Annotated in this window: 92 protein-coding genes, 1 pseudogene and 1 riboswitch (2 of these 94 running past the window's edge); of the genes and pseudogenes, 44 read left to right on the top strand and 49 right to left on the bottom strand. The window is 73.9% G+C overall.

Going from position 1 to position 115,343, the window contains the following annotated elements; genetic code table 11:
• The 3 genes from CLT72_RS06980 to CLT72_RS06970 all read left to right on the top strand — a co-directional run.
• Positions 1-933, top strand: partial view of an aspartate aminotransferase family protein gene (locus CLT72_RS06980; RefSeq protein WP_101410120.1) — the 3' portion only. 384 nt of this gene lie to the left of the window's left edge; the window shows 933 of its 1,317 coding nt (coding positions 385-1,317); its start codon lies off the left edge, out of view; it ends in the stop codon at positions 931-933.
• Entirely contained in the window at positions 930-1,148 is a 219-nt protein-coding gene (locus CLT72_RS06975; protein ID WP_101410118.1) for an MbtH family protein, read from the top strand. The genes CLT72_RS06980 and CLT72_RS06975 overlap by 4 nt, the downstream gene beginning before the upstream one ends.
• Before the next feature lie 445 nt (positions 1,149-1,593).
• Positions 1,594-2,904, top strand: coding sequence for a condensation domain-containing protein (locus tag CLT72_RS06970; protein ID WP_101410116.1), 1,311 nt, complete (start codon positions 1,594-1,596; stop codon positions 2,902-2,904).
• Positions 2,905-2,935: 31 nt separating this feature from the next.
• On the opposite strand, the gene CLT72_RS06965 is transcribed toward CLT72_RS06970, so the two are convergent.
• The 5 genes from CLT72_RS06965 to CLT72_RS06945 form a co-directional block, all read right to left on the bottom strand.
• The gene (locus CLT72_RS06965; RefSeq protein WP_101410114.1) at positions 2,936-5,218 is read right to left on the bottom strand and encodes a condensation domain-containing protein; all 2,283 of its coding nucleotides are present in this window, start codon (positions 5,216-5,218) and stop codon (positions 2,936-2,938) included.
• A complete protein-coding gene (locus CLT72_RS06960; protein WP_158241982.1) occupies positions 5,215-13,494 on the bottom strand; it encodes a non-ribosomal peptide synthetase in 8,280 nt (2,759 codons plus the stop codon). The genes CLT72_RS06965 and CLT72_RS06960 overlap by 4 nt, the downstream gene beginning before the upstream one ends.
• A 272-nt stretch (positions 13,495-13,766) precedes the next feature.
• A complete protein-coding gene (locus tag CLT72_RS06955) occupies positions 13,767-14,369 on the bottom strand; it encodes a cysteine hydrolase family protein (RefSeq protein WP_158241981.1) in 603 nt (200 codons plus the stop codon).
• An 11-nt stretch (positions 14,370-14,380) separates the two neighbouring features.
• The gene (locus CLT72_RS06950; protein ID WP_101410109.1) at positions 14,381-16,465 is read right to left on the bottom strand and encodes a glycogen debranching N-terminal domain-containing protein; all 2,085 of its coding nucleotides are present in this window, start codon (positions 16,463-16,465) and stop codon (positions 14,381-14,383) included.
• Positions 16,458-16,835 (bottom strand): SCP2 sterol-binding domain-containing protein, encoded by a 378-nt coding sequence (locus tag CLT72_RS06945; RefSeq protein WP_144082206.1) that lies wholly within the window; start codon positions 16,833-16,835, stop codon positions 16,458-16,460. The genes CLT72_RS06950 and CLT72_RS06945 overlap by 8 nt, the downstream gene beginning before the upstream one ends.
• Positions 16,836-17,028: 193 nt before the next feature.
• Between CLT72_RS06945 and CLT72_RS06940 the strand changes: the two genes are divergently transcribed.
• Positions 17,029-17,790: a sulfite exporter TauE/SafE family protein gene (locus CLT72_RS06940; RefSeq protein WP_101410105.1), complete on the top strand. Its 762-nt coding sequence runs from the start codon at positions 17,029-17,031 to the stop codon at positions 17,788-17,790.
• A gap of 102 nt (positions 17,791-17,892) precedes the next feature.
• On the opposite strand, the gene CLT72_RS06935 is transcribed toward CLT72_RS06940, so the two are convergent.
• Positions 17,893-20,589 (bottom strand): sugar-binding protein, encoded by a 2,697-nt coding sequence (locus CLT72_RS06935; RefSeq protein ID WP_101410103.1) that lies wholly within the window; start codon positions 20,587-20,589, stop codon positions 17,893-17,895.
• A 418-nt stretch (positions 20,590-21,007) separates the two neighbouring features.
• Between CLT72_RS06935 and CLT72_RS06930 the strand changes: the two genes are divergently transcribed.
• From CLT72_RS06930 to CLT72_RS06885, 10 genes are all read left to right on the top strand, one after another.
• The gene (locus CLT72_RS06930) at positions 21,008-22,171 is read left to right on the top strand and encodes an ROK family protein (protein WP_101410101.1); all 1,164 of its coding nucleotides are present in this window, start codon (positions 21,008-21,010) and stop codon (positions 22,169-22,171) included.
• A gap of 52 nt (positions 22,172-22,223) precedes the next feature.
• Positions 22,224-23,273 carry an extracellular solute-binding protein gene (locus CLT72_RS06925; protein ID WP_101410099.1) on the top strand — a complete coding sequence of 350 codons (1,050 nt, stop codon included), beginning with the start codon at positions 22,224-22,226 and terminating at the stop codon, positions 23,271-23,273.
• Positions 23,274-23,365: 92 nt separating this feature from the next.
• Positions 23,366-24,439, top strand: coding sequence for an ABC transporter ATP-binding protein (locus CLT72_RS06920; protein ID WP_101410098.1), 1,074 nt, complete (start codon positions 23,366-23,368; stop codon positions 24,437-24,439).
• Positions 24,436-26,229 (top strand): ABC transporter permease, encoded by a 1,794-nt coding sequence (locus tag CLT72_RS06915; protein ID WP_486484194.1) that lies wholly within the window; start codon positions 24,436-24,438, stop codon positions 26,227-26,229. The genes CLT72_RS06920 and CLT72_RS06915 overlap by 4 nt, the downstream gene beginning before the upstream one ends.
• On the top strand, positions 26,226-27,164 hold the full coding sequence (locus tag CLT72_RS06910) for a creatininase family protein (protein WP_250102251.1): 939 nt from the start codon (positions 26,226-26,228) through the stop codon (positions 27,162-27,164). The genes CLT72_RS06915 and CLT72_RS06910 overlap by 4 nt, the downstream gene beginning before the upstream one ends.
• A complete protein-coding gene (locus CLT72_RS06905; RefSeq protein WP_199184502.1) occupies positions 27,161-28,114 on the top strand; it encodes an amidohydrolase family protein in 954 nt (317 codons plus the stop codon). The genes CLT72_RS06910 and CLT72_RS06905 overlap by 4 nt, the downstream gene beginning before the upstream one ends.
• Before the next feature lie 63 nt (positions 28,115-28,177).
• On the top strand, positions 28,178-29,635 hold the full coding sequence (locus CLT72_RS06900; protein ID WP_101410094.1) for an argininosuccinate lyase: 1,458 nt from the start codon (positions 28,178-28,180) through the stop codon (positions 29,633-29,635).
• 40 nt (positions 29,636-29,675) lie between these two features.
• Positions 29,676-30,605: an ROK family protein gene (locus CLT72_RS06895; RefSeq protein WP_250102254.1), complete on the top strand. Its 930-nt coding sequence runs from the start codon at positions 29,676-29,678 to the stop codon at positions 30,603-30,605.
• Between the two features lie 262 nt (positions 30,606-30,867).
• A complete protein-coding gene (locus CLT72_RS06890; protein WP_101410092.1) occupies positions 30,868-33,288 on the top strand; it encodes a carbohydrate-binding module family 20 domain-containing protein in 2,421 nt (806 codons plus the stop codon).
• A 125-nt stretch (positions 33,289-33,413) separates the two neighbouring features.
• A complete protein-coding gene (locus tag CLT72_RS06885) occupies positions 33,414-35,879 on the top strand; it encodes an ATP-binding protein (RefSeq protein ID WP_101410090.1) in 2,466 nt (821 codons plus the stop codon).
• 88 nt (positions 35,880-35,967) lie between these two features.
• Here the strand turns inward: CLT72_RS06885 and CLT72_RS06880 are convergent, their stop codons facing one another.
• A complete protein-coding gene (locus tag CLT72_RS06880) occupies positions 35,968-36,915 on the bottom strand; it encodes a trypsin-like serine peptidase (RefSeq protein ID WP_250102255.1) in 948 nt (315 codons plus the stop codon).
• 235 nt (positions 36,916-37,150) lie between these two features.
• On the opposite strand from CLT72_RS06880, the gene CLT72_RS06875 reads away from it, so the two are divergent.
• A complete protein-coding gene (locus tag CLT72_RS06875; protein ID WP_101410086.1) occupies positions 37,151-37,795 on the top strand; it encodes a dihydrofolate reductase family protein in 645 nt (214 codons plus the stop codon).
• A gap of 83 nt (positions 37,796-37,878) precedes the next feature.
• A complete protein-coding gene (locus tag CLT72_RS06870) occupies positions 37,879-38,439 on the top strand; it encodes a dihydrofolate reductase family protein (RefSeq protein ID WP_101410084.1) in 561 nt (186 codons plus the stop codon).
• A gap of 113 nt (positions 38,440-38,552) precedes the next feature.
• Here CLT72_RS06870 and CLT72_RS06865 read toward each other — a convergent pair whose 3' ends face one another.
• A complete protein-coding gene (locus CLT72_RS06865; RefSeq protein WP_101410082.1) occupies positions 38,553-38,885 on the bottom strand; it encodes a hypothetical protein in 333 nt (110 codons plus the stop codon).
• 195 nt (positions 38,886-39,080) lie between these two features.
• A complete protein-coding gene (locus CLT72_RS06860; RefSeq protein WP_101410080.1) occupies positions 39,081-39,566 on the bottom strand; it encodes a hypothetical protein in 486 nt (161 codons plus the stop codon).
• Positions 39,567-39,837: 271 nt separating this feature from the next.
• Between CLT72_RS06860 and CLT72_RS06855 the strand changes: the two genes are divergently transcribed.
• Both CLT72_RS06855 and CLT72_RS32550 read left to right on the top strand, forming a co-directional pair.
• Complete coding sequence (locus tag CLT72_RS06855) at positions 39,838-40,830, top strand: M14 family zinc carboxypeptidase (protein WP_486484193.1); 993 nt, start codon at positions 39,838-39,840, stop codon at positions 40,828-40,830.
• Positions 40,830-41,165 carry a chitobiase/beta-hexosaminidase C-terminal domain-containing protein gene (locus CLT72_RS32550; RefSeq protein ID WP_486484366.1) on the top strand — a complete coding sequence of 112 codons (336 nt, stop codon included), beginning with the start codon at positions 40,830-40,832 and terminating at the stop codon, positions 41,163-41,165. The genes CLT72_RS06855 and CLT72_RS32550 overlap by 1 nt, the downstream gene beginning before the upstream one ends.
• A 67-nt stretch (positions 41,166-41,232) precedes the next feature.
• Here CLT72_RS32550 and CLT72_RS06850 read toward each other — a convergent pair whose 3' ends face one another.
• Complete coding sequence (locus tag CLT72_RS06850) at positions 41,233-41,859, bottom strand: universal stress protein (protein ID WP_158241980.1); 627 nt, start codon at positions 41,857-41,859, stop codon at positions 41,233-41,235.
• A gap of 301 nt (positions 41,860-42,160) precedes the next feature.
• Here CLT72_RS06850 and nhaA point away from each other — a divergent pair, with 301 nt between their 5' ends.
• Complete coding sequence (gene nhaA, locus CLT72_RS06845) at positions 42,161-43,480, top strand: Na+/H+ antiporter NhaA (RefSeq protein WP_101410076.1); 1,320 nt, start codon at positions 42,161-42,163, stop codon at positions 43,478-43,480.
• A 70-nt stretch (positions 43,481-43,550) separates the two neighbouring features.
• Here the strand turns inward: nhaA and dinB are convergent, their stop codons facing one another.
• From dinB to CLT72_RS06825, 4 genes are all read right to left on the bottom strand, one after another.
• A complete protein-coding gene (dinB, locus tag CLT72_RS06840; RefSeq protein ID WP_101414994.1) occupies positions 43,551-44,738 on the bottom strand; it encodes a DNA polymerase IV in 1,188 nt (395 codons plus the stop codon).
• A 61-nt stretch (positions 44,739-44,799) separates the two neighbouring features.
• Positions 44,800-45,213 carry a GNAT family N-acetyltransferase gene (locus CLT72_RS06835; RefSeq protein ID WP_486484192.1) on the bottom strand — a complete coding sequence of 138 codons (414 nt, stop codon included), beginning with the start codon at positions 45,211-45,213 and terminating at the stop codon, positions 44,800-44,802.
• A 350-nt stretch (positions 45,214-45,563) separates the two neighbouring features.
• On the bottom strand, positions 45,564-46,292 hold the full coding sequence (locus tag CLT72_RS06830; RefSeq protein WP_101410074.1) for a hypothetical protein: 729 nt from the start codon (positions 46,290-46,292) through the stop codon (positions 45,564-45,566).
• 199 nt (positions 46,293-46,491) lie between these two features.
• The gene (locus tag CLT72_RS06825; protein ID WP_101410072.1) at positions 46,492-46,884 is read right to left on the bottom strand and encodes a peptidase inhibitor family I36 protein; all 393 of its coding nucleotides are present in this window, start codon (positions 46,882-46,884) and stop codon (positions 46,492-46,494) included.
• Between the two features lie 203 nt (positions 46,885-47,087).
• On the opposite strand from CLT72_RS06825, the gene CLT72_RS06820 reads away from it, so the two are divergent.
• Positions 47,088-50,093 carry a BTAD domain-containing putative transcriptional regulator gene (locus CLT72_RS06820; protein ID WP_144082205.1) on the top strand — a complete coding sequence of 1,002 codons (3,006 nt, stop codon included), beginning with the start codon at positions 47,088-47,090 and terminating at the stop codon, positions 50,091-50,093.
• On the opposite strand, the gene CLT72_RS06815 is transcribed toward CLT72_RS06820, so the two are convergent.
• The 8 genes from CLT72_RS06815 to CLT72_RS06780 all read right to left on the bottom strand — a co-directional run bounded on the left by CLT72_RS06815 (position 49,976) and on the right by CLT72_RS06780 (position 60,252).
• Positions 49,976-51,550, bottom strand: coding sequence for an FMN-binding glutamate synthase family protein (locus CLT72_RS06815; RefSeq protein ID WP_101410070.1), 1,575 nt, complete (start codon positions 51,548-51,550; stop codon positions 49,976-49,978). The genes CLT72_RS06820 and CLT72_RS06815 overlap by 118 nt on opposite strands.
• Positions 51,551-51,634: 84 nt before the next feature.
• A complete protein-coding gene (locus CLT72_RS06810; protein ID WP_101414993.1) occupies positions 51,635-52,855 on the bottom strand; it encodes a PP2C family protein-serine/threonine phosphatase in 1,221 nt (406 codons plus the stop codon).
• Between the two features lie 90 nt (positions 52,856-52,945).
• A complete protein-coding gene (locus CLT72_RS06805; protein ID WP_101410068.1) occupies positions 52,946-55,093 on the bottom strand; it encodes an amylo-alpha-1,6-glucosidase in 2,148 nt (715 codons plus the stop codon).
• A 290-nt stretch (positions 55,094-55,383) separates the two neighbouring features.
• The gene (locus CLT72_RS06800; RefSeq protein WP_101410066.1) at positions 55,384-56,514 is read right to left on the bottom strand and encodes a peptidoglycan recognition protein family protein; all 1,131 of its coding nucleotides are present in this window, start codon (positions 56,512-56,514) and stop codon (positions 55,384-55,386) included.
• A gap of 120 nt (positions 56,515-56,634) precedes the next feature.
• On the bottom strand, positions 56,635-57,372 hold the full coding sequence (locus tag CLT72_RS06795; protein ID WP_101414992.1) for an amino acid ABC transporter ATP-binding protein: 738 nt from the start codon (positions 57,370-57,372) through the stop codon (positions 56,635-56,637).
• Positions 57,373-57,374: 2 nt separating this feature from the next.
• Positions 57,375-58,151: an amino acid ABC transporter permease gene (locus CLT72_RS06790; protein ID WP_101410064.1), complete on the bottom strand. Its 777-nt coding sequence runs from the start codon at positions 58,149-58,151 to the stop codon at positions 57,375-57,377.
• Positions 58,152-58,191: 40 nt separating this feature from the next.
• A complete protein-coding gene (locus CLT72_RS06785) occupies positions 58,192-59,046 on the bottom strand; it encodes an ABC transporter substrate-binding protein (RefSeq protein WP_101410062.1) in 855 nt (284 codons plus the stop codon).
• Between the two features lie 271 nt (positions 59,047-59,317).
• Positions 59,318-59,429: riboswitch (SAM riboswitch) on the bottom strand.
• A gap of 91 nt (positions 59,430-59,520) precedes the next feature.
• The gene (locus CLT72_RS06780) at positions 59,521-60,252 is read right to left on the bottom strand and encodes an RraA family protein (RefSeq protein ID WP_250102263.1); all 732 of its coding nucleotides are present in this window, start codon (positions 60,250-60,252) and stop codon (positions 59,521-59,523) included.
• 232 nt (positions 60,253-60,484) lie between these two features.
• Here CLT72_RS06780 and CLT72_RS06775 point away from each other — a divergent pair, with 232 nt between their 5' ends.
• Positions 60,485-61,711, top strand: a complete 1,227-nt coding sequence (locus tag CLT72_RS06775; protein ID WP_144082204.1) for an MFS transporter — start codon at positions 60,485-60,487, stop codon at positions 61,709-61,711.
• Between the two features lie 34 nt (positions 61,712-61,745).
• Here the strand turns inward: CLT72_RS06775 and CLT72_RS06770 are convergent, their stop codons facing one another.
• On the bottom strand, positions 61,746-63,305 hold the full coding sequence (locus CLT72_RS06770; RefSeq protein WP_101410058.1) for a sensor histidine kinase: 1,560 nt from the start codon (positions 63,303-63,305) through the stop codon (positions 61,746-61,748).
• 264 nt (positions 63,306-63,569) lie between these two features.
• Between CLT72_RS06770 and CLT72_RS06760 the strand changes: the two genes are divergently transcribed.
• The 4 genes and pseudogenes from CLT72_RS06760 to CLT72_RS06745 all read left to right on the top strand — a co-directional run.
• Positions 63,570-65,204 (top strand): serine/threonine-protein kinase, encoded by a 1,635-nt coding sequence (locus tag CLT72_RS06760; protein WP_101410054.1) that lies wholly within the window; start codon positions 63,570-63,572, stop codon positions 65,202-65,204.
• Positions 65,205-65,250: 46 nt separating this feature from the next.
• Positions 65,251-66,267, top strand: coding sequence for a hypothetical protein (locus CLT72_RS06755; RefSeq protein WP_101410052.1), 1,017 nt, complete (start codon positions 65,251-65,253; stop codon positions 66,265-66,267).
• A gap of 72 nt (positions 66,268-66,339) precedes the next feature.
• Positions 66,340-67,311, top strand: coding sequence for a mechanosensitive ion channel family protein (locus tag CLT72_RS06750; protein ID WP_101410050.1), 972 nt, complete (start codon positions 66,340-66,342; stop codon positions 67,309-67,311).
• Positions 67,312-67,532: 221 nt separating this feature from the next.
• Positions 67,533-68,954 (top strand): annotated as a pseudogene (locus tag CLT72_RS06745) (MFS transporter); the annotation flags it as partial.
• Positions 68,955-69,087: 133 nt separating this feature from the next.
• Here the strand turns inward: CLT72_RS06745 and CLT72_RS06740 are convergent.
• Positions 69,088-69,849, bottom strand: coding sequence for a FadR/GntR family transcriptional regulator (locus CLT72_RS06740; RefSeq protein ID WP_231926095.1), 762 nt, complete (start codon positions 69,847-69,849; stop codon positions 69,088-69,090).
• A 145-nt stretch (positions 69,850-69,994) separates the two neighbouring features.
• Between CLT72_RS06740 and CLT72_RS06735 the strand changes: the two genes are divergently transcribed.
• The 8 genes from CLT72_RS06735 (at position 69,995) to CLT72_RS06700 (ending at position 77,678) form a co-directional block, all read left to right on the top strand.
• Positions 69,995-71,284: an ABC transporter substrate-binding protein gene (locus CLT72_RS06735; protein WP_250102267.1), complete on the top strand. Its 1,290-nt coding sequence runs from the start codon at positions 69,995-69,997 to the stop codon at positions 71,282-71,284.
• An 81-nt stretch (positions 71,285-71,365) separates the two neighbouring features.
• A complete protein-coding gene (locus tag CLT72_RS06730; protein WP_199184500.1) occupies positions 71,366-72,316 on the top strand; it encodes a carbohydrate ABC transporter permease in 951 nt (316 codons plus the stop codon).
• Complete coding sequence (locus tag CLT72_RS06725; protein WP_089000204.1) at positions 72,313-73,128, top strand: carbohydrate ABC transporter permease; 816 nt, start codon at positions 72,313-72,315, stop codon at positions 73,126-73,128. Before CLT72_RS06730 ends, CLT72_RS06725 begins: the two co-directional genes overlap by 4 nt.
• Before the next feature lie 7 nt (positions 73,129-73,135).
• Entirely contained in the window at positions 73,136-74,284 is a 1,149-nt protein-coding gene (gene dgoD / locus CLT72_RS06720) for a galactonate dehydratase (protein ID WP_101410044.1), read from the top strand.
• Between the two features lie 4 nt (positions 74,285-74,288).
• Positions 74,289-74,927: a bifunctional 4-hydroxy-2-oxoglutarate aldolase/2-dehydro-3-deoxy-phosphogluconate aldolase gene (locus CLT72_RS06715; RefSeq protein WP_101410042.1), complete on the top strand. Its 639-nt coding sequence runs from the start codon at positions 74,289-74,291 to the stop codon at positions 74,925-74,927.
• Positions 74,924-75,877, top strand: a complete 954-nt coding sequence (locus CLT72_RS06710; protein ID WP_101410040.1) for a sugar kinase — start codon at positions 74,924-74,926, stop codon at positions 75,875-75,877. The genes CLT72_RS06715 and CLT72_RS06710 overlap by 4 nt, the downstream gene beginning before the upstream one ends.
• A 33-nt stretch (positions 75,878-75,910) precedes the next feature.
• Positions 75,911-77,140 (top strand): D-mannonate dehydratase ManD, encoded by a 1,230-nt coding sequence (gene manD, locus CLT72_RS06705; RefSeq protein WP_101410038.1) that lies wholly within the window; start codon positions 75,911-75,913, stop codon positions 77,138-77,140.
• Entirely contained in the window at positions 77,130-77,678 is a 549-nt protein-coding gene (locus CLT72_RS06700; RefSeq protein ID WP_101410035.1) for a gluconokinase, read from the top strand. Before manD ends, CLT72_RS06700 begins: the two co-directional genes overlap by 11 nt.
• Positions 77,679-77,799: 121 nt before the next feature.
• On the opposite strand, the gene CLT72_RS06695 is transcribed toward CLT72_RS06700, so the two are convergent.
• From CLT72_RS06695 to CLT72_RS06615, 16 genes are all read right to left on the bottom strand, one after another.
• Complete coding sequence (locus CLT72_RS06695) at positions 77,800-78,216, bottom strand: YchJ family protein (protein WP_101410032.1); 417 nt, start codon at positions 78,214-78,216, stop codon at positions 77,800-77,802.
• A gap of 150 nt (positions 78,217-78,366) precedes the next feature.
• The gene (locus CLT72_RS31835; RefSeq protein WP_158241979.1) at positions 78,367-78,738 is read right to left on the bottom strand and encodes a hypothetical protein; all 372 of its coding nucleotides are present in this window, start codon (positions 78,736-78,738) and stop codon (positions 78,367-78,369) included.
• Between the two features lie 104 nt (positions 78,739-78,842).
• Positions 78,843-79,874, bottom strand: a complete 1,032-nt coding sequence (locus CLT72_RS06685) for a methyltransferase (RefSeq protein ID WP_101410028.1) — start codon at positions 79,872-79,874, stop codon at positions 78,843-78,845.
• Positions 79,871-81,043 carry an aminotransferase class V-fold PLP-dependent enzyme gene (locus CLT72_RS06680; protein WP_101414989.1) on the bottom strand — a complete coding sequence of 391 codons (1,173 nt, stop codon included), beginning with the start codon at positions 81,041-81,043 and terminating at the stop codon, positions 79,871-79,873. The genes CLT72_RS06685 and CLT72_RS06680 overlap by 4 nt, the downstream gene beginning before the upstream one ends.
• A complete protein-coding gene (locus CLT72_RS06675) occupies positions 81,040-82,518 on the bottom strand; it encodes a tryptophan 2,3-dioxygenase family protein (protein ID WP_486484191.1) in 1,479 nt (492 codons plus the stop codon). Before CLT72_RS06675 ends, CLT72_RS06680 begins: the two co-directional genes overlap by 4 nt.
• A gap of 100 nt (positions 82,519-82,618) precedes the next feature.
• Positions 82,619-83,293, bottom strand: a complete 675-nt coding sequence (locus CLT72_RS06665) for a tryptophan 2,3-dioxygenase family protein (RefSeq protein WP_101414987.1) — start codon at positions 83,291-83,293, stop codon at positions 82,619-82,621.
• A 427-nt stretch (positions 83,294-83,720) separates the two neighbouring features.
• Positions 83,721-84,725: an LLM class flavin-dependent oxidoreductase gene (locus CLT72_RS06660; RefSeq protein WP_199184499.1), complete on the bottom strand. Its 1,005-nt coding sequence runs from the start codon at positions 84,723-84,725 to the stop codon at positions 83,721-83,723.
• On the bottom strand, positions 84,722-85,048 hold the full coding sequence (locus CLT72_RS06655; RefSeq protein WP_089000216.1) for a TIGR04076 family protein: 327 nt from the start codon (positions 85,046-85,048) through the stop codon (positions 84,722-84,724). The genes CLT72_RS06660 and CLT72_RS06655 overlap by 4 nt, the downstream gene beginning before the upstream one ends.
• Positions 85,045-85,422 (bottom strand): nuclear transport factor 2 family protein, encoded by a 378-nt coding sequence (locus tag CLT72_RS06650; RefSeq protein WP_101410026.1) that lies wholly within the window; start codon positions 85,420-85,422, stop codon positions 85,045-85,047. Before CLT72_RS06650 ends, CLT72_RS06655 begins: the two co-directional genes overlap by 4 nt.
• 44 nt (positions 85,423-85,466) lie before the next feature.
• Positions 85,467-87,113, bottom strand: a complete 1,647-nt coding sequence (locus CLT72_RS06645) for a DUF885 domain-containing protein (protein WP_101410024.1) — start codon at positions 87,111-87,113, stop codon at positions 85,467-85,469.
• Positions 87,110-88,348, bottom strand: coding sequence for an amidohydrolase family protein (locus tag CLT72_RS06640; RefSeq protein WP_101410022.1), 1,239 nt, complete (start codon positions 88,346-88,348; stop codon positions 87,110-87,112). Before CLT72_RS06640 ends, CLT72_RS06645 begins: the two co-directional genes overlap by 4 nt.
• A gap of 10 nt (positions 88,349-88,358) precedes the next feature.
• Positions 88,359-89,342, bottom strand: coding sequence for an ABC transporter ATP-binding protein (locus CLT72_RS06635; protein ID WP_101410020.1), 984 nt, complete (start codon positions 89,340-89,342; stop codon positions 88,359-88,361).
• The gene (locus CLT72_RS06630; protein WP_089000221.1) at positions 89,339-90,316 is read right to left on the bottom strand and encodes an ABC transporter ATP-binding protein; all 978 of its coding nucleotides are present in this window, start codon (positions 90,314-90,316) and stop codon (positions 89,339-89,341) included. The genes CLT72_RS06635 and CLT72_RS06630 overlap by 4 nt, the downstream gene beginning before the upstream one ends.
• A 3-nt stretch (positions 90,317-90,319) precedes the next feature.
• A complete protein-coding gene (locus tag CLT72_RS06625; protein WP_089000222.1) occupies positions 90,320-91,237 on the bottom strand; it encodes an ABC transporter permease in 918 nt (305 codons plus the stop codon).
• Positions 91,234-92,322, bottom strand: coding sequence for an ABC transporter permease (locus CLT72_RS06620; protein WP_199184498.1), 1,089 nt, complete (start codon positions 92,320-92,322; stop codon positions 91,234-91,236). Before CLT72_RS06620 ends, CLT72_RS06625 begins: the two co-directional genes overlap by 4 nt.
• A 7-nt stretch (positions 92,323-92,329) precedes the next feature.
• Complete coding sequence (locus tag CLT72_RS06615) at positions 92,330-93,937, bottom strand: ABC transporter substrate-binding protein (protein ID WP_101410018.1); 1,608 nt, start codon at positions 93,935-93,937, stop codon at positions 92,330-92,332.
• A 303-nt stretch (positions 93,938-94,240) separates the two neighbouring features.
• Here CLT72_RS06615 and CLT72_RS06610 point away from each other — a divergent pair, with 303 nt between their 5' ends.
• From CLT72_RS06610 to CLT72_RS06585, 6 genes are all read left to right on the top strand, one after another.
• Positions 94,241-94,777, top strand: coding sequence for a helix-turn-helix domain-containing protein (locus CLT72_RS06610; RefSeq protein ID WP_089000224.1), 537 nt, complete (start codon positions 94,241-94,243; stop codon positions 94,775-94,777).
• Between the two features lie 72 nt (positions 94,778-94,849).
• Positions 94,850-95,770, top strand: a complete 921-nt coding sequence (locus CLT72_RS06605) for a dihydrodipicolinate synthase family protein (RefSeq protein ID WP_101410016.1) — start codon at positions 94,850-94,852, stop codon at positions 95,768-95,770.
• Complete coding sequence (locus CLT72_RS06600) at positions 95,767-96,954, top strand: NAD(P)/FAD-dependent oxidoreductase (protein ID WP_101410014.1); 1,188 nt, start codon at positions 95,767-95,769, stop codon at positions 96,952-96,954. The genes CLT72_RS06605 and CLT72_RS06600 overlap by 4 nt, the downstream gene beginning before the upstream one ends.
• Positions 96,955-96,997: 43 nt before the next feature.
• The gene (locus tag CLT72_RS06595) at positions 96,998-97,258 is read left to right on the top strand and encodes a (2Fe-2S)-binding protein (protein WP_101410012.1); all 261 of its coding nucleotides are present in this window, start codon (positions 96,998-97,000) and stop codon (positions 97,256-97,258) included.
• Entirely contained in the window at positions 97,255-98,721 is a 1,467-nt protein-coding gene (locus CLT72_RS06590; protein ID WP_101410010.1) for an FAD-dependent oxidoreductase, read from the top strand. The genes CLT72_RS06595 and CLT72_RS06590 overlap by 4 nt, the downstream gene beginning before the upstream one ends.
• A gap of 194 nt (positions 98,722-98,915) precedes the next feature.
• Positions 98,916-101,099, top strand: a complete 2,184-nt coding sequence (locus tag CLT72_RS06585) for a N,N-dimethylformamidase beta subunit family domain-containing protein (protein WP_158241978.1) — start codon at positions 98,916-98,918, stop codon at positions 101,097-101,099.
• A gap of 6 nt (positions 101,100-101,105) precedes the next feature.
• Here CLT72_RS06585 and CLT72_RS06580 read toward each other — a convergent pair whose 3' ends face one another.
• The 4 genes from CLT72_RS06580 to CLT72_RS06565 all read right to left on the bottom strand — a co-directional run bounded on the left by CLT72_RS06580 (position 101,106) and on the right by CLT72_RS06565 (position 105,012).
• Positions 101,106-102,185, bottom strand: coding sequence for a magnesium and cobalt transport protein CorA (locus CLT72_RS06580; protein WP_374208865.1), 1,080 nt, complete (start codon positions 102,183-102,185; stop codon positions 101,106-101,108).
• Positions 102,186-102,273: 88 nt separating this feature from the next.
• Complete coding sequence (locus CLT72_RS06575) at positions 102,274-102,894, bottom strand: class F sortase (protein ID WP_250101910.1); 621 nt, start codon at positions 102,892-102,894, stop codon at positions 102,274-102,276.
• 112 nt (positions 102,895-103,006) lie between these two features.
• Entirely contained in the window at positions 103,007-103,495 is a 489-nt protein-coding gene (locus CLT72_RS06570) for a hypothetical protein (protein ID WP_101410002.1), read from the bottom strand.
• A gap of 434 nt (positions 103,496-103,929) precedes the next feature.
• Positions 103,930-105,012 carry an ArsR/SmtB family transcription factor gene (locus CLT72_RS06565; RefSeq protein WP_250101911.1) on the bottom strand — a complete coding sequence of 361 codons (1,083 nt, stop codon included), beginning with the start codon at positions 105,010-105,012 and terminating at the stop codon, positions 103,930-103,932.
• Positions 105,013-105,154: 142 nt separating this feature from the next.
• Between CLT72_RS06565 and CLT72_RS06560 the strand changes: the two genes are divergently transcribed.
• Positions 105,155-106,405 (top strand): lycopene cyclase family protein, encoded by a 1,251-nt coding sequence (locus CLT72_RS06560; protein WP_101414983.1) that lies wholly within the window; start codon positions 105,155-105,157, stop codon positions 106,403-106,405.
• A gap of 12 nt (positions 106,406-106,417) precedes the next feature.
• Here the strand turns inward: CLT72_RS06560 and CLT72_RS06555 are convergent, their stop codons facing one another.
• Positions 106,418-107,521, bottom strand: coding sequence for a serine hydrolase domain-containing protein (locus tag CLT72_RS06555; RefSeq protein WP_101410000.1), 1,104 nt, complete (start codon positions 107,519-107,521; stop codon positions 106,418-106,420).
• A gap of 108 nt (positions 107,522-107,629) precedes the next feature.
• Here CLT72_RS06555 and rnhA point away from each other — a divergent pair, with 108 nt between their 5' ends.
• Positions 107,630-108,109: a ribonuclease HI gene (gene rnhA, locus CLT72_RS06550; RefSeq protein ID WP_101409998.1), complete on the top strand. Its 480-nt coding sequence runs from the start codon at positions 107,630-107,632 to the stop codon at positions 108,107-108,109.
• 24 nt (positions 108,110-108,133) lie between these two features.
• Here rnhA and CLT72_RS06545 read toward each other — a convergent pair whose 3' ends face one another.
• The 4 genes from CLT72_RS06545 to CLT72_RS06530 form a co-directional block, all read right to left on the bottom strand.
• Positions 108,134-108,364, bottom strand: coding sequence for a hypothetical protein (locus tag CLT72_RS06545; protein ID WP_101409996.1), 231 nt, complete (start codon positions 108,362-108,364; stop codon positions 108,134-108,136).
• A 112-nt stretch (positions 108,365-108,476) separates the two neighbouring features.
• Positions 108,477-108,713 carry a preprotein translocase YidC gene (locus CLT72_RS06540; RefSeq protein WP_101409994.1) on the bottom strand — a complete coding sequence of 79 codons (237 nt, stop codon included), beginning with the start codon at positions 108,711-108,713 and terminating at the stop codon, positions 108,477-108,479.
• Between the two features lie 82 nt (positions 108,714-108,795).
• The gene (locus CLT72_RS06535; RefSeq protein WP_101409992.1) at positions 108,796-109,632 is read right to left on the bottom strand and encodes a pentapeptide repeat-containing protein; all 837 of its coding nucleotides are present in this window, start codon (positions 109,630-109,632) and stop codon (positions 108,796-108,798) included.
• 240 nt (positions 109,633-109,872) lie between these two features.
• Entirely contained in the window at positions 109,873-110,685 is an 813-nt protein-coding gene (locus CLT72_RS06530; RefSeq protein WP_101409990.1) for an SDR family oxidoreductase, read from the bottom strand.
• A 171-nt stretch (positions 110,686-110,856) separates the two neighbouring features.
• Between CLT72_RS06530 and CLT72_RS06525 the strand changes: the two genes are divergently transcribed.
• The 3 genes in view from CLT72_RS06525 to CLT72_RS06515 are tightly spaced (at most 26 nt apart) and all read left to right on the top strand, a layout consistent with a single transcriptional unit that may run on beyond the window.
• Positions 110,857-113,649: a beta propeller repeat protein gene (locus tag CLT72_RS06525; RefSeq protein ID WP_101409988.1), complete on the top strand. Its 2,793-nt coding sequence runs from the start codon at positions 110,857-110,859 to the stop codon at positions 113,647-113,649.
• A 26-nt stretch (positions 113,650-113,675) separates the two neighbouring features.
• Complete coding sequence (locus CLT72_RS06520) at positions 113,676-114,530, top strand: carbohydrate ABC transporter permease (RefSeq protein ID WP_101414982.1); 855 nt, start codon at positions 113,676-113,678, stop codon at positions 114,528-114,530.
• Between the two features lie 2 nt (positions 114,531-114,532).
• A protein-coding gene (locus CLT72_RS06515; protein ID WP_101409986.1) for an ABC transporter substrate-binding protein crosses the window boundary here: on the top strand, positions 114,533-115,343 show its 5' portion. 512 nt of this gene lie beyond the right edge of the window; the window shows 811 of its 1,323 coding nt (coding positions 1-811); the start codon lies at positions 114,533-114,535; its stop codon lies off the right edge, out of view.

The following is a 115,343-nucleotide window of genomic DNA, read 5'->3' as shown; positions in this document are numbered from 1 at the left end:
TACCACGGGGCCACGGCGGGGGCGCTGGCGCTGACCGGCGATCCCCGCCGCTGGCCGGTCGACACGGCCAGCGGCGGCGCCGTGCACTTCATGGGCCCGTACCCGTACCGCAGCGAGTTCCACGCCGAGAACGCCGCGCAGGAGGGCGAGCGGGCGTTGGCGCACCTGCGCCGGCTCGTCGGATACGAGGGGCCGGAGACGATCGCCGCGATCCTCGTCGAGCCGGTGGTCGGCAGCAACGGCGTGCTGGTGCCGCCGGACGGCTACCTGGCCGGCGTCCGCCGGCTCTGCGACGAGCACGGCATCCTGCTGATCGCCGACGAGGTGATGACGGGCTTCGGGCGGTGCGGCCGCTGGTTCGCCAGCGACCTGTGGGGCGTGGTGCCCGACCTGATGACGTTCGCCAAGGGGGTCAACTCCGGCTACGTGCCGGTCGGCGGGGTGCTGCTGTCCCGCGCGGTGGCCGCCCACTTCGCCCGCCGCCGCTACCCGGGCGGGCTCACCTACTCCGGGCACCCGCTGGCCTGCGCCTCCATCGTGGCGGCGCTGCGGGTGCTGCGCGAGGAGAACCTGGTCGAGCGGGCGGCCGTACTCGGCCGCGACGTGGTGGCCCCGGCGTTGGCCGGGCTTGCCGAGCGTCACCCGGTCGTCGGCGACGTCCGCGGCGTCGGCCTGGCCTGGGCCGTCGAGCTGGTCCGGGACCGCGCGACCCGCGAGCCGCTGGCGCCGTACGCGGCCCCGGGGTCGTTGGCGCCGGAGATGGCCGCCGTCCTGGCGGCGTGCAAGCGGCAGGGCGTCTGGCCGCTGGCGGCGGGCAACCGGCTGCACCTGTTCCCTCCGTTGACCATCACGGAGGAGGAGTTGACCGCCGGGATCGCCGGGATCGACCGGGCCCTGACCGAGGTGTCCGGGGTGCGAGGAGGAGAACGATGAGCGTGGAACAGACCGAGCCGGCCGACGTCTGCCGGGTCGTGGTCAACGACGAGGAGCAGTACTCGGTCTGGCCGGACGGGCGGGAGATCCCGGCGGGCTGGCGGGAGGAGGGCTTCGTCGGGCCGCGCGCCCGGTGCCTGGAGCACATCGACTCGGTGTGGACGGACATGCGCCCGCTGAGCCTGCGCCGGGCGATGGCGGGCGGGACGCGGTAGGGGGCGTCAGGACTCCGGCCGTGCGGGGCGGGTCCGTCCGGTCGGGCCCGCCCTCCATTCGTGCCCGGTCACTTCCCGCGAGCGGAAAGCGGCGGGCAGTAATTGTTTGCGTGGGCTCCGGTAACGGGAAGAAAAACTTCGGGTTGCGGAGTCGGGATCCAGATATTAGCGTCTATCCACAGTGGACCCCGGCGGTTCCGGATGGGAGTCAAGATGCGTGCTCACTGCTACACGGCAACGACTCTGGTGGACATCGACCTCGTGGTTCGGCCCCGCAAGAGCCGGCTCGCCTGACAGTCAGGAAACGGCAGACCACGGTCTCCGAGGCAATTCTGGTACGACCCTCTGAAATGCGTCTTCCGGAACGTCGGTAGGCGATCTAGTCAGTTCGCAGATCAGTTGATATTTGGTCCGCCGGGGCCATCTAATCTTCCGGGGGATTCGGGTGCGGGACTATTTCGAGACGAGCGAACACCAGGAGTACCTGTGCCGTCTCGACAGCCGGGTCGGTCCCGCGACGCTGATGACCCAGGTGTGCCACCGCCTGGACGGCGACCTCGACGTCGAGGCGTTGCGTCGCGCCGTCGGGCGGCTGGACGAGGCGCATCCGTTGCTGCGCCGGGCGTTCGCCGAGCGGGACGGGTACGTGGTCCTGCGCGACGGTCGCGATCGGGCCGACCTGGAGGTCGTCGAGGTGCCCGACGACCGGGCCGCCGTCGCCTGGTGCCAGGCCGCCCTGCGGCGGCCGGTGGACCTGTGGGCCGGGCCGTGCTGGGCGGTCTCGCTGGCCCGGACCGGCACGGGGAGCTCCTACCTGCTGCTGCGCGCGCACATGGCGCTTCTCGACCACCAGTCCCTCGATCTGCTGGTCGACGACCTGGCCGTCCTCTACGGGGCCGAGTCGGGCGCCAGCACGGGCCAGCCACCCGCCGCAGAGTCGATCGACGACGTCCTCGACCGGCTCTTCGAGCTGGGCGAGGAACAGGCGGAGGAGGACCTGGACTGGTGGCTCGACGCGTTCGGCCGGCTCGGCCCGGTGGAGACCGGGGCCGACCTGACCGACCCGTCCGACGCGACACCGCACGGGCCGCCCCCGGCCCCCGGTGGCCACCTCGCGCAGGCGCACGTCCCCTCCGGCGGGATCGTGCCGGCCGTACGTCGCCTGCGGGTCTCCCCGTTCGCCGCGTACACCGCGGCCCTGCTGGGCGCGCTGGGCGAGCCCGCCGCCACCCGGTCGTTCCGGGTGGCGTTCGTCGTGGACATGCGGTCGTTCCTCGACTGCGAACGCGTCGTCGGCCAACTGAGCCAGGCCGCGGTCCTGCGGGTCGACGTGCCGCCGGGGATCGGCTTCGCCGACCTCAGCCGCCGGGTCGCCCACCAGGCCGCCAAGTCGCTCGGCCACCAGGCGGTCCCCTTCGAACGGGTCGTCGTGGAGCTGAAGCGGCGCGGGGTGCCGGTGCACCTGCTGGCCCCGGTCTCGGTCAACTACTCCCTGCTGCGGGCGATCGACTGGCCCGGCGCCACCGCCGCCGCGATCGAGCTGGACAGCACCACGGCGCTGGACGACAGCGCCGGTCTGGGCGGCTACTTCGACCAGCTCGACGGCGAGGAGCGGCTACGGATCAAGCTGTACGCCGCGGCCTCCTCCTACAGCGCCGCACGCACCGACGACCTGCTGGCGGAGACCCTGCGGTGCCTGGAGGCCGGGCTGGCGTCGCCGGCTGCGCCCCTCGCGGCCGGCGCCCCCACCGCCTGACGGCGCCCGGCCGCCCCCACGGCGCCCCCACTCACCGGTCGTCCAGCGCCCGGGCCAGCCAACCGGCGATCCGTTGCACCGTGGGCCGGCGCAACAGCGAGTAGTGGTCGCCCTCGTACTCGTGCACGGTGGTCCCGGCGCCCACGTACCGCTCCCAGCGCGGCTGCCAGCGCGGCGACGCGGCGGCCTGCACGAGGGTCAGCGGCAACTCCGCGCCCTCCGGCCGGTACCCGGCGACGGCCGTCACGTGCCGGGCGAAGGTCTCCACCCGCCGGCGCACCTCACGCACCGGCAGCGCCACCGGGGTCACCCCGGCGTCCACCAGCCACCGGCGCAGCAGCATCGTCTGTTCCTCGACCGGCAGCGCGGCGAGCGCCGCCGCCGTCGGCGCGGGATGGTCCCGGCCGAGCGACGCGGCGAGGTCCGCGGCGAACCGGGCCGCCTTCGCGGCGTCGTCGGTCCCCTCGCCGGCCGGGCGCGCCTGCCCGGGCGCGGTGTCCACGACCACCAGCAGGTCGACGCGGTGCCCGGCCCGCACCAGCCGGCGGGACATCTCGTACGCGAGCAGGCCGCCCATCGACCAGCCGAACAGCCGGTACGGGCCGGCCGGCCAGCGGGCGACGACCTCGTCCAGGTACGCCTCGGCGAGCGCGTCGATGGAGTCGCCGGTGGCGTCGGCGGCCGACTCGATGCCGACCAGGTGGTACGCGGGCAGCAGCCGGGCGAGTTCGGCGTACGCGCCGACCGTGCCGCTGACGGGGTGCGGCAGGATCAGCGGCGGGTGGTCGGTCGGCCCCCCGAGGTGCACCAGCGTGCCGGAGCCCGTCCCGCCCGGCCGGGTACGCGCCGCGGGCGGCGGGGCCGCCGCCCGGACGCCCGGCACGGGCCGGCGCACCGGCAGCGCGTCGACGGTGGCGTGCGGGTCGGCGACGACCGCGTCCAGCAGCGCCACGAAGTCGTCGGCGACGGCGGCCATGTCCGCCGGGTCGAACAGCCCGTCGCGCCAGGTCCAGGCCGCCACGAGCCCGCCCGAGTCGTCGGTCAGGACGTCCAACTGCACGTCGAACTTCGCCGTGCCGGTGTCGACGTCGACCCAGGCGGTGCTCAGACCGGCGAGCCGGGGCGGGGGCGCGGGTCGGCCCTCCACGCTGAACGCGAACTGCGAGAACGGCATCCGGCCCGGCACCCGCGCCGGGCGCACCTCGTCCACGATCCGCTCGAACGGCACCGCCATGTGGGCGTACGCCCCGAGGGTCAGCTCCCGGACCCGGTCGACCACCTCGGCGAAGGTCGGGTTCCCCGCCAGGTCGCCGCGCAGCACCACCGTGTTGACGAAGTACCCGATCCGGCTCTCGTCCGCCTCGCTCGTCCTGCCCGTCGTCGGCGACAGCACGGCGACGTCGCTGCTGCCGGTGCGCGCGGACAGCAGCACCAGGTACGCCGCCAGCAGCGTCATGAACGAGGTGGCCCGCCGGGACCGGCCCAGCCGGGTCAGGACGGTCGTCACCCCGCGGTCCAGCGGGACGTCCAGCCGCCGCCCGGCGGCCAACGCCCCGGGCACCCGGTCGCGTACGCCGGGCAGGTCCAGGTCGGGCAGGCCGGCCAGCCGCTCGCGCCAGTAGGCCAGCGCCGCGTCCGGGTCCTCCGGGTCGTCGGCGAAGTCGTCCTCGTCGTCCTCGTCGTCGGGCACCGGCGGATCGAGGTCCGGCGTCCTCCCCGCCCGCAGCGCGTCGTACGCCGTGGCGAGGTGGCTCCAGAAGACCGGGCGGGACCCGCCGTCGAAGACGATGTGGTGCACGGTGACGGCGAGCAGGTGCTCGTCGGCCCCGCAACGGATCAGCACCGCCCGCAGCAGCGGGCCGTCGGCCAGGTCGAACAGCTCGTCGTGGGCCCTCTCCAGCTCCTGCCGGACCCGTTGCTCCCGGGTCGCGGCGTCCGTCGTACCGAGGTCGACGACCGGCACCGGCACCGGCGCGCAGGGACCGATTCGCACGACCACCTCGTCGTCGACCATCGCGAAGGTGGCCCGGAGCAGGTCGTGCCGGTCCGTGACGGCGGCGAACGCACCGCGCAGGGCCGGCAGGTCCAGCTCGCCGGTCATCCGCACCACCGTCAGGATGTGGTACGCGGTGCTGGTCGGTTCCAGCTGCTGCAGGAACCAGAGCTGGCGCTGGGCGACGGTGGCGGGACCGGTCGGCGTGGTGCCCAGCCGCTCGCGCAGCAGCCGTACCAGCAGCCGCCGGTGTTCCTCCTCCGGCCAGCCGGGTGCCGGCCGCAGCAGCGCGGCCACCGGGTCGGACGACGGGCCGCTCATCGCGGTGCTCCTGTCTGGTCGTACGGCTGCTCGGGCCGGGTGGTGGCGGCCAGCGCCCGGCGGGCCTGGTCCTCGGTGAGCGCGGCGACGGCCTCGCGCAGGCCGGCCACGGTGTCCACCCAGCCGGGCCGGCGCTCGACGCGGCGCAGCTCGCCGGCCAGCCCCGCGATCGTCGGGTCGCGGAACAGCGCCGCGACCGGCAGGTCGACCTCGAACGCGGCGCCGGCCTGCGCCGTGACCTGGGTGGCCAGCAGGGAGTGCCCGCCGACGGCGAAGAAGTCGTCGTCGACCCCGAGACCCGCGACCGGGACGCCCAGCACCGCCGCCCAGATCCCGGCGAGCTGCCGCTGCACGGCGTCGCCGGGTGGTCGGGACCGGCTGGTGGTGTCGGGGGTGGGTAGGGCGTTGCGGTCGATCTTGCCGTTGCGGGTGAGGGGGAGGTGGGGGAGGGCGAGGATGGCGTGGGGTACGAGGTGTCGGGGCAGGGTGTGGTGGAGGGTGTCGCGGAGGTGGTTGGTGTCGATGTTGGTGCCGGTGACGTAGGCGATGAGGTGTCGGCCGGTGGGTAGGGCGCGGGTGGTGACGAAGGCGGTTTCGATGTGGGGTTGTGCGCGGAGGGTGGCTTCGATTTCGCCGGGTTCGATGCGGTAGCCGTTGATGGCGATTTGTTCGTCGGTGCGGCCGAGGAATTCGAGGGTGCCGTCGGTGCGGAGGCGGCAGAGGTCGCCGGTGCGGTAGAGGCGGCTGCCGGGTGTGGTGGCGTGGGGGTCGGGCAGGAACCGCTCCGCCGTCTGCCCGGGGCGGCCGAGGTACCCCCGGGCGAGCCCCTCTCCGGCGATGCAGAGTTCGCCGGGCGCGCCGGGCGGGACCAGGCGCAGATCGGGGTCGAGCAGGAGGACGCGGACGCCGTCGATCGGGCCGCCGAGATCCGGGCGGTGGGTCCCGTCGGGGCGCACCGCGCCGGCGGTGGCGACGACCGTCGCCTCGGTCGGGCCGTAGTGGTTGACCAGGGCGTAGGGGGTGCGCGCGGAGGGTCGGGTGGTGAGGGCGTCGCCGCCCGTGAGCAGCGTCCGCAGGCGGGTGGTGGGCGGCGTGGGCAGCCGCAGGATGGCTTCGGCGATCGGGGTGGGCACGAAGGCCACGCTGAGACCCTGCCGGTGCATCCAGTCGTGCAGCGCGGCGGGGTCGAGGCGGTCGGCGGGGTCGGCGACGTGCAGGGTGGCGCCGCTGACCAGCGCCGGCCAGATCTCCCACACCGCCGCGTCGAAGCCGAGGCTGGCGATCTGACCGTGGTGCTCGCCGGGCCCGCTGGGATAGGCGTCGAGATGCCAGCGTACGAGGTTCGCCAGGGCGTGGTGGGCGACCATGACGCCCTTGGGGGTGCCCGTCGAGCCGGAGGTGTGGATGACGTACGCCAGCTGCTCCGGGTGGATGTCGACCCGGGGTGCCGCCGGGGAGGCGGAGCTGGACGGGGCGAGGGCGACGACGCCGGGTGGTGTGTCGGTGTCGTGGGGGTGTTCGGTGATGAGGATGGTGACGGCGGAGTTGGTGATGAGGTGGTGTCGGCGTGCGGGTGGTGCGGTGGGGTCGATGGGGAGGTAGGCGGCGCCGGTCTTGAGGACGGCGAGCATGGCGGTGATGGCGGGGGTGCCGGGTGGGAGGCTGACGGCGACGGGGTGGTCGGGTCGGGCGCCGTGTCGCAGGAGTTGGTGGGCGAGGTGGTTGGACCACTCGTCGAGTTCGCGGTAGGTGATCGCGCCGGTCCCGTCGACGACGGCGAGTGCGTCGGGTTGCCGCCGGGCCGTCTCCGTCACCAGTCGCGGCACGCACCCGGGCTCGCCGTCGGACCGTCCGGCCGTGCCCGCCGGCTCGGTGGCCCCGACATCCGTACGGTCCGCGACGTCGCGGCCGGCCTCGGCCGGCCGCGACGCGCCACCCGGGCCCGATCCGCGCCGACGTCCCGTGGACACCGTCGCGAGCCGCCGGCGCTGCTCCTCGGTGACAGCCTCCACCGTGGACAGCCGTTGATCGGGATCGGCGAGCACGGCGGCGACCAGGGCGCGGTAGCTGTCGGCCAGGTCGGCCATGGTGCCGGGCTCGTACAGGTCCCGGGCGTAGCTGAAGTACACGCTGACGGCGTCGGTCCCCACCTCCGCGTGCACGGTGAGGTCGAACTTCGCCGTGCCCGGCGCGGCCGCCACCGGTCGCATCGTCGCGGTGCCCAGTGGCACGGGTCCGTCGGCGACGCCCGTCACGTTCCCGCCGGTGAAGACGGTTTGGATGAGGGGTGGGGTGTGGGGGTCGCGGGTGGGGCGGGTGTGTTCGACGAGTTTGTCGAAGGGGATGTCCTGGTGGGTGACGGCGTGCATGAGGACGGTGCGGGAGTGGTGCAGGAATTGGCGGAATGTGTGGTGGGGGTTGATGTCGACGGCGAGGGGGAGGGTGTTGACGAAGAAGCCGATGAGTTTTTCGGCGTCGGGGTCGGTGCGGCCGGTGAGGGGGGTGCCGATGACGATGGGGTTTTGGTTGGTGTAGCGGTGGATGAGGAGTTGGAATGCGGCGAGGAGGATGCCGAAGGGGGTGGAGCCGGTTTGGGTGGCGAGGGTGGTGAGGGTGGTGGTGGTGTCGGGGGGTAGTTGGCTGTGGTGGACGGTGGTGGGGCCGGGTGTGGTGTCGGGTCGGGGTCGGTCGGTGGGTGGGTGGCAGAGGGGTGGGGCGTCGCGGAGGCGTGCGGCGAGTTGGTGGAGGTGGTGTTGGGCGTCGGTGCTCTGCCAGTGGTGGTGTTGGCGTTGGGCGATGTCGGCGTACTGGGTGGTGAGGGGTGGCAGTGAGGGGGCGCGGCCGTGGGTGAGGTCGGTGTAGAGGTGGTCGAGTTCGGTGTGGAACACGCCGACGGACCAGCCGTCGAGGACGATGTGGTGCCAGGTGAGGCAGAGCACGTGGGTGGTGGGGGTGAGTTGGAGGACGTGGCTGCGTAGGAGTGGGCCGGTGGTGAGGTCGAATGGTTGGTTGAGTTCGGTGTGCAGGATGTCGTGGATGTGGTGGTCGTGGTGTTGCGGGTTGAGGTGGGTGAGGTCGTGGCGGGTGCTGTGGTGGGTGGTGGGGGGTTGGGTGATTTGTAGGGGGATGCCGTTGTGTTCGGTGAAGGTGGTGCGGAGGACTTCGTGTCGGTGGATGATTTCGCCGATGGCGGTGTCGAGGTGGTCGAGGTCGAGTTCGCCGTCGATGTGCCAGGCGGTCTGGGTGTTGTAGGCGGTGGATTTCGGGTCGAGGGTGTGCAGGAACCACAGGCGTTGCTGCGCGAACGACAACACCCGACCCGGCGACGACGCGGAGGCGACCTCTTCGGACGATCCGGAGGCCGGTGCGCCCGCCACCTCGAGGCTCGACGCCGCGACCGGCGCCACCTCGGCCCGCAGGCGTCCGGCCATCGCGGCCACGGTCTGCGCCTCGAACACGATCGCCGCCGAGACCGGCACGTCGAAGTGCTCGCGTAGCCGGGCCGCCATCAGGGTGGCCTGCATGGAGTGCCCGCCGAAGGCGAAGAAGTTGTCGTCGCGGCCCGGCGTCCGGCCGAGCACGTCGGCCCACACCTGCGCCACCCGCCGCTCCAGGTCGTCGCGCGGCGCCTCGCCCCGGCTGGTGGTGTCGGGGGTGGGTAGGGCGTTGCGGTCGATCTTGCCGTTGCGGGTGAGGGGGAGGTGGGGGAGGGCGAGGATGGCGTGGGGTACGAGGTGTCGGGGCAGGGTGTGGTGGAGGGTGTCGCGGAGGTGGTTGGTGTCGATGTTGGTGCCGGTGACGTAGGCGATGAGGTGTCGGCCGGTGGGTAGGGCGCGGGTGGTGACGAAGGCGGCTTCGATGTGGGGTTGTGCGCGGAGGGTGGCTTCGATTTCGCCGGGTTCGATGCGGTAGCCGTTGATGGCGATTTGTTCGTCGGTGCGGCCGAGGAATTCGAGGGTGCCGTCGGTGCGGAGGCGGCAGAGGTCGCCGGTGCGGTAGAGGCGGCTGCCGGGTGTGGTGGCGTGGGGGTCGGGCAGGAACCGCTCCGCCGTCTGCCCGGGCTTGTTCAGGTAGCCGCGGCTGACCACGTCACCGGCGACGCAGACCTCGCCAGGCGCCCCGGGCGGGACGATTTGCAGGTCGGCGTCCAGCAGGTAGATGCGGGCACCGGCGATGGGGGTGCCGAGGTCGGGCCGGTGGACGCCGTCGGGACCCACAGGGCCGACGGTGACGGCGACGGTGGTCTCCGTGGGCCCGTAGATGTTGAACAGGGTGTACGGCGCCTGCGCGGACGGCCGGGTGGTGAGCGCGTCCCCGCCGGTGAAGATCTTGTGCAGCCGGCTGGTCGACGGGGTGGGCAGCCGCAGGACGGCCTCCGCGATCGGGGTCGGCAGGAACGTCGTCGTGACGCCCTCCCGGATGAGCCAGTCGTGCAGCGCGGCGGGGTCGAGGCGGTCGGCGGGGTCGGCGACGTGCAGGGTCGCGCCGCTGACCAGCGCCGGCCAGATCTCCCAGATCGCGGCGTCGAAGCCGAGGCTCGCCACCTGGCCGTGGCGCTGGCCGGGGCCCGTCGGGTGGGTGTCCAGGTGCCAGTGCACCAGGTTGGTCAGCGCGCGGTGGGGGACCATGACCCCCTTGGGGGTGCCCGTGGACCCTGAGGTGTGGATGACGTACGCCACCTGCTCCGGGTGGATGTCCATCGTAGGCGGTGCGACCGCGCCCGTGACCGGTACCGGGCCCGGGGCGAGGGTGACGACGCCGGGGGGTGTGTCGGTGTCGTGGGGGTGTTCGGTGATGAGGATGGTGACGGCGGAGTTGGTGATGAGGTGGTGTCGGCGTGCGGGTGGTGCGGTGGGGTCGATGGGGAGGTAGGCGGCGCCGGTCTTGAGGACGGCGAGCATGGCGGTGATGGCGGGGGTGCCGGGTGGGAGGCTGACGGCGACGGGGTGGTCGGGTCGGGCGCCGTGTCGCAGGAGTTGGTGGGCGAGGTGGTTGGACCACTCGTCGAGTTCGCGGTAGGTGACCGCGCCCGCCCCGTCGACCACCGCCGTCACGTCCGGATGCCGCGCCGCCGCCTCGGCCACCAGCCGCGGCACGCATCCCGCGTCGCCGGGCGGGACCGCGACCGGAGCGGCGACCAGCGCGGCGAGCCGCTCGCGCTGCGCGTCCGTGACCGCGACCACGGTGGACAGGGGCCGGTCCGGATCGGCCAGCACGGCGGCGACCAGGGCGCGGTAGCTGTCGGCCAGCTCTGCCATCGTGGCGGGCTCGTACAGGTCGCAGGCGTAGTCGAAGAGCACCCGGACCACGTCCGGCTCCACCTGCACCTGGACGGTCAGGTCGAACTTCGCGACCCCCTCGTCGATCGGCAGCGGCCGCATCGTGGCGGTGTGCAGCGGTGCCGGATCGGTGCCGTCCATGGTGGTGAAGACGGTCTGGATGAGGGGTGGGGTGTGGCGGTCGCGGGTGGGGCGGGTGTGTTCGACGAGTTTGTCGAAGGGGATGTCCTGGTGGGTGACGGCGTGCATGAGGACGGTGCGGGAGTGGTGCAGGAATTGGCGGAAGGTGTGGTGGGGGTTGATGTCGACGGCGAGGGGGAGGGTGTTGACGAAGAAGCCGATGAGTTTTTCGGCGTCGGGGTCGGTGCGGCCGGTGAGGGGGGTGCCGATGACGATGGGGTTCTGGTGGGTGTAGCGGTGGATGAGGAGTTGGAATGCGGCGAGGAGGACGCCGAAGGGGGTGGAACCGGTCTGGGCGGCGAGGGCGGTCAGGGTGGCCAGGGTGCCGGGGGCCAGTTGGCTGTGGTGGACGGCCGTGGGGCCGCCGGGTTCGGTGTCGGGTCGGGGCCGGTCGGTGGGCGGGTGGCAGACGGGTGGGGCGTCGCGGAGGCGTGCGGCGAGTTGTTCGAGCTGCCGTTGGGCGTCGTCGCTCTGCCAGTGACGGTGTTGGCGTTCGGCGATGTCGGCGTACTGGGTGGTGAGGGGCGGCAGCGAGGGGGTGCGGCCGTGGGTGAGGTCGGTGTAGAGGTGGTCGAGTTCGGTGTGGAACACGCCGACGGACCAGCCGTCGAGGACGATGTGGTGCCAGGTGAGGCAGAGCACGTGGGTGGTGGGGGCGAGTTGAAGGACGTGGCTGCGTAGTAACGGGCCGGTGGCGAGGTCGAACGGTGTGTCGAGCTCGGCGCGCAGGATGTCGCGGACGCGGTGGTCGTGGTGCTCCGGGTTGAGGTGGGTGAGGTCGTGGCGGGTGCTGTGGTGGGTGGTCGGCGGATGGATGATCTGGACGGGGACGCCGTCGTGCTCGGCGAAGGTGGTGCGCAGGACTTCGTGCCGGCGGATGATTTCGTCGATGGCGGTGTCGAGGTGGTCGAGGTCGAGTTCGCCGTCGATGTGCCAGGCGGTCTGGGTGTTGTAGGCGGTGGATTTCGGGTCGAGGGTGTGCAGGAACCACAGGCGTTGCTGCGCGAAGGACAGGACCCGGCCCGGCGACGGGGTCTGGCCGCCCGGCGGGACGAGGGCCGGCTCGCTCGGTCTCCCGGTGCCGGTCACGACCGGGTCGTCCTCGCCGCCGGCGGTCGTCGGATCGGCCGTCATCTCGGCCCGCAGGCGCTCGGCCATCGCGGCCACGGTCTGCGCCTCGAACACGATCGCCGCCGAGACCGGCAGGCCGAACCGCTCGCGTAGCCGGACGGCGACCATCGTGGCCCGCAGCGAGTGCCCGCCCAGGGCGAAGAAGTTGTCGTCCCGGTTCGGCGACCGGCCGAGCACGTCGGCCCACACCTGCGCCACCCGCCGCTCCACGTCGTCGCGCGGCGCCTCGCCGACCCGCTCCGCCGGTGCGGGCAGCGCGGCCCGGTCCAGCTTGCCGTGCGGCGTGAGCGGCAGGGCGGCGAGCCGGACCCACGCGGCGGGCACCATCGTGGCCGGCAGGTACCGGGCCGCGTGCTCGGCCAGCGCCGCGTCGTCCGGGCCGGCCTCGGGCACGACGTACCCGACGAGCCGGGGGCCGGCCGCGCCCTGGTGCAGCCCGACGGCGGCGGCCCGTACGTCCGGATGGCGCAGCAGCACGCTCTCGATCTCGCCCAGCTCGATACGGTGACCGTGCAGCTTCACCTGGTCGTCGACCCGGCCGGCGAAGTGGTACGTGCCGTCCGGGAGTTGACGCGCCAGGTCACCGGTGCGGTAGAGGCGGCTGCCGGGCGGCCCGTACGGGTCGGGCGGGAAGCGCTCGGCGGTCAGGGCGGGACGGTCGAGGTACCCACGGGCCACGCCCGGTCCGCCGATGAACACCTCGCCGAGGCTGCCGGCCGGTACCGGGCGTAGATCGTCGGCGAGCAGCCGGATGACGGCACCCGCGGCCGGCAGCCCGAGCGACGGCGGCCCGTCGCCCTCGACCGCCACCTCCCCGGCCATCGCCAGCACGGTGGCCTCGGTCGGCCCGTACAGGTTGACGGTGGTGAACGTGTGCTCTGGTCGGGGACGCGCCAGCAGCTGCTGGCCCCCCGCGCCGAGGATGCGCAGTGCCCAGTCGGGCGGCGTCGGCCGGGCCAGCACGGCCTCGGCGAGCGGGGTGGGCAGGGTCGCCGAGGTGATCGCGTTCGCGGCGAGCCAGTCCACCAGCCGGTCGGGATCGACCCGGGTCCCCTCGTCGGGCAGCCACAGGCTGGCGCCGGCCACCAGCGGCGCCCAGATGTCCCACACCGACGCGTCGAAGCCGGGCGAGAAGAGGTGCAGGCAGCGGTCGTCGGGACCGAGCCGCTCCGCGTCGGCCCGCCACCCGGCCAGCCCGCGCAGCGAGCCGTGCTCCACCATGACCCCCTTCGGCAGGCCGGTGGAGCCGGAGGTGTAGATCACGTAGGCGAGGTCGCCCGGGCCGACCGGCACGGCGGGCGGGCCGTCGGGGTACGCGGCGAGCGTGGCCCGGTCGGCGTCGAGCAGGACGACCGGGGTTCCGGGGACCACCAGGTCGGGCCGGGCCAGCGACCGGACGGTGACGAGCACCCGCGCCCGGGAGTCGGTGAGCATGTGCCGGACCCGCTGCGGGGGATAGCCGGCGTCGATGGGCAGGTACGCCGCGCCGGCGGTGAGCGCCGCCAGTACGCTGACGATCCCGTCGACACCGCGCGGCAGCAGGACGGCGACCAGGTCGCCGCGGCGTACCCCCGTGGCCCGCAGGTGGTGGGCCAGCCGGTTGCTGCGGGCGCGCAGCTCCCCGTAGGTGACCAGGGCGTCGTCCGTGCCCAGCGCCGGCGCGTCGTCGGGATGACGGGCGATCACCTCATGGACGAGGTCCGCGTGGCGTGGCGCGACCGCGGCGGGCGACCGGGCGGGGACGGGGTACGCTGACCAACCGCTTTCCTTGATCATGATGCGCGGGATGCTGCCAGCGCGGCACGCGCGTCGTCAATGGAAACGGGCCGCGCTAGGGGCTCTCCGGGCCATTGTTGGGGCCGGTCAGGCCTCTCGCGGGAGTTGGTTCGTGGCGGGGTCCGGCCGGATCCGCCCCGCGGCGGGCCTGGCCGCCGGCAGCCGCCTCGACGGCCGGTGGCTCACCTCGACAGGCGGTCGACGGCCTCGGCGGCGGTGACCACCTCGCCGAGCTGACCCAACGTCTCCAGGCTCGCCCGGTGCGTCTCGTCGGTCGCGGCGGTGCAGGCGTCGGCGACGACCACCGGCCGGTAGCCGTGGTTGACGGCCTCGAACACGGTGCCGGTGACGGAGAGGTTGGTGGCGACGCCGGTGAACAGGACGGTGTCCACGCCCCGGCGGCGCAGCACCGTGTCGAGTTCGGTGCCGAAGAAGCCGGTGAGGCGGACGTGGGTGATGACGACGTCGCCGGCCTCCGGCGTGAGTTCGTCGACGATCCGGGTCTTCGGCGCGCCTTCGAGGAACGCCTGCCGCTCCCGGACCATCGCGAAGCTGGGCGTGTTGGGGATCAGGTCCGGGTAGCCGGGCCGATGGGCGACCCGCGTGTAGGCGACGAGCCCGCCGCTGGCCCGCACGGCCATGGCGACCTGCGCCGCGTACGAGGCGACGCGGTGCCGGGTGACCTGCTCGGCGAAGAACGGGCCGAACACCCCGTCGGGGCTGACGACCTCGTGCTGCCAGTGGACGCCGACGACGGCCGTGCGCATCGGGTCGAGTTCTCGCATCGTCCCTCCCGTCATGGGGCGGAGAGCTGCTGCGGCGCCGGCTGGTGGCCCCGTCCGCCCGCGCCGGCCGGCCCTCGGCCGTACGCGTCGAGGCGCCCCCACCGCCCGGGAATGTCGAGCAGCGCCACGAAGTCGAGATTAGCGGGCAGAGCGGGCCTGATCACAAGGTCTTCGCCGACCGGGTTGAGTCCGAGCATCGTGCGCAGCAGCAGCAGGGTGGCACCGACGGACCACGCCTGCGGGCTGCACGCGGTCGGGTAGTTGACCGGGTACTTGGTCTCGTCGCGGCGGTAGCCGGCGAAGGCCTCGGGCAGGCGGCCGTCGTAGAAGACCGCCGCGTCGAGGATCCCGGCGGCGATCCGGGCCGCCTCGTCGGCGTAGCCGTAGCGGCGCAGCCCCCAGGCGATGAACGAGTTGTCGAACGGCCAGATCGTCCCGACGTGGTAGCCGATCGGGTTGTAGCGGCCCGAGCCCTCGGCCAGCGTACGCACCCCCCAGCCGCTGAACATCGCGGGCGACATCAGGTGGCGAACCAGGGCGGCGGCCTTGGGCTCGTCGACGATGCCGCTCCACAGCAGGTGGCCGATGTTGGACGACAGGGCGTCGACCTGGCGGCCGTCGCCGTCGAGCGCGAGGGCCATGTACTCGCCGTCGGCGACCCAGAAGTCGTGGTTGAACCGCCGCTTGAGGTCGGCGGCCTCCCGCTCCAGCCGGTCCGCGTACGCCGGGTCGTGCCAGACGGCCCGGGCGAGCCGGGCGGTGCGCATCTTCGCGTCGTACGCGTACCCCTGCAACTCGCAGGTCGCCCTGGGGAAGCCGGGCAGCCGCCCGTCGCGGTACGAGATGCCGTCCCAGGAGTCCTTCCAGCACTGGTTCTCCAGCCCGTTGCGGGTGTTGCGCCGCTGGTAGGAGATGTAGCCGCTGCCCGTCAGGTCGGCGTAGTGGTCGATCCAGTCGATCGCCGCCCGCGCCTGCTGTTCGACCGAGCGGACGAGCCCGACGTCGCCGGTCCAGCGCTCGTACTCGTCGAGCAGCACCAGGAACAGGGGAGTGGCGTCGGCGCTGCCGAAGTACGGGGTGTGCGGCGTCTCCTCGAACACGCTCATCTCCCCGTACCGCATCTCGTGCAGGATCCGGCCGGGCTCCTCCTCCCGGAAGTCGTCGACCCGGCTGCCCTGCCGGAACGCGAGCACCCGCAGCGTGGTGGCGGCGAGGTCGGGCGCGAACGGCAGCGTCTGGAGGCTGGTGAGGATGCTGTCCCGGCCGAACAGGCACATGAACCAGGGCAGGCCGGCCGCCGGCACGCTGCGGTCCTCGGCGAGGAAGGGGCTGAACCGCAGCGCGGCCAGGTCGATGAGGCTGCGCCGGTACGCGCCGCGCAGCGGCTCCCAGCCAGACTCCAGCCGGGGCGCCTCGGCCAGCCAGTCCTTGAGCCGGCGTTCCTTGTCCTGGCTGTGCGTCGTCCGCGCGGGGATCGTGAGCCGCTCGAGTCCTCGCGGCATCGGCAGGTCCGGCTTGGCGGTCAGCCGCGTCCGCCACTGGCTGTGCGGTTCGAGGTGGACCTTGAGCGTCAGCCCGTCGTCGTCCAGTTCCGCCGGCGTCGCCGCGGAGACGATCGTCTCCCGCCGGAAGCGGTCGCGCTGGTAGCCGAGTACGAGGCAGCCGTCGTCGACGCGCCGGTAGTGCCGGCCCTTCTTCCGCGCCGTCGCGTCCTTGACCTCGAAGACGTCGGCGAAGTCGGCGTCCACCTCGACCCGGAGGGTCAGGTCGACCGGCCGGTCCTCGTGGTTGATGACGCACAGCTCCTCGTGCAGGCCGGAGTCGAGCGTGTGTATCCGACGCACCGACAGCGTGCTGTTGACGTAGACGTCCTGGCGGCCCGGAACCAGGTAGAACCGGTTCTCGAAGTAGTGGATGTCGTCGATCGCCAGGGTGCTCAACCGTTCCCCGTCGATCGTCAGCACCCACTTCGACAGCAGGCGCGTGTCGTGGGCGAACAGCCCGAGCGGGGTGTCCGGCGACGGGACGATGTCGCCGGCGTGGTCGCAGACCATGAAGGTCGTGCCGTCCAGGATGCCGACCTGCTCGTCATCCATGGCTTCCTCCCTGGCGTCGCGTGTCGGCCGAGGCGGGCGGCGGCGGGAACAGCTTCCGGACGGTCGCGAAGAGCCGGGGGCTGCCCGCCACGGTCGCCTCACCGCGCAGCACGGTGGTCAGGAAGTAGGCCTCCCCGGTGGCGATCCGGTCGAAGACCTCGCGGTCCGCCTCGACGACCGCGTCCCCGCCGGTGGCCGTCGCCTCCTCGGAGACCCTGATGTCGCCCTTCTCGATGGAGACCAGCCAGTGGTCGGTCCGGCCGTCGCGGCTGATGTCGAAGCGCACGCTGCCCTCGTCGATCACCCTCAGCCGGCGGTCGTGCCCACGGCGCGAGAGGCCGTGGAAGAAATCTCGGGTGGCATCAGCCATCGCGACCCCTCCTCACCGGCCACGATTCCCCGGAGACGCCGCCACCGCCTCACCCGGAGAAGGTGAACTTCGCCGAAGCGGCCCCACCGGCGGCGCTCGCCGCCGGTCGGCCCCGCACCGCCACCGTGGCGGGTGGGGCGGCCCCGGCCGACACCCGCCCCACCGCCCGGCAACGCCACTAGCCTGGGACCCGATGGATCCCATCCAGGCGACGCTGCTCGTCGCCGCCGGTGTCGCCACGGGTGCCTTCAACGCGGTCGGGGGCGGTGGTTCCCTGATCGCGTTCTCGGCGCTGATCGCCGCCGGCATACCGCCGCTCACCGCCAAGCTGACCAGCACCGTCGCCGTCTTTCCCGGCAACGTGGCGAGCGTCGCCGGAGGGTACCGGGACCTGCCGCCCCGCGCGGACGTCCGGCGCGTCCTGCCCGCGGCGGTCGTCGGGGGCGTCGCCGGCTCGGTGCTGCTGCTGGTGACGCCGAGCCGCGTGTTCGACGCGATCGTGCCGTTTCTGGTGATCGCCGCGTCGGCCGTCCTCGGCCTGCGGGGCCGGCTGGACGGCCTGGTGCGGCGCTCCGTCCTGCGGCACGGTCGGGAGCACCCGGCGGCCCTGCAGGTGTCCGTCGCCCTGGCCGGCGTCTACGGCGGCTACGTCGGCGCCGGGTTCGGCATCGTGCTGGTCGCCGGGCTGGCGCTCCTCCAGCACGAACCGCTCACCAGGACGATCGCCCTGAAGAACCTGCTGTCGGCCGTCATCTCGTTCACGGCGGTGGTGCTCTTCGTTCTCTTCGGCACCGTCAACTGGGCGGGGGTGGCGATCCTCGCCCCGTCCACGGTCGTCGGCGGTTACGTCGGTGCCCGACTGCTCCGCAGACTCCCCGGCGGCCCGCTCAGGGCGGTGGTCGTCGCGTTCGGGGTGGTCTTCGGGCTGTTCCTGCTGGGGCGCAACGTCCTGTAGACCGCGCTGCCGCGCGTTCGACCGACCGCAGGGGAGACCCGGAACCGACGACGGGACGGGCCCCACCACCCGTTCGGATGACAGGGGCCCGTCCCGCACCGGTCAGGTCAGCGGGACCTGGCGGGCGAGCGCGGCACCGTCGGCCTCGAAGGCGGCCAGGACCGAGGTGGGCGTGCCACCGGTCGCCGGCACCACGACGGTCACCGGACGGCCGGAGCGCACCTGCACCGAGCGCTCACCGAGCGACCGGTCGCCGTCGGCGGTGTGCAGGTACACCGTGCCGGCGCGGTCGGCCCGCACGGTCACCCGTACACCGTCGGCCACCTGCCGCTGCCCGGTCAGCCGCAGCGCCCGCTCGGGCAGCCGGGTCACGGCGGCCGGCGCCACGCCGTCCGCCGCCGACTGCGCGATGGTCTGCGGGCTGTGCACGCTGCGGGCGGCGGTGTCCGGGATGACCGGGGCGCTGGGCTGGCGCTGCGCCGGGGTGAGGCCGGGCAGGGTGACCAGCCCGTAGCGGTACGGGTCGGCCCGTACGCCGGTGAAGGTGGACCAGCCCAGCCGCGACTGGGAGCTGAGGTCCTGGGTGTCCGAGTCGTACACCAGCACGTTGAAGCCCATCTGCGCCGGGTCGATCGCGTCGGGCAGCACCGCGAACGGGATGCGCGCCTCGATGGTGTAGCCGGTGTACGGCGCGGTGACCTTGCTGACCACGGTCATCCCCGGGGCGGTCGTGGCGCCCGGTCCCTGCCGGTTGTCGGCGTCGCGCTGCCAGCACGGCGGGTCGCCGTTGGCGGGGTCGTCGGTGACCGGGAAGATGCCCGCCTTGAACACGGTGGAGGTGTCCGTCGAGTTCCCCTTCGGGTCGACGATGATCTCCACGCTGTCGGTGCGCCGCTGCCGCTTGCAGTCCTGCGGCACCACCTTCTTGCCGAGCACGTCGTCGGTGACCTGTACGAACACGACGAGCGCGTCCTCGGTGAAGGCGATGCGGCCGGTGGCCGAGGCGTCCTGTGGCGTGGTGGCCTGCCCCTCCCAGATGCGGGACAGGTCCAGTTCCTCACCGGGGTACTCGCCGGGGGAGGCCACCCCGTCGACGGCGTGGTCTCCCCCGGCGTGCGGCACCTCGCTGGTCGGCACGATCTCCAGGGCGCCGGTCTCCACGGTGCTGCCGGCGGCGCTGGTGGTGGTGATGGTGATCCCGTAGTCGCCGCCGTCGCCGCCCTCGTTGGCGGTCGGCAGGCTGGCGTCGCTGTTGGTGACGGTGAAGGTGACCGCCCCGGTCGCGCCCGGCGCGAGGGCGGCGTAGCTCTTCGTCGCCGCGTCGGCGGTGAAGCCGGCCGGCAGGCCGAGGGCGACCGTGCCGCTCTGGGCGGTCTCGCCGTGGTTGCGCAGGTCGACACGGACCGTCCGGCTCTTGCCGGAGCCGATGGTCAGCACAGGCTTGATCAGGGTGTCCAGCTGCGGGTAGCCGCTGTCGCCGGCCCAGCTGCGGAACAGCCCCACCTCGGGCAGCGGCTCCAGGGTGCCGCGTACGTCGGCGACCACCCGGACCGCGCGGTCCGTGCGGCCGGTGCCCTGCCCGGTGGTCAGGGACGCGCCGACGAGGTGCTGGGCGTTGGTGTCGGCGCCCGCGGGGACGGTCACGGTGAAGGTGACGGTCCGCTCCTTGCCGGCCGGTACGGCGCCGCGCACCGCGCCGGAGCCGGTGGCCGTCCAGCCCTGCGGCAGCCGCAGGGAGACCCGGGGCGAGGTGAGCGCCCGGTTGCCCGGCGCCCGCACGTGGGCCGTGACCTCGACGCTCTGCCCGGGGGCGAGGTCGAACCGGTCGGCGGTCAGGTGGAGCTCGGTGCCCCGGGGCAGCCCGCCGGCGGCCGGGGGCAGCACCGAGCCGCGCAGGATCGCCTCGGGGGAGGTGTCCGCCGGGTCGTACGGGACGCGGCTGTCGACCAGGGTGTAGAAGTCGCAGCGGATCTTCGCGGGGTCGGTGGGGGCGGCGGCGGTGTTGGCCCAGCCCTGGGTGACGTAGTCCCGGCGGGCGTCGACCTCGATCTCGGCCCAGGTCTTGCCGCCGGCGCTGCGCGCACCCTCCCAGACGCCGAAGACCTGGTCGGTCGGTACGGCCGGCACGAAGCCGGCGGCGCACTGCGGCCCGGTCGGCGAGCTGCCGGTGCCGCCGGTACGCAGGAACTTCGCCGCCCGGAACGGCGTGAGCCCCTCCTTGGTGATCTGCTCGGGGAACGCCTTCGGGTCGGCGGCGGCGTGGAACGCCTCGGCGGCGAACCGGGCGGCCTGCTGGTGGTTGCCGTGGTTGCCGGGCGTGGGCGACGGGTTCATCGTCATGACGATCTCGGGCCGGGTCTGCCGGATCACCCGGACGATCTGGCCCAGCGTGTCGTCGTGCCCCCAGATCTGCTCGGACAGGGGCGCCGACGCGGTGTACCAGAAGTCGACGCGGTCGAGGTTGTAGAGGTTCTCCACCCCGGCGCGGCCGATCGCGGTGCGCTCCTCGCGCTCGCGGATGATGCCCAGCGGCGGGCCCTCCTCGAGGCCGACGGCGTTGCCACCACCCTCGCCCCGGGTGATGGTGACGACGCCGGCCTTGGCGCCGTGCTTCTCCTTCCACTGGCCGAGGGTGGCGAGGCTGCCGGCCTCGTCGTCGGGGTGCGCGCTGACGAAGAGGACGTCCAGGTCGACGGTGTCGGTCGGCCGGGAGTCGGAGGAGGCGGCGAGGGCCACGGCCGGTGTCCCGGACAGGGCCAGGGCGAGCGCCGTGGGTAGCAGGAAAGCCTTGAGACGCATGCAGATCCTTTCGCGTGCAGCGTGGTCCGCGCAGCGGCCGGCGACATCGGACGCGCGGGCGTCGACGTGGGGGGTCGCGGTCGGACGGTGAGAGGGCGGGCAGGGGCGCCGGGCCCGAGGAGCGCCGGCGTCACCTCAGGTACGCAGCGGCACGGGGGTCCGTACACACTGGAAGGCCTTCGCCCGGTGACGCTAGGGACCGGCGCGGCGGCCCGTCAATGCTTTGCAAGGTCTTTCTTAATTTGCGAAAGAAACTAACTCGCCGCTGGTCGCGAGAGCGTCGCCAGTGAGGCCGCCCGGCCGGACGCCCCCGCGGGGCGCGAAGAAGGGGCGTTTCTGCTGCTCACGGAGGAGGCCGCAAGGTAACGAGACGGTCTCGTTACTTGACTCGATAGTTCGTTCGCCGTAGGAAGGAAGTGTGACAGACGTGGTGACACCACCAACGAGCCCGGTGAGCCGGGAGCGGTCGAAGGAGATCAAGCGGTTGTCCGTGATCTCCACCGCCCGCCAGGTGCGGCTGCTCTCGCGCGCCGAGCTGACGGAGCTCACCGGGCTGAGCCCCGCCACGCTCACCCCGCTCGTGCGGGAGCTGATCGCCGAGGGCTACCTCATCGAGCGCGGCCCCGGGACGTCCCGCACCGGCCGGCCCCGGGCGATGCTGGAGTTCAACCCCCGGGCCGAGCTGGTCGCCGCCGTCTCCCTGGAACCGTCCCGGATCAGCTGCGAGATCGCCGACAGCGACGGCACGGTGATCGCCCACCGCGCCGTCCGGCTCGCCGGCGACATCGTCGACACCATCTGCCGCTCGGTGCCCGAACTCGCCGGCGACGGCCTGCCGGCGCTGCGCGGGGTGGCCATCGCCGCGCCCGGCGTCTCCACCGGCGGCGCGGTGCGCCTCGCCCCCTCGGTCGGCCTCGTCGAGGGGCGGCCGGTGGGGGAATCGGTGCAGCGGCACCTCGGGGTGCCGGTGGTGGTGGACAACGACGTGAACCTGATGGCGGCCGGCGAGCACGCCGTCGGTGCCGGCAGCGACGTCGCCGATCTGCTGCTGCTGCACGTGGCCGACGGCATCGGCGCCGGTCTGGTGCTCGACGGGCAGGTCCGCCGGGGTGCCGGCGGGGCCGCCGGCGAGGTCGGCTTCCTGCCGCTGGACCCGACCGACCGTGGCCACGACGGGATTGGCCCGTTCGAGGCCCGCTGGTCGGAGAACGCCATCGCCGAGCGGATGGTGGCGCTCGCCCCCGGGCGGCGGCCGGACTCGCCCGTGGCCGACCTGGTGGCGCTGGCCGCCACCGACGAACGGGCCGCCGCCTACCTCGACGACGTGCTCGCGGCCTGGTCGCGGCTGATCGTCTCCTGCGTCTGCGTCGTCGATCCCGGGCGGGTGCTGCTCAGCGGTGCCGCCGCCCACCTCGACGACGCCGCCGTGGACCGGCTCCAGGCGCTGGTCGCGGCTGCCGCGCCCAGCACCACCGAGGTACGCCGGGCGGTGCTCGGCGACCGGGCGGTGCTGCACGGGGCGGTCAGCTACGCCCTCTCCGCGGCCGCCGCCGGGATGCCGACCCTGCTGCCGGCCCCTTGACCACACACCACGCACACCGCAGTTCCCCCCACACCCCTCGGAGGTACACCCCATGAGACGTCGACTTCTCCTCGCCGGTGCGCTCGCCACCGTGCTCGCCGCCGGCACCGCCTGCGGTGGCGGCGGCGGTGACGACGCGGCCGGCGGCGCGAGCACCGAGAAGCTGACCATCTACACGGCCCGCGACAAGAAGGTCTCCACCTACGTCGTCGACCAGTTCACGGCCAAGTACCCGGAGTACAAGGGCAAGGTCGAGATCCTCAACCTGGGCGCGCAGGAGATCCTGGAGCGGGTCCGCGCCGAGAAGGCCAACCCGCAGGCCGACGTCTGGTGGGGCGGCACCCAGCAGGGGCTCTCCGCCGGCGCCGGCGAGGACCTGCTGACGTCCTGGCAGCCGGCGTTCGCCGAGAAGATGGACCCCAAGTACAAGGACGCCGAGGGCCGCTGGTTCGGAGAGATCCTGCTGCCCGAGGTCATCATGTACAACAACAAGGCGCTCACCCCGGAGCAGGCCCCGAAGGACTGGGACGACCTGCTGAAGCCGGAGTGGAAGGACAAGATCATCATCCGCGACGTGGCCGCGTCCGGCACGATGCGGTCGATCTACGCGTCGATGATCGTGCGGCAGTCCCCGGACGGCAGCAACCCGCAGCCCGGCTACGACTGGCTCAAGAAGCTCGACGCCAACACCGGCGCGTACGCGGCCAACCCGACCGACCTCTACCTGAAGCTCTCCCGCCAGCAGGGCGTGCTCAGCGCCTGGAACCTGCAGGACGTCCTGCTCCAGGCCAACCAGTCGAACATGCCGTTCGGCTACGTGATGCCCGCCTCCGGCGCCCCGGTGCTGGTCGACGGCATCGCCGCGGTCAAGGGCGGCAACACCACCGGCGCCCAGAAGTTCATGGAGTTCCTCTTCGACGACAAGCTGCGCGGCGACCTGGCCAAGGACTACTACCAGATCCCGGCCGTGGACATCGCCGAGAAGCCGGAGTGGCTGGCCCAGCTCGACCTCAAGCCGCTGGACGTCAACTGGGACGTGATCGGCAAGAACGAGACCGAGTGGATCAACCACTGGAACAGCCAGATCAAGAACAAGGGCTGACCGCCCGGGCGTTTCGGGGGCGGGCCCGTCCCGCCCCCGCGCCCCCACCTGACGACCGACCAGGTCCGGTACCGCACGAAGGAGAGGACCTCATGATCGATGTCACGCTGGAGTCGGTGAGCAAGCGCTTCGCGCGCGGCGGCGACACCGCGGCCGTGGACGACGTCGACATCACCATCGCCGCCGGGGAGTTCTTCACGCTGCTCGGTCCGAGCGGCTGCGGCAAGACCACCACCCTGCGGATGGTGGCGGGGTTCTACTTCCCCACGTCCGGGCGGATCCGGTTCGGCACCGAGGACGTCACGCGCCGGCCGCCGAACAAGCGCGACACCGGCATGGTGTTCCAGAACTACGCGCTCTTTCCGCACATGAGCGTCGCGCAGAACGTCGCGTACGGCCTGAAGATCCGCAAGGTCGGGCGGGTCGAGGCGCGGCGGCGGGTCGAGGAGGCGCTCGGCCAGGTGCACCTCGCCGGCTACGGCGACCGGCGCATCGACGAGCTCTCCGGCGGCCAGCAGCAGCGCGTCGCCCTGGCCCGGGCCCTGGTGATCCGGCCGCGCACCCTGCTGCTCGACGAGCCGCTGTCGAACCTCGACGCCAAGCTGCGCGAGGAGACCCGGGTCGAGATCCGTCGCATCCAGCGCGAGGCCGGCACGACCTCCATCTACGTCACCCACGACCAGGCCGAGGCGATGGCCATGTCGGACCGGATCGCGGTCATGCAGTCCGGCCGGGTGCAGCAGATCGGCGCCCCGCAGGAGATCTACCACCGCCCGGCGACCAGCTTCGTGGCCCGCTTCATCGGCCGCAGCAACGTGCTCACCCTGCCGGTGGTCGCCGCCGACGCGCGGAGCGTCACCGTGGGGCTGCCCGCCGGCGGCGAGATCGTCGCGCCCGCCCCGACCGACCACGGCCTGCGCCAGGGCGAGACCGCGCTGGTGTCCGTCCGGCCCGAGCACATCGCGCTGACCTCGGCCACCGAGGCGGGCGCGCTGCCCGGCCGGGTCACCGAGGTGGAGTTCACCGGCATGGCGACCAACCTCGTGGTCGACGTGGCCGGCGAGTCCGTGCAGGTCGCCGCGATCGACGTGCCGGCCGGGATCGCCGCCGGCGACCAGGTCGGGCTGCGGCTCAACCGGGAGCGGATGTGGGTGGTGCGTCCGTGAGCACCATTCCCGCCACGCCCAGCCCGGCGACCGTCGCCCCGATCACCGGCGAGCCGACGCCGCCGCGCGGCCCACGCCGCCGGCTCGCCGACCGCTTCGCCGGCGGCACCGGCTCGCGCTGGTTCCCGTACGTCCTGGTCTTCCCGCTCGCCCTGATCCTCTTCGGGTACGTGGTGCAGCCGATGTTCGCCACCTTCGCCGAGAGCGTCGGCGTGGACGGGGTGGAGAACTACGGCAGCTTCGTCACCGGCGGCGGGGTCGCCCGGTCCTCCCTGGTCACCTCGCTGATCATCTCCGCGGCCAGCGTGCTGCTCTGCGGCATCGTCGGCGTGGCGATGGCCTTCCTGCTCAAGCGCTTCTCGTTCCCCGGCCGCAAGCTGATCGAGGCGATCATCCTGGTGCCGGCGGCGCTGCCGCCGCTGATCGGGGCGATCTCGTTCCAGCTGCTCTACAGCGAGACCGGCATCCTGCCGCGGGGCCTCCAGCAGCTCTTCGGCGCCGAGAACCCGGTGCTGCCGTTCAGCGGCATCGCCGGGGTGCTGGTCGTGCACACCTTCACCATGTACCCGTACTTCTACCTGTCGGCCTCGGCCGCGCTGTCGGGCATGGACCCGTCGGTGGAGGAGGCGGCGTACAACCTCGGCGCCGGCCGGGTGCGGGTGTGGCGCACGGTCCTGCTGCCGATGCTCACCCCGGCGCTGGTCTCCGCCTCGCTGCTGGTGTTCATGACCTCGCTGGCGTCGTACACCGCCCCGCTGCTGTTCGGGGTGGACCAGACGATGACCATGCAGATCTACATCAACCGCACCAACGGCGACCTGCCGATGGCCTCCACGTACGCCTCGGTGCTCGGCGTGGTCTCGGTGCTGTTCCTGCTCGGCATGCGCTGGTACGAGGGGCGGCGCAGCTACCGCTCCCAGTCCAAGGGCGTCGCCGCGCACCGCCGCGAGATCACCAACCCGCTGGGCAAGTGGCTCGCCCTGGCCGCCTCGGTCCTGGCCACCGCGGTCCTGCTCGCGCCGGTGGCGACCATCGCCCTGGTCGCGTTCTCCGAGGACGGCTCCTGGACCACCGAGGTCATCCCGGCGGCGTACACCACGCAGAACTTCGTCACGATCTTCTCCGATCCGGCGGCGTTCCAGCCGATCCTCAACTCGTTGCAGATGAGCCTCATCGCCACCGTCGCCTGCGTCGTCGTCGGCGTGCTCATCGCGTACGCGGTGCGCCGGCTGGACTTCCGGGGCCGGGGCCTGCTGGACGTGGCGGTCATGCTGGCCTGGGCGCTGCCCGGCACGGTGGTGGCGATCAACCTGATCTCGGCGTTCAGCACGGGCAACGCGTTCAGCTTCGGGCAGGTGCTGATCGGCACCTTCTGGATCATGCCGCTGGCGTACTTCGTGCGGTTCCTGCCGCTGGTGTTCCGCTCCAGCTCGGCGACCCTGGCGCAGATCGACCCGTCGCTGGAGGAGGCGGCGCGCAACCTGGGCGCGTCCTGGTGGCGGGCGTTCGGCACCGTCACGCTGCGGCTGATGCTGCCCGGCGTGGTGGCCGGCGCGCTGCTCGCCTTCGTGCACGGCGTCGGCGAGTTCGTCGCCTCCGTGCTCATCTACACCTCCGAGACGGCGCCGATCTCCGTCGAGATCAACAACCGGATGTACTCGTTCGAGATCGGCACCGCCGCCGCGTACGGCATGCTCCAGGTTGTCCTGATCTTCGTGGTGATGGTGGTCTCCGGTCGGCTGGAAGGCGGCCGGCGCTCCAGTCGGGAGGCGGCCCGGTGGACGGCGTGAGCGCGGCCTGGCCGACGGGCGGTGGGCTGGTCCCCGCCGCCCGGATCCCCGGCGGGGAGCTGGCGGCGGTCGCCGGGGCGGCGGACTTCGCGGTGCTGCCCGTCGGCGCGGTCGAGTGGCACGGCCCGCACCTGCCGCTCGGCACCGACCTGATCCTCGCCGAGGGCTTCGCCGCCGAGAGCGCGCTCGGTGGCGACGGCGCGGGGCCGTCCGGAGACGGCGCCGCGACCACCCCGGCCGGCGGTCGCGCGACGGCGGCGGGCCCGCGCGGGGTGCTCTTTCCCGCCGTGCCGTACGCCGCCTGCCCCGGCCAGACCCGGCCGTGGCCCGGCACCGTGGCGATCCGACCCGAGATCGCGGTCGGCTACCTCGCCGACGTGATCGAGGGGATCGTCGCCGCCGGGTTCCCCCGGCTGCTGATCGTCAACGGTCACGACGCGAACATGTCCACGGTCCGGGCCGCCATGGAGTGGGTCTCCGGACGGCGCACGGCGAGCCTGCTGCTGGTCAACTGGTTCCAGCTGGTCACTCCGGCCGAGACCACCGAGCTGTACGGGCCGCTGCCCGCGCGCGGGCACGGCGGCGCGTACGAGACCTCAGGCGTGCTCGGCTTCGACCCCGGCGCGGTACGCCTCGACGCGGTCGCCGACCTGCCGCCGAAGCCGAAGCTGCCGGTCACCCACCCGTACGTGCTGGTGGAGTCCCGGCCCGACCCGTGGCAGGGCTGGTCCGGGCACATCTCGCTGGCCGGCGAGGAGGCCGGCCGCCGCGTCCGGCAGCTCGCCGGCGCCCGGCTGCGCGAGGTGATCGCCGCCTGGGTGGCCGCCCCGCCGCCCGCCCCGCCCACCGACGCCCCCCTGCCCACCGAGGCGTCGACCGGCCCCACGCCCACCCGGGCGACCGCCGGCGGACCCGAGCCCGAGGAGGCGCCGTGACCGTCGACCGCGGACTGGACGTCGTCGACTTCCACCTGCACTTCCGCATCGGCGCGGACGAGACGATCCGGGCCTGCGAGCACGCCGCCGACATGCACCCCGGCGGCGAGCACGAGCGGGCCGTACGCGCCGCCGGCTCCGCCCCGTACGCGCGGCAGTGGCGGCAGGCGTGGGGCTTCCCCGACCCGGAACCGCCCGCCGAGCGCTGGCAGGACGAGGCGGACCGCTGGGCCGAGGAGCTGCGCGCGGTGAACGTGCGCCGGGCGGTCTTCGTCACCGGCGGCGGCAACGACACCGTCGCCGACGTGGTCGATCGCCACCCCGACCGGCTGCTCGGCTTCGCCCACCACGACCCGTACGGCGCCGGCGCGGCGGCCGAGCTGGAGCGCGCCGTCACCGAGCGCGGCCTGCGCGGGCTGAAGCTGTTCGCCCCGCTGCTGCGCGGCCCGCTCGACGACGAGGCACTCGATGCGCTCTGGGGCACCGCCCAGCGACTCGGCGTGCCGGTGCTGATCCACATCGGTCACTACGGCAGCGCCGGCGGCCTGTCCCACGGTCGCTACGGCGGCCCGGACGAGCTGGCCCGGATGGCCCGCCGCTTCCCCGAGCTGGCCGTGGTGGTGCCGCACTTCGGCGTCCAGCACGTGCAGGACCTGCTCTTCGCCGCCTGGGGCTGCCCGAACATCCACGTCGACACCTCGGGGTCGAACCAGTGGGTGCGCTGGATGCCGTACAAGCTGACGCTGGAGGAGCTGTTCCGGCGCTGCTACGAGACCATCGGCCCGCACCGGATCGTGTTCGGCAGCGACTCGTCGTGGTTCCCGCGCGGTTACGTCACCCGCTACCTCGACGACCAGCTGCGGATCTGCCGCGAGCTGGGGCTGCCCGACGACCACCTACGCGCGATCTTCGCCGGGAACGCCGAGCGCCTGCTCGGCCTGGACGACTGACCGGCTGACGCCCGGGCGCGGCGCGCGGCGCCGCGCCCGGCACGGAAGGAAGTAGAGACCGTCATGAGCATACCCGCGCTGACCACCTACCAGCGGCACCACCTGCGGCCGACCTACGACCACCACGTCGGGTACCTCTTCCCGGCGATGGTGCGCGCCAGCCAGGCCCACGTGGTGATGCTGGTCGAGCAGGGGCTGGTGCCCGCCGAGCGGGGCGCCCGGCTGCTGCGCGGGCTGGCCGAACTGCGCGCCGACACCGCCGGTGCGCCGCAGTTCGACGGCACCTTCGAGGACACCTACTACCTGATGGAGAAGCGGCTGGCGCAGGCGTGCGGCATCCCCACCTCCGAGCTCGACGTGCAGATGGCCCGCAGCCGCAACGACCTCGACGCCGGGGTGTTCCGGATGCTGCTGCGCGACCAGCTCCTCGGGGTCCTCGACCGGGTGCTCGCCGCCGGCGCGACGGCCCTGGACTCCGCGCACCGCTACGCCGACGTGGTGATCACCGGCTACACCCACCGCCGGCCGGCGCAGCCCACCACCATCGGGCACGCCCTCGCCGGCTACGCCGAGGCCCTCGCCGGTGAGGCCGTCGCCTACGCCGAGCTGATCGACCAGCTCAACACCTCGCCGTTGGGTTCCTGCGCCTTCGCGGGCACCGACCTGGACATCGCCCCCGCCCGGGTGGCGGAGCTGCTGGGCTTCGACGGCCTGGTCACCAACTCGTACGAGGCGGTGGCCGGCGCCGACCATCTCGTGCGGGTCGGCACCCTCAACGCCCAGGCCCTCGCGACCGGCGCCCGGCTGGCGCGCACCCTGATGGACTGGCTGAGCTGGCGCTGGGTGAGCACGCCCGGCGACTTCACCCAGGGCAGCAGCATCATGCCGCAGAAGCGCAACCCGGTGGTGCTGGAGCACCTCGTCTCGATGGCCGGCGCGACCGCCGCCGACGCTGCCAGCGTGCTCAACAACGTGGGCGCCGCCTGGTGGGAGGACTCCAACAACGCCACCACCGACGTGCAGGTGCGGCTCTGGGAGAGCAACGACCGCACCGACCGGTTCTTCGCCCTGCTCGGCGGTTTCCTCGCGGAGGTCGAGCCGCTGGAGCCGCCGTCGGCCGAGGAGATCGTCGCCTCCGGCGCCACCACCACCGCCGCGGCCGACGCGCTGACCCGGCACGGGGTGCCGTTCCGGGCCGCCCACTCGGTGGTCGGCCGGCTGGTCCGGGGCGGGGCCCCGGCCACCTGGACCGCGCAGGGCGTCCGGGCGGCGGCCGACGGGATCGCCGACGGGCTGACCGACGCGGCCGTCGCCGACCTGATCGCCGCCGCCGTACGTCCCGAGCTGGTGCTCGACCGCGCCCAGGTCGACGGCCCCGGCGCGGACGCGGTGCGCGCCCAGGTGGCGGTGCTGCGCGGCACCTTCGACACCGTCGCCGCCCGGCTGGCCGGCGTGCGCGCCCGGCTGGCCGCCGCCGACGAGGCGCTGGACGCCGTGGCCGCGCGGGGGGCGGCCCGATGAGGGCCCGCGACGCGGCGGCCGGGACGGCGGGGGTGGCCCGGTGAGCGTGCGACTGGCCGGCCGGGCCGCCCAGCCCGCGCCGCCGGCCGGCGACGCGGGCGTGCTGCTCGGCATCGACTTCGGCGGCACCAAGATGGCGGTCGGGCTGGCCGGCGCCGACGGCCGGCTGCTGGCCCGCGAGCGGGTCCCGACGTACGCCGAGCGGGGTGCCCCGCAGGCCCTGGACCGCGCCCTGGAGTTGGCCGCGAAGCTGGTGGGGGAGGTCGGCGCCCCGGTCACGGCGGCCGGGATCGCCTCGCCCGGCGTGGTCCGCTCCGACGGCATCGACCTGGCCCCGAACGTGCCCGGCTGGGACGGGCTGCGCCTGGCCGACGCGGTGCGCGACCGGCTGGCGGTGCCGGTGGTGGCGGTCGACAACGACCTCAACGCCGCCGCCCTGGCCGAGCTGCGGCTCGGCGCGCTCCGCGACGCCGATCCCGGCCTGGTGGTGGGTCTGGGCACCGGGGTGGCGGCGGCGGTCACGGTGCGCGGGTCGGTGCTGGCCGGTCACCACGGGGCGGCCGGCGAGATCGGGTACGCCGTGGCCGGGGGTCCGTGGCCGGGCACGATGCTGGAGCTGGGCTTCTCCGGCCGGGCGCTGGACCGGCTCGCCGAGTCGCTCGGCGTGGCCGGTGGCGCGCGGGGCCTGGCCGCCGCGGCCGAGCGGCCCGGCGCGGCCCGGGACGCGCTGACGGCCCGGGCCGACGAGTTGGCCCGGCACCTGGTCACCTGCTGCCTGCTGCTGGACCCGCAGCGGGTGGTGCTGGTCGGCGGGGTGGCCGGCAACACGCTGATCCGAACCCTGCTGGGGGAGCGGATGGCGGCGGTCCTGCCGTACCCGCCGGAGGTGGTGCTGTCGCGCTTCGCCGACGACGCCGCGTTGCTGGGGGCGGTCATCCTCGCCCGCGAGGCGGTGCCGACGCCCCGCTGATGGCGCCGGCCGGGCATCCTCCCGGCGCTGCAAGCTCTTGCAAGCCGTGAAGCCGGCGATCCACCATGGATCGCCGGCTTCACGGCTTTTGGCGTCTATGGCCAACGCCGATGGCGGGCTTCGGCAATGTTGCCATGAAATTTCGAGAAGTTTGCTGCAAGGTATTGCAGAGCCTGCCGGGGATCGAGCATTGTCTTTGCTACGCGGACGGCCGTCCCCTCTCGTCAGTGCCTCTTCGTCCCCGGAAGTAGGTCCTTCTGTCATGGCACGATCGAAACCGCCCCTGCGCGCACGCATCCCCCGCCTGCTCCTCGCCGCCGCCGTCGTCGCGTCCGGCGCCACCCCGCTCGTGGCGAGCACCGCCGAGCCCGCCCGCGCCGCCGTCGCCCTCAACGACAGCGAGGTGACGGCGAACCTGTGGGAGTGGAACTGGAATTCCGTCGCGGCGGCCTGCACCGACCACCTCGGCCCGGCGGGCTACGGCGCGGTCCAGGTCGCGCCGCCGCAGGAGTCGGTGAGCCTGCCCGACACCGCCGACGGGGTCCACCCCTGGTACGAGGTGTACCAGCCGGTGTCCTACAAGCTGGAGAGCCGGTTCGGCAACCGCCAGCAGTTCGCCGCCATGGTCACCGCGTGCCACGCCGCCGGCGTACGCGTCTACGTCGACGCGGTCGTCAACCACATGGCCGGCGTCAACAACCCCGCCGGCACCGTCGGCTACGCCGGCACGACCTTCACCGGCTACGACTACCCGGCGGTCCCGTACGGCTACGGCGACTTCCACCACCCCGGCGACAACTGCCCGACCTCCGGCGGCATCACCGACTGGAACAACGAGTCCCAGGTGACCAGCTGCGAACTGCTCTCCCTGTCGGACCTCTACACCGAGAAGGAACAGGTCCGCAACAAGATCGCCGCCTACCTCAACGACCTGATCGGGCTGGGCGTGGACGGGTTCCGCGTCGACGCCGTCAAGCACGTCAAGAAGGCCGACTTCGCGGCCATCCTCGGCAAGCTGAACAACACGGTCGCGGAGAACAAGCGCCCGTACGTCGCCCAGGAGATCTTCGACGGCGCCTCGAACGACGCGCTCAAGGCCCGGGCGTTCATCGGCAACGGCGACGTGCTCGACTTCGCGTACGCCAAGGGTCTGCGCTCCAGCTTCCAGGGCTCGATCGCGAACCTCGCGAACATTGCGAACTGGAACCTCGACGCGCCCAGCGCGAACGTCTTCGCCATGGTCACCAACCACGACCTGGAACGTGACGGGGTGGTGCTGTCCTACAAGAACGGCAGCGACTACACCCTGGCCAACTATTTCGCGCTGGCCTACCCGCACGGCAAGCCCTCCGTCTACGACAGCTTCACCTGGTCGAACCGCAACCAGTCGCCGCCGGCCACCGGCAGCGGCCACGTGACCGACACGGTCTGCGGCGGCGCCTGGACCTGCCTGACCCGGTCCACCGGGATCAAGGGCATGGTCGGCTGGGCCAACACCGCCCGCAACGTCAAGACCATCTCGGACTTCACCGTCGTCAACAGCAACGTCGTCGGCTTCCACCGGGGCGACCGCGGGTGGATCGGCATCAACGACTCCGCCGCCGCCAGCACCGCCCAGTTCGTCACCGGCCTCGCCGACGGCGCGTACTGCGACGTCATCTCCGGCGCCGCCACCGCCGCCGGCTGCACCGGCGCCACGGTCACCGTGACCGGCGGGCGGGCCACCGTCACCATCCCCGCCAACGGCGCGGTCGCCATCCACGCCAACGCCCGCGGTGGCCCCGCCGCGAAGGTCGCCACCACCTTCACCGCGACCGCCTCGCTGCCCGCCGACCGCACGCTGCACCTGGTGGGTGACACCCCCGCGCTCGGCAGCGGCGACGCGGGCACCTCCGTGCCGCTCACCCGCACCGCCACCGGCGCCTGGACGGCGACGGTCGACCTGCCGGCGGCCACCGCCGTCTCCTACCGGTACCTGGTCAAGAGCGGAAGCACGGTGGTCGAGCAGGAGGCCACCAGCCGCACCTTCACCACCCCCGCAGGCGGGACGACGACCCGGACCGACACCTACGTGCCGGGACCCGTGGGGGACAGCGTCGCCACGACGTTCACCGTCACGGCCTCCGTGGCCGCCGGGCAGGAGGTCTACGTCGTCGGCAGCGTCCCGGCGCTGGGCACCTGGGCGCCGGCGAACGCCGTGCGGCTGCCCGCCGCCGGTGGGGTCTTCCGGGGCGTGGTCGACCTGCCCCGGTCCACCACGGTGGAGTACAAGTTCCTCAAGAAGACCGCGGCGGGGGTCGTCACCTGGGAGTCCGGCGCGAACCGGAGCCTGACCACCCCGTCGGGCGGCAGCCTCACCGTCACCGAGACCTTCCGCGGCGACACCGCCGGGCCGGTCGCCACGGCCTTCCACGCCACCGCCACCACCACCTTCGGCCAGAACGTGTACGTCGTCGGCAACCTGCCCGCCCTCGGCGGCTGGAACCCCGCGAACGCCGTCGCGCTGTCCCCGGCCGACTACCCCGTCTGGCGGGCCACCGTCAGCCTGCCGCCGAACACCGCCGTCGAGTACAAGTACCTGAAGAAGAACCCCGACGGCTCCGTCACCTGGGAGTCCGGCGGCAACCGGAGTTTCACCACCCCGGCGGGCGGCATCAGCACCCGCACCGACACCTGGCGCTGAGCCACCGGGTGGCCGGCCCCGCCCGGGGCCGGTCACCCTGCCGTCCGGCCGACGTGGCGGTGCGCAGGACATCGGGAGCCTTCCATGCGTTGGTACGCTCGTCCGGCGCGGAGGGGTGCAGACGGATGAGCGAACCGGGCCGGGAGGCGCAGGAGGCGTTGGCCTGGTTCGCCGGTGAACTCCGGCGCCTGCGGCAGCTCTGCGGCGCCCCCTCGCTGAACACGCTGGTCGCCATCTCGGCATCGCTGCGGCAGCCGCTGGCGCGCTCGACATTGAGCGACAAGCTCAACGCCAAGTCACTGCCCGAGTGGTCGTTCGTCGTCGCCTTCGTCACCGCCTGCCGGGCGCACGCCGACCGGGTCGGTGTCCGGCTGCCGGCCGAGCTGGCGGAGCTGGGCCACTGGGACGCGGCGCACTGGCGGCTGCTCAGGATCGCCGACGCCGCCCGTACCGAGGATCGCCTGCGCTCCGCCGCCCACGCCCAGCTCAGCCGCCGCGGCGGGGGCGCCGCACCGGCCGGACAACCCGAGCCGCCCGTCCCGGCAGACCGGCCGGCCGAGATCCTCGGACAGGTGACACCTCGGCAACTGCCGGCGGCCGTACCCCATTTCGTGGGTCGCACGGCGGCGCTCGCCGCACTGGCCACCCTGCTGCCGCACCAGGGCGGCGCACCGGGCGTGACGACGGTCTGCCTGATCAGCGGCACGGCCGGCGTCGGCAAGACGACCCTGGCGGTCGGCTGGGCACACCAGGTCGCCGACCGCTTCCCCGACGGGCAGCTCTACGTCAACCTCCGCGGCTTCGACGCGACCGGGCCGGCGGACCCGGCGGAGGTGCTGCGCGAGTTCATCGAAGCCCTCGGCGTGCCGGCGCAGCGCGTCCCGGCGGGACCGGCCGCCCGCGCCGGGCTGTTCCGTAGCCTGCTCACGGGCCGGCGCGTGCTCGTGCTGCTCGACAACGCCGGCGACGCCGACCAGGTCCGCCCGCTGCTGCCCGGTTCGCCGGGGTGCCTGGTGGTGGTGACCAGCCGGGGGCACCTGCCGGGGCTGCTCACCATCGAGGGGGCCCGTCCGCTCCTGCTCGATCCGCTGTCGCGCAGCGAGGCGTACGAGCTGCTGTCGCGGCGCCTCGGCGCGGACCGGGTGGGCGACGAGCCGGACGCGGTGGACCGGATCGTCCGGACGGCCGCCGGGCTGCCGCTCGCGCTTGCCATCGTGGCGGGACGGGCCGCCGCCCAGCCGGGCCTCGGCCTCGGCCGGCTCGCCGACGAGCTGACCGGCCCGGGCGGTCTCGACCGGTTCAGCCACGGCGACGCGGCCGCCGACATCCGCACGGTCTTCTCGTGGTCGTACCGCAACCTGGACGCCACCTCGGCCCGGGCGTTCCGGCTGCTCGGGCTGCACCCCGGGCCGGAGGTCTGCGTGCCGGCGCTGGCGAGTCTCGCCGGCGTGGCGGTGGCGCGGGCGGGGCGGAGCATGGCGGCGCTCGTCCGCGCGAACCTGGTCTCCGAGCCGCTACCGGGACGGTACGTCCTGCACGACCTCCTGCGCGCCTACGCGGCTGAGCTGGTCGCCGGGCACGAGCCCGAGGAGGCCCGCCGGGAGGCGGTCGGGCGGCTGCTCGACTACTACCTGCACACCGCGTACGCCGCGGACGTGCTCCTCTACGACCAGCGGGACCCGATCAGCCCCGCCCCGGCCCGCGCGGGCACGGCGGTCACCGCGCTCACCGACCGGACGGCGGCGTGGCGCTGGCTGACCAGCGAGCACCGGGTGCTCCTGGCCGTCGTCGGCCTCGCCACGGACGCCCGGTTCGACACGCACGCCTGGCAGCTCGCCTGGACCGTCAACACGTACCTCGATCGTCTCGGGGCCTGGCAGGAACAGTTGGCGGTCCAGGAGCGGGCGCTGCTCGCCGCCTCGCGGACGGCCGACCGGGACGGCGAGGCCCGGGCCCACCGCAACCGGGCCGTGGCCTGCCTGCGGTTGGAGGACCACGACCGGGCCGAGGCCCACCTGCACCGGTCCCTCGGGCTCTACACCGACCTCGGCGACGCGATCGGCAGCGCCCGGGCCCACCTCAACCTCGGCATCGTGGCCGAACGTCAGGGCCGGTACGAGCGGGCGCTGCACCACGCGCAGCAGGCCCTCGGCCTGTTCACGGCGGCGGGGAACACCAACGGGAAGGCCAACGCGCTAAACAACATCGGCTGGTACCACAGCCAGCTCGGCGACTACGAGCAGGCGCTCGAGCACTGCACGCAGGCGCTGGTCCTGCAACAGCAGGTCGGCAACCGGTACTGGCAGGCGCACACCTGGGACAGCCTCGGCTACGTGTACTACCGGCTGGAGCGGCAGGCGGAGGCGATCCGCTGCTACGGCAACGCGCTCGCGCTGTGGCGGGAGGCGGCGGAGCGCTACTACGAGGCGACGACGCTCACCCATCTCGGCGACAGCCACCGCGCCGCCGGAGCACCGGAGCCCGCCCGCCGCGCCTGGCGCGGTGCGCTGGGGATCCTGGAGCAACTCGGCCACTCCGACGCCGAGCGGATCCGGGCCAGGCTGCGCTCGGCGCCCGCGCGGTCCTCCTGACCGCGGCGTCGAGACCAGAGCCACTCACGGCGCGCACCCGGGGCGGTGGCCTGCCGCCACGCGCCCCGGGAATCTGCTGCCGGACGGGTCAACGCCACTGCAGGTAGTTGTTGACGACCGGGGCCGTGATCCGGGTGACGATGTTGTTGGTGGCTCCGGGCCCGGCCCCGTACGGGCCACTCGCGAGGATTCCCAGCACCGTCGGGACCGGACACACGCAGGGCGGTGGCGGCGGGCACGGGCACGGGATCACCAGCGGCGGCCGCGTCGGGCACCAGTCGTCCGGGTCGGGCGTGTAGAAGACGGGGCTGCCGTTCTGCCCGCCGACGAAGGGATGCCGGACGTAGAAGAAGCTCGTGCTCTCGGCCCGGACGACGTCCTTGCTGGCCCACTGTCCGGGCCGGTCGAGCGGGTATCCCTGGGTCGTCGTGCAGGACCCGGTCACCGGGTGGCTCGGGTAACCGAGGCCGAGCCAGCCGGTCCTGGCGCCGATCGTGCAGTTGAGCTGCACCGCCCCGTAGTTGTAGGCCGGGTCGGCGGGGGTGGGGGCGTAGATCGAGCCGGTCCAGCCCGAGGGGGCGAAGAGCCGGACCGCCGCGCACGATCCGAAGGGTGCCGTCGTGCCGTCGTGCCCCGGGTACGCGACGACGTTGGTGCGCCAAGTGCCGTTGGAGCCGCCGGAGTGCACGCAGTGGCCGGCGGTCGCGACCGTACGCTCGCTGATCATGAAGCCGGTGCACTGGCCGCCGGTGAACGTCAGCCGGACGGTGGCGCTGGCGGGATATGCGGTGGTCGGCGTGACCGGCACCCGGGTGTCGGGACCGAAGATCGCGTTGATGCCGGGGGTGGGAGTCGCGCCGGCCGCGGCGCCGGTCGCCGGGACCGTGGTGCTCGTGACCCGGTGCCCGGACGACGCGGCGTCGCTGACGGTGGGCCGGTCCCCGGCCGGGGCGGCAGCCGCCGGGGCGGCCGGAGGTGCGGCGGTGCCGACGGCTACGGCGGCGAGGGCTACGATCGCCCATCTCTTTTTCAGCATGGCTCTCCTCTGGCCGGGCGGGGCTCTCCCCGCGCTCACGCCTACGCAGACCAGGCTGCGGACACGCCGTGCCGTCCGGCCGGTTCCCGGACACCGGATCATCCCGGCCGGACACCGACCGGCGTCCTCGCCGGCTCGCTACGCCGCAAGGCGCGCGGTCACCCGTCCGGACACGGTCCGTGATCTATCGTGAGTGTCGAGTGCCGGATCGACACGAACTCACCGGGGGTAGGGCATGGGCCTGATCCACATCGAGCTGTTCGCAACCCTCGACCTCGTCGGGCAGGCGCCCGGCGGTCCCGAGGAGGACCCGGCGGGGTTCCCGTTCGGCGGCTGGCAGGCGCCCCTGCTGGACGCGGTCTCCGGGGCGCAGGTCGCTGCCGCCTACGAGGGCACCGACGCCCTCCTGCTCGGCCGGCGGACGTACGACATCTTCGCCGCCCACTGGCCGCACCAGGAGGGCGGCGAGGACAACGAGATCGCCACGCTCTTCAACCGCGTCCCGAAGTACGTGGCCTCCCGGGGCAGGCCCGACCTCTCGTGGGCCGGCTCCACCCAGCTCGGCCCGGATCTGGTCGGCGCGGTGCGCGAGGTCCGTGACCGGCACGAGCACGTGAAGGTCGTCGGGAGCCTGAACCTGGTGCAGACCCTCCTGCGCGAGAAGCTGTTCGACCGTCTCGACCTCTGGGTGCACCCGATCGTGCTCGGCGTGGGGAAGAAGGTCTTCGACGGTGGCGCGGTGCCGACGAACGTCACCCTTCTCGAACCGCCGGTGGCCAACCCGCGCGGCACCGTCTACCTGCGCTACGGCCTCGCCGACGGCACGCCCGCAACGGGGGACATGAGCGCACCCGATCGCGGTGCCGGACGCGACGACTGAAACCCCCAGGCGGGCGCGGGCCAGGCAGGTCCGTGCCTGCCGCCTTCCGGACCCGAGCCCGACCACGACACCCAGGCGGAGAGATGGCCAAGCTGATCAACACCGACATCGTGTCCCTCGACGGGTTCATCAACGACGAGAACGGCAAGTTCGGCTGGAGCGAGCCGGTCGAAGAGGTGCACCGCTTCCTCAACGACCTGGACCGCGGCATCGGCACCCATCTCTACGGCCGCCGGCTCTACGATGTGATGTCCTACTGGGAGACCGCTCACGAGGAGCCCGGGCACCCCGACTACATCCTCGACTACAGCGAGATCTGGCGATCCGCCGACAAGATCGTGTATTCGTCCACGCTGGAGGAGCCGCGCAGCGCCCGCACCCGCATCGAGCGCACGTTCGACCCGGCGGCGGTCCGCGCGCTCAAGGAGTCGGCCACGCGCGACCTGGCGATCGGCGGCGCCAACCTGGCCGCCCAGGCACACCGGGCCGGCCTGGTCGACGAGATCTGCCTCGTCATCTGCCCGGTGCTCGTCGGCGGCGGCACGCGCGCCCTGCCCGACGGCGTCCGGCGTAGCCTGACCCTGCTCGACCAGCACACCTTCTCGCAGGGCACGATCTTCGCGCGTTACCGCGTGGACCGCTGACCCGACGTCACCGCCAGGAGCCGCCCTTCCCGGCCGCCGCACCGACCGGCCTGGGCCGAGCGCCGCCGGTGACCAGGGGCTCGCGGCCCGGCAAGACCACCCCTACGACGCGCCTAGGCCGCCGACGCGGCCCGCGGGTCGTTCGGCCGGGTGCGCTGCGCCAATCCGGGCGCCGACAGGTCGGCGCGGCCCTGGCCGCCGGCCGGCCGTGCCGCGTACGGCGACGGTTGCCCTGAGTCGGTCCGGGCCATGCGTAGTGCGCGCTGGGCGTTGTTCCAGGCCGGGCACGGCCAGGCCTGGCCCGCGCAGAGCAGGTTGCGGCAACCGCCGTCCCCGTCCGGCTCGTGGGCGTCGGCCACGTCCAGGGCGAGCTTCCACAGCAGCGGGTCGGTCACCTCGGCGGGACGGTCTGCCTGACGGTCGGACCGGGCGGTGGTGTCGGACACGAGTTGATTCCCCCTTGAGCGCAGGTGCGATCTGCAACCTTCTCCAGTTTCCACCCCGGCGAAACCTCGGCACCCCTTCCAGGCTGCGCAACAGGGCGCCGGACGGCTCCCGGGCGGGGGCAGGGTGGCCCAGATCACCGGGCGGCCGACCCGCACGAGGCGATCACGGCGGCACCCGCGGCGGGATCGGGCCCGTCACTCGGAGTGCTGTGGGGCTCGCGAGGGCCGGTGCCGGCGCATCCGCAGCGCCGCGACCGCGGCGACGATCAGCAGGACCGCGAGGGCCGGCCCACCCACGATGAGCATGAGCCCCGCTCCGATGTTGGCGCCGATCCCGCCGGCGGTCAGCACCCGCCAGGCGAGGCCGAGGAGGGCGCCGGCCGCGACGAGCGGCGCCAGCACCCACCACCACCGGCGGTCGAGACTGCGGCGTGCGGTGACCCGGAGCAGCCAGGCGAGCGCGAGGACGACGCCGACGCACGCCAACACGCCGACGATGCGGTCTCCCGCCGGGCCGAGGCTCACCGGCCGGATCGCGTAGTCCAACTCGACGCCCTCGGCGGCGAGTCGCCGGGCCTCGTCGCCGGTCAGGTCGCCGATGAGCCACCAGGCCGCCACCGGGGTGCAGAGAAGCAGGATGAGTGCGGTGATCGGAAACGTCGGTCGGTGCTGCGTCGTCATGCCTGTCGCCTTCTCCCGGTGATCTTGTCCATGTTGCCCGGGCAAGTATGTGGGTGCTTCCCGGGCGGGGCGTGAGCACTCCTACTCAGTGCTGGTCGTACGTCGGCCGCGGGCGCGAACGACGCATCGACGGGCATTGACATGGGAGTTTGTCTGCACTGAGGATGGCCTCAGCTCGTGGTGCGCGACCGACGGGCGGAGCCGCACCCGGGCGGCCCCACTGCCATCCCGCTCCGGCCGCCCTGCCGACACCAGAAGGGCGGACCCATGCGTGATCCCCTGGCCCCCCGGTGGCGCCGCCGCCAACGCCGAGGCCGGGACGCTCGTGCAGGCGTACACCCATCGGGGCAGCCTGGGCGGCGGCGTGGTCGCGCCGGCCGCGTGGACCCCGCTCAGCGACGGCCTGAGCGCGCCGGCGAGCGTCTCCCGCGACCCGCATCCGGTGTACGCCATCCGCATCGGCAAGCACCGGGACGGCTCGAAGCTCGGCGTGCTCGCGTACGCCCAGGAACACGCCCGCGAGTGGGTGCCGCCGCTGGTGACCGTCGAGACCGCCGAGCGGCTGCTGCGCAACTACGCCCACGACGGGCAGACCCGGCAGCTGCTGGACAACCTCGACATCTGGATCGCCCCCTCCGTCAACCCCGACGGCGGCCACTACTCCTTCTACGACTTCAACTCCCAGCGCAAGAACATGACCAACCACTGCCCGACGACCGGGGCGGCCGACTTCCTGGCCCGCAACTCCTGGGGCGTGGACAACAACCGCAACTACACCGAGTACAGCCTCTTCGACGGCTACTCGGGGGCGTCGGCGAGCTGCACCAGCGGCACGTACGCGGGCCCGGGCGAACTCTCCGAGCCGGAGAACCGCAACCTCGACTGGCTGGCCTCCCGCCCCAACATCCGGTTCTCGATGAACCTGCACTCCTCGGGCAACTACTTCATGTGGTCGCCGGGGGCGTACGCGCTGCCCGGGCGCGTCTCCGCGCCCCGCCCGACGCTCGCCCAGGAGTCGGCCTTTGGGGTGCCTCGGCGCGGATCCTGGCCGCCATCAAGCGGCACCGCAACATGGCGGTCACCCCGGCACGCACCGGCCCAATCTCCGACGTGCTCTACTCGGCGGCCGGCAACTCCGGGGACATGCTCTGGTACAAGTACGGCATCTACGCCTGGAACTTCGAGGTCGGCACCTCCTTCCAGCCCGAGTGGGACGAGGCGCACGCCGAGACGCTGGAGTTCGCCAACGGCCTGGTCGAGCTGATGCGGGTGGCCCGCGACTTCGCCAAGGACCGGACCCGGCCACGCAGCACGCTCGCGGTCGCGCCCAGCGCGACGCCCGGCATGGTGGACGTGACCTTCTCCACCAGCGAGCCGTCCGCCGTCTTCTACACCCTCGACCGGGCCGCCCCCACGTACGCGTCGACGCTGTACGGCTCGGCGGGCATCCGGGAGGGCGGGGAGACGCTCACCGTCCCGGCGGGAACGCGGATCCACTGGTTCTCGGTGGACTCGGCGGGCAACGTCGAGAACGACTACCGCCCCGACGGCGACGGCCGCAACTACCGCAAGGGCACCGCCGTCCTGCGGGCGCGCTGACCGGGCGCGTGGGGGGTCGACCCGCACACCCCCTGCCCGCCGGGCTGGGGCCGGGGAAACGACGCGATCAGCGACCGGGCAGTGTGCCCAGCAGGACCGCCCGGGAGCTTCGGTGTGCCAGATCCTCCGCCACGTTGCCCAGCAGCTTCTCGTCGAGCCCGTGCCCTCGTCTCCCGATCACCACCAGGTCCACGTCCCGCGCGTCGGCGACCGCCAGGAGAGCGTCGGCCGGGTGACCGACGACGACCTCCGTACTGGGGGCGGGCAGTTCGTCAGGCAGGACGCGCGCGGCCTCGTCCAGCATCCGCCGGGCCCGCCGGTGCTCCTCGTCCGCCTCGATGTCGACCACGTCCGGGTCGGTCACGGTGACCAGCACCAGCTCGCTGGTGGTTCCGCTCAGCGCGTGGGCGACGGCGCGCAGCGCCCGGTCGGAGTCGGGCGAACCGTCCAGACCGACCAGCACGCGCAGGCCGGGCCCGGTCGACGCCGGTGCCCGGGACCGGACGTCGATGCGGTGTGGCTCGGCCCGACCGCGCTCCGCGGCGATCGGAATGAACAGCGGACCGAGCAGCCCTCCGACGAGATACCAGAGCAGGTTGCGGTGCCCGCCGCGGGTGACGAAGACGGCCGCGGTGACCAGTCCGGCCACCAGCCAGGCCACGATCGCCAACAGGGCCAGTCCCAGTTCAGCCACGGCGTCCTCCCGGCGGGGTCGGTACGGGCGGGCAGCATGACTACCCCCGGTGGCCGTGGGTAGGCCACCGCGTCCGAACAGGGACGGGTCGCCGACCTCGCCGTCAGCACTCGCCGGTCGGATCGCCGGTCCGGTGCTCGCGTACGGTGATGAGGCGCGCGGGACGGGTTCGGCGAGCCACAGCCGGGTACCAGTGCACCCGGCGTCGTCGTCGGACGGGACGGCGGAGACCGCTGGTTCCGGTGCGCACGGGGGTGCGGTCGGCGATGGACGCCCCGTCCCCAGCCGACGAGGAGACCCCGTGACCGACGCCGGCCGGCGCCGCGGCAGCCTGTTCGCCCGACGTTCGTGGGCGGAGACCGGCCGAATCTCCGCCGTCCTGCGCCGGGAGACGGTGGGTGGGGTTCTTCTGCTCGTCGGGGCGCTGTTGGCACTGTCGTGGTCGAACTCGCCCTGGAGCGAGCACTACCGGACACTGCGGGACGTCCGTGTCGGTCCGGCCCTCCTGCACCTCGACCTCAGCCTGGCCACGTGGGCGGCCGACGGCCTGCTGGCCGTCTTCTTCTTCGTCGCCGGGCTCGAACTCAAACGTGAGTTCGTCGCGGGCGACCTGCGGGATCCGCGGCGCGCCTCGGTGCCGGTGGCGGCGGCCTGCGGCGGAGTGCTGGTGCCGGCCCTGCTCTACCACCTGATCGCCGGTGGCGCCGCGCCGAAGGGCTGGGCGATCCCGACGGCGACCGACATCGCCTTCGCCCTGGCGGTGCTCGCCGTGGTCGGTCGGTCCCTGCCTCCGGCGCTGCGGACCTTCCTGCTCACCCTCGCGGTCGTCGACGACCTGATCGCCATCGTGATCATCGCCGTCTTCTACACCACCGGCCTGTCGGTCGTGCCGCTGCTCGGTGCCCTGGCCCCCCTGGTGATCTTCGGCCTGCTGGTGCAGCGCCGGATCCGGTCCTGGTGGCTGCTGCTCCCACTCGCGACCCTGACCTGGGTGCTGGTGCACGAGTCCGGAGTGCACGCGACCGTGGCGGGGGTTCTGCTGGCCTTCACCGTCCCGGCCGTCGGCAGCCGCACGGCCGGGGGACCGGGCACCGGGCCGGGTCTGGCCGAGCACTTCGAGCGTCGGTTCCGGCCGATCTCCGCCGGCGTCGCGGTGCCGATCTTCGCGTTCTTCTCCGCGGGGGTCGCGGTGGGCGGCCTGACCGGCCTGGGCGACGCGCTCACCGATCGGGTGGCGATCGGCATCGTCGTCGGCCTGGTCCTCGGCAAACCCGTCGGCATCATGGGCGCCACCTGGCTGGTGTCCCGGTTCACCCGCGCCAACCCCGACGAGGGCCTCAACTGGCTCGACGTACTTGGTCTGGCGCTGCTCGGCGGCATCGGCTTCACCGTCTCCCTGCTCGTCGGCGAGTTGGCCTTCGGCCTGGGCAGCGAGCGCGACGACCACGTCAAGGTCGCCGTGCTCACCGGCTCCCTGGTCTCGGCTCTGTTGGCCTCCGTGATTCTGCGCGCCCGTAGCCGGCTGTACCGGCGGGTGCGCGAGGCGGAGGCCGTCGACCGCGACCGGGACGGCGTGCCGGACGTGTACGACGCGCACCCCGACCGGCCTGACGTGCACTGAACACCCGCGTCGGGCCGAGCACCGTGGCGGACGCCGCGACGAAGCCGACGCCGGTGGACGCCACGCCCGCTCAGTCCGGCAGCAGCGGCATCTCCAGGCCGGGGTTACGGCCGAGCAGCACCGCCCGGGTGAGCGCCCCCGACCCGAACCGGTCGCGCACCGCGTCCACGGCCGCGTCCAGGTCCGCCCCCGGGTCGCGCTCGAACGGCAGCGGCGGCTGGACGGGGGAGTCGTCGAGGTTCCCGACCGACACGCCGAGCAGGGTCACGCCCCGCCGCTCGATCTCGGGCAGCGCGGCCCGCAGCAGCGTGCGCGCCGCGCCGAGCAGCGGGACCGTGTCGGCGGTCGCCTTGGCCACCGTGCGCGAGCGCGTCGCGCGCGTGTAGTCGCCGAAGCGCAGGCGTACCGTCACCGTCCGGCCGGCCCGCGCCGCCGCGCGCATCCGCCGGCTCACCCGGTCGACCAGGCCGGCGAGGACCGCCTCCAGCTCGGCGGGGGAGTGCGGGACCGCGCCGAGGGCGTGCTGCGCGCCCATCGAGGAGCGCCGGCGGCCGACCTGCACCGGCCGGGGGTCGCGGTTGTGCGCGAGGGCGTGCAGGTGCCGGCCGACGCCCGCGCCGAGCAACGAGACCAGCGTCGCCTCGCCGAGGCGGGCGACCTGTCCGACCGTACGGATGCCTCGCTCGCGCAGCTTCGTGGCGGTCACCGGCCCCACGCCCCACAGCCGCTCCACCGGCAGCGGGTGCAGGAACGCCACCTCCCCGTCGGGCGGGACGACCAGCAGGCCGTCGGGCTTGGCGACGCCGCTGGCGACCTTGGCGAGGAACTTCGTGCGGGCCACCCCCACGGTGATCGGCAGGCCGACCCCCTCAGATACGTCCCGGCGCAGGCGGGTCGCGATGTCGGCGGGCGGGCCGACGAGCCGGCGCAGACCGCCCACGTCGAGGAACGCCTCGTCGATGGAGAGCCCCTCGACGATCGGGGTGGTGCGCCGGAAGATCTCGAACACCGCGCGGCTCGCCGCCGTGTAGGCCGCCATCCTCGGCGGCACGACGATCGCCTCCGGGCAGAGCCGCCGGGCCTGCCGGCCGCCCATGGCGCTGCGGACGCCGCGGGCCTTCGCCTCGTAGCTGCACGCGAGGACGACGCCGCCGCCGACGATGACCGGCCGGCCGCGCAGGCGCGGATCGTCGCGCTGCTCGACCGACGCGTAGAACGCGTCCAGGTCGGCGTGCAGGATGCTGGCCTCGCGCGACACGAACACATGTTCGCATGGAACCCCGCTGCAGCGGTACTGACCTGCCCGAACGCGCCGCCTCCTACAGTTCGTCGAAGGGGCGGGCGTAGGCGAACCCGCCCCGGATCGACGGCCGCCGGGCGCTCAGCGGACGGGCCATGAAGTAGCGCGGTTCCCACGGCTGCGGCGGGGTGACGCCGAGGTCGACCGCCGGGCGGAACCCGAAGCGCGGGTAGTAGTCGGGATGCCCGAGCAGCACCACCAGCGCCTCCCCGAGCGCGTCGGCCGCGCCGAGCACCGCGTGCATCAGCGCGGAGCCGACGCCGTGCCGCTGCCAGGCCGGCAGCACGCCGAGCGGGCCCAATCCCAGCGCGACCGGCTCGCCGGCGACCCGGCCCCGGGTGCACACGACGTGCCCGACCACCTGCCCGGCGTCGTCGGCCGCGACGAGGGAGAGGGCCGGCAGCCATCCGTCGTCGGCCCGCAGGGCGTCCACCAGCCCGCCTCGACAGGTACGGCTTCCGGCTTCCCGGGGTCGGCGAAGGCGGCCAGGTGCACCGCCCGGATCGCGTCGACGTCGGCGGGGGTCTCGCGTCTGATCAGCACGGCGCCACGTTAGGTGCGGTCGGGTCCCGGGGGCACGCCATTATCGGCGTCGCCGTGCCGGCGGGCTGCGCCGTGTCCGCGCAGTCCGTGCGGGCCAGTTCGCCGCTGGCGAAGCCGGTGTCGCGGGTGCGTATTCGTGTTTCGGGGACGCGGAGCGCCCGTCGTACCACCGAGGCGACCTCGACGGGCGGGGCCGCCGCCCGTCGAGGCCGTCCGCGGGTGCGCTCGTGTCTGCCGGTCTCACCGCGGGGTTGCTCCGGGTGACGTCGTGACGCGCCGGAGCACGTCCGCCCGCAGCCGCCGGAGCTCACCGAGCTGTTCCTGTCGGGACGCGTCCAGGATCGCGGCCTCCGCGCGCCCCTGTGCCGCGCGGACGACGTCGGCGATGCCGACCTCGTCCTGGCAGCCGGCGTCGGCCGTGGCGGTGGCGAGTTCCTGCCTGACGACCGGCATCAGGTCGGCGCGGTCCTCGGCCGCCTTGTTGAAGGCCGCCTCGATCCGGCCGCGCGCCTCGTCGAACGTCCGGGACGGTCGCCCCGCCCGCGTCATGCATTGCGACCAGGCGGACTGGGCGCCGAGGAACTCCGCGTCCTGGTTCACCGTCTCGACCACCCGGTTGGCCAGCACCTGGAACGTGTCGTACAACCGTTGCCAGTCGTCGCCGTACAGCGCGGCGGTGGCCTGATGGGTGCACCCGTCGCTGTTGTAGAAGATCTCGTGGTCCTCCGGGAGCCGGATGGTCACCCGGTGCGATTCGGTGCCGAGCAGCGCCGCGTCCCAGTCGGGCGACGACGCAGGCCGCGGGGACGGCCGGTTCCGGGCCTTCGCCTCCTCCGCCAGGGAACTGGTGATCCGGTATCCGTCCGTCCCGGCCTGTTCCCTGCCGAGCAGCCCGTAGGGATTGATGTCGCGCAGCCGCGCCGCAGGGGAGAGGGGGACGCGCCGGTACGCGAATCCCCTGTCCCTCATGCACTGCGTGACGAGTCTTTCGTGCGCGTCGTGCAGGGCTGAGCCTTCTGCGCTGGTGAAGTACGTCGTACCGCCCAGTGGCCGGGGTAACTCCACCGTGGTGGTGGTGCGGCCGGGTGCGGCAGCGCACCCGACCACCCCCAGCAGGACGGGAAGCAGAACCACCCGCGCCCATCGCTGCGGATTCATCTCACGGCGCTCAGTAGAGGCACCACCTGTTCGAGCCGACGTGGTGGTACAGGTTGCTGCCCAGACGCCGCCACCCGGTGCCCCGGTTCAGGTTGTAGGCGGGCGCCCGGTATCCGGTGTTGTAGTAGACGGTGACGTTGCAGGACCTGCCGTTGTTGTAGAGCGAGGCGGCGTTGGCGAACTTCGTGTACTGCAGCAGGTTGGTGTTGTCGTCGTAGACCGGGCCGGGCGCGCCGCCCCAGTCGTACTGGGTGTACGCACACAGCGCGCCGCTGGGGCAGGGATCCGCGCTGGCGGGTGTGGCCGTGAGTGTGGTGCCGAACACGGCGGCTGCCGCGAGCACGGCGAGCGAGGAGCCGACGCGTACGGCCCGTCGTGCCGATCCTTCGGTCCTTTGTGGCATGGGTCACTCCTTTTCGGAATCGCACCGAGGCCGCCTGCCGATCGGGTGTGGGCCCGCCCGGTGCCTTCTGCCCTGGTCGGCGTCGGTGCTGGCTACTGACCACTCGATGATGCGGCGGGGTCCTGGGCGCCAGGCTTGGTGCGTTCTTGGCGCGGCCTGTGTTGTCATAGAGCCTGGTGGATGCTTTGTCGACGGGGGCGTTGATGGACATTCGGCTGCTCGGGCCGGTGGAGGTCTGGGCCGGCACGCACGAGCTGGACACCGGGCCACCACAGCGACGCGTCACCCTCGCTGCCCTGGCGCTGGACGCGGGCCGTCCGGTGCTGACCGAGACCCTGATCGAGCGCATCTGGGGAGAGCGGTCGCCCGCCCAGCCGCGCGCGGCGGTCCACGCCCACATCGCCATGATCCGTCGCCTGCTCGAGGCCGCCCACGCCGCCGATGCGGAACAACCGCCGGTGACCCTGGTGCACCGCGGCAACGGCTACGTGCTGCGGGCGGACCCGCAACAGGTGGACGTGCTGCGATTCCGCTCCCTGGTCGGCGCGGCCCGGCGTCGCCCGGACGGCGAGCGGGCCGCGCTGCTCGGGGAGGCCCTGGAGCTGTGGCGGGGCCCGGCCCTGGCGGACCTCGCCGGCGAGTGGCCGGCGCGGATGCGGGACGGTTGGGGACTCGAACGACTGGACGCCGCGGTGGACTGGGCCCGGGCCGCCCTCAGACTGGGCCACCACGCCCCGACGATCAGCCGGGTGCGTGCCCTGCTGGACGACTATCCGGTCGCCGAACCGTTGGCGGCGGTGCTGATGCAGGCGCTCGCGAGGGCCGGCCGCCTGTCCGAGGTGTTCGACTGCTACGCGACGTTGCGGCAGCGGCTGGCCGAACAGTTCGGCGTCGACCCCGGCCCCGAACTGCAGCAGCTGTACCAGGCGGCCCTGCGCGGTGACCTCGACGAGGCGACCGCGCACCGCGCCCCCGGCCAGGCGACTCCGACTGGCGCAGCCGACCAGGCGGCGCTCCCGACCGCACCGCGGGAACGAGCGGTGCCCGCCCAACTGCCGGCCGACGTGCGCGGCTTCAGCGGACGGGGCGACGAGATCGACCAACTCGACCGGATCCTGGACGCGGCCGAGCAGCAGGTGACCTCCGTCGTCGTCGCCATCTCCGGCACCGCGGGGGTCGGCAAGACCGCGCTGGCCGTACGGTGGGCGCACCGCGTCGCCGACCGGTTCCCCGACGGCCAGCTCTTCGTGAACCTGCGGGGATTCGCTCCGGGCGGGCTGCTGGGGCCGGCCGAGGCGGTCCGTGGATTTCTCGACGCCCTCGGCGTGCCGCCCGACCGGATCCCGGCGGACCTACACGCCCAGGCCGCCCTCTACCGCACCCTGCTGACGCAGAAACGGGTCCTCATCGTACTGGACAACGCCCGCGACGCCGACCACGTACGGCCCCTGCTGCCCGGCAACGCGACCGCCATGGTCGTGGTCACCAGCCGTCGACAGCTCACCGGCCTGGTGGCCACCGACGGCGCCCACCCACTCACCGTCGAGCTGTTGTCCACCACGGACGCCACCCGGCTGCTCACCCGACGACTCGGACCGGACCGGATCGCGGCTGAGCCCGACGCCGTCCAGCGGGTCATCGACGCCTGCGCGCGGTTGCCGCTCGCCCTGGCCGTCGCCGCCGCCCGCGCCGACGAGACCGGCTTCCCGCTCGGGGTCATCGCCGACGAACTCGAGCAGGCCGACCAACGGCTGGACGTCCTCGACACGGGTGACCCGGCGAGCCGGGTCCGGGCCGTCTTCTCCTGGTCGTACAAGGCACTTCCGTCATCGGCGGCCCGGCTCTTCCGGCTGCTCGGGGTGCACCCCGGTCCAGACGTCTCCGCGTCCGCCGCAGCCAGCCTCGCCGCCATCGCCGCACCGCGGGCGCGGACCGTGCTGGCCGACCTGACCCGTGCGCACATGGTCGCCGAACACTCCCCGGGCCGGTACGCCCTGCACGACCTGCTGCGCGTCTACGCGTCCGAACAGGCGCACGCCGAGGAGTCGGACACCGAACGGAGCGCGGCGCAGCACCGGATGCTCGACCACTACCTGCACACCGCCCACGCCATGGACCAGGCGCTGGATCCGCACCGGGACCGCGTCGTCCTCGACCCCTGCCGGCCAGGGGTGACGGTCGACGCCCCCGCGGACTCCGCCCGCGCACTCGCCTGGTTCGAGGCGGAGCGACCCGCGATACTCGCCGCCCTCCGGCACGCCGTGGAAACTGCGGCGCACGGCCGTGCCTGGTCGATGGCGTGGGCCCTGGCGACGTTCTTCGACCGCCAGGGGCACTGGCACGACCTGGTCGCGACCCAGCGCGCCGCCCTGCAGGCCGCACGTCGCCTGCCCGACGGGTCACGGCAGGAGGCGTACGCGCACCGCTACCTGGGCAGGGCGTTCACCCGACTCGGCGACTACGGCCAGGCGGAACGTCACCTCCGAGGCGCCCTCAGCGTGTACGCGGACCTCGACGACGCGGTGGGCCAGGCCCACACCCACCGTGGGCTGAGCTGGGCGGCCGAGGGAGCGGGACGGCTCTCCGACGCGTTGCGCGACTCCGAACGCGCGCTCGAGTTGTTCCGGGCCGCCGAGCACCGGGCCGGGCAGGCGGACAGCCTCAACGCCGTCGGCTGGTACCGGGGGCTGCTCGGCGACCATCAGGGCACGCTGAGCTGTTGCGGCAAGGCCCTCGCGCTGCTTCGCGAACTCGACGACCGGTACAGCCAGGCGGCCACCCTGGACAGCCTCGGTTACGCCCACCACCACCTCGGGTGCTTCGCCCGGGCCGCGGACTGCTACCAGGCGGCCGTCGACCTGCTGAGGGAGGCCGGCGACCGGCACCACGAGGCCGAGGTGCTCGTCCACCTGGGCGACAGCCACCTCGCCGGCGGTGCGGCCACCGCCGCCCGTACGGCCTGGCGGGCGGCGCTTCAGATCCTTCTCGACCTCGGGCACCCCGGCGCCGACGACGTGCGCGCCAAGCTGCGACTCCTGCTCGACAACACCGAGGCGGGGGTGCCCGAGCGTCGCCCGGCGCCGGCCGGAGGTCAGGACATCGCGGTCGCCGAGGGCGGGGCGGTGCCGCCCTGCGGGGCCTCCGCCGTCATCAACCGCACGATCTCCGCCCGGTCGGCGGCGGACGGCAGGCCCCACTCGGGGCGGTAGCCGTACACCTCGTGCAGGGGGTGCGAGGCGGTCCGGCCGTCGAGGACCTCGATGGCGTCGGTGTCGATGAGGCCCGGGTGCTCGACGCCGCACGCCTCGGCGACCTTGACCAGGTCCCGGCGCAGCGTGCGGATGTAGTTGGCGGCGCGCACCGACTTGGAGCCCGGGTCCACACCTCGGGCGAGCCACGGGTTCTGGGTGGCGACGCCGGTGGGGCAGGTGTCGGTGTGGCACTTCTGGGCCTGGATGCAGCCGATGGCCAGCATCGCCTCCCGGCCGACGTTCACCATGTCGCAGCCGAGCGCGAACGCGACCACCGCGTTGTCGGGCAGACCGAGCTTGCCGGCGCCGACGAAGACCACCTGCTCGTGCAGGTCGCGCTCGGCGAAGACCTTGTAGACCCGGGCGAAGCCCTGCTGGAACGGCAGCGACACGGAGTCCGTGAAGATCAGCGGCGCGGCGCCGGTGCCGCCCTCACCGCCGTCGACGGTGACGAAGTCGACGCCACGGCCGGTGTCACGCATCAGGGTGGTCAGCTCCTCCCAGAAGCCGAGGTCACCCACCGCGGACTTGATGCCGACCGGCAGACCGGTCTCGGCGGCGAGCAGCTCCACCCAGTCGAGCAGGCTGTCGCAGTCGGAGAACTCGGCGTGCCGGGACGGGCTGACGCAGTCGCGCCCCTGCGGGATGCCGCGGGTCGCGGCGATCTCGGCGGAGACCTTGGCCGCCGGCAGCAGGCCGCCGAGGCTGGGCTTGGCGCCCTGGCTGAGCTTGATCTCCAGCGCCCGTACCGGCGCGCCGGCGACCAGGTCCCTGAGCCGGTCGAGGCTGAACCGGCCGCGTTCGTCGCGGCAGCCGAAGTACGCGGTGCCGATCTGAAAGACCAGGTCACCGCCCTTGCGGTGGTACGGCGACAGCCCGCCCTCGCCGGTGTTCTGGAGGCAGCCGGCCAGGGCCGCGCCCCGGTTGAGCGCCTCCACGGCGTTGCCGGACAACGAGCCGAAGCTCATCCCGGAGATGTTCACCACCGACTCGGGCCGGAACGCGCGGGCGCGGCCCCGGGCGGCGCCCAGCACCTTGGCGCACGGCAGCCGCACGTCGTGCCCGGCGCCGGGCGTCGACGGCGGGACGGCCCGCCCGAAGGTGCGGTGCTTGATGATCGGATATCCGGGCGTGAACTCGATGTCGTTGTCGGTGCCGAAGCCGAAGTAGTTGTTCTGCTGCTTCGCCGACGCGTACACCCAGCGGCGCTGGTCGCGGGTGAACGGCCGCTCCTCGTTGTTGCCCGCGACGATGTACTGGCGCAGCTCCGGCCCGATGGACTCCAGCAGGTACCGGGCCCGGCCGAGGACCGGGAAGGTACGCAGCAACGCGTGGTCGCGCTGGATCAGGTCACGCGCGGCGAGGGCCGCGACGGCGGCGACGGCGGCGGGTACGGCTCGGCTTGCCCACTTCATGCCCGCCACTCTTTCCGCGATCGCCCCCCGCCAAACGGACCGGCGGCCGCGCGGCCGGCGTCGACGACCCGGACGGCGCGCGGATCAGGGCGACGCCGGCGGGCGGTGGACGACCAGCATGGCGATGTCGTCGGTCGGCTGCTCGGCGGCCAGCGCGCCCATCACCGTGGCGCAGACCTGCTCGGCCGGCGCCGGCCGGACCACGTCGGCGAGCCGCCCGAGGCCGACGTCGATGACCTCGTGGCGGCGTTCGACGAGGCCGTCGGTGAAGCAGACGAACACCGCTCCCGGCGGGAACCGCACCTCCGTGTGCTGGCGGGCCGGCGGCCGGCGACCCGTGCCGAGCGGGGGGTCGGCGTGGACCGCGACGGGCTCGCCCGACCGCCCCGGTACGGCGAGGACGGGACGCAGGTGCCCGGCGGCGGAGAGCCGGATGCGGGTGCGGTCGGGGGAGATCATGGCGTACAGCGCCGTGGTCAGGTTGCCGGCCTCGAAGTGGCCGACCTTGCGGTCGAGGAGCGTCAACGCCTCCGCCGGGTCGTCGCAGACCAGCGCGTAGGCGCGCAGCGCGCTGCGGATGCGCCCCATCACCACGGCCGACTGGAGGCCGTGGCCCGACACGTCGCCGATGACCAGGCCCAGCCAGCCCGACGGCAGGACGAACACGTCGTACCAGTCGCCGCCGACGCCGGCGACGTGCCCGGGCACGTAGCGGGCGGCCAGGTCGAGGCCCGGCACGCCGGGCAACTGGGTGGGCAGCAGGCTGCGTTGCAGGGCGAGGGCGGCGCTGTGGTCGAGGTTGTTCGACCGGGCGAGGCTGGCCAGGCTGGCCCGGTCGGCGACCAGCTCCAGCAGGCGTACGTCGTCGTCGGTGAAGTGACGTCGGCGCAGCGTGCCGACGTGCAGGACCCCGATCAGCTCGCCCCGGGCGAACACCGGCACGCCGAGCAGCGACCGCAGCCCCATCGACACCAGGACCGGGTTGACGACGCTGCCGGGGACGACGTCCTCGACGACCACCGGGCGTCGGGTCAGGGCGATGCGGCCGGCGAACCCGCGGCCCACGGAGACGCGGAAGCCCTGCCGGACCTCCTCCTCCAGCCCCTTCGCCGCGGTGGCCACGAGCTGCTGGGCGTGCGTGTCCAGCAGGAGGATGGCCGCCGTGTCGACGTCGAGCAGGTCCCGGACACGGTCGAGCAGCTCGTCGAAGAGGTCGGCGGCGTCGAGGCGGGACAGCGTCGCGTCGGTCACCGCCTGGATGCGGCGCAACCGTTCGTCGTCCCCGATGAGCCTCTGCTCGACCACCACAGGATCCTAGCCCCGTGGACCGCGCCGACCGCCTCCGCGACCGTGCGGTGCCGGCGCGGCTCGTCAGTCGCCGGCGGGACCGCCCGGTCAGGCCCGGCGGCGGGTCGCCCACGCCTGGAGGGTGGGCCGGCGGACCACCGCGATGCGGTCGCCACGGGCGCGCAGCGACGTACGTCCGCCGCGTCCGCGGCGGACGGTCAGGTCCACGGTGCGACCGCCGACCCGCACGCCCTCCAGCACGATCTCCGGCAGCCACTCCGGCAGGTGCGGATCGACGAAGATCGTGCGCAGCGGCGCGGCCGGGCGCAGCGCCAGCAGGGCCTGGATCAGCGCCACGACCGCGCTGGCGGACCAGGCCTGCGGGGAGCAGGAGTCCGGATAGACGCCGGGGTGCGGGTGGGCGTCGTCGCGGGGCAGGCCGCTGAGCACCTCCGGCAGGCGGTGCCCGGCGAAGAGCGCCGCCGCGGAGAACATGCCCTCCGCGAGCCGGTGCAGGTGCTCCCAGCAGCCGTAGCGGGCCAGCCCCAGGCCGATCGTGCCCGCCTCGACGGGCCAGACGCTGCCCCGGTGGTAGCTGAACGGGTCGTAGGCCGGGTGCGCCGAGGACAGGGTGCGCACGCCCCAGCCGCTGAACATGTCGGGGGCGAACAACCGGTCGGCGACCAGGGGCGCGATGCGGGTGGGCACGATCCCGGCGGCCAGCAGGTGCCCGTCGTTGGAGTTGACCGAGCGCACCTGCCGCTTGTCCGGTCCCAGCGCCAGCGCGTAGCAGCCCCGCTCCGGCATCCAGTAGGCCCGTTGGAAGCGGCGCCGCAGGGCGGCGGCCCGGCGCACCAGCCCGGCGCCGTACGCGGGGTGACCGGTGGCGGCGAAGACCATCCCGGCGTGCCGCAGCGCGGCGTACCAGTACGCCTGCAACTCGCTGGTCGCGATCGGGTTCGGCACCACCTCGCCGTGCTCGTCGACGATGGCGGTGTCCGAGTCCTTCCAGCCCTGGTTCTTCAGCCCGGCGGGGGAGCGGCGGTGGTATTCGAGGAAGCCGTCCCGGTCGAGGTCGCCGTACCGGTCGATCCAGCCCAGGACGCGCCGCGCGGTGGGCAGCAGGTCCCGCACGGTGTCGAGGTCCCCGGTCCAGGCCAGGTACTGGCCGAGGAAGACCAGGAAGTCCGGCGCGGTCGACCAGTCGCCGTGGTAGCCGGCGAACGGGTCGATCCCGAGCGCGGACACGGGGCCCCGTCGTGCCTCGTGCAGCGGCTTGCCGGGTTCCTCGTCGCGCCAGTCGTCGACGCGCCGCCCGAGGTGGTGGGCGTTGAGCCGCAGGCTGTCCGCCAGCATCGTGGGGCCGGCGAGCAGCGCCTGCCACGAGGCGGTCATCGTGTCGCGGCCGAAGATCTCCTGGTAGATCGGCAGACCGGCCATGGGCGCCGTCGGCCCGTCCGGTTCCCCCAACGGCAGCACGGACAGGTCGTCGACGGCGCACCGCCAGGCGGCGGTGACGTCGAAGTTGCTGCTGCCCAGCCGCGCGAGTTCGCGGGCCAGGGTGCCCCGGGCACGCGCGGCGGCGTCGTCCGGCTCGGCGAAGCCCGGCGGCGGCGCGGCGAGGCGCTGCCCGTCGAAGACCGGCTCGACGAGCAGGTCCACCCGCCGGGACTCCCGGGGCGCCACCGCGACGTCGACGGTGAGGGCGCCCTCGGCGTACCGGACGGGCAGGTCGGTCCGTACGCCGATCGCCACCGCCCGGTCGAGGCCGTCGCACCGGTAGGTCAGGCGGAGCTCCCGTTCCCGCTCGTCCCAGTCCGCGTCGACCGTGCCGGACTGCGCCCGGCGGCCGGTCTCCGCCTCGCTGGTGTCGGCGAAGTCGGCGGCGAGGTGGATGCGCAGCCGCAGGTCCAGCGGCACGGCCGCGTAGCTGAGCACGGTGAGCCGGGTCCGCAGCCCCTCCCCGACGAAGCGCTCCACCAGCAGGTAGGCCGCGCGGGAGGGCAGCGTCTCGGCGTCGCCGAGGGCGGCGTACGAGAGTTGGGCGTGTCCGGCCACGTTGGCCGTGCTGAACGGGACCGGCTCGCGGCCGTCCACGCTGAGGCGTTCGGCGCTCAGCACCCGGGTGTTGCGGGCGAAGAAGCCCTGCGGATCGGCCCCGGTGATCCGGCCGCGTACGTCGGTGACCAGGGTGCTCCAGCCGCTCGCCACGTAGTTCAGGTCCGGGCGGACGCGCAGGTCGCGGACGCGGCTCATCGCGGCCGGGGCGGGATCGCGCCGGGGCGGGCGCGTCGCGGGTGCGCAGGCGTGGACAGCATCGGGTGCACCCCCTGGCCGGCGGCTGCGGGCCGGAGCGCACCCTCGGGTGCCGACCCGGCCCGTCGGACAGCGGTCCCTACCCGCTCGCGCCGCCGCTACACGTGTCCCGGCGCGGCCGGCCGGTGCCCGCACGAGGCCGACTGCTCAGGGTCCGTCGCCCGGCTCCGGCGCCCGCCCGCGTTCCGCCGGCCCGTGCGGGCTCGCCCCCCACGGGCCGGCGGCGGTGGTCAGTGGCGGAACGACCGGCGTACGACGCCGCCGACGAGCGCGCACCAGGTGTCGAGGTCCAGCTTGCCGTGGGCCGGCAGGCCGTGGACGCGCTGGAGGTCCTTGACGGCCATCTTGGTCGGGTGGTCGTACTCGCCGGTGGGGATGACCTCGGTGTGGCCCCGGAAGTTCAGCAGGAACTGCACGGCGGTGACCGGTAGGCCGGAGGCGTCCCTGCCCAGCTCCGGCACCAGGGTCTCCCAGGTGGGCGCGGTGAGGGTGGCGTCGACGTCGACACCGATGCCGTTGCGGTACTGCCAGTCCTGCACGGCGGCGACGGTGGCGGCGTCGAAGACGCTGTTGACCGGTACGGCGTAGCCCCGGTGGGCGAGCAGGTACTGCACCACCCGCACGGAGGGGGAGCCGACGAAGCGCCACAGGTCCGGCCAGCGGCGGGCCGGCACGTCGCCGAGGTCGGTGCCGAGTTCCTCGAAGACCCGGCGGCGCAGGGTGGGGAACTGCCGGTAGAAGGCCGCCCCGGGGCAGAGCGTGGTACGGAAGTCCCAGTGGCCGAAGATGTCGTGGGCGTGCAGCCCGTACCGCCGGCAGATGGTGGCGCAGAGCGCGACCAGCGAGTCCAGCAGGGCCTCCGGCGGCGTCTCGGTGACGTACGTGCCCTCGTTCTCGATGCCGATGGCGCGGCCGTTCTCGCCCGGGCAGTGTGCCGAGATCATCTGCCGGTCGCCGGCCCGCAGCCGCTCCAGGCTGCCCCGGCGCCCCTCCATGACGTAGCCGCCGCGGCTGATGGTGAAGTGCTGGCCGGTGTCGGACCAGCCGTTGCCGTCCATGTGCAGGTTCTGGCAGTCGCGGGCCAGCTTGACCGCCTGCGCCTCGGAGTAGTCGGTGACGTTGGGGAACGCCATGTGGTGCACGATGATCTTGTTGGTGGGGATGGCGCTGACCGACAGCGGGTCCGCCGGCGGGCGCGCGCCCCACTCGTCGCAGCTGTAGATCCAGTCCAGTTCGGAGCCGGGGTCCGCCTGCGCGGTGCCCGGGAGGGCGAGCTGGCTGCCGACGACCGCGACCGTGGCGGCGCCGAGGCCGGCGCGCAGCAGGGTCCGGCGGTCCAGTGCGGAATCCTCGACGTGCATGGCGTCTCTCCTCTGCGGCCGGAGGTGGGGGCGGGGGCGGCCCCGTGAAAAGGAACTCCAGGCTTCGCGTGTGCAGTGGAGGATATTGCCAAGGCGCGGCAGTGCGCCAGAGGCCGACCGTCAGAGCACCTGGGAGAGGAAGCGGCGCAGCCGGGGATGCTCCGCCCGCTCGAAGATCGCGGCCGGCTCACCGGCCTCCAGCACCACGCCGCGATCCATGAACGCCACCGTGTCGGCGACCTCGCGGGCGAAGCCCATCTCGTGGGTCACCACCACCATCGTCATGCCACCGGCGGACAACTCGGCCATCAGCCCCAGCACACCCTTGACCAGCTCCGGGTCCAGGGCGGAGGTCGCCTCGTCGAAGAGCATCACCTGCGGGCGCAACGCCAGCGCGCGGGCGATCGCGACCCGCTGCTGCTGCCCGCCCGACAGGTGCGCCGGGCGGGCGTCGGCCTTGGCCGCCAGCCCCACCAGCTCCAGGTGGTCGCGGGCGACCGCCGCCGCCTCGTCCGCGTCGAGCTTGCGGATGCGGCGCAGCGCGAGGGTGACGTTGCGCAGCACGCTCATGTGCGGGAAGAGGTTGAACTGCTGGAAGACCATGCCCACCCGCTGCCGCAGGGCGTCCGGGTCGTCGCCGCGCACGCTGCGCCCGTCGAGCAGCACGTCGCCGCGGTCGGGCTCGATGAGCCGGTTGATCGTACGCAGCAGGGTGGACTTGCCCGACCCGGACGGGCCGATCACGCAGGCCGTCGCCCCGCGCGCCACGTCCAGGTCCACCCCGCGCAGCACCCGGTTCGCCCCGAAGGCAAGGTGCACGTCGCGGACGCTCAGGCTCACCGAGGTCGTCGTGTCGATGCTCATCGCTGGTTCCCTCCCGCCGCGCCCGGCAGCGCCAGGTCGAGGTCGTCGTCGGCGTCGCCGGGGGTGGCCTGCCGGCCGTGCCGCAGCCGCCGGTCGATCCAGTTGACGGCGTGCGTCAGCGGGACCGTCAGCGTCAGGTAGAACAGCCCGGCCAGCAGCAGCGCCGACTGGTTGCCGGTGTTCGCCGCGTAGTCCTGCCCGATGCGGAACAGCTCGCGCTGGCTGGCCAGCAGACCGAGGAAGTAGACCAGACTGGAGTCCTTGATCAGCGCGATGAGCTGGTTCACCCAGGCCGGCAGCACCCGCCGGATCCCCTGCGGGACGATCACCAGGCGCATCGCCTCGCCCCAGGACAGGCCCAGCGCCCGGGCCCCCTCCAGCTGCGCGGCCTCCACCGACTGGATGCCGGAGCGGAAGATCTCGCCGATGTAGGCCGCCGCGATCAGCGACAGGGCCAGGATGCCCAGGGGATACGGGTTGGGCCCCCACACCTGCATCCCCAGCGGCGCCAGGCCGACCCCGATGAGCAGGATCGTCGCCGCGGCCGGCAGGCCGCGGAACACGTCGGTGTAGACCCGCGCCGGCCACCGCAACCACCGCGTACGCGAGATGCCGGCGACGGCCAGCGCCATGCCGAGCACCGAGCCGAGCAGGGCGGCGGAGATCGCCAGGATCAGCGTGTTGGGCAGCCCCACCGTCAGCATCTCGGGCAGCGCCTCGCGCATGGAGTCCGCGTCGAAGAAGGTCTCCCACAGGGTGCTCAACGGATCCATCGTCGCTCCCACCGCCCCGCCCGCTCGTCGTCCGTACGTCTCAGGAGGTGGCCGACGTCGACGGCACCGCGACCGTGCCGCTGCCCGGCGTGAAGTCGGCCGGGATCGGCCGGCCCGGGTAGTACTGGGCCTGCAGGCGGCTCCACGTGCCGTCGGCGATCACCTCGTCGAGCCCCTTGTTCAGCGCCTCGCGCAGCTTGTCGTTGCCCTTGGCGACCGCGTACGCCGTCGGGGCCGGGCTGAGCAGCTTGGCCGCCACCGTGATCTTGCCGCCGCTGTCGGCGGCCGACTTGTCGCCGATCTCGGCCGGGGCGATCCAGGCGTCGGCCGTGCCGGCCTTGAGCTGGTTGATCGCGCCGTTGTAGTCGGGCACCCGGACCGGATCGAGCCCCTCGCCGGTGGCGTAGTCGTCCTGGACGGTGCCCTGCACGACCACCACCCGCTTGCCGGCGAGCTGGTCGAAGCCGGTGACGGACGAGCCGGCCGGCACGTCGAGTCCGAAGTGGCCGAAGTCGTAGCCGTTGCCGAAGTCGACGGTCTTCTTGCGCGCCTCGGTGATCGTGATAGAGGAGCTGCCGACGTCGAACTTGCGGTTGTTGACCTGCGAGAGCAGGGCGGAGAAGTCGGTGCCGACGAACTCCACCTTCAGGCCGACCTTCTGCGCGACCGCGACGAGCAGATCGTTGTCGAAGCCGGTGAACTTCCCGTCCTTGAGGTAGACGTTCGGCGGGGCGTCGGTGAGCGTGCCGGCGCGCAGCACGCCCGGCTGGAGCAGACCGTACGGGTTGTCGGCCGCGCCGGCCGCGTCGTCGCCGCAGCCGGTCAGGGCGGTGGCGGCGAGGACGGCGGCCACGCCGAGGGCGGCGGCCCGGGTGAGGGACGTCAGGATGCGCACAGGTGTCTCCGATGAGGTGTCTCCGGCGACGGGCACGGGCGTGCGTCGCCGACGGTGCGCCCGATGGGCGTACCGCTGGGATGGTTCCGGGAAGAGGGGGTGGCGCGCCTAGCGCGCGTCGCCGGGGCGACAGGAGGTGGCGCAGACCCGCATCATGTCGATGTGGCGGCGCCGCGTCAGCGCCGGCGACGCCGGTGCCACGGCGGAGACCGCCGGTGGGGGGAAGGTGCGCAGGTGCATGGCTCTCCTCGGTCGGTGTCGACCTGGAACCAGGCCGCGCTTGCACCGGAGCCGCTCCGATGCCTGGTCTTCACCCGGGGCACCCCTGCGCGGACGAGGGTTGCCGGCCAGCGAGCCGGGGCTTGACGCTGGCGCTCATGACCTGCCGACGAGGCTAGCAGCCCCCCACGCCGGGCCGTCCAGCCGTTATGACCACCCTCACGCGCTCCCGGCGCCCCCGGGGGTGCTCCCCGGTCACTCCTCGATCGCCCCGCCGACGCGGCGCAGGTGCTGCCGGAAGGTGAGCCCGGGCTCGGCGGCGCGACGGGCCAGGTAGTCGGCGAAGGCGGTCTGCTCCCGCAGCGTCTCCCCGGCGCGGATGCGCCGCGCCTGGAGCCGTTCGACGGTGCCGATGCGCTCCGCCGCCGCGAACAGCTCCGCAGCCCGCGCGGCGGGCAGGAACAGCACCCCGTCGTCGTCGGCGACCACGAGGTCGTCGGCGGTCACCAGGTGCGGCCCGACCCGGGCGCTGGTCAGCGTCTCCGGCTCCCTCGGATCGAGCCGGGCCGGCCCCGCCGGCAGGCTGCCGTAGCTGAAGACCGGCAGGCCGATCTCCACCAGCTCCGGGGTGTCGCGGTGCAGACCCCAGACGACGAGCCCGGCGACACCGGCCGCGGCGCCCTCCAGCACCGCCAGGTCCCCGACGCACGCCTCGTCGGTCCGCCCGCCGTTGTCGATGACGAGCACGTCACCGGCGGCGGCGTCGCCGTACGCCTCCAGGAACACGTCCACGCTGCCGTGGTGGCGCACCGGCAGCACCCGGCCCACGAGGCGGTGACCGGGCACGACCGCCCGGATCCCGGCCGGCGCCGCGCGCGGGGGCACGCCGAGGCGTACGCAGGCGTCGGCGATCAGCGGCGTGGACAGCTCGGCGAAGCGCTCCCGCATGACGTCCTCCCGGCGGCGCGGTGGTGCGTGGGTCGTCATCGTAGGAAGCACGGGTGCCGCCGCGGCGAGGTCCAATCCGGTGCCGCTGGCTCGGACCTAGACTGTCCACGTGATCCCGATCGAGGCCGTCGCCGTCGCCTACGGCCGCTGGATCACCCCCGACCTGCCGCTGTACGGCAACGACCACGACCGTTCCGACTTCGCTCCCTGACCGGCCCGGTGCCACACCGCCCGCCGTTCACCCCCGCCACACCTCCGGGAGCGTTCCGCCATGCCCACACCCGAGCACACCGACGTCGTACCGCCCGCCGCCGCCGATTTCACCGACACCTCCGCCGTCGCGGTGCTCCGGGCGCCACGGGCCGCCCGGGTCCTGGCGGCCAGCCTGCTCGGCCGGATCCCGCTCGGCGCGGCCCCGCTGGCCCTGCTGGTGTTCGCCCGCGAGAGCATGACGCTGACCGTCGCGGGCCTGCTCGTCGGCGCGTTCACCGCCGGCACCGCCGTGGGCCAGCCGATGCTCGCCCGGATGGCGCAGCGCTGGCGGCAGCCGCCGGTGCTGTGGCTGGCCGTGACGGCGTCGACGATCGGCTTCGCCCTCACGGCCGCGCACGTGAACCTGCCGGTGACGGTGTGCGCCGCCGCCCTGGCCGGGGCGGGTGCGCCGCCGTTCGAGTCGTGCCTGCGGGTGCTCTGGCGCGACCTGCTCCCCGCGCACCGCGTGCAGACCGCGTACACCCTGGACATCGCCGTCCAGGAGCTGATCTTCATCCTCGGCCCGGTGGTCACGCTCGCCGCCGTGGCCCTGGCCGGCCCGACCGGCGGTCTGGCCGCCGCCGCGGGCTTCCAGGCGGCCGGCACCGCGTGGTTCGCCACGACCGACGCGGTGCGTCGCTGGCGGGGCGAGCCGGCCGTACGCCACTGGGCCGGGCCGCTGCGTGCCGGCCGGCTGCGCCTGGTCCTCGGCGCGTTGCTGCTGGTCGGCGCGGCGGTGGGCAGCGTGACGGTCGCCGCGACCGGTTACGCCGAGGCCGCCGGAGCCCGGTCCTGGGCGGGCTGGCTGCTCGCCGCGCAGGCCACCGGGGCGCTGGTCGGCGGCCTGCTCTACGTACGCTTCGGCGGGCTGCGCCGGCACGCCACGCTGCCCCGCGCGGTCGGCGTCTTCGCCGTCGGCTACCTGCCGTTGCTGCTCACCCCGACCCCGCCCGCGATGCTGGGGCTGATGGCGGTCAGCGGGCTCGCGCTGCCGGCGCTGCTGACCATCGCCTTCGTCGCGATCGACGACGTGGCTCCCACCGGCACGGTGGCCGAGGCGTTCGCGTGGGCGGCGACGGCGTTCTCGGTGGGCAGCGCGGGCGGCGCGGCGGTGGCCGGTGCCGTGCTGGACGCGGCGGGGGAGGTGACCGTCGGCTTCCTGATCGCCCCGCTGAGCGCCGTCGCGGCGTGCGGGATCGCGCTGGCCGCCACCCGCGCCGCCGGCGGCGGTCGATCGGCGAGCTGATCGAGGGGCCGGTCGGCGGTGCGCCGGGGCGGGCTCAGACCCCGGCCGCCGACTCCTCGGCTGGCTGGCCCGGCTGCCCGGGTACGACCGCCGCCGGCACCCGCGGCAGCGTGAACACGAAGCGGGTCCCGTCGCGGTACGCCTCGTCCAGGCCCAGCGTCCCGCCGTGGTACTCGACGACCTTCTTGCACACCGCCAGCCCGATGCCGGTGCCCGGGTACGCGCCCCGGGGGTGCAGCCGCTGGAAGATGACGAAGATCTTCTCCGCGTACCGGGGGTCGATGCCGATGCCGTTGTCCTCGACGGCGAAGGACCAGCCCTGCGCGGTGTCCGTCACGGTGACCCGGATGCGCGGCGCCCGGTCCGGGTCGCGGAACTTGACCGCGTTGCCCAGCAGGTTCTGCCACAGCATGGTCAGCAGGGTCGGCTCGCCCCGTACGGTGGGCAGCGGGTCGCGGTCGATCGTCGCGCCCGACTCCTCCACGGCCCGGGACAGGTTCGCCTCGGCCTGCGCGAACACCTCGGCCAGGTCGACCTCCCGCTCGTCGCCGTAGACCCGGCCGATCCGGGAGAAGGTGAGCAGATCGTTGATCAGCTCCTGCATGCGGCTCGCCCCGTCGACGGCGAAGCCGATGTACTGCCGGGCCCGGTCGTCGAGCTGGTCGGCGTAGCGGCGCTCCAGCATCTGACAGAAGGACGCCACCTTGCGCAGCGGCTCCTGAAGGTCGTGCGAGGCGACGTACGCGAACTGCTCCAGGTCCTCGTTGGAGCGGCGCAGCTCGTCCGCCTGCTGTTCCAGGGCGTCGCGGTCGTGCTGACTGCGTTCCCACGCCTCCACGACGGCGCGGCGCATCGTCTCCACGTCGCTGGTCAGCCGGGCGATGTCGGCCGGCCCGTCGGGCCGCAGCCGGTGCCGGAAGTCGCCGCCGGCCACCTGACGCACCGAGGCGCCCAGCCGGTCCAGCGGCCGCAGCACCCGCGTACGCACCAGCACGGAGCCGACGATCCCGCACACCAGCAGGGCCGCGAGGATCGCCACGAAGGTCAGGTCCCGCAGCGCCCGGGCGGCGTCGAGGTCGTCCCGGCCGGCGTCGCGGATTCCGTCCAGGCGGCCGACCAGCCCGGTCAGCTCGGCGCGCACCGCCTCGAAGGTCTGCGCGTCCCCGGTCACCAGCGGCGCCAGCTCCTGCGGCGGCGCGCCGGCCTGCCGGGAGGCGATCAGGCGTTCGGCGAACTCCGTGCGCCAGCGGTCGGCCAGCCGCCGCGACCGCTCCAGGTCGCCCAGCGCCTCCGGCTCGTCGGCGAGCAGGACGCGCAGCCGCGACATGGTGGCGCGTTCGCCCTCGACGCCCTGCCGGTACGAGTCGAGGAAACGCGGATCGGCGGTGACGACGTGGCCGCGTACGGCCGCCGCCTGGGCGAGCAGGCCGCTGTCGAGCTGGCCGACGGCCGTACGGGCCGGGGCGATCCGGTCGGCGAGATGGTTGGAGACCCCGGCGGTGTGCCGCAGCGCGGCGGCGCCGGCGCCGCCGCCGAGCAGGACGATGGCGGACATCGTCAGCAACAGGACAGTGAGCCACCGGCGGGTCGTCATCGGACGACGGGTCGTTGCCTCGGGAGTCGCCTCGCTGCCCACGACCTGCACCTTAGTGCAGCCGACGCGGCGCGGGCGCGGGGTGCTTGCCCTCGGGTGCTACCAGTGGCGTGTGTCCGTAACCGACCATGCCGCCGTCCGCCGGGACGCCCCGGACGTCCGGGGGCCGGAAGCAGCCGTTGCGCCGATGGCCGCGCCGGCGCCCGCGACCACAATGGCGACCGGGGGCGGCCCCACCGCCCCCGGCACGGGGGAGGTGTACGCGTGAGCGGCTGGCAGGTCTCCGGCTACCGTCCGGTGCGGCAGCTCGGCGCCGGCGCGTCCGGCCGGGTGGACCTCGCCGTGCACGACGCGACCGGCACCCCGGTCGCGATCAAGTACCTCACCGGCGGGATCGGCGACGATCCGACGTTCCGTACCGCGTTCCGCGCCGAGGCCCGGCTGCTGGCCGAGATCGACGACCCGCACGTCTCCCGCCTCTACGAGTACGTCGAGTCGCCCAGCGGCGCGGCGATCGTCATGGAGCTGGTCAACGGGGTGTCGCTGCGGCAGATGCTGCGCACGCACGGACCGACGACGCCGGAGTCGGCGCTCTGCGTCCTCAAGGGCTCGCTGGCCGGGCTCGGCGCGGCGCACGCCAGGGGCGTCGTGCACCGTGACTACAAGCCGGAGAACGTGCTGGTCACCGCCGAGGGCACCAGCAAGCTGGCCGACTTCGGCATCGCCATGCCGGTGGGCGGAAGTTCGGGGGTCAGCGTCACCGGCACCCCCCGCTACATGGCGCCCGAGCAGTGGACGGGCGCGCCGGCCAGCCCGGCCTGCGACATCTACGCGGCCACCGCCACCTTCTACGAGTGCCTCACCGGCCGGCCGCCCTTCGACGGGCGGGACCTGCCGACGCTGCGCCAGCAGCACGCCCGCGCGCCGATCCCGACCGACCCGGCTCCCGTCCCGGTGCACGACCTGCTGCGGCACGGCATGGCGAAGCAACCGGCCGAGCGACCGCAACCCGCCCAGGTCTTCCTGGCCGTGTTGGAGCAGGTGGCGGCCGAGGCGTACGGGCGGCGGTGGGAGGAGCGCGGCCTGCGCGAACTGGCCCGGAGGGTGGCCCTGCTCGCCGCCCTCCTGCCGTTCCCGGACGGCACGGGCGGGGCCACCAGCCTGGCCGGCACCGCGTTCGGCGAGGAGTCGGGCCGGTGGACGTGGCTACGATCCGGCCGGGCCCGCGCGGCGCTGGCCGGCGGCGGGCTGGCGGCGGCGCTCCTGCTGGGTGGCGCCGGGCTCAGCTACGCCGGCCGCGAGGAGCCGTTGCCCGCCGCCGCGACCCCACCACCCGACGTGCCGGCGGCCCCCACGGGCGCGCCGTCCGTCCCGGCCACCGCGCTGGCCACCCCGACGGCCGTGGCGACGCCGACGCCGGACCCGCCGGCCACTGCCCCGGCCCCTGCCCCGACCGCGACGACGGCGGCGCCGGACGGCACGGGCGCCCCGGCGACGTCCGCCCCCAGCCCCGCCGCACCGACCAGCGCCAGCGCCGCGCCGGTGGACACCGTCGCACCCTCTGTCGGACGGGTGACGGCCAGCCCGGGCGAACTCGACCCCCGGGGCTGCCCGTACGGACCCACGTCCAGCACGGTGTCCGCTGTCGTCTCCGACGACCGTACGGCCGCGGGGGAGCTGAGGGTCAGCCTCCGCTACACGCTGGACGGTCGTACGACCGAGGTGCCCATGGCGTCGTCTGCGCGCGGAGTGTTCCGGGGCGTCCTGGGCGACCTGCCCCGGCCGGCGGAGACCACCCGGATCCCGGTCCGGGTCGTCGCCGTGGACGAGGCCGGCAACACCTCGGCCGAGGGTTCGCCGGTCCACGTGACGCTGCATCCATACTGCACGCCGGGCTGAGCCCGGACACCTCGATGCCGACCACGACGACGGAGGACGGGCCGCCGTGACCCAGCCGAACGACCCCACCGAGGCGCTGCCCACCCATCGGCGGCCGGCGGACGCCGCGGAGACCACCCGCCTCGTGGTCCACCGGCCGCAGCAACCGACCGAGCCGACCGTGCACCTGCCACCAGGCGACGCGACGGTGCACCTGTCTGGCGGGGAGCCCACGGCGCGTCTGGCTCCGGGCGACGCCACCGTGCACCTGTCTGGCGGGGAGCCCACGGCGCGTCTGGCTCCGGGCGACGCCACCGTGCACCTGTCGGCCGGGGAGCCCACGGCGCGTCCGGCCTCGGATGACGCGACGGTCTACCTGTCGGCCGGCGGGCCGACCGGGTCGTCGGCCCACGGTGAGGTGACGATGCCGCAGCGCGCCGTCGGCGGGGGGACCGGGACGTGGCCGGCGGCGCGACCCGCGTCGGGGGAGTGGACCGCCCGGGCGACGACCGTGGGGGGCGGGCACGTGACCGGCACCGGGCCCGGTCCGGGGACTCTCTCCGGCGGGCCCACCGGCGCCGCCGCCCCGTCCGGCGGGGAGGTGCGGTTCGGGCCGGGCGTGCCGACGACCCCGCCGCCAGCGCCCGCGTGGCCGTCGCCGCCGCGGCGGCGGTCGGCATGGCGGACGGTGACCTCGGTGCTGTCCACCCTGCTGACCGTCGCGCTGCTCGCCGCCGTCGGCCTCTACCTCTGGCAGCGGATCAGCCCGCTGGAGGTGACCGGGGTGACGCTGGCGGTTGCCCGGCCGGCCGGCGACCGGTGTGACGTCACGATCGACGTGGTCGCCACCGTGTCGACCAACGGCCGGGCCGGGGAGATCCGCTACCAGTGGCTGCGCACCGGCAGCGCGCCCGGCAGCCTGCTGACCGAGCGGGTCGGGCGCGGCCAGCGCACCGTCGAGCTGACGCTGCGCTGGACCTTCAGCGGCGTGGGCACCACGACGGAGACAGCCACGGTCAACATCACCTCACCCGCTCCGGTGCAGGCCCAGACCCCGGTGTCCTACGACTGCCGGCGCCGCTGAGCGGGGTTTCCCGGGTCGTCGCCGGGGGTAGGTCGGGCCGGACGAACCCGGATGCCGTGTGGAGGACTACCGATGAGAGACAACTTCGGCGACGCGGTGGGGGACGCCCTCCGGTCGGTGATGCTGTTCCTGCCCAAGGCCGTCGCCTTCGTGGCGATCCTGGTGGTCGGCTGGCTGATCGCCAAGGCCGTACTGAAGATCGTGGACAAGGTGCTGGAGCGGGTGGGCTTCGACCGTGCCGTGGAACGCGGCGGGATCCGTCGCGCCCTGGCCCGCTCCCGGTACGACGCCAGCGACATCGTCGCCAAGCTCGCCTACTACGGGGTGCTGCTGGTGACCCTCCAGCTGGCCTTCGGCATCTGGGGTCCCAACCCCATCTCCGACCTGATCGCGGGCGTGATCGCCTGGCTGCCCCGCGCCTTCGTCGCGATCGTCATCGTCGTGGTCGCCGCCGCCATCGCCAACGCGGTGAAGGACATCATCAGCGGCGCCCTGGGCGGGCTGTCGTACGGCCGGCTCCTCGCCACCATCGCCTCCGTGTTCATCCTCGGGCTGGGCGTCATCGCCGCGCTCAACCAGATCGGTGTGGCCACCGCCGTCACCACTCCCGTGCTGATCGCGGTGCTGGCCACCGTCGGCGGCATCCTCGTCGTCGGGGTGGGCGGCGGGCTGGTCCGTCCCATGCAGAGCCGCTGGGAGTCGTGGCTGAGCCGGGCCGAGCAGGAGTCGCGGCAGATCGCCACGCACGCCCGCGCCTACCAGGCCGGGCGCCGCGACAGCGAGGCGCACCTCGCCGCGGCTGCCACGAGCGGCGACCCGGAGGCCACGCAGGTGGTGTCCGGCCCCCGTGCCGTCGCGGACCCGGAGGCCACCCAGGTGGTCTCCGGCCCCCGCGTCGACGCCGACCCGACCGTGCCGGTGCCGCGGCAGGGCGAGGCGGACACCACCCAGGTCACCTCGCCCGCCGCAGGCCGCCCGGCCGCGGAGGACAGCGAGGCCACCATGGTCATCCCGCCGCTGGACGGCGAGCAACGCCGCCGCTGAGCACGACGCCGGGGCGGGATCCGACCGGGTCCCGCCCCGGCGTGTGTCCGGCGAAGGGGGGTGCCCGTCCGGGCCGGCGCGACTACGATCGCCGGCATGACGTGGCGATGTTGATGCACTGCTAGGGGCCACTGCCGTGGGCCGCCGCGGTCGCCGTACGTCCGGCGTCCGCTTCGTCCCCACAGGAAGGTCCCATGACTGTCCACCCTCCGCGCGTGTCCGACGCGCGCGTCCGCCGGCTGGCGGCCACCCTCTACGGGTACGCGTTCCTCAGCGAAGCCGTCCTGCTCTATCCGCTGTACGCGCTGCTGTTCAGTGACACCGGCCTGTCGGTCTGGCAGATCTCGTCGCTGTTCGTGATCTGGTCGGCCGCCAGCATCCTGCTGGAGGTGCCCTCCGGCGCGTTCGCCGACGCGGTGTCGCGGCGGCTGCTGCTCGCCCTCGCGCCGGTGGTCACCGCCGCCGGCTTCGCCCTCTGGGTGCTCGTGCCCTCGTACCCGGCCTTCGCCGTCGGGTTCGTGCTCTGGGGCGCCGGCGGGGCCCTCGCCTCGGGGGCGCTGGAGGCGCTGGTCTTCACCGAACTCGACCGCCTCGGTGCCGCCGGCCGCTACGCCCGCGTCATCGGCCGGGCGAAGACCGCCGAGACGCTCGGCGTGCTCGCCTCGATCCTGCTGGCGGGCCCCGCGTTCGCCCTCGGCGGCTACCCGGCCGTCGGCGCGGCCAGCGTGCTGGCCTGCCTGCTCGCCGCCGCCGTCGCCACCCGCCTGCCGGAACACCGCCGGCCCGCGACGACCGTGCCCGCCGACGCCGGCCCGTCCACCGGTGCCGGCGCCGTGCCCATCGAGGCCGTGCCCGTCAACACCGGCCCGTCCACCGGCGCTGTCGCTGCCGACGCGGCGCCCGCCCCTGCCGACGCGGCGCCCGCCGACGTCGTGGCCGACGCGGGAGCCGATCCGACCGGCCGCGACGGCGGGGCGGACGAGGAGGACCTCGGCTGGTGGGCGAGCCTGCGCGCCGGGCTGGCCGAGGTCCACGCCGACTGGGCCGTGCGCGCGGCGGTGCTGCTGGTGGCGGTCGTGGCGGCGGTCTGGGGCGCCCTGGACGAGTACACCCCGCTGCTGGCCCGCGACACCGGCGTCGGCGAGGCGACCGTGCCGCTGCTGCTTCTGCTCACCTGGCTGGGGGTGGCCGTGGGTGGCCTGCTCGCCCCGGCGGGGGAGCGGCTGACCGGCCGGGGGTACGCCGGCCTGCTGGCGCTGTCGGCCCTGACCCTGGCCGCCGGGGCGCTGCTCACCCGGCCGCTCGGCTTCGTGCTGGTCGCCGCCGCGTTCTGCGGCTTCCAGCTCGCCACCGTGCTCGCCGACGCCCGGTTGCAGGCCCGGATCACCGGGGCCAGCCGGGCCACCGTCACCTCGTTGGCCGGAATGGCCACCGACGTCACGATCATCGCGGTCTACGGCGGGTACGGACTGCTCGCCACCGGGGCCGGCAACGGGGTCGCGTTCGCGGTGGCCGCGGTGCCGTACCTGATCGTGGCGCTGCTCCTGGTGATCCGCGCCGGCCGGCCGGCGCGCCCGGGGCCGGGGCGGGCGAGCGGGGCGCAGCCGGGCTGCGGTCCGCAGCACCCGGGCCGCGCCGGCTGACCGGGGCCCGGCGGCGGTCCCTGCGACCGCCGCCGGGTCGCTCGCCCGGCGGGCGACCCGCCACCTCGTGGGTCGGTGACCGGCGGCCGGCGATCTCGGCAGCGTGGGCCGGACGGGGCCGGCGGGTCGCGGGTCAGGCGCCGGCGGTCTCGCCGGTCTGCTCCCAGATCGAACTCATCTCGTCGAAGGCCTGCTCCATGAGCTGCACCATGGCCCGTCGGGCGCGGTCGCCGTCGCGCCGCTGGATCGCCTGGGCCACCTCGGCGTGCAGTTGGAGGGCCTGCTCGTGCGGGTGGTGCGGCATGAGGTGGTGCTGGTGCCGGCCGGTGAGCACCTCGGCGATCAGGTCCTGCAACCGGACGAACATCTCGTTGCCCGAGGCCACCAGGATCCGGCGGTGGAATTCTATGTCGAGCTGGAGGAAGCGCTCCTCGTCGCCGGCCTTGCCGGCGGCCCACATCTTCGCCGCCAGCCCGACCAGGTCGCTCGCCTCGTCGTGGCCGACCCGGCTGGCGGCCAGCCAGGCGGCGTGCGGCTCGACGGCGGTACGCAACTCGGTGATCGAGCGCAGCTGCACGATGCGCCCGGCGGAGGCGAGCCGCCAGCGGATCACCTGCGGATCGAAGACGTTCCAGTGTTCCGACGGGCGGATCATGACCCCCACGCGGCGGCGGGTCTCGATGAAACCGATCGAGGCGAGCACGCGCAACACCTCGCGGACGACCGAGCGGGACACCGCGTAGCGGTCCACCAGGTCGTCGATGTTGAGGACCGACCCGGGTGCCAGTTCCCCGTCGCAGATGGCCGTGCCGAGGCGGTCGAGGACGCGTGCGTGCAGGCCAGCCTCGACAGGGGCGAGCTGGGCGGCCACAGCCCCCGGGGAGGACGATTCCACGCGACGGAGCATATCAGTTAGGTCTACCTCTTGTATAAGTCTGCTTTTTCGGCCTAGCATCCCGAAGTTAAGCGGATGTAAACCGCGAGGTGGCGGCCCACCCGTCGGGGCGGCGGCCACGGCCACGGCATAAGGAGAGATGGACGTGAGACGTCGATCAGTTATCGGGACTTCCCTGGCGATGGTCGTCGCCCTCGGCCTGTCGGCCTGCGGTGGCGGCGGGGACGACGCCGGCGGCTCGAACACCGTCCGGGTGACGCTGGTGAACCACGTCTGGACGGAGAACATCAAGAAGGCGCTGCCGGAGTTCGAGAAGCAGTCGGGCCTTAAGGTGGAGGTCACCCAGCTCGGTGAGGACCAGCTCTCCGACCAGTACAACGTCAAGCTCAACGCCGGGTCCACCGACCTGGACGTGATGATGTACCGGCCGCTTCAGGAGGGGAAGCTGTTCGCCAAGAACAAGTACCTCGCCGACCTGACCGGGAAGAGCAAGTCGGACAGCGCGTTCGAGGTCGGTGACTTCCAGTCCGGGCCGGTGCAGGCGACCACGTACGAGGACAAGGTGGTCGGCGTGCCGATCATCACCGAGCAGGAGGTCCTCTACTACCGCAAGGACCTGCTGGAGAAGTCCGGCTTCACCGCCCCGCCGAAGACCCTCGACGAGCTCAAGGCGCAGGCGGCGAAGGTCGAGGCGGACAACCCGGGCGTGGCGGGCTTCGTGTCGCGTACCGGCAAGTCGGCCGCCGTCACCCAGTTCTCCAGCTTCCTCTACAGCTTCGGCGGCGACTTCGTCGACGCCAGCGGCAAGGCCTCGATCAACAGCGAGCAGGCCAAGCAGGCGTACGCCTACTACGGCGGGCTGCTGCGTGAGCACGGCCCGGAGAACATCAGCACCGACATGAGCTGGTCCGAGGCGATGGCGATCTTCACCCAGGGCAAGGCGGCCTTCTACACCGAGGCCAACTCGCTCTACAAGAACGCCACCGACCCGGCCAAGTCGAAGGTCTCCGACACCGTCGGCTTCGCGGCCTTCCCGGCCGGCCCGGCCGGCTCGAAGCCGTACAACGTCCCGTCCTGGGCGCTCGGCGTCAACGAGGCCTCGAAGAACCAGGACAACGCCTGGAAGTTCATCCAGTGGGCGGCCGGCAAGGAGCAGGCGCTGGCGCAGCAGAAGGCCGGCGTGCCCAGCGCCCGGACCTCCGTCTGGGAGAACCCGGAGGGCTCGGCGACCTACCCGAAGGACCTGGCCGAGGCCACCACGGTCAGCACCGCCAACGGCGTGGGCCACGACCGTCCGCTGGTCGAGAAGGTCGCCCAGGCGCGGGAGATCGTCGGTCAGCCGATCGTCGACGCGATCACCGGCAAGGACGCGGCAGCCTCGGCGGACGCGGCCAACGAGGCGTTCCAGAAGTTCCTCGACGACGAGGCGAAGTAGCCCGAACCGCAGGTGGCGGAGCCGACCGGCTCCGCCACCGCGCGTCGGGACGCTGGCCCTGACCCCCACCCCGGAGACCTCATGTCAGCCGTCACCACACCCGCCACACGATCGCCCGAGGCGCGCCCGCCGTCCCCCGAGACCCCGGCCTGGTCGCGCTGGGCCAACGAGCACCGCAAGTGGCTGTTCGCGGCACCCGCCATGATCTTCGTCGCGGTGCTGATCATCTTCCCGGTGGCGTGGACCGGATACCTCAGCCTGACCGACGCCGAGGGCTCGGTCCGCGCCGAGAGCGAGTTCATCGGCTTCCAGAACTACCTCGACGTGCTCCGCGACACCGACCGGTTCTGGCCGGCCGTGTGGCGCACCGCGCTCTTCACCGGCGTCGTGCTCTTCGTCGAGGTCGTCCTCGGCATGGCGATCGCCCTGCTGCTGTGGCGGCCGTTCCGCGGTGAGAAGTGGGTCCGGGTCGCGATCCTGCTGCCGCTGGTGGCCACCCCGGTCGCGGTCGGCATGATGTGGCGGCTGATCTTCGACCCCAACATCGGCATGGCCAACCAGGTGCTCGGCTGGGTCGGCATCGGCCCGCAGCCCTGGCTCTCCGGGCAGGGCTCCGCCCTGCCGACGACGATGTTCATCGACGTCTGGCAGTGGACGCCGATGGTCGTGCTGATCCTGCTCGCCGGCCTGACGTCGCTGTCCGACGAGCCGCAGGAGGCGGCGCTGATCGACGGCGCCAGCACCTGGCAGCGGTTCCGGCACGTCACCCTGCCGCTGCTGATGCCCACCGTGATCGTCGCGATCCTGCTGCGCGGCATCGACGCGCTCAAGACCTTCGACATCCTCTACGCCACCAAGGGGCGCGGCGGCGGATCGTTCCACGAGGTCGAGACCCTCAACGTCTACGCCTACGGCCTCAGCTTCGACTACAACGACTACGGCGTCTCATCGACCGTCCTCATCATCTTCTTCCTGATCATCATCGGGGTGATGTGGGCCCTGACCTACCGCAAGAAGGGGCTGAACCGATGAAGCTGCGCAGGCCGTACAAGGTCTTCCGGACGGTCGCCCTCGTCCTCGTGGTGCTGTCGCTGATCGCGCCGCTGGTCTGGATGGTCGCCGCGTCGTTGAAGACGAACGTCGACATCTACGACACCGAGAAGGCGTTCGTCTTCTCTCCGACGCTGGACAACTACTCCAACGTCCTGCAGCAGGCCAACTACATCCAGTTCATCGGCAACAGCCTCTGGGTGGCGCTCGCCGCCACCGTGCTGTCGCTGCTACTCGGGGTGCCGGCCGCGTACTCGATGAGCCGCTTCAACATGAAGAAGTCGGCGCTGGTCGTGCTCATGGCGCGGGTCATCCCCGGCGTCTCGCTGCTGGTGCCCTGGTACTACGTCTTCTCGAACCTGCAGATGGTCGGCGGGTTCACCGTGCTGATCCTCAGTCACATGTTCGTGTCGCTGCCGCTGATCGTCTACATCATGATGGGCTACTTCGACGGCCTGCCGACCGAGCTCGAGGAGGCGGCGCTCGTCGACGGGCTGACCCACATCGGCGCGTTCCGGCGGATCACCCTGCCGCTGTCGGTGCCGGGCATCGCCACCGCGGGCATCCTTTCGTTCATCTTCTCCTGGAACAACTTCATGTTCGCCCTCGTGCTGTCCGGGGCCGACACCAAGACGCTTCCGGTGGCGATCTTCGACTTCGTCGGCTACGCCAGCATCGACTGGGGCGGCCTGATGGCGGCGGCGACCGTGGTCACCCTGCCGATCATGCTGATCGCCCTGTTCGTGCAGAAGTACGTCGTCTCCGGTCTCACCGCCGGCGCCACGAAGGGCTGAGGACACCATGACCACGATCGAACGGGTGGAGACCTTCCTCGTCGCGCCGCGCTGGCTGTTCGTCCGCGTCGAGACCTCCAGCGGGATCGTCGGCTGGGGCGAGGCGACCTGCGAGGGCCGCTCCGAGACCGTCCGCACCGCCGTCGAGCAGCTCAGCGAGCTGCTGATCGGCAAGGACGCGCTGCGCATCGAGGACCACTGGCAGGTCATGACCAAGGGCTCGTTCTACCGCGGCGGGCCGATCCTGGCCAGCGCCGTCGCCGGGCTCGACCAGGCGCTGTGGGACATCGCCGGCAAGCACTTCGGCGCGCCGGTGCACCAGCTGCTCGGCGGCCCGGTCCGGGACCGGATCCGGGTCTACGGCTGGGTCGGCGGCGACGAACCCGGCGAGGTCCGCGACCAGATCGCCGCCGCCGTCGCCACCGGCCTGACCGCCGTGAAGATGAACGCCTCCGGCCGGATGAGCGCCGTCGCGTCCGTCGCCGAGATCGACGCCGTGGTGGCGCGGGTGGCCGCCGCCCGCGAGGTGCTCGGCGACGAGCGGGACGTGGCCGTCGACTTCCACGGCCGGTTCACCCTCGCCACGGCCCGCCGGGTCGCCCCGCTGCTGGAGCCGTACCGGCCGTTCTTCCTGGAGGAGCCGGTGGTGCCGGAGAACTCGCACCTGATCGGCGAGTTCGTCCGCTCCACCACCACGCCGGTGTCGACGGGGGAGCGGCTCTACAACCGGCAGGAGTTCCTGCCGGTGCTCCAGGCCGGCATCGCGGTCGCCCAGCCGGACCTCTCGCACGCCGGCGGCATCACCGAGGTCCGCAAGATCGCCGCGCTGGCCGAGGTGTACGACGTGCAGCTCGCCCCGCACTGCCCGCTCGGGCCGATCGCGCTCGCCGCCTGCCTTCAACTCGGCTTCGCCACGCCGAACTACCTGATCCAGGAACAGAGCATCGGCATCCACTACAACCTCGGCGCCGAGGTGCTCGACTACTGCCTCGACAAGACCCCGCTGACGTTCGTCGACGGGTACGTCGAGCGGCTCACCGCACCCGGCCTCGGCATCGAGATCGACGAAAACGCCGTACGCGCGGCGGACAAGCGCGGACACGCGTGGCGCAGCCCCACGTGGCGCCACCGCGACGGCTCCTACGCGGAATGGTGATCACATGACCGTCGACCTGACCGCCGAACTGACCTCGGCCCGCATCCTCGCGATCATCCGCGGCACCGACACCGCCGCCGCGATCGCCGCCGGCACCGCCCTGCTCCAGGAGGGCGTACGCGTCGTCGAGGTGGCCCTCACCACCCCGGACGCCCTGCGCGCGATCGAGGCGCTGCGCGCCGCGGCCCCCGCCGGAGCGCTGGTCGGCGCCGGCACCGTGCTGACCACCGCCGACGTCGCGGACGTGGCCGCCGCGGGCGCGCAGTTCGTGGTCACGCCCGCCGTGGTCGAGTCGATCTCCGAGGCGGCCCGGCGCGGCCTGCCGGTCGCCGCCGGGGCGCTGACTCCGACGGAGGCGTACACGGCGGTGCGGATGGGGGCGTCGGCGGTCAAGCTCTTCCCGGCGTCGGTCGGCGGCCCCGCGTACCTCAGGGCGGTGCGCGACCCCTTCCCGGACATCCCGTTCGTCGCGGTCGGCGGCGTCGGCCTGGACGACGTGCCCGGCTACCTGCGGGCCGGCGCCATCGCCGTCGGCCTGGGCGGTCCCCTGGTCGGCGACGCCGCCTCCGGCGGCGACCTGGACGCGCTGCGGGCGCGGGCACGCACCTACCTCGCCGCCGTGCGGGAGCCGGCCGCGTCATGACCGCATCGGACCTGCTCACCGCCGGCGAGGCCCTGGTGTCGCTGCGCTCGGCCGGCCCGCTCGCCGCCGGGGGACCGCTGACGATGCACCTGGCCGGCGCCGAGTCCAACGTGGCCGTCGCGGTGGCCCGGCTGGGCCACCGCGCCGCCTGGGTCGGCCGCCTCGGCGCCGACGAGTTCGGCGAGTACGTGCTGCGCCAGCTGCGGGCCGAGGGCGTCGCCGTCGACGGCGTGACCCGCGACCCGGACCGGCCGACCGGCCTGATGTTCCTGGAGCGGCGCACCGCCGACCTGACCCGGGTGCAGTACCACCGGGCCGGGTCGGCCGGCTCCGCCCTCGACGTCGACGACCTGCGGGCGCCGCTGGCCGCCGGCGCGCGGATGCTGCACCTGAGCGGCATCACCCCAGCGCTGTCCGACACCGCCCGCGCGGCCACCCGGTGGGCGGCCGGGGCCGCCGTCGCCGCCGGCATCCCGGTCTGCCTCGACGTCAACCACCGCGACCGCCTCTGGTCGCGCGACACCGCCCGCGAGGTGCTCACCCCGCTGGCCGGGCACGCCTCGATCGTCGTGGCCTCCGCCGACGAGCTGGACCTCGTCGGCGACCCCGGGGCCGACGAGTCCACCGTCGTGGCGGACCTGCTGCGCCGCGGCGTGGACACGGTCCTGGTCAAGCTGGGCGGCGACGGCGCCCGCGCGCACACCCGCGACGGCGTCGAGCGCGTCGGGGCGCTGAGCGTCACCGCCGTCGACGCCGTCGGCGCCGGGGACGCGTTCACCGCCGGCTACCTCTCCGGCTGGTTCGACGGGCTCGACCTGGCCGGTCGGCTGCGCCGCGCCGCCACCCTCGGCGCCTTCGCGGTCTCCAGCCCCGGCGACTGGGAAGGGCTGCCGCGCCGCGCCGAACTGTCCCTCCTCGACGGTCACGAGGCCGGAGACGTCCTCCGTTAGCCCGCCGAGCACTCCGAAGAAGAAAGGCACCCCGTGAAGATCGTCGCCGCTGACGTCATCGTCTCCAGCCCCGACCGCAACTTCGTCACCCTGAAGATCACCACCGACGACGGCGTCACCGGCCTGGGCGACGGCACCCTCAACGGACGGGAACTCTCGGTCGCCTCCTACCTGCGCGACCACGTCGTGCCGCTGCTGATCGGCCGCGACGCGCACCGCATCGAGGACGCCTGGCAGTTCCTCTACCGCTCGGCGTACTGGCGTCGCGGGCCCGTCACCATGGCCGCCATCGCGGCCGTCGACGTGGCCCTGTGGGACATCAAGGCCAAGGCCGCCGGCATGCCGCTGTACCAGCTGCTGGGCGGCGCGTCGCGCACCGGCGTCATGGCGTACGGCCACGCCTCCGGCCGGGACCTGCCGGAGCTGTTCGACTCGATCCGCCGGCACCTCGACCTCGGCTTCCGCTCGATCCGCGTGCAGACCTCGGTGCCGGGCATCAACGCCGTGTACGGGGTCGCCGCCCAGCCCAGCGCCGACGGCAAGCGCTACGACTACGAGCCCGCGCAGCGCACCCCGCTGCCGGCCGAGGAGGACTGGGACACCCGCTCCTACCTGCGCCACCTGCCCGGCGTGTTCGAGGCCGTCCGCAACGAGTTCGGACCGGAGCTGCCGCTGCTGCACGACGGCCACCACCGGATGACCCCCATCCAGGCCGCGAAGCTCGGCAAGGCGCTGGAGCCGTACGACCTGTTCTGGCTGGAGGACTGCACCCCGGCGGAGAACCAGGAGGCGCTGCGGCTGGTCCGCCAGCACACCACCACGCCGCTGGCGATCGGCGAGGTCTTCAACACCGTCTGGGACTACCAGACGCTCATCCGCGAGCAGCTCATCGACTACGTCCGCTCCGCCGTCACCCACACCGGCGGCATCACGGCCATGCGCAAGCTGCTCGACTTCGCCGCCCAGTACCAGATCAAGTCCGGCATCCACGGCCCGACCGACATCTCGCCGGTCGGCATGGCCGCCGCCCTGCACCTGGACCTGGCCATCCACAACTTCGGCATCCAGGAGTACATGCAGCACGGGGCGCTCACCAACGAGGTGTTCCGGCAGTCGTTCACCTTCGCCGACGGCTACCTGCACCCGGGGGAGCAGCCCGGGCTCGGCGTCGAACTGGACGAGGAGGCCGCCGCGAAGTTCCCGTACGTGCCGGCGTACCTGCCGTTCAACCGGCTCCAGGACGGCACGGTCCATGACTGGTGAGACCGGCGCGCCCCCGACGCGGCACGTGGTGGTGATGGGGGTGTCCGGGGCCGGCAAGACGACCGTGGCCCGGGGCATCGCCGCCCGCACCGGACTGCTCTTCGCCGAGGCCGACGAGTTCCATCCGCCGGCCAACGTGGCGAGCATGCGGGCCGGCGTGCCGCTGGACGACGTGGCGCGCCTGCCCTGGCTGCGCGATCTCGCCGGCTGGATGGCCGCGCGCGCCGCCGACGGCGTGTCGACGGTGCTGGCCTGTTCGGCGTTGAAGCGCTCCTACCGCGACACGCTGCGCCAGGGGCCGCCGAGCGTCGAGTTCGTCCACCTGGACGGCGCGGCCGAGGTGATCCGGGAGCGGATGGCCCGCCGCGCCGGGCACTACATGCCGCCGAGCCTGCTGGCGTCGCAGCTGGCCACCCTGGAACAGCCCCACCCGGACGAGTCGGTGCTGGTGCTGGACGTGGCGCTCACGCCGGACGAGCTCGTCTCGGCGGCGGTCGACCGGCTCGGCCTGGCGAGCGGCGTCGCCGCCAACGGCTGAGCGCGTCCCGGTCGCGGTGCCCCGGCGCCTCGACCGGGCGGCCGGTCCCGGCGCGGGTGCGCCGGCCGCTGGCAGTCCCGAACGGGCGGCAGGCCGGTCTCGGACGGATGGGCCGGTCGCGTCAGTCGGGCGACCCGTCGAGGTAGACCCAGCGGCCCTCCTCGCGGACGAACCGGCTGCGCTCGGTCTGCGTGCCCGGCCGGCCGCCGGCGCGGTGGTGGGCCCGGAACTCGACGGTGCCGGTGGCGTCGAACAGCCCGCCCCGGTCGGTGGCGACGATCTCCAGGCCCGTCCAGCGCTGGCCGGGATCGAGGTCGAGCCGGCGCGGCCGGGTCGAGGAGTGCCAGCTGCGCAGCAGGTACGCGGTGTCGCCGACGGCGAAGGCGCTGTAGCGCGAGCGCATCAGCGCCTCGGCGGTCGCCGCTTCCGCCTCGCCCCGGTGCAGCCGCCCGCAGCAGTCCGCGTACGGCTGGCCGGAGCCGCAGGGGCAGGGCCGGTCAGGGTCGTCGGCCGCCCGCCGGCGGGGTCGCTTCGCCACCGGCCCATTCTGGCCGACGGCCCGGCGCGGCCGGCGTCCGGACCCGGCCGCCGTCCGCGCGCGGGCCGGTGCGGTGACGCGACGGGCGGCCGACCGGGGCGGCCGACGCGTGGCCCCGGCCGACCGTCGCCCGGGCGTCGTGGTCCCGGCTCAGCCGGCGCTCGCGCGGGGCGCCCGTCGGGTGCCGAACGACTCCATGGTCGTCGCCTTGCGGGCGGGGGCCTTCGAGGCCGCGCCGGCGCGGGTCGCCGCGGCCTTCGCCGCCTTCCTCGCGGGCGCCTTCTTCGCCGGCGCGGCCGTGGCGGGCGCCTTGCGGGCGCGGGCCGGGGTCGCCGTGGCCGAGGTGTCCTTCTTCCGGGCCACGCGGGCGGTCGTCGGGGTCGGCTTCCCGCCCGGGGACCTGGCCGCGGTCGCCCCGGTGGCCCGCTTCGTGGCCGTCGCCACCTTCTTCGCCGCCGCCGCCCGCTTCATCGGGGCCTTGCGCGCCCCGGTGGCCTTCCTGGCCCGTCCTGCGTCCGCCATCGTCGCTCCTCGGGAATCGGCCCTGGGCGCACGGTCTTCCCCCGGCCCCGGCGGTCAAACGCCGGGGCCGACGCGGCGCGGGAGCCGGCCCGGCCCCCGCGCGGTCACGTCCCGGTCGCCGGCTTGTACGCGCAGATGAGTTCCCAGCCGCCGGGCAGCACCGTCACCCGCTCGAAGCCGACCTCCTTCAGCAGGCCGGTGTAGAACTCGACCTCCCGCAGCCGGCTCACGCAGGAGTCGACCCCGATGAGGAAGTAGCTCCAGAAGAACTGCATCGCCAGCCGGTCCGGGGTGCGGAACTCCTCGCAGATCAGCAGCATCCCGCCCGGCTCCAGGGCCGCGTACGCCTTCTCCACCAGCCGGCGGGCGACCTCGTTCGGCCAGTCGTGCAGCACCCGGACGAACGCCGTGGCGTCGTAGCCCGGCGGCAGCGGCTCGGCGAGGAAGTCCCCGCCGACGAAGCCGAGCCGGCCGACGTGCCCCCGCTCGGCCCGGGTGGCCGCCACCAGCGGCGCCACGGCCGGCAGGTTGTACACGTCGACCCGCAGCCCCGGGGCGTCGTCGAGGACGTGCGCGGCGAGCGTGCCGTCGCCCCCGCCGACGTCCAGCAGGCGGCGCCGGTCCGACCACAGCCGCTCGGCGTTGCGGTGCACGGCCTCGATCACCGGGCCGAGGCCGACGGCCATGCTGCGCTCGAAGTCGGCGGTCTGCGCGTCGGTCTTCGGCGGCCAGGCGAAGTCGTCGTCGCCCATGCTGACCTCGCCGCGCAGGCTCTCGCCCAGCCGGCCGTGCAGCCGCCGCCAGGGGTAGCGGTCCCGGTCCCGCTCGATGGCGTCCGGGCCGACCACCGCCGCCACGGCGTCGCGCAGCCCGGGTGCCGCCCGGTACGTGGCCGACGCGATGTCGTCGCCCGGTTCGCTGCGCGCGACGAAACCGAGGCTCTCCAGGCAGTCGAGGAACTTGTAGAGCCGCAGGGGCCGCACGTCGAAGCGCTCCGCGAGCGCGCCGAGGCTGACCGGCCCCGGCTCCAGCGCGTCGAGCAGACCCATGCCGAGCGCGGTCTCCAGGACGTCCATGGCCTTGGGCCCGTTGGCGAGCAGGCTCATCAGCGCCCGCGGTGACAGGGTGACGTTCACCGGTCCAGCTCCTCTTCCAGCGCGTCCATGAACGCGTCGATCTCATCGAGGGTGTTGTAGACGTGCGGACCGATGCGCAGGTAGCCCCGCCAGCTGCAGACCATGTCCCGCGCGGCCAGTCGCCGCTTGACCGCCTCGCCGTCGGCGACGTCGAGGCAGACCACGCCGCCGCGCCGGTGCGGCTCGACCGGGCTGACCACGCCGATGCCGGCCGCCGCCGCCCGCTCGAGGACCCGGGACGTGCAGGCCAGCGAGTGCCGCCGGATCGCGGCGGCGCCCACCCCCGCCAGCAGGTCCAGCCCGACCTGGGAGACCAGCGAGGTGAGGGGGTACGGCGTCCCGCCGGCGAAGCGCCGGGCGCCGGGTGCCCAGCCCGTCGACGGCTGGAAGGTCAGCGCCCGGTCGCCGGCCTGCCAGCCGGTGGCCGCCGGTTCCAGCCGGGCCACCAGCTCCGGGCGGACGTACAGGAAGGCGGTGCCGACCCCGCACAGCCACTTGTGCGCGCCGCCGAGGACGACGTCGACGCCGAGCGCCGTCACGTCCAGCGGCACGACGCCGACGGTCTGGAAGGCGTCGACGACCACCAGGGCGCCGACGTCGTGGGCGCGGCGCACCAGCCGGGGCAGGTCGATGGTGGCGCCGGAGGAGAAGCTGGCGTGCGGGACGCACACGAGCAGCGTCCGCTCGTCGATCCGCGCCTCGAGGGCGTCCTCGTCGAAGCGCGGGCCGCCCGACCCGACGACGTGGAGGCGCGCGCCGTAGCGGCGGAACGCGGAGAAGATGAACGGCACGGTCGGGTACTCCAGGTCGGTGGTGACGACCCGGTCGCGCGGCGCGCGGTAGTCGAAGCAGGACGCGACCCGGGCGAGCAGGGTGCTCAGGTTCGCGTCGGTGACGACGCTGCCCGGTGGCGCGCCGATCAGGGCGGCGATCGAGTCGGCGTACCGGTCGAGGCCGACGTGCCAGTCCTGCCAGACGTCGTCGCGCCAGCCGCGCAGCGTCTCCCAGTAGCCGGTGAGCACGTGCTCCGCGCCTCTGGGCACCGCCCCGGTGGAGTTGTTGTTCAGGTAGACGCAGGTGTCCAGCAGCGGGAACTCGGCGCGCAGGGCGGCCTGGGCGTCGGCGTCGAGGCACCCGGGCGTGTCGGATGCCGGTTCGGGTGAGGTCATTCGGGGTTGCCTCCGCTCGGTCCGGTCCCTGAGGAGGGATCCGGGTCGGGGGTGACGGAGCTGAAGACCGGGATGGACCGCACGGCGGCCAGGTAGGGCGTGCCCTCGGTGTAGCCGGTGCCGGGGCGCGGCCCGAGCATCCGGGTGGCCAGCCGGTGGTGGGTGCGCCGCCACTGGAGCACGGCCGCCGCGAACGCGCCCATGGCCCGGGCCACCAGGTCGACGTCCGCCCCGGTGAGCAGACCCGCGCGCACCGCGGCCCGGAACGCCTCGTCGACCGACGGCTGCCCGGCGTGCACCCGGTCGCGTACCTCCGGCACCTGCTGGTAGGCGGGCGACTCCAGGCGCGCCGTGTCCGGGGTGCGGCACAGCGACTCCATCAGCTTGTAGGAGCGGGACTGGATGGCGCTGGCCCCCTCGGTGTACTGACGGAACGTCCGGAACGCCGCCGGCTGCATGGTGGCCAGCAGCGAGAACAGCGGCCCGGCGGCCGTGAGGAGCTGACAGCCGTACGCCAGCCGGTCGGCCGCCGCCCGCGCCCGACCGGCGGCCAGGGCGGCGATCGCGGCCCGCAGTTCGTCGACGAGCCCCGCGAAGAGACACTCGTACGCCTGGAGCACCCGGATGAACAGGTACTCGTCGTGCGAGACGTAGACCGGCAGCATGCTCAGCCACAGTGCCGGCTCCCCGGCGGGGGCGCGGTCGGCGGCGAGGGCGCGCAGCACGGCCGCCGGCTCCGGGTGGTGGGCCGCCCCGGCCAGGCCCAGGCGGGCGAGGGCGGGGGCCGCGGCCCGTACGCCGAGTCGGTGGCGCTTGGCCACCACCTCCCGGCCCGGCCGGTCCTCGGGCAGCAGGTCGGTGGCCCCCGACGTGGCGGCCGCCTCGAACGCCAGCGCGTCGGCGACCAGGCGGACGAGCAGCCGGTCGCGGCGGGCGCGGTCGGGGTCTGCGGCCGGCCCGTCGGCGTGCACCGCCTCCGGGCTGCCCGGCCGGTCGTCCGGGCTGCCCGGCCGGTCGTCCGCGCTGCCCGGCCGGTCGTCCGCGCTGCCCGGCCGGTCGTCCGCGCTGCCCGGCCGGTCGTCCGCGCTGCCCGGCCGGTCGTCCGCGCCGCCCGGCCGGTCGTCCGCGCCGCCCGGCCGGTCGTCCGCGCCGCCCGGCCGGTCGTCCGGTCCGTCGTCCGCGTCGCAGGGCAGCCGGAGCAGGCGCAGCGCCAGGTAGCTGCGGTAGTCGTAGCGGCCGTCCCACTTGTCGAGTGCGACGTCGAGGAAATCGCGCAACTGCCGGACCGCGGGCGTCGGTGGGCCGGGGGCCGGGGCGCTCACCTGGGCCCGGACGTGGTCCAGCAGCGCCAGGAGTTCCTTTTCCACGAAGTGTTTGCCGACCCGGTGGAACTCGGCCAGCACGGGAGAATAGGGAAAATCGTCCGCCTCGGCGGTGCCCGACAACCAACTCGTCAGTTCACGCACGAACCGCACCTCGACATTCGGCTCGTGTCAACCGTGGACGGGGAGACAATTGACAAATTGAGGGGTGGGTGGGGATTGCGGCGACCGCTCGGCACGGGAACGGTCGCTTTCACCCGTGCGGGGTCTTCACGCGGGCCTGCCACAGTTCCGGGAAGAACCGGTGCCCGATGAGCTTGGCGAGCACGGTCGCCTCGGCGCCGTCGGGGGCGTGCCCGCCGACGCGCAGGGCGGCCTGGTAGTGCCGCACCCGCCACAGCGACACCCGCTCGTCCCACTCCATCATCGCCTCGGCGAGCAGGTGGACGGGGTCGGTCGGGTCCGCCCGGCGCAGCTCGGCCAGGGCGGTGCCGTGTGCGGCGAGGTGGTCGGTGAACGCCAGGCCGAGCTGCCGGCTGGCCGCCTGGACCCGTCGCCAGCCCGGCGACTCGGCGCCGGAACCCTTGCCCAGCGCGGGCTGCATGGCCTCGAAGGCGGCCGGGGAGAGGTGGCGGAACATCTCCAGCTGGTCGGTGATCAGCCGTACCCCGAGGGTCGCCCGGGTCAGCAGCGGCTCGGCCGCCGCGGGCTCGCCGGCGCGGATCCGGACGACCGCCTCGGTCAGCTCCGCCGCCGCGAGCTTCAGCCACAGCTCGGTGGACTGGTGCACCACCTGGAAGAGCAGCTCGTCGCGGTGGATCATCTCCGCCGGGCTCCGTTGCAGGTCGAGCAGCGCGTCCGTGCGCATGTAGCGCGCGTAGTCCGTGGCGCCGTCGCCAGGAAGAACAGGTGAGTGGTCCCGCTTCACGGAATTGTCCCCTTCGGTCGGCGTCGCTGCGTCGGGAACCGTCGGCCCGACCGCGCGTGCGGCGGCCATTATGCAACGACGAAAGGCAATGTGTCACGCCTTCGTCGGGAGCCGTGTCCGACTCCGGAAAGGGGAGGTTTCCGCCATTTTCTGCGATACATAAAGGCGGCGGAATAGCACATAGATCAACATGGGTCAATAGCGGTGGGCGGCTGACATGTCACACGGCCGCCGGTGGCGCGCCCCGAGGGGCGCACCGCCGGCGGCCGTGTCTCACCAGGGCGACGGTGGTGGCGGCACGACCGGCGGTCGGTCCGCAGGTGATGGTGTTGGGCAACTGCCACAGGGCCAGCCAGCCGCCGTCGTTGCCGCCACGGCCCTGCCCGTGCCGGGGGCGGGCCGGTGCACGCCCGCCCCCGGCACGGCGTCATCCCCGCAGCAGCGGCAGTACCCGGCGGCCGAGCAGGTCGACGCCGCCGGTGGGGGTCAACCCGTGCGGGGTGCCGAACTCCACCCGGGTCGCCCCGGCGTCGAACACCGCCGCCGCCTGCGCCGCGACGTGCTCGGGAGTGCCGGAGAACGCGAAGAGGTCCAGCAGGTCACCGCCGATCAGCGCGCCGGCCACGTCGTGCTCCTGGCGGGCGACGTGCCGCTGGATGCGCGCCAGCAGCTCCGGGTCGATGTCGACGTTCGGGTCGAGGGCGGCGACCACGGCGAGGTACATGGCGACCTCCGTACGGGCCACCCGGCGGGCCAGGGCGCCGTCCTCGTCCACCACGGTCACCGCCCCGATGACCACACCCACCTGGTCCCGGCCGGCCGGCGTGGCGTCGTCCAGCCAGGCCCGCATCGTCTTGGCCATCGCGGGGTTGGCCGACCCGCCGACCTTGATCTCCGAGGCGAACGCGGCGGCCGTCCGGGCGGTCTGCTGGCCCCACGTACCCACCAGGACGGGCACGTCTGCGCGGACCGGGGCGTAGCGCAGGGCCGTGCCGGGGGCCACCGTGAACTCCCGGCCCGCGAAGCCCCGTTCGTCGCGCGACAGCAGCAGCCGCACCACCTCGACGGTCTCGGCGATCCGCCGCAGCGGCCGGGCCTGTGCCACCCCGACCTGGTCCAGCCAGGTGCCCCGGGCCAGCCCGAGGTAGGCCCGCCCGTCCGACGCCAGGTCCAGGGCGGCGACCTGCCCGGCGATCTCCACCGGATGCATGGTGAACGGGTTGAGGCAGGCCGACCCGAGCCGGATCCGCCGGGTGTGCCGCGCCGCCACCAGCAGCGGGAAGAACGGCGGCTGGTACATCAGGTCGCCGAAGACCGACAGCACGTCGAAGCCGTGCCGTTCGGCGAGCTCGGCCAGCGCCGCGTACTCGTCGGCGCTCTTGTCGGACTGGAGTCCGATGCCGACCAGTCGGCGACCCTCGTCGGTGCTCACGTCAGTTCCTCCGTCGGGATCCGTCGCCGGGCGGTCCGCTCGATGCGCATGATGACCCGCTCGTCCGGGTCGGGACAGGCCACGTGGCAGTCGCGGGCCAGCCAGTCCTCCGGCGGCAGCGGGCGCTGCTTGGCCGGCAGCAGCGGCAGGCACGCCGCCAGGGCGTACAGGCAGAAGTGCCGACCCGTGGGGATGCGGAGCCGGTTCGACTCGGTCAGGTCGATGTAGTCCCCCGGCTGGAGGCCGCAGACGGAGCGACCCTCGATGCGCTCCACCACGACCCGCAGGTCGTACAGGTCGGTGACCGGTTCCTCGGCGCTCATCGCAGCGCCTCCGCGTGGTGGTGCACGATCCGCCAGCCCCGCTCGTCGCGGCGCAGCACGTCCGTCACCCGGAAGCAGTCGTCCGGCTGCCCGGCCGCGTACCGGGCCCGCAGCACGTAGCGGACCAGGCCGGTGTCGCCCCACGCCTCGGTGCGGAACTGCTCGGGGGCGACCGAGGTCGGGGGCGGGGCCGCCGCCCGGGCGGACGCCCGACGGTCCCGCAGGTCGTCGAGGGCGGCCAGGCCGTCGAGCAGGTCGGGCGCGTCGGACTCCCAGATCGTCAGGTCGGGGTGCAGCCGGGCGTCGAACGCCGCGCGGTCGCCCAACGACCGGTACATGTCGGTGATGGCGGCGGTGAGATCGTCAACGGTCATCGGGACTCGCTTCCGGTCGGGGCGGACGGGGTGTCGGGGGTGGATCAGGAGAGTTCGGCGAGGCGGGCGCGCAACGGATCGAGCCCCATCGGGCCGAGCCGCAGGGCGCGGTGGTGGAACCGCTTGCGGTCGAACCCCGCGCCCTCGCGCCGTTCGGTCTCCCGGCGGGCCTGCTGCCACAGCCGCGCCCCGACCTTGAAGGCCAGCGCCTGCGCCGGCCAGCCGAGGTAGCGGTCGACCTCGAAGCGTGCGGTCGCCGGGTCCAGCCCGGCGACGCGTCCCAGGAAGTCCACGGCCAGTTCGGGGGTCCACCGGCGCGCGTCGGTGAAGCCGGTCCCGGTCGGGATCGGCACGTCCAGGTGCAGGCCGAGGTCGATGACCACCCGGGCGGCGCGCCACATCTGCCCGTCGAGCATCCCGAGCCGTTCGGCCGGGCCGGCGTAGAGGCCCACCTCGTCGGCGAGGCGTTCGGCGTAGTGCGCCCAGCCCTCGGCGTACCCGTGCACCTGGCACAGCGAGCGCTGCCACGGGTGCAGGCCGGCGGTGGTGAGGGTGATCGCGTGCTGGAGGTGGTGCCCGGGCAGCCCCTCGTGGCAGAGCGTCCCGACGTGCCGCCACACCGGCACCGTCGACTCGCCGGGGGGCGTCGACCACCAGATCCCGCCTGGGCGGGTCAGCCCGGCGTCGGGCGGGGTGTAGTACATGACGCCGGAGGCGGCGGGGCTGATCCGGCACACCACCTGGCGGGTGACGGCCGGGATGTCGAAGTGCGCACCGTCCAGGGCGTCGGTGAGCCGCTCGGTGCGCTCGCGCAGCCAGCGCTCCAGGTCGGGCCCGACCGGCACCCGGCCGGCGGGGTCGGCGTCCAGCGCGGCCCGCGCCGACGCCACGTCCGGGTGGCCCAGTTCGGCGGCGACCGCGCGCTGCTCGACGGCGGTGCGGGCCAGCTCCTCCCAGCCGTACGCGTACAGCTCGTCCAGCTCGACGCTCGCGCCGAGGAAGCTGCGCGCGGTGACGGCGTACAGGTCGCGGCCGACGCCGTCGACCTCGCTGGCCCGGGGCGCCAGCTCGGTACGCAGGAACGCGGCGAACTCGGCGGTGGCGGCGCTGGCCCGTTCCGCCCCGGCGGCCAGCTCCCCGGCCAGCGGCCCGTCCGGGCACCCGGCCGCCAGCCGGCCGTAGAAGTCGTCGGCGGTGACCCAGGCGGTGCACTGCTCGACGACTGCCAGCACCTGCCGGCGCGCGACGAGCTGCCCCCGCCCGGCCGAGCGGCGCAGCGTCTCGGCGTACTGCCCGAGCGCCGTCGGCACCCGGCGCAGGTGCGCGGCGACGACCGCCCAGTCCCGCTCGCTGTCGCGCGGCAGGCTGTCGAAGACCTGCCGGACCAGGTGCACCGGCGTCGCCAGCGGGGCCAGCAGCCGGGTGGTGAAGCCCGCGTCGTACAGGTCGACCTCGCTGGCCAGCCGGTCGGTCAGCGCGCCCGCGAGGGCCCGCTGCGCGGTGCCGTCGGCGCTGGCGCCGGCCGCCGCCGTGGCGGTGCGGCGGGCCAGCTCCGCGCGGGCGGCGAAGCCGTCGGGGGAGAGGTCCGCGAAGTGCGACTCGGGGGTACGCCCCGCCGCCTCGGCGGCCTCCGGATCCAGTTCGGCGAGCGCGTCGAGGTACCCGTCGGCGACCTCGACGATCGTGCTCATCGCGCGTCCCGCAGGCGGCCGTGGTCGTCGCGGTACGACACCCCGCCCTTGAGCACGGCGTGCAGGCTGCGCAGCGCGGACACCGAACGGGTGGGGTCGTCGCGCAGGACCAGCAGGTCGGCGTGCTTGCCCACCTCGACGCTGCCGAGCGTGTCGGCCTGACCCAGCCACTGCGCGGGGCGGATGGTGGCGGACCTCAGCGCGTCGGCGACCGGCATCCCGGCGTCCACCATGAACTCCAGCTCCCGCACGGTGGCGGTCGTCTCGTCGTAGCCGGCGTGCGGCGGCATGTCGCTGCCCAGCGCGATCGGCACCCCGTTGCGGATGGCGTGCTGGAGGCTCTCCCAGTGCCGGGGCCCGGCCGACAGGGCGCGGTCCATCAGCCAGCCGGGCACGCCGGCGTCGCGGAAGAACTGCTCGCTGCGGCTGACCACGATCGTCGGCACGTACCAGACGCCGCGCTCGGCCATCAGCCGCGTCACCTCGTCGGTCAGCTCGTAGCCGTGCTCGACGCAGTCCAGCCCGAGTTCCACGGCGCGGCGCACCGACTCGGCGGGGCCGGCGTGCGCGGTCACCTTGCGACCCCAGTCGTGGGCCACCCGGATCACGGCCGCCAGCTCGTCGTCGAGCAGTTGGGGGGTGTCGATCGACTCGAACTCGCCGGCGATGCCGCCGGAGATGCACACCTTGATCAGGTCGGCGCCGGCGCGGATCTGCTGCCGGGTGAGCCGGCGGAACCCGTCCGCCCCGTCGGCCTCCAGGGCGTCGGCCTCCCAGCCGTGCCCGCCGGTGCAGCAGAGGGCGTGCCCGGCGGTGAAGATCCGCGGGCCGTCCACCGCGCCGCGCTCGATGCCCTTGCGCAGGGCGAAGTCGGCGTAGCGGCTCTCGCCGACGAGCCGGGCGGTGGTGACCCCGGAGTGCAGGGTGCGCCGCGCCGAGTCGGCCATCAGCAGCACCAGCTCGGCCAGGTTCGACCGGTGCACCTCGTCGCCGAAGTGGCCGGGCAGCCCGAGCGAGAGGTGCACGTGCATGTTGGTCAGGCCGGGCATGACGTGGTCGCCGTGCAGGTCGACCACCCGGGCGTCGCCGGCCTCGGCGAGGACGTCGTCGACCGGCCCGACCGCGCGGATCGTGCCGTCGGCGCCGACCCAGATGCCCTGGTCGCGCTGGAGGTCGTCCCGGACGCCGTCGTAGAGCGCGAGGTTGACCAGGACCTGTTCGGTGGGGATGTGCATGCGGTGTCCTCTACGCGGCGGGCACGGTGGTCGGCGCCACCGTGGGGTCGTTGAGCCAGCAGGCGGCGCTGCGGCCGCCGAGGTCGAGCGTGGGTGGGTGCTCGCCGCACGGCGCGAAGGCGTGCGGGCAGCGCGGCCGGAACCGGCACCCGGTCGGCGCCTGCGCCGGGTCGGGCACCTCGCCGGCGAGCGTCCTGGGCAGCTTCGGGTGCGGGCCGATCTGCGGCACCGCGTCGATCAGCGCCCGGCTGTACGGGTGCCGGGGCGCGCGCCACAGCTCGCGGGTGGGCGCGGTCTCGACGATGCGGCCCAGGTACATCACCGCCGTGACGTCGGCGATCTCGTGTACCAGGGAGAGGTCGTGCGAGATGAACAGCATGCCCATGTCGAGGTCGCGGACCAGCCCGACGAGCAGGTTGACCACCTGCGCCTGGGAGGAGGCGTCCAACGCGGTGACCGGCTCGTCCGCGATGATCATCCGGGGCTCCGGTGCGAGCGCCCGCGCGATGGCGAGCCGCTGCCGCTGGCCGCCGGAGAACTGGTGCGGATACCGCTCCGCCGCCGAGGCGGGCATGCCGACGCGGTCGAGCAGCTCGGCCACCCGCGCCCGGCGGGCGGCGCCGGTCACCGTGTCCGGCACCCCGTCGAGCAGCTGCGCGCCGATGGTGCGCCGGGGGTTCAGCGACGCGTACGGATTCTGGAACACCATCTGGAGCCCCACCTGCGGCACCGGCCGGCGACGCCAGCCCAGCGGGGTGACCGGGCGCCCGGCGAACCGGATCGCCCCGGCGCTCGGGGCGGCCAGCCCGACCGCCACCCGGGCCAGCGACGACTTGCCGCAGCCGGACTCGCCGACCAGGCCGACGATCTGCCCGGGCGCCACGTCGAGGCTCACCCCGGCCACGGCCCGGACCGGTCCCCGGCCGCGCGCCCTGTACTCGACCTCGACGTCGCTGATCTCGAGCAGGTTGCCCGAGTCGACCGGCTCGTTCATGCCGCCACCTCCAGGTGCGGACGGACCACGCAGGCCACGGACCGGTCGTCGCCGGCGGGGGAGAGCGGGGGCGGCGCGGTCTGGCAGGACGGCTCGGCGAATCCGCACCGGGGCTGGAACGGACAACCGGGCGGCGCCTGCCCCGGCGCCGGCGGACCGCCCGGGATGGGCCGCAGGGTGCCGACGGACTGGGTGCCGTGCGGGCGGGCGCCGAGCAGCGCCGCCGTGTACGGGTGCCGCGGCGCGGTGAGCAGCGCCCCGGTGGGCCCGGTCTCCACCACCCGTCCGGCGTAGAAGACGTACCCGCGGGTGGTCAGCGCGCTGAGCACCCCGAGGTCGTGGGTGATGAACGCGACGGCCAGCCCGGTCTCGGCGCGCAACTGCTCCAGCAGCGCCAGGATGCCGGCCTGCACCGTCACGTCCAGTGCGGTGGTCGGCTCGTCGGCGATCAGCAGCCGGGGGCGGGCGGCGAGGGCGATCGCGATGGCGGCCCGCTGCCGCATGCCGCCGGAGAACTGGTGCGGGTACGCCCGTACCGCCCGCTGCGGGTCGGGGATGCGGACCTGCTCGAGCAGCTCCACCGCCCGCCGGTCGGCGGCCCGCCGGTCCAGGCCCAGGTGGACCTGCATGTGCTCGGTGAGCTGCCGGCCGATCGTGAGCATCGGGTGCAGCGCGGCGGTGGGGTCCTGGAAGACCATCGCGATGCCGGCGCCGCGTACCTTCTGCCAGCGCCTGGTGTCCAGGCCGAGCAGTTCGGTGCCGGCGAAGCGGGCCGACCCGGTGACCTTGGCACCGGCGGGCAGCAGCCCGAGCAGGGTCTGCGCGGTGAGGCTCTTGCCGCAGCCGCTCTCCCCGGCGATGCCGACCATCTCGCCCTCGTCGACGGTGAACGACACGTCGTGCAGGATCGGCAGCGGCCCCGTGGGGCCGGGCAGGGTGACGGCCAGGGAGTCGACCTCGAGCAGGGGTGCCATCTCTCAACGTCCCTTCGCGTAGCGGGGGTCGATCCGGTCGCGCAGGGCGTCGCCGAGCACGTTGAAGGCCATCACCACGGTGAGGATGGCCAGACCGGGGAACACGCTGACCCACCACATGGAGAGGTCCTGCGAGCCGAGCGCCACCATCGAGCCCCACTCGGCGGCTGGCGGGCGGGGGCCGAGGCCGAGGAAGGACAGCGCCGACAGCAGCAGCACGGCGTTGCCGAGTTCGAGGGTGGCCAGCACGATGGCCGGGCCCACGCTGTTGGGCAGGACGTCGCGGCGCAGCGCGCGCAGCGGCCCGATGCCGAGCAGCCGGGCGGCGCTGAGGTAGTCCTCGCCGCGCATGGTCAGCACGGCGCTGCGGATGACCCGGGCGTACACCGGCCAGGAGACGATGACCAGCGCGAGGACGGCGTTGCGGGTGCTGGGCCCGAACGCGGCGGTGACCGCCATCGCCAGGATGATCTGCGGGAACGCGAAGACCAGGTCCGTCAGGCGCATCAGCGCCTCGTCGACGAACCGGCCCACGTAGCCGGCGACCAGGCCGAGCAGGCCGCCGATCAGCAGGGCGAGCGAGACGATGGCGAGCGCGAGCGGGATCGACAGGCGGGCGCCGTGCACCACCCGGCTGAACACGTCCCGGCCGAGGGAGTCGGTGCCGAACCAGTGCGTGCCCGACGGCGGCGCGTAGGCGTCGGGGCTCTGCGCCAGCGGGTCGTACGGCGCCACCAGCGGGGCGAACAGCGCCACCAGCAGCCACCCGCCGAGGATGACCAGCGCCGCCAGGGCGATCGGCTGGCGCCAGATGGGCCGCCCGGTCCGGCGTCCGCGCAGCCGGCCCAGGAAGCGACGCCGGGCCAGCGCGTCGGTCGCCTTCGGGTCGGGCGCCACGGGGTCGGGTGCGAGTGTGGTCATGACAGGCGGATCCTCGGGTCGATGAGTCCGTACAGCAGGTCGACGGTGAGGTTGACCAGCGTGTAGACCAGCGCGACGAAGAGGCTGACGCCGAGGATCGCGGGCAGGTCCAGCGCCGTCGCGCTGCGGTACGCGTACTGGCCGAGGCCCGGCCAGCCGAAGATGTTCTCCACCAGCACCGTGCCGGAGAGCAGCGAGGCGAAGGCCAGCCCGGAGACGGTGATCACCGGGACCAGGCCGGCGCGTAGCAGGTGCCGGCGGAACACCACCCGGGCGGGCAGGCCCTTGGCGTACGCGGCCCGGATGTAGTCCTGCTGGAGCACCTCCAGCATGGAGGAGCGGACGAAGCGGACCAGCATCGCCACCGTCAGGCTGGTCAGCACGAGCACCGGCAGGATCAGGTGCTGGGCGGCGTCCCAGGCGACGTCCCACTGGCCGGCGAGGGCGGCGTCGACCGTGTACATGCCGGTCACCGTCGGCGGCGGGCTGAAGTCGGTCGACAGCCGGCCGCCGCTGGGCGCCAGGCCGAGCTGGTAGAAGAACACGTAGAGCACGACGAGCGACAGCCAGAACGGCGGGGTGGACAGGCCGAGCAGCGCGCCGACGCGGATCAGCTGGTCGGTGACCCGACCGTTGCGCACGGCGGCGAGCATGCCGATCCCGGTGCCGATCAGCAGGGCCAGCACCATGGTGGGGATGGCCAGTTCCATGGTCGCCGGCACGTACTGCAACAGGTCGTCGGCCACGGTGCGGCCGGTCTGCTGGGAGATGCCGAGGTCACCCGTCAGCAGGTTGCCCAGGTACTGGAAGTACTGCACGTACAGCGGCTGGTCCAGGCCCCACTTCTCGCGGAACGCGGCCACCGTCGCGGGATCGTTGAGCGCCTGGTCGGAGAGGTTGGCCGTCACCGGGTCGCCGGGCACCACGGTGACCAGGCCGAACGTCACGATCGTGACGCCCAGCAGCAGGCCGGCGGTGATGGCCACCCGCTTGAGCAGGAAGACCAGCAGGGCCCGGTGCGGCCGGGGCCGGGACACGGTCGTGGTGACCGCGCCCGGCTCGGCGTCGTCGACTGTCGTCGTCATGGAGTGGCTACCCCCGGCCCACCGCGGCCAGGTCGACCTGCCAGCCGGCGGCGGTGTAGTCCGTGCCGGTCAGGTCGCCGCTCGCCACCACGGTGGAGGAGTTGCTCGCCAGGACCACGTACGGGCTGGCGGCGTTCATCGCCCGCTGCCACTCCTGCATGGCGGCGGCCCGGGCGGCCAGGTCGAGGGTCTCGGTGACCTTCTTGCCGGCGGCCACGACGGCCGGGTCGGCCCGCTCGACGGTCCAGCCCGAGCGCAGCGCGGTGGCCTGGCCGGGGGACATGTTGTTGATCAGCGAGTCGGCGACCGGGTAGTTCAGGCTCTGCGGGGTGAACCCGAGGGCCATCTTGCCCGTACGCATCTCGTCGAGGAAGGTGGTCAGCGGCTGCGGGGTCAGCTCCAGCTTGATGCCGGCCTCGGCGGCGTCGCCCTGCACCTTCGTCGCGACCGTGCCCAGGTCGACCCCCTTGTAGGTGATGGCCGGGTAGTTGAACTTGACCGTCGGGTTGCTCAGCCCCGCCTCGGTGAGCAACGCCTTGGCCTTCGCCACGTCACGCTTGGACTGCTCGGAGGCCGGCAGCGCGCCCGGGTAGGCGGGGGCCACCAGCCCGGCGCCGGGGGCGGCGCCCTTGCCGTACAGCCCGGCGATGCCCTCGTAGTCGATGGCGGCGCGCAGCGCCTGGTTGAACTTCGCGTTCGAGGTCACCGGAGAGACGGCCGGGTCGGCGTTGAGGAAGAGGAAGTAGACGGTGTCCTGCATCGCGGAGGTCTTCAGGCTGCCCGGCAGCCCCTCCAGCAGCTTGCCGGAGATGTCCAGCGCGATCTCGGAGCCGCCGGCCCGCTGCATGGTCAGCTTCTGGGTCTGCACGTCCATGTTGCGCAGCACGACGCGGCTGAACTCGGGCTTGGTGCCCCAGTAGTTGGGGTTGGCCTCCAGCACCACCTGCGCCGACGGGTCGTACGACTTGAGCACGTACGGGCCGCTGCCGACCGAGTTCGTGTCGAGGTACTGCTGCGCGGTGTCGCTCTTCGCGGCGTCGGCGGCGTCCGTCGCGCCGTGCTCCTTGGCGACCTTGGAGTTGACCACGCCGGTCGACGGCATCGCGAGCACCACGGGGATGTTCGGGTCGGCGGTGGCCGAGGTGACCACCACGGTCCGCTCGTCGGTCTTGGCGAACGTGAGGCCGCTGACCATGACCGCCGGGCTGGCCTTGACGTTCTTCAGCCGGTTGAGGGAGAAGACCACGTCGTCGGCGGTGAGCGCGGTGCCGTCGGAGAACTTCACGCCCTCGCGCAGCTTGAAGGTGAAGGTCTTGGCGTCGGGCGACGCCTCGTACGACTCGGCCAGCGCCGGGACCGGCTTGCTGACGTCCGCGCCCTTGAAGGTCAGCAGGGTGTCGTAGAGGGAGTGCACGGCGGTCAGGCCGGTCGCCTCGTAGATCCGGCCGGGATCGAGGGTCTTGAGGACGAACGAGGTGTTGACGGTGAGGGTCTTGGCCGAACCGCCGTTACCGCTTCCTCCGCTGCCGCCCGCGCTGCACGCGGTGCTGGAGGCTATGACCAGCGCCGCCAGAGCGATCGCTCCGACGCGGAGCCGGCGAGGGGACACCGACATGCTGTTCCTACCTTCGTATGGGCCGGCCCGGGCGGGACGGGTTCTGGGGGCTGTTCGGGCCCGGCGACGCCGGGACGCCGCGGCCGGGCCGCTGGTGCCAACCGCAGCGGCTGTCGCGGGTCTTCGCGGTTGTGCCGCCATGGGGTTGGATGTACCCGGACGGGACTCGTGTCCGGTTCGTGCCTCGACGCCGCTTGTCTAGTAGCGCCGAACACGTTCACCTTGTGTTTGACCACCCTAGACAGCGGCGTATAGTCACGTCAAACATTTCTAGCCACACTGTTTTGGAACGAGGAAAGACGCATGCTCGGTGACCAGCTCCGCGACCTGCGCCAGCAGCACTCCCTCACGCTGCGCCAGCTCGCGGCCGCGGCCGACGTGTCGCCCGCCCTGCTCAGCCAGATCGAGAACGGCGCCACCGACCCCAGCCTGGCCACCCTGCGTAAGCTCGCCAAGGTCTTCGACACCTCCATAGCGGCCCTGTTCTCCGAGCCGGACGCCCCGCTGGTGCACATCAGCCGGCCCGGCTCGCGGTCCCGGCTCGCCGCGCCCCCCGGGCAGATCGCCTACGACCGGCTCACGCCGGGGCGGGGCGACCTGGAGGTGCTCGAAGCCGAGCTGGCACCCGGCGACGCCAGCTCCACCGAGCCGTGGGCGCACCCCTCGACCGAGTGCGCCATCGCCGTCACCGGCGAGGTGGTGGCCGAGATCGGCGGCGAGAAGTACGTGCTGAAGACCGGCGAGGCGATCACCTTCGACTCCCGGCTGCCCCACCTCTACCGCAACGCCAGCGACCAGCGGGCCCGGCTCATCATCGCGGTCACCCCGCCGACCCCCTGACCCACCCGGCACGTCATCCGGCCCGCGTCGTGCACGTGGGCGGTACGACGCCGCCCGTCGAAAGGACCCGCAGTGGACCGTGACAGCGTCGACTGGTCCGGCTACCTCCCGGCCGTCACCACCCCGTTCACCGCCACCGGCGAGCTGGACCTCGCCGCCTGGCGCGGGCAACTGGACTGGCTCGCCGCCGAGCGGATGCACGGGCTGATCGTCGGCGGCACCACGGGCGAGTGGTTCAGTCTCAGCGAACAGGAGCGGGCCGCGCTGTTCCGGGCGGCCGCCGAACGGGTCGGCGACCGGCTCACGGTGCTCGGCGGCTGCAACGCGTACACCCCGGCGGAGGCGATCCGGCACGCCGAGGCCGCCCGCGACGCCGGCCTGCACGGCATCCTGCTCACCCCGCCGCCGTACGTGGTGCCCACCCGGGCCGAGGTCGTGGCCTTCTACCGGGCCGTCTCCGAGGCGGTCGACATCCCGCTCTGCGTCTACAACTGGCCCCGCGGCACCGGCGTCGACCTGGACGCCGACCTGCTGCTGGAGCTGAGCGCGCTGGACACCGTGGTGGCGGTCAAGAACTCCACCCCTGACTTCGGCGGGTTCGTCCGTGGCCTGGTCGCCCTGCGCCACCGGGTGCGCTACTTCGGCATCCCCACCAATGAGGTGGGCATCGAGCTGATGACCACCATCGGCGGCGACGGACTGATGGGCGCCGGCGCCGTGCTCGGCGCCGACCACCCCGACTTCTTCCGCGCCCTGCGCGCCGGCGACCTCGACCGGGCCCGGATCCTCGGCGCGCGCGACCGGGTGATCATGGAGGACTGGTTCGGGCCGGACTACGGCGCCCGGTTCGGCAACGCACAGGCGATCATGAAGTACGCGCTCACCCTGCGCGGCGTGCCGGCCGGGCACGTCCGCGCGCCGCTGCTCCCGCTGACCCCCGCCGAGCAGGACCGCGTCCGGGCCACCATGACCCAGCTCGACCTGCTCCCATGACTGCGTACGACACCGCCGTCATCGGCGGCGGCCTGCTCGGCTGCGCGACCGCCTGGCACCTGGCCCGCGCCGGCAGCCGGGTCCTGCTCGTGGAGAAGGACCAGGTCAACCGGCACGCCTCCGGGCAGAACGCGGGCAGCCTGCACTTCCAGCTGGAGTTCCGGATGGTCGAGCACGGCGACGACGCGGCCCGCGCGGCGGCCCGCGCGCTCCCGCTGCACCTCGACGCCATGCGGGCCTGGGCCGGCATCGAGGACGAACTCGGCGAGCGGTGCGGGGTCTCGCGCACCGGCGGACTGATGCTCGCCGAGACCCCGGCGGAGATCGCCGTGCTCGACCGCAAGGCGACCCTCGAACGCGAGTACGGCCTCGACGTCGCTGTGCTCTCCGGCCCGGAGCTGCGCCGGTTCGCGCCGTACCTGGCCGACACCGTGCTCGCGGCCGGCCACGTGCCCGGCGAGGGCAAGGCCAACCCCCGGCTGGTCACCCCGGCGCTGGCCCGGGCCGCCGGCCGGCACGGCGCCGTGCTGCGCACCGGCTGCCGGGTCACCGGGCTGCACCGGCGCGGCCGGCACTGGGAGCTGCGTACCGGCAGCGGGCCGGGGGACACCGCCGGGGAGACCCACCTCGCCGACACGGTGGTGCTCGCGGGCGGGGTGTGGACCGCGGAGCTGGCCGCGATGGCCGACGTGCGGCTGCCGGTCTTCCCCGTCGGGCTGACGATGAGCGCCACCGCCCGCAGCCGGCAGTTCCTGCCGCACCTGATCCAACACGTGGGTCGACGGCTGTCGATGAAGCAGACCGAGGACGGCAACGTGCTCATCGGCGGCGGGTGGCCGGCCAAGCTGGTCAGCCGGGCCGGGCGGGTCGACCTGGAGACCAACCCGGAGCTGCGCTACGAGTCGCTGATCGGCAACGCCGACGCCGCCCGGGTGGTCCCGGCGGTGTGCGACCTGCCGCTGATCCGGACGTGGACGGGCATGACCACGCTCACCCCGGACCACCTGCCGCTGCTCGGCGCGGTCCCGCGCCGGCCCGGGCTGTACGTCGCCACCGGCGGCTCGGCCTTCACCCTCGGCCTCACGTACGCCCGGCTGCTCGCCGCCATGGTCGTCTCCGGCGAGGCCGACCGGTCGATCGGGGACTACTCACCCGCCCGCTTCGGAGCGCTGAACTTTGTCTGAACACCGCCCGCCGCAGCCGGCGCCCGCGCCGAGGCGCACCGCGATGGACCGGCCCGCCCCGGTCACCATCGAGGTCGACGGGCGGCCCGTGAGCGCCCACCCGGGCGAGTCGCTGGCCACCGCGCTGCTCGCCGCCGGGGAACGGGCCGTCGGCACCACGCGCGGCGGGGCCCGCCGGGGGCCGTACTGCAACATGGGGATCTGCTTCGAGTGCGTCGTCACCGTGGACGACGTGCCCTGCCAGCGTTCCTGCCTGGTCCGGGTGCGCGACGGCATGCGGGTCCGCACGGCGGTGCCCCGGTGAGCGCCCCCGACGTGGTGGTGGTTGGCGCGGGCCCGGCCGGGCTCGCCGCCGCCGCCGTCCTCGGCCGGCACGGCGCCGCCGTCACCGTCGTCGACGAGCAGGAGCGGCCGGGCGGGCAGATCTATCGTCGACCGCCGGCCGGGTTCACCCCGCCGAAGGCGCCGGCTGCCGCCGGTCGGGCGCTGCTGGCCGAGGCCGCCGCCGCCCCCGGCGTCCGGTGGCTCGCCGACACCACGGTGTGGGGCGTCCTCGGCACCCGGGCGGGTCTCGACGGGTACGCGGGCCAGCAGCCCGCGCCGGGCCGCCACCGGGTCGCCACGCACGGCCCGGCGGGGGTCCGCCTGCTCGAGCCCCGTGCGGTGCTGCTGACCGCCGGCGCGTACGACCTGCCGGTGCCCTTCCCCGGCTGGACCCTGCCGGGGGTGCTCACCGCGGGCGGCGTGCAGGCGTTCGTCAAGGCGCAGGGCCTGCTGCCGGGCGGGCGGTTCGTGCTGGCCGGCGGCCACCCGCTGCTGCTGGTGGTGGCCGCCCAGCTGGTGCGCGCCGGCGCCCGGGTGGTCGAGGTCGCGCTGGTCCAACGCCGCCGCGACCTGCTGCCCGGGCCGGCCGGACTGGCCGCGCTGGCGGGTGCCGGCGGCAAGGTCGTCGAGGGCGTCGACGCGCTGCGCGTGCTGCGGCGGGCGGGGGTGCCGGTCCGGTTCGGCACGGTCGTGCGCCGCGCCCACGGCGACCCGGACCTGAGCGGGGTGACCCTCGCCGAGGTCGACCCGACCGGGCAGCCGGCACCCGGCACGGACCGGGACGTGCCCTGCGACGTGCTGGCGCTGGGCTACGGCTTCGTGCCCTCCGTCGAGCTGGCCCGGCAGGCCGGCTGCGCGGTGGCCTGGGACCCGCCCGGGGGCGGTTGGGTGGTCCGGCACGACGAGTGGCTGCGCACCTCGGTGCCGCGGATCGCGGTGGCCGGCGAGCTGACCGGCGTCGCGGGCGCCGAGCAGGCGGCGGTCGAGGGCCGGCTGGCCGCCCTCGGCGTGCTGCGCGACCTGGGGCTGCTCGACGAGCGCCGGGTCGCCGCGCTGGCCCGCCCGGTGCGCCGGGAGCTGCGCCGCCGGCGCCGCTTCGTCACCCAGGTGCTCGACCGCTTCGCGCCGGACCGGGCGGCCCTGGGCGGCCTCGTCACCGACGACACCGTGCTCTGCCGCTGCGAGGAGGTACGCGCCGGCGACGTGCGCCGCGCGCTGCGGGCCAACCCGCACCTGGGCACCGCGAACGCGGTGAAGCTGGTGACCCGCGCCGGGATGGGCCTGTGCCAGGGCCGGTCCTGCCAGCCGGGCCTGTGCCAGTTCATCTGCACGCTCACCGGTCGCGGGCCGGAGGAGGTCGGGGCGTTCACCGCGCAGGCGCCGGTCAAGCCCGTACCGCTGCGCGCCCTCGCGGTCGGCGAGGCGCCGCCCGGTGCGGACTGACCCGCCGGCCCGCGCCCCGGGGCGCAATGCATTCGTGAATGTCAATCGCTAGATCGGTGGGGCGGGGCGGGCCGGCCGGCCGCACGTACTCGCGGATCATCCGATTTCTCCGCCGGGGACGCCCCACGGGGCCACCCCGACGCCCGCGCCTGCGTAGGTTGCCCAGCACATCCGCCTCGCCGAAGAGGGTGGCCATGGGGAACACACCGCACCCGCACGGCATGCCGCGCCGACGACTGCTGCGCGACGGCGCCGTCATCGCCGCCGCCGTGCCGCCGCTGCTGTTGGCAGGCCCACCCGACGCGTCAGCCGCCGTGCCCCGGTACGACCCGCAGCAACGGTTCGTCCGCCTGGTGGGCGGCGGGTACGGCGTCATCTTCGCGATCCAGGCCGACGGCGCGCTGTACTGGTACCGGCACACGGGCTGGCAGACCGGCGCGTTCCGGTGGGCGAGCGGGTCGGGCCGCCGGATCGGCTCCGGCTGGCACCAGTTCCGGGCGGTCTTCGGCGGCCTCGACGGCTCGCTCTACGCCGTACGCGGCGACGGCACGATGTACCACTACCGCTACCGGCTGACCAACTCGACGACCGGCGCCGGCACCTGGATCAGCGGCGGGCGGATCGGCGCCGGATTCGAGCGCTACCCCCGACTGTGCGGGTTCCACGGCGCGTTCTACGGGCAGAACGCCGGAGGCGAGCTGTTCCTGCACCAGTACGACCTGGTCGGCAAGGCGTGGACCGTCCAGGGGGCGCGGATCGGCGGCGGCTTCGTCGGCGCCGTGTTGCAGGCCGACACCTCCGGCGTCCTCTACGCCTACCACTACGGCGACCTCCGCTGGCACCGGCACCTGGGCGGCGGCACCTGGGCGGCGGGCTCGGGCCTGCGGATCGGCTCCGGGTTCCGCAATTTCTTCCTCAACGACGGGGTGTGGTTCACCGGCCAGGGATCGCTGTACGCGATCCCGCCGAACGCGGCCAGCGTCCGGCAGACGGGCGTGCTCACGCAGTACCGGTTGACGAACCACACCACCGCCGGCCCCGACCGGCGGGCCGCCTGGATGAACAGCGGCACCGGGAAGAGGGTCGGCTCCGGCTGGACGGTGCAGACCCAGGCCGGCCTCCAGGGCTACGCCAACACGCCGAGCGTGGCGCAGGGCGAGGTGGCGCGGATCGCGGTGTCGACCGGGTTCCCGTCGCTCACCGCGTCGATCGTACGGTTGGCGCCCAGCCCCGGCGACCCCGTGGTCGTCTCGCAGCCGCTGCCCGTGACCGGTGGCGTGCAGCCGCTGCCCGTGGGGTTCCTCCGCGTCGGTTGCGGCTGGTCGGACCGGTTGCGGTTCCCGGTCCCCGCCGACTGGCAGCCCGGCCTCTACGCCGCCCGCCTGGAGGGCCCCGACGGGCTGCGCCGGTACGTGCCCTTCCTCGTGCGGCCGACCCGCCCCACCAACCCGATCGCGGTGTTGCTGCCGACCTTCACCTACAACGCCTACAACAGCTGGGGCGGGCACAACCAGTACTGCCCGGACTGGACCGGCCGGCGACCCCTGTCCGTACGCCGGCCGTCGACGGAGCTGAACGTCGACGACCCCGGCATCCGGGACCACACCCTCTTCTCGGACCTCCTGCTGACCCGCTGGATGTCCCGCCAGGGGCTCGCCTTCGACGTCTACGAGGACGCCGACCTGCACGGCTCCAACGGCTGGCTGACCAGATACCGGGTGCTCGTGCTGGGCAGCCATCCCGAGTACTGGTCCGACACGATGCGCCAGCGCCTGGTCAACTTCCAGGCCGGCGGCGGCCGGCTGATCTACCCGGGCGGCAACGGCATGTACGAGCGGGTGCAGGTCGACTCCGCCCGTACGGTGGTGACCTACCGTCGCTCCGACGGCAGACGGGACATCTACACGGAGCTGGGCCTGCCCGCCTCGCAGCTGCTCGGCACCAACTACACCGACGCCGGCACGTACGCCCCGTACCAGGTGCTGCGCGAGCATGCGCTGCTGGCCGGCACCGGCCTGGTGGCCGGCAGCAGGTTCGGCCGCACGGGCTACAACGGCGCCGCCAGCGGCTGGGAGACCGACGGGCTGCGCGGGCTGGCCGGCGAGGCGTCCTCGGCGCAGGTCATCGCCCGGGGCGAGAATCCGGGGGGCGGCGGCGCGACGATGGTCTTCCTGGAGCGGCCCGGTGGCGCGCTGGTCTTCAGCGCGTCCTCGGTCTCGTTCGTCGGCGCCCTGGCCGACGACCCGGCGATGTCGACGTTGTTGCGCAACGTCTTCGACCGGATGCTGGCCTCGGCCCCGGCGGTCCGGGCCACCGAGGTCCCGATGCCGCGCACCACCCCCGCACCCGCCATCCCGGAGCCGTCGACGATGGAGTGACCGCGCTCAGAGCCAGCCCGAGCGGCGGAAGAGGCGGTGCAGGGTGAACGCGGCCAGCGCCATCAGGCCGAGTGCGGCGGGGTAGCCGTAGCGCCATTGCAGCTCCGGCATGACGGCGAAGTTCATGCCGTAGATCCCGGCGATGCCGGTCTGGGTGGCGGCGATGGCGGCCCACGCCGCGATCTTGCGCATGTCGTTGTTCTGGTCCACCGCGAGCTGCGCCAACCGGGACTGCAGGATCGAGTTGAGCAGGTCGTCGTACGCGGCGACCCGTTCCACCGCCCGGGTCAGCCGGGCGTCCACGTCGACGAACCACCGGTGCAGGCCACGCGGTGGGTTGTCGGGGCGCTGGTCGAGCAGCGAGCGCAGCGGCGCCTGTAGGGGCTGCACCGCCCGCTTGAACTCGACCACCTCGCGCTTGAGCTGGTAGATGTGCTGGATGTCGGCCGAGCGGTCGCGGGCGAACACCGCTTCCTCGATGCGTTCCAGGTCCCGCTCGACGTGCCCGGCGACTTCCAGGTAGAGGTCGACCATCCGGTCGCAGACGGCGTACGCGACGGCCCACGGGCCCTGCGCGAGCACCGCTTGGCGCTGCTCGACGTCGGCGCGGACGCAGGTGAGCGCGCCTGCGGCGCCGTGCCGCACGGTGATGGCGAAGCGGTCGCCGAGCAGCACCATCACGTCGCCGGTGTCGATCACCTCGGAGGTGTCGGTCAGCTCGGCGTGCTCGACGTAACCGGCGGTGCGCAGCACCAGCAGGGTCACGTCGCCGTCGCGGCGCACCGTGGGGCGGTGGCCGTCGGCGAGGGCCTGCTCGACGGTCAGGTCGTCGAGCCCGAACGTGCGCCCGACCGCCGCCATCACCGTCGGATCCGGCTCGTGCAGGCCCAGCCAGACGAACCCGTCCCGGGCGCGGCGGCTGCGGGCGTACGCGTCGGCGTAGTGCGGGCGGCCGGGCTCGCGCCGACCGTCCACGTAGACCGCACAGTCGACCACGGCGTCGGGATTGGCGCGTCGGGGCTCGGGCTCGCGCTGCCCGGGCACCCGCCGGCCGAGCAGCCGGTCGACCACGGCGGACAGTCTCACCCGTTCTCCCACCCGCCGAACCACCCGTCCGCCCTCCGCCGCGCCGGCAACCGCGCGGACACCGTACTCGCCTCGGGTGGTTCCGGGGTCACGGCACCCGGGTGGCGAACACGACGACGTTGTCGACGTAGCTGCCGGTGTCCCGGTCGAACCGGCCGCCGCAGGTGATCAGCCGCAGGCCGGTGACGTCGCTGGGCCCGTAGACCAGGTCGGTGGGGAAGCGGTCCTTCGGGTACGACCCGACGCCGTCGACGGCGAACGTGGCGACGCTGGCGTCGGCGCGGGTGACCCGTACGGTGTCGCCGGCCCGCAGTCGGCCGAGGTCGAAGAAGACGGCCGGGCCGGCGGCGGAGTCGACGTGCCCGACGATCACGGCGTTGCCGCTCTCGCCGGGGCTGACGCCGTGGCGGTACCAGCCGGCCAGGGCGGGCCGGTCCAGCGGTGGCACCTCCAGGCGGCCCTCGGCGTCGGCGCCCACCGGGACGATCCGCGCCCGCACGTCGATGGCCGGGATCCGCACGTCCACCGGCTCGGCCCGGTGCAGCGGCGGCACCGCTGGTGCGGAGCGGGCCCGGGTGGGGGCGTCGGCGGCCTCCGGCCGGGGCGGGCGGGGCGGGATCGTCGCCACCCCCGCGGCGATCAGGCCGAGCCCCGTCGTGGCGAGCAGGACGACGACCGTGACCGCCCAGCCGGGCCTGCGCCAGGACACGATCCCACCTCCGTACGCGTTCGCCCGGGTGCCCGCTCCGGTGCGTGACCGGTGCGGGCACCCGTTGCAGGGATGGACGGGTTCTCCAGGATGGACGGCGCGGGGCCGTCGGTCAGAGCGTGGCCGCCGCCATGTGGCGTCGGCGGCGGGCCAGGATCAGGGCGCCGCCCGCGGCGGAGCCGAGCAGGGCGCCGCCGGCCGCCAACGCGCCGGTTCCGTCCGTGCCGCCGCGCCCGCCGGCCTGGGCCCCGCCGATCGGGGTGACGGTGAACGTGGCGCTGCCGGCCGCGCTGCCGTCGCCGCAGGTGGCGGCCACCGTGTAGGTGCCCAGGGTGAAGCCGGCGGTGAAGAGTTCGGCGCTCAGCCCGCCGCCGGCCGCCGCCGTGGTGGACCGGACGTTCTGGTCGCGGTCGGGTCCGGTGACGCGGAAGATCGCGTCGCCGGACTTCGGGTTGCAGGTCGTCGCGGTGAGCACGATCGTCCCGCCGACCGGCGTGGTGGCCGGTGACACGACGGTGTCGGCCAGCGCCGCGCCGGGGAGCAGGAGCGTGCCGAGACCCACGCCGAGCGCCGCCGATACGAGAACTGTCTTTGCCTTCATACGCGTCTTCCCTCACTTTTCGTCCGCTGACTGCGTGGGACGTCGTTCGGGTGGCCAACTCCGTGACTAGCACCGGTGTGACCAACCCTAGGAGGGTTGGGGCCCCCATCCGGTGAAAATGAGAAATCTTCGTTGCCGTCACGTGTCCACCCGGGAGGCGGAGGGAGCAGCGGAAATGCCGGCACGGCCCACCCGCGAGGGTTGGTCGTGCCGATGTCACCGGGGGTCGTGCTGTCGCGGCTGGGCCGTCTCGGCCCGTCTCGGGAACCGTGCCCCGCGGCGGGCCGTACGCGTCCGGCCCGCCGCGTCGGCCCGGTCCTGACCGGTTTGCTCCGGGTGGACGCGTCCGTGCCCCGGGCGGGACGCGCCGCCGGTTCCGGTCGCCGGACTGACGGGGTTCGCCGGTGCCGGCCCGGGTGCCGGGGCGGGGCGGGTCAGCCCTGCGTGGTGGCGCTCTCGGGGCGCGGCTCGGGCAGCGGCTCCCCGGTCTCCAGCAGCGACTTGAGGCTGGCCAGCAGCTCCGGCCAGCCGCCGCTGCCGTCGAGCTGGCCGCTGACCGCCCGGTGCATCTCGCTGCCCGGGGAGAAGTCCTCGTGGGTGACGGTCAACTTGACGAACCCGCCGTACGGGGCGATGTCGAAGGTGACCCGGGACCTCCGCTCGCCGAGCCGGGCCGCCAGCTCCTCGTCGGACCAGCCGAAGTGCGCGGCGTGCTCGGGCTGGAAGCCGTGCCAGCTGTAGGAGAGCCGGCGGAACGGCTCGGCGACCAGGACGCGCTGGCCGAGGTCGCGGAACTCGCCGCCCGGCTCGTCCTGCCACAGCACGGGGGAGCCGACCCGCCAGTCGGAGCGCAGCGCGACGCCGCCCCAGTAGCGGCGGGTGAACGCCGGCTCGGTCAGCGCGGCCCAGAGCTCCTCGGGGGTGGTGTTGACGTAGGTGGTGTAGACGAAGGTGGGACTGTCCATCGGCTCCCGCTCCAGAGCTGTCCGTAGGTCGGCGAGTGCGCGCACCCGCTCGCGGTCGTAGCGGTCGATCCAGCGTTCGGCGACGGCGTTGATCGGGACGGGGTTGAGGTAGTGCAGCTTCTCCCGGCCGCGTCGCACGGTGGTCACCAGGTTGGCCGCCGCCAGCACCGCCAGGTGCTTGCTGACCGACTGCCGGGTCATGTCGAGCCCGGCGCACAGCTCGCGCAGGCTCTGCCCGTTGCGCCGGTTGAGGTCGTCGAGGAGTCGGCGCCGACTCGCGTCGGCCAGCGCCCGGAACACGTCGTCCACCCTGTTCACCTCGCACACGCAGCCACCCGGCTGCCGGTCAGGATAGGCAACCGGACGGCTGCATGTCCAGCGTGTCGCCGCCTTCACCCGGCGCAGGCGGCAGGAGCGGTCAGGCCGGGCGGTCGACGTCGTCGTGCAGCAGCCCACCAGCGGGTAGACGCCGGCGCCGGAGACGACCGTCTGGCCGCCGTCGAGGGCGGACGTCCAGCGGGCGGTGAGCGCGTTGGTGGCCTCGGTGCTCATGGGGGCGGCGTCCTCCGAGGGGCGAGGTGACCATCGCCCGGCGGCGACCGCTGGCACCCTACCGCCGCCCGAGGGGCGGGCCGGAGGGCGGCCGGGCCGGTCGGTGGCGGGACGGCCCCGGCGGTGTGGCAGCGTGGGCGGCGTGAACACCTGCGCACCGCTGGACGTCGACCTGGCGCTGGTCGGTGGCGGCGGCGCCGCGTCGCTGGTCCTCGCGGCCCTGGACCGGCACGGCGTGCGCGACCTGCGGGTCGCCGTCGTCGACCCGGTCCACCGGCGCGGCCAGGACCGGACCTGGGCGTTCTGGGACCGGCCCGGCAGCGACCTGGACCCGCTGCTGGCCGCGAGCTGGCACCAGGTCGAGGTGGCGACGTCCGCCGGCCGCCGCGTCCTCGACCTCGCCCCCCTGCGGTACGCCATGCTGCGCTCGGGCCCGGTCTACGACCGGGCCGCCGAGGCCGAGCGGCGGCTCGGGGTGCGGCGGATCGTGGCACCCGTCGACGCCCTGCACGACGACGGCGACCGCGTGCTGGTGCGTACGGGCGGGGGCGGCCCGACCGTCCGCGCGTCCTGGGTGCTGGACTCCCGGCCCCGGCCGCCCCGGCGACCCGGGCGCACCAACTGGCTCCAGCACTTCCGGGGCTGGTGGCTGGAGTCCGACGCGCCGGTCTTCGACCCGGCACGGGCCGTCCTGATGGACTTCCGCACCCCGCAGCCCGCCCGGGGCGTGTCGTTCGGCTACGTCCTGCCGGTCAGCGACCGGTACGCCCTGGTGGAGTACACCGAGTTCGGCCCCGACCTGCTCACCGACGCCGGCTACGACGCGGCCCTGGCGGGCTACCGGGACCTGCTCGGCCTCGACCCGGCCGGGCTCACCGTCCGCGAGGTGGAGAACGGGGTGATCCCGATGACCGACGGGCCGTTCGAGGCCCGGCCCTCACCCCGGGTGGTCCGCCTCGGCACGGCCGGCGGCGCCACCCGACCGTCCACCGGCTTCACCTTCTCCGCCATGCACCGCCAGGCCGAGCAGGTCGGCCGTGCCCTCGCCGCCGGCCGCCCGCCGGTGCCCGGCCCCGCGTACCCCCGTCGGCACCGCTGGATGGACGCGGTCGCCCTGCGGGCGCTGGACGCCGGCGGCGTCGGCGGGCCGGACTTCTTCGGTCGGCTCTTCGAGCGCAATCCCGCCGAGCGGGTGCTGCGGTTCCTCGACGGCGCCACCAGCCCGGCGGAGGAGCTGGCGCTGATGAGTTCCACCCGGCTGGCGCCGATGGTCGCCGCCACGGTGGGCGACGCCGCGGCCCGGCTGCGCGACCGCGTCGATCCGGCCCGCCGCGCCGCGACGTGGACGGTCCCGCGACCGGTCGTCGGGGGCCGGGCCGACGCCGACGGCTGAGCGCCCGCCGCCTCAGCCGGCGCGGACGGCGTCGCGGACGAGGACGCGCAGCTCCTCCATCGGGTCGCCGTCGCCCGCGCTGAGCAGCGTCTTCGTCGCGGCCACGGTCAGGCCGAGCTCCGGATAGGCGTACGCGAGGCTGCCGCCGCTGCCCGCGCAGCCGAACGCCCCGTCCGGGTCGACCGCGTATCCCAGGCCGAAGCTCGCCTCCTGACCGAAGACCCACTCCGTGCCGCGCACCGCCACGGCACCGACCTCCCGCAGCCGCGCGGGCGGGATCAGGCGTACGCCGTCGACCTCGCCGATCAGCGCGGCGAACATCCGGGCCACGGCCCGGGCGGACATCGTGCCGGTGGCCGGGACGTCGGCGCGGAGGAACCCTGGTCGGGTGCCGACGGAGGCGTCCGGCCGGAGGCCGGGCGGGGCGACCCGGTCGAAGTTCGGCAGGTTGGCGGCGGCCCACTCCAGCATCGCCGACAGGTTGCGGTCGGCGACCGGGGCCAGCCGGTCCAGATCGGCCTCGGGCACCCCGAGGAACAGCTCGCCGGGTACGCCGAGCGGCCCGGCGACGTCCTCGGCGAGCACCCGCGAGATCCGTCGGCCGGTGACCCGCCGGACCACCTCGCCGACCAGCCAGCCGAAGGTCCAGGCGTGGTACGCGAGCACGTCGCCCGGAGCCCAGAGGGGCACGCTGTCGGCGACGATCCCGCACATCCGGTCCCAGTCGCCGGCGTCGGCGACGGTGACGTCGGGCGGCAACGCGGGCACGCCCGCCGTGTGGGTCAGCACGTGCCGCAGGGTGACGCCGCCCTTGCCGTGGCGGGCGAACTCCGGCCACACCTCGGCGACGCGCAGGTCGTAGTCGAGCACGCCCCGCTCGGCGAGCACGTGCACCACGGTCGTGGTGAGCCCCTTGCCGGTCGACGCGCTCCAGATCGGCGTGCCGGAGGTGAGCGGGCGGCCCGTGGCGCGGTCGGCCACGCCCGCCACCTCGTCCACCACCTGCGTCCCGTGCAGGTACGCGGCCACCTGCACGCCGTCCTCCCGGCCGGTGGCCACCAACTCGTCGATCCGCGCGCGTACCTCGGCCCGCAGGCCGTCCCAGCTCCCCGTCACGGGAGGCCATCCTGCCAGCGACCGGGTGGCGGATCACACCCATTTTCCGTCGGCCACGCCGCGCCCCCGACAGCAGGGCCGGCGACGCCGGTTCGGTAGGTTGCCGCCATGGTGGACGAGGCGACCGGCAGGGTCGTGCAGATCTGGACCGACGGCGCGTGCAGCGGCAACCCCGGCCCCGGCGGGTGGGGCGTGGTGCTGCGCTACGGCGCGCACGAACGGGAGCTGTGCGGGGGCGAGGCGACCCCCACCACCAACAACCGGATGGAGCTGATGGCGGCCATCCAGGCCCTGGAGAGCCTGACCCGCTCCGTCACCGTCGAGCTGCACACCGACAGCACGTACGTGCGCAACGGCATCACGAGCTGGTTGGCGTCGTGGAAGCGCAACGGGTGGCGTACGGCCGCGAAGCAGCCGGTCAAGAACGCCGACCTGTGGCAGCGGCTGGAGGCCGCCTGCGCCCGGCACGAGGTCACCTGGCTGTGGGTGAAGGGGCACAACGGTCACCCGGAGAACGAGCGCGCCGACGCGCTGGCCAACCGGGGCATGACCGAGGCCCGCACGACGGCGGTGCCCGCCGGACGCTGACCGGTCCGGCGGGCGGCGGTCACATCACTCGGTACGGCTCGGGTCGGCGGTGCCGGAGACGGCGTCCACGTCGTAGCCGGCGCGGCTGACCTCCCTGGCCGGGCGTCGGTCCTCGGCCGGCAGGTCGGCGAAGTCGTCGCCGGTGTCGTCGGTGGTGTGCAGGGACTCGCCCGGTGGTCGCAGCGACGCCTGCATGGCGGTCGCGCCGTCCGGCTCGTCGGTGGCGGCCTGGTCGAAACGCTTCTGTTCGGTCATGCCGCACTCCTGCCCCCGTGGCCTGCGGCCAAACGCCAGTCCTTCCCGGGCCTGCCGGCCGCGCGAGCGCCCGGCTGCCGGTTGACGTCGTCATGCTCCGCCCCGTGGTCGGTCAGCGTGGCGCGTCCGGGTGGCCCGGCATGGTGGAGCCGCCGCTGGAACTGCCCGACGCGCCGCCCGCCATGCCGGAGCCGTCGTCCTCGGTGACCAGGTCGGGCTTGTCCGTCGTACCGTCCGGCGCCGGGACGTCGGTGTCCGCCTCGACTTGGACCAGCCGGGCCTGGCCGGCCTCGTCCTCGGCGTGTGCCGGGTCGACCGGCAGTTCACCGTCGCGCGCCCGATACCCCACCGCTGCCTCCCCGTCCCGTCCGCCGCTCCGTCGACCCCCGCCTACCCCCGACCCCCCACCCGAAACCCGCCCGCCCCCGGCCTCATGAAGGTGGGCGGCGGCGGGGGGTCAGCGACAGGGGTGACCAGTGGTGGGGGCGGGTACGGCCGGGCGGCAGGGCGGTGCGTCCGTCGCCCCGGGCCGCGTCGAGTTGTGCCTGATGCAGGAACAGGGCCCCCGAGAGGTCCGCGCCGCGCAGGTCGGCCCCGCGCAGGTCGGCGCCGGTGAGGTCGGCCAGGCCGAGGTCGACGCCGCGCAGGTCGGCGCCGATCAGCAGCGCCCCGCGCAGGTTCGCCCGGCGCAGGTCGGCCCGGCGCAGGTCGACGCCGAACAGTTGGGCGCCCCGCCGGTCCGCGCCCGGGCGGCCGCCCCGAGCCCGCGCCGCGTCCCCGGCGCGCGACAGCAGCGGATTGACCCGCCCCCGGTACGCGTCCACGTCGAGCGCCACCAGCGTCTCGGCGGGCTCCTGGGCCAGCCGCTCGGTCTCGCCGAGCGCGACGGACAACTCGCCGCGCAGCGGCTGCGGGGGACGCGTCGCGAGGGCCTCGGTCAGATACCAGAGCAGCTCGTGCAGCGGCCGCATCACCGCGAACGTGTCGAACATGAGCGGCGCGGTCTGCGGCGCGTCGCGCCAGTCCCGGCCGGCGAAGGTGGTCTGGGCCACCCGCTGCCCGGCGCCGAAGCAGTCGAAGACGGTGCAGCCGGGAAAGCCGCGGTCGCGCAGGTCGGCGTGGATGCCGCAGCGCGAGTCGGTCCGCAGGTTCGGGCAGGGCTGGCCGGCGGGCTTGTCGATGGCGAAGTCGGCGGACGCGGAGAAGGCCGGTGCGACGCAGCAGAGCCCGAAGCACCGGGCGCAGTCGGCGCGCAGCCCGTCCGCCATCGACGCCGCCTCGGGGGTTTCCGACACGCTGACCGTTCTCCTGCCGTTCGGGGGTCTCCCGCCGGCGGCCTCGCGGGCGGGGACTCCCATTGTCCCGCCCCCGCGAGGGCCACCGGGTCGCAGGGTGCGCGGCCCACGCCCCGGGCGCGGGGGGAGTCGCGGCGCACGGTCATCGTGGCCACACCGGGCGCGGTGGGGCCGTGGCGCACCGGCTGGCGTTCGGCGGGGCCACGCCTGCGCTCAGCCCTCCACCGAACGCCAGTCGTGCGACTCCAGCGCGTTGGCCTGCGGGCCCATCATCAGCATGCCGCCATCGACCGGCCAGGACGCGCCCGTGACGTACGCGGCGGCGGGCGAGGCGAGCAGCGCGACCACGGCGGCCACCTCCCGCGCGTCCCCCGGGCGCCCGACCGGCACCCCGGGGCGTTCCTGCGTGAACGGGTCGACGTCCTCCTGGCCGGTCATCGGGGTGGCGATCTCACCCGGAGCGACCGCGTTGACGGTGATCCCGTCCGCCGCCAGTTCCTGCGCCATCACCCTGGTCAGCAGGCCGAGCCCGCCCTTCGCGGCGCAGTACGCGGCCGAGCCGACCCGGGGCGCGTGCTCGTGCACGCTGGTGATGTTGACGATCCGGCCGCCCAGTCCCGCGGCGCGCATCCGCCGGGCGGCCCGCTGCCCGCACAGGAACGGCCCGTCGAGGTCGACGGAGAGCACCTCGCGCCACTGCTCCCAGCCGGTGTCGACGAACGGTGTGGACGCCCCGGTGCCGGCGTTGTTGACGAGTACGCCGAGGCCACCGAGGCGGTCGGCCAGCTCGTCGACGACCGCGTCGGCCCCCGGCAGCCGGGTCAGGTCCAGGTGGGCGACCTCGCAGCGCCGCCCGGTGGCGCGTACCTCGGCGGCGGTCCGCTCGGCGCCCCCGACGTCGCGGTGCCAGGTGACGCCGACGTCGAAGCCGGCCCCGGCGAGGGCGACGGCGCAGGCCCGGCCGATGCCGGAATCGGCGCCCGTGACGATGGCGATCCTCGGATAGTTCTCGTAACGCGATGGCATGTCGGCGCACTACCCGTTCCATGCGAATGCAACCATGCGTCGATACCCGTCCATGCAGGGGATTGTCTGCGTCGATGCGCTCTGACATTCTCCACCGTGGACGCTGCCAGCGACGGTCGCCAATCCGGAGGGCCGCACTGAGGTGGCGCCTTCTTCTGCCGGAGGGACCTCGTGAAGCGCAGACGTCGCCATCTGCTCGCAGGACTGGCGGTCGGTGCCCTGGTGGCGTCGACCGGTCTCATCGGAATCCACTTCGCCGGCGCCGAGGTGCCGGCCCCCGCCGCCGCGGCCGGCGACGGGGAGATGCCGGGGGCGCTCGGCGCCCACATGGAACGGCTGCGCCAGGCCGTGCCGGGCAGCGACGGCATGTCGCCGGACGGGCCCGGCAACGCCGCGCAGCAGGAGTTCCTGGAGCGGGCGTACCCCGCCAACACGATCAGCATCGCCCAGGTCGACCGCTCCAAGTCGGCGTACGCCGCCGCCGAGCGACGCGCCGGCGGCACCCGCGGCTGGACGAACATCGGCCCGAGCGAGGCCCTCTACCCGTTCACCGAGTTCCGCAACGCCTCCAACTACGTGCCGAACGCGTACGTCGCGGGCGGCCGGGTCACCTCCATCGACATCGCCCCGGACTGCAACGCCCTGCTCTGCCGGGCGTACGTCACGCCGGCCGGCGGCGGCGTCTGGGGCACCCTGAACATCCTCGCGGCCGAGCCCAAGTGGTTCTACCTGGGTGGGCCGCTGGGCATCAACGCGGCCGGCTCGGTCAAGATCGACCGCAACGACAAGACGGGGCTCACCATCTACGTCGGCACCGGTGAAGCCAACACCTGCGCCTCCGGCTGCGTCGCCGGCGTCGGGCTCTACAAGTCGACCAACGGCGGCGTCACCTGGAAGGGACCGCTGGGCAAGGACGCCCTCGCCGGCAAGGGCATCGGCGAGATCACCGTCAAGCCGGGCGACCCGAAGACGCTCTACGTCGCCACCACCACCGCCCTGCGCGGCATGTCCAGCTCCTGCTGCACGGGCGTCACCCGGCCCGTGCCCGACGCCGAGAAGTGGGGCCTCTACAAGTCCACCGACGGCGGCGCGAACTGGAAGTTCATCCACAACGGCTCGGCCGACGCCACCCAGTGCACGGGCAGCGCCGCCGAATACAACAACACGGCCACGTGCTCGCCGCGCGGCGTGCGCTACGTCAAGCTCGACCCGCGCGACGCGAACACCGTCTACGCCTCCTCGTACGCCCGGGGGGTCTGGCGCTCCGCGGACGCCGGCGCCACCTGGACGCAGATCAAGCCGTCGCTGAACCCGGCGGTCTTCCAGACCCGGGCCGCGATCGACGTGACCGCCCTGCCGAACGGCAAGACCCGCATGTACGTCTACGAGGGCAACCTCGGCAACCCGTACTCGCGGCTGTTCCGCAGCGACGACGTGGCCGGCGGCGCCCCCGCGTTCGCCGACCTGACCAGCGCCAACCCGGCCGACCCGGGCTACGCCACCTACAACCAGTGCACCGGCCAGTGCTGGTACGACGTGTTCGTGCACACCCCGGCCGGGCACCCCGACATCGTCTACACGGGCGGCTCGTACGTCTACGGCGAGACCGTCGCCCACAAGCGGGCGGTGGTGCTCTCCACCGACGCCGGCGTCAGCGGCACCGACATGACCTTCGACGGCACCGACGAGCTGCACCCCAACGGCCTGCACCCCGACCAGCACGCCCTGGTCACGAACCCGCGCAACCCGTACCAGTTCTTCGAGGCCAACGACGGTGGCGTGATGCGCTCCAGCGGCCAGTTCGTGGACCGGTCGGCCTGGTGCGACAACCCGGACCGCAACCTGGCCACGCAGGCGCAGAAGGACCGCTGCAAGCAGATGCTGTCGAAGATCCCGTCGAAGCTGGACGGCATCAACAAGGGCATGAACACGTTGCAGTTCATCAGCCTCTCGGCCAGCCCGCACGACCACCGCCTGTTGCAGGGCGGCACCCAGGACAACGGCACCTGGGAGAACAAGGGCGAGCGCCGGCGCTGGGTCAACACGATGATCGGTGACGGCGGCGCGTCCGGCTTCGACGTCGGCAGGCCGGAGTTCCGCTTCCACACCTTCTACGACGCCACGCCCGAGGTGAACTTCGCAGGCGGCGACACCGGCAGCTGGATCTCGATCTCGGACCCGATCTTCGGGCACCCGGGCACCCTGTTCTACGCCCCGGTGATCAGCGACCCGAAGGTCAGCGGCACGATGTTCGCCGGCACCTCGCGCACCGTCTACCGGACGAAGACGTTCGGGCTGGGCGACCGGAGCCTGGCCGAGGCCAACCGGATCTGCAACACCTGGACGGGCACCTTCGAGGCGCAGTGCGGCGACTTCGCGCCACTGGGCACGGTCAACCTGACCGACGCCGCGTGGGGCGACCGGGCCGGCGGCGCCGTCTCGGTCGTCGAGCGCGTCGCCTCCGACTCGTCCACGGCGTACGCGGCCACCAGCACCGGCCGGGTCTTCGTGTCCCGCAACGTCGACGCCGAGCCGGCGTCGGCGGTCACCTGGACGCGTATCGACACCGCCGCCACGCCGAACCGCTTCGTCACGAGCGTCCACGTCGACCCGGCCGACCCGGCCCGGGCGTGGATCTCCTACAGCGGGTTCAACTCGAACACCCCGGCCACCCTGGGGCACGCGTTCGAGGTGCGGCTCGCGGGCGCGGGTGCGACCTGGACCGACCGGTCGTACGACTTCGGCGACCAGCCGATCACCGACCTGGTCCGCGACGACGTCACGGGCACCCTCTACGCGGCCACCGACTTCGGCGTGCTGCGGCTGGCCAAGGGTGCCACGACCTGGGTGAAGGCGGCCCGGGGCATGCCGAACGTGGAGGTCGCCGGGCTGACCATCGTGCCGGGCAAGCGGGTGCTCTACGCCGCCTCGCACGGCCTCGGCGCCTGGCAGCTCACGCTCTGAGGCAGGTGACCATCGGCAACGACACGGTGAGGGGCCGCGCGCGCGGCCCCTCACCGCTGCCCGCGGCGGCCGGCCGCGCCTGGCGTACCCTCGGCGCGGCCTTCGTCCTGCTCGTCTTCGTGCCGCCGTTGCTGCTGCTGGTCTCCGGTTCGCTCACCGAGCCGGGCCTGCCGCCGCCGCCCACCCCGCAGCTCGTGCCGGAGCCGGTGTCCACCACCGGCTACCAGCAGGCCGTCGAGCTGGGCGGGCTGCTGCGGGCCTCGCTCAACTCGGTCCTGGTCGCGGTCGTCGCCGTGCCGCTGAGCGTGCTCGTCGCCTCCCTGGCGGGCTTCGCGCTGACCCGGATCGCCCCGCGCGCCACCGGCGTGGTCGTGGCGGCCTCCCTGGTGGCGCTGATGGTGCCGGCCACGGCGCTGCTCGTGCCCCGCTTCGCGATCTTCCGGGCGCTCGGCCTGACCGACACCCTGGTGCCGCTGATCGCCCCGGCGCTGCTGGGCACCTCGCCGCTCTACGTCCTGGTCTACCACCTGGCGTTCCGGGCGCTGCCGGCCGACCTCTACGACGCCTGCCTGGTGGCGGACCTCTCGCCGCTGCGCACCTGGTGGCGGGTGGCCCTGCCGCTGGTGCGCCCGGTCACCGCCGGCCTCACCGCGCTGACCTTCGTGCTCACCTGGTCGAACTTCCTCGACCCGCTGGTCTACGTCTACGACCGCGACCTGTTCACCCTGCCGTTGGCGCTGCGCTCCCTGTCGGTGCTGGACCCGACGAACTTCCCGGTGTTCCTGGCCGGCGCGGTGCTGGCCACGGTGCCGGCGCTGGCCGTCTTCGTGCTCGCCCAGCGGCGCTTCCTCCACCACGACGACCCGACGGGACGGGACTGACGATGCGACCGAAGGCGCTGCTCGCGCTGCTGCTCACCGCCGTGCTGGCCGCCACCGGCTGCGGCTCCGGCGCCGGGTCGTCCGCCGACGGCCCGGTGCGGCTGCTGGTCTTCGGCGCCCCCGAGGAACTCGCCGCCTACCGCACTCTCGTCGAGGCGTACGAGAAGGCCCGCCCCGGCGCCGACGTGCAGCTCGTCGAGGCCAGCGACCGCAAGGACCTGCTGGCCCGGCTGGCCACCTCGGTGGCCGGCGGCGCCCCGCCGGATCTGTTCCTGATGAACTACCGCTTCTACGGCCAGTTCGCCGCCAAGGACGTCATCGAGCCTTTGGACGACCGGCTGGCCGCCTCGGCGGCCGTCGACCCGGCCGACTACTACCCGGTGGCCTGGAACGCCTTCCGCTGGCAGGACCGGCAGCTCTGCCTGCCGCAGAACGTCTCCAGCCTGGCCGTCTACTACAACCGCACCCTGTTCACGAAGTACGGCGTGCCCGAGCCGAGGGCCGGCTGGACCTGGAACGACCTGGTCGCCACCGCGACCGCGATGACCCGCGACTCCCGCGGCGTGGTGGTCAAGGCCACCGAGAGCGAGGGCGCGGCGCTGCGCCCGGCCGTGCACGGCCTCGGCGTCGAGCCGTCGATCATCCGGCTCGCCCCGTTCGTCTGGTCCGGCGGCGGCGAGATCGTCGACGACCCGGCGAGGCCGACCCGGCTCACCCTGGACGGCCCGGCCGCCCGCGAGGCGCTGAAGAACCTCGTCGACCTGCGGCTGGCGTACGGGGTGGTGCCCACCGACGAGGAGGTGGAGGCCGAGG

Source organism: Micromonospora sp. CNZ309 (assembly GCF_002846525.1).
Note: the sequence above shows the minus strand (reverse complement) of the source record. Positions and strands in the feature narration are given on the sequence as shown.

Excerpts from the sequence above, each read along its gene's own strand:
- CLT72_RS06975 (WP_101410118.1), top strand. The coding sequence starts at position 930 with ATGAGCGTGGAACAGACCGAGCCGGCCGACGTCTGCCGGGTCGTGGTC.
- CLT72_RS06965 (WP_101410114.1), bottom strand. The coding sequence starts at position 5,218 with ATGAGCGGCCCGTCGTCCGACCCGGTGGCCGCGCTGCTGCGGCCGGCA.
- CLT72_RS06955 (WP_158241981.1), bottom strand. The coding sequence starts at position 14,369 with ATGCGAGAACTCGACCCGATGCGCACGGCCGTCGTCGGCGTCCACTGG.
- CLT72_RS06950 (WP_101410109.1), bottom strand. The coding sequence starts at position 16,465 with ATGGATGACGAGCAGGTCGGCATCCTGGACGGCACGACCTTCATGGTC.
- CLT72_RS06945 (WP_144082206.1), bottom strand. The coding sequence starts at position 16,835 with ATGGCTGATGCCACCCGAGATTTCTTCCACGGCCTCTCGCGCCGTGGG.
- CLT72_RS06940 (WP_101410105.1), top strand. The coding sequence starts at position 17,029 with ATGGATCCCATCCAGGCGACGCTGCTCGTCGCCGCCGGTGTCGCCACG.
- CLT72_RS06935 (WP_101410103.1), bottom strand. The coding sequence starts at position 20,589 with ATGCGTCTCAAGGCTTTCCTGCTACCCACGGCGCTCGCCCTGGCCCTG.
- CLT72_RS06925 (WP_101410099.1), top strand. The coding sequence starts at position 22,224 with ATGAGACGTCGACTTCTCCTCGCCGGTGCGCTCGCCACCGTGCTCGCC.
- CLT72_RS06920 (WP_101410098.1), top strand. The coding sequence starts at position 23,366 with ATGATCGATGTCACGCTGGAGTCGGTGAGCAAGCGCTTCGCGCGCGGC.
- CLT72_RS06900 (WP_101410094.1), top strand. The coding sequence starts at position 28,178 with ATGAGCATACCCGCGCTGACCACCTACCAGCGGCACCACCTGCGGCCG.
- CLT72_RS06890 (WP_101410092.1), top strand. The coding sequence starts at position 30,868 with ATGGCACGATCGAAACCGCCCCTGCGCGCACGCATCCCCCGCCTGCTC.
- CLT72_RS06885 (WP_101410090.1), top strand. The coding sequence starts at position 33,414 with ATGAGCGAACCGGGCCGGGAGGCGCAGGAGGCGTTGGCCTGGTTCGCC.
- CLT72_RS06880 (WP_250102255.1), bottom strand. The coding sequence starts at position 36,915 with ATGCTGAAAAAGAGATGGGCGATCGTAGCCCTCGCCGCCGTAGCCGTC.
- CLT72_RS06875 (WP_101410086.1), top strand. The coding sequence starts at position 37,151 with ATGGGCCTGATCCACATCGAGCTGTTCGCAACCCTCGACCTCGTCGGG.
- CLT72_RS06870 (WP_101410084.1), top strand. The coding sequence starts at position 37,879 with ATGGCCAAGCTGATCAACACCGACATCGTGTCCCTCGACGGGTTCATC.
- CLT72_RS06860 (WP_101410080.1), bottom strand. The coding sequence starts at position 39,566 with ATGACGACGCAGCACCGACCGACGTTTCCGATCACCGCACTCATCCTG.
- CLT72_RS32550 (WP_486484366.1), top strand. The coding sequence starts at position 40,830 with ATGCGGGTGGCCCGCGACTTCGCCAAGGACCGGACCCGGCCACGCAGC.
- CLT72_RS06830 (WP_101410074.1), bottom strand. The coding sequence starts at position 46,292 with ATGAGGGACAGGGGATTCGCGTACCGGCGCGTCCCCCTCTCCCCTGCG.
- CLT72_RS06825 (WP_101410072.1), bottom strand. The coding sequence starts at position 46,884 with ATGCCACAAAGGACCGAAGGATCGGCACGACGGGCCGTACGCGTCGGC.
- CLT72_RS06820 (WP_144082205.1), top strand. The coding sequence starts at position 47,088 with ATGGACATTCGGCTGCTCGGGCCGGTGGAGGTCTGGGCCGGCACGCAC.
- CLT72_RS06815 (WP_101410070.1), bottom strand. The coding sequence starts at position 51,550 with ATGAAGTGGGCAAGCCGAGCCGTACCCGCCGCCGTCGCCGCCGTCGCG.
- CLT72_RS06805 (WP_101410068.1), bottom strand. The coding sequence starts at position 55,093 with ATGAGCCGCGTCCGCGACCTGCGCGTCCGCCCGGACCTGAACTACGTG.
- CLT72_RS06800 (WP_101410066.1), bottom strand. The coding sequence starts at position 56,514 with ATGCACGTCGAGGATTCCGCACTGGACCGCCGGACCCTGCTGCGCGCC.
- CLT72_RS06790 (WP_101410064.1), bottom strand. The coding sequence starts at position 58,151 with ATGGATCCGTTGAGCACCCTGTGGGAGACCTTCTTCGACGCGGACTCC.
- CLT72_RS06780 (WP_250102263.1), bottom strand. The coding sequence starts at position 60,252 with ATGACGACCCACGCACCACCGCGCCGCCGGGAGGACGTCATGCGGGAG.
- CLT72_RS06775 (WP_144082204.1), top strand. The coding sequence starts at position 60,485 with ATGCCCACACCCGAGCACACCGACGTCGTACCGCCCGCCGCCGCCGAT.
- CLT72_RS06770 (WP_101410058.1), bottom strand. The coding sequence starts at position 63,305 with ATGACGACCCGCCGGTGGCTCACTGTCCTGTTGCTGACGATGTCCGCC.
- CLT72_RS06750 (WP_101410050.1), top strand. The coding sequence starts at position 66,340 with ATGAGAGACAACTTCGGCGACGCGGTGGGGGACGCCCTCCGGTCGGTG.
- CLT72_RS06730 (WP_199184500.1), top strand. The coding sequence starts at position 71,366 with ATGTCAGCCGTCACCACACCCGCCACACGATCGCCCGAGGCGCGCCCG.
- CLT72_RS06725 (WP_089000204.1), top strand. The coding sequence starts at position 72,313 with ATGAAGCTGCGCAGGCCGTACAAGGTCTTCCGGACGGTCGCCCTCGTC.
- dgoD (WP_101410044.1), top strand. The coding sequence starts at position 73,136 with ATGACCACGATCGAACGGGTGGAGACCTTCCTCGTCGCGCCGCGCTGG.
- CLT72_RS06715 (WP_101410042.1), top strand. The coding sequence starts at position 74,289 with ATGACCGTCGACCTGACCGCCGAACTGACCTCGGCCCGCATCCTCGCG.
- CLT72_RS06710 (WP_101410040.1), top strand. The coding sequence starts at position 74,924 with ATGACCGCATCGGACCTGCTCACCGCCGGCGAGGCCCTGGTGTCGCTG.
- CLT72_RS06700 (WP_101410035.1), top strand. The coding sequence starts at position 77,130 with ATGACTGGTGAGACCGGCGCGCCCCCGACGCGGCACGTGGTGGTGATG.
- CLT72_RS31835 (WP_158241979.1), bottom strand. The coding sequence starts at position 78,738 with ATGGCGGACGCAGGACGGGCCAGGAAGGCCACCGGGGCGCGCAAGGCC.
- CLT72_RS06680 (WP_101414989.1), bottom strand. The coding sequence starts at position 81,043 with ATGACCTCACCCGAACCGGCATCCGACACGCCCGGGTGCCTCGACGCC.
- CLT72_RS06655 (WP_089000216.1), bottom strand. The coding sequence starts at position 85,048 with ATGAGCGCCGAGGAACCGGTCACCGACCTGTACGACCTGCGGGTCGTG.
- CLT72_RS06650 (WP_101410026.1), bottom strand. The coding sequence starts at position 85,422 with ATGACCGTTGACGATCTCACCGCCGCCATCACCGACATGTACCGGTCG.
- CLT72_RS06645 (WP_101410024.1), bottom strand. The coding sequence starts at position 87,113 with ATGAGCACGATCGTCGAGGTCGCCGACGGGTACCTCGACGCGCTCGCC.
- CLT72_RS06640 (WP_101410022.1), bottom strand. The coding sequence starts at position 88,348 with ATGCACATCCCCACCGAACAGGTCCTGGTCAACCTCGCGCTCTACGAC.
- CLT72_RS06635 (WP_101410020.1), bottom strand. The coding sequence starts at position 89,342 with ATGAACGAGCCGGTCGACTCGGGCAACCTGCTCGAGATCAGCGACGTC.
- CLT72_RS06630 (WP_089000221.1), bottom strand. The coding sequence starts at position 90,316 with ATGGCACCCCTGCTCGAGGTCGACTCCCTGGCCGTCACCCTGCCCGGC.
- CLT72_RS06625 (WP_089000222.1), bottom strand. The coding sequence starts at position 91,237 with ATGACCACACTCGCACCCGACCCCGTGGCGCCCGACCCGAAGGCGACC.
- CLT72_RS06620 (WP_199184498.1), bottom strand. The coding sequence starts at position 92,322 with ATGACGACGACAGTCGACGACGCCGAGCCGGGCGCGGTCACCACGACC.
- CLT72_RS06615 (WP_101410018.1), bottom strand. The coding sequence starts at position 93,937 with ATGTCGGTGTCCCCTCGCCGGCTCCGCGTCGGAGCGATCGCTCTGGCG.
- CLT72_RS06610 (WP_089000224.1), top strand. The coding sequence starts at position 94,241 with ATGCTCGGTGACCAGCTCCGCGACCTGCGCCAGCAGCACTCCCTCACG.
- CLT72_RS06600 (WP_101410014.1), top strand. The coding sequence starts at position 95,767 with ATGACTGCGTACGACACCGCCGTCATCGGCGGCGGCCTGCTCGGCTGC.
- CLT72_RS06595 (WP_101410012.1), top strand. The coding sequence starts at position 96,998 with ATGGACCGGCCCGCCCCGGTCACCATCGAGGTCGACGGGCGGCCCGTG.
- CLT72_RS06585 (WP_158241978.1), top strand. The coding sequence starts at position 98,916 with ATGGGGAACACACCGCACCCGCACGGCATGCCGCGCCGACGACTGCTG.
- CLT72_RS06570 (WP_101410002.1), bottom strand. The coding sequence starts at position 103,495 with ATGAAGGCAAAGACAGTTCTCGTATCGGCGGCGCTCGGCGTGGGTCTC.
- CLT72_RS06565 (WP_250101911.1), bottom strand. The coding sequence starts at position 105,012 with ATGAGCACCGAGGCCACCAACGCGCTCACCGCCCGCTGGACGTCCGCC.
- rnhA (WP_101409998.1), top strand. The coding sequence starts at position 107,630 with ATGGTGGACGAGGCGACCGGCAGGGTCGTGCAGATCTGGACCGACGGC.
- CLT72_RS06545 (WP_101409996.1), bottom strand. The coding sequence starts at position 108,364 with ATGACCGAACAGAAGCGTTTCGACCAGGCCGCCACCGACGAGCCGGAC.
- CLT72_RS06535 (WP_101409992.1), bottom strand. The coding sequence starts at position 109,632 with ATGGCGGACGGGCTGCGCGCCGACTGCGCCCGGTGCTTCGGGCTCTGC.
- CLT72_RS06530 (WP_101409990.1), bottom strand. The coding sequence starts at position 110,685 with ATGCCATCGCGTTACGAGAACTATCCGAGGATCGCCATCGTCACGGGC.